Genomic DNA, 115,343 nt, shown 5'->3' on the forward strand with positions numbered 1-115,343 from the left:
GGCGACCAGCTGCGCCATGCGCCGGTCACCCTTGAGCTTGGCCGCATACGGATCGTCGGCGACGTCGGTGGTGAATCCTGGTATCAGATCGGCGATGGTGCGGCTGACCACGCCGGTTTCGCCCAGGGAGGGGAGCACCTGGTCGATATAGTGCAGGAACGTGGAGCTGGGGCCGACGACCAGCACGCCGGAACGTTCCAGCATGCGACGGTGCGTGTAGAGCAGATAGGCGGCGCGATGCAGCGCCACCGCGGTTTTGCCGGTGCCGGGGCCGCCCTGCACGACCACCGCATGGCCCATATCGGAGCGGATGATGCGGTCCTGCTCGGCCTGGATGGTGGCCACGATGTCGGTCATTTTGCCGGTGCGGCGCGAGCTGAGCGACGCCAGCAGCGCGCCTTCGCCGGTGAGCGTGCCGGCGGACGAGGCCTTGCCCACCTGGTCGGAATGCACGTCGAGCACCTCGTCCTCGATGCCGACGACCTCACGGAAACTCAGGGTGATATGACGGCGCATCACGATGTCGCCATGATTGGACGGAGTCGCCTCATAGAAAGGTCTGGCGGCTTCGGCGCGCCAGTCGGTGAGGATCGGCTCGTGGGATGCGCTGGACAGGCCGACGCGTCCGATATAGCGGCGCGTGCCCTGCTCGTCGTCAAGGCGGCCGAACACCAAACGATCCTCGACGGCGCGCAGCTGGGTGAGGCGGTCCTCGTACATCGTGGCGAAGGAATCGCGCTCGGTGCGCTGGGTGGGGGAGCCATGCGATCCCGCGGCCCTTACGGCGTCGAGTCGGGATCTCGTCTGCGCGCGCAACGCGTCCAATCGGCCGTACGCGCGGTCGACGGCCTGCTGTTCCTCATGCAGCTGGGAGGAGTAAGTCGACATGGTCGTCCGTTTCTCATGATGACAACTTCGGGCAATCAAATGTAGCGCGTGCCCTATACGAGTCGGTCGCCTCCGCATCGGAGCGCGATGGTTCGCAAGCCATGTTCGATGGGCATGAGGTTTTCGGTGGGTATAAGGATTTTGGCGGCTGGGGGAGCGTCGCCGGCACGGGCGCGATCGGAGATGTGGGGATTCGCGACCCGGATTCTCTGAGGCGATAGGCGTGCCCCATAGTGGCGCGAGCGGCTTAATTCGGGTGTTTTCGAGGAAAAGCTCTATGCCGAGCGCGTCGTTCGGCGCGCTTGATATGGGGGTAATGCTCCTAAAAGATGCAAAGATTTGTGTTTTGGTGGTGAGAAATGGGGAGTGGTGGGGTAAAGTGGTGAACCAGTTGTGGCCGAAGTGTACCCGAATGCGCCTGTGGAAGGAGGTGGAGCCATGGTTGATGAGCAGTCGACGACCATGCAGGACTCCGCCGCACCCTCGGCGGGCGTGGCCGCTTTGCTGGAGGGGCTCCCTCCGCTGCTGCTGGGCACCTACACGCCCAAAATCGACGCCAAAGGACGCATGGCGCTGCCTGCGAAGTTCCGCTCTCAATTGGGTCAGGGACTGGTGATGGCGCGTGGCCAGGAGCGATGCGTGTGTCTGCTGCCCTTCGACGAGTTCCGCCGCATCGCCGGGCAGATCCAGCGCACCTCCGTGGGCAACAAGGCCGCCCGCGAATACCTGCGTGTGTTCCTCTCCGGCGCCGTGGACCAGCAGCCCGACAAGCAGGGTCGCGTGCTGGTGCCGCAGATGCTGCGCGACTATGCGGATCTGGGCAGCGATGTGGTGGTGATCGGCGTGGGAACGCGCGCCGAATTGTGGAATAAGGACGCTTGGGAGCGGTATCTGGCCGAGAAGGAAGAGGGCTACGCCGATATCGCCGACGATGTGCTGCCGGAGGTGGAATTCTGATGACCGACCTGACCTCCATCCATCAGCCCGTGCTGCTCGAGGATTGCGTGAACCTGATGGCACCCGCCTTGAACCATGCGGGCGCCATCGCGGTGGACTGCACGCTGGGCTTGGCAGGCCATTCCACGGCCTTTCTCAAAGCCGCCCCTAACGCGCGGCTGATCGGCATCGACCGTGACGCCGAGGCGTTGGCGATGGCCACCGAGCGTATGCGACGCGAGGGCCTGTCCGACCGTTTCACTCCCGTGCACGCAGCCTTCGACGAGTTGGACGCCGTGCTGGAGGAGCGCGGCATCGACGAGGTGGACGCCGTGTTCATGGATTTAGGACTGTCCAGCCTGCAGATCGACGAGGCCGACCGAGGTTTCTCCTATTCGCATGACGCGCCGCTGGATATGCGTATGGATGTGAGCCAGGAGCTCACCGCCGCGATCATCCTCGCCACCTACGACGCGCGCCAGCTGACACGTATCTTCAAGGAATACGGTGAGGAGCGCTTCGCCCGTCAGATCGCCGCGCAGATCGTCGCGCGCCGTGACAGGGATCCGTTCGTCTCCACCGCGCAGCTCAACCGGCTGGTCGATGAAGTCGTTCCGCAGGCGCACCGTCCGGCGGGCAATCCCGCCAAGCGCGTGTTCCAGGCGTTGCGCATCGAAGTCAACGGCGAGCTGGACAAGCTGTCCTCGACCCTGCCGCAGGCCGCGAACCGTCTGGCGGTGGGAGGCCGCCTGGTGGTGGAGTCCTACCACTCGCTTGAGGACAAAACCGTGAAGTCGTTCATGGCGCAGGGCCTGCGTATCGACGCGCCCGTCGATATGCCGGTGGTGCCGCCCGACGCGCAGCCGTTCTTCGCGGACCTGACCCGAGGAGCCGTTAAGGCGGACGCCGAAGAAATCGCATCCAATCCGCGTGCCTCGTCGGTGCGGCTGCGCGCCGTGGAGCTGACGCGGCGAATTCCCGATCGCTGGCGGCGTCGTTTCGCCGAAGGCCCGCGACCCGACCATGCGACGAACCGACGTCGATCCAGAAGGGGCTGAATCATGTCGATGCCATCACCACGCAGCGTGCGTTCCCATGCCTCATCCGCGGCCAGCCGCCCCGCGGCCAAGCCGCGTGCCTCGCGCCCCGAACTGCGCGTCATCACCGGCCAGCGCGTGCAATCGGTCCATGCGGGCGATGCGATCGCCCGTGTGGTCGAATGGACGCGCACCCGCAGCGCGCCGCTGCTGCACGTCGCCATCGCGGTGACCTTTCTGCTGTGCACGCTGGTCGGCTCGTTGATGCTGCGCACGCAGATGGTCGAGAACTCGTTCGCGGCCTCCGAAATCGAACAGCACATCAGCCAACTCACCCAAGACGTCGAAGACGATCAGGCCAAGCTCGACCAGTTGGTGGCGTCCCTGCCGAGCAAAGCCGAAGAGATGGGCATGGTGCCGCAGTCGGGCTCCATCTCCATCGACCTCAACGGATACCAGTCAAGTGAAAGCGAAAGCGCAGCCCAATGATCTCACGCATCCTCAATTTCGCCCGGGCGAAGAATTTCGCGTTTCGCTGCATCGCCATCGGTGTGGTTTTGGCGCTGGTCGCGGCCGTCTGCCTGGCGCAGCTGGCGGCGACCCAGCTGATCAACGGGCAGCAGACCGCGTTGGCCGCCACCCAAAGCCGCACGCTTTCCGTGCCGTTGAGCGCCAAACGAGGCCGCGTGCTCGACGCCAACGGCACCGTGCTGGCGCAAAGCGTGGACCGCTACACCATCGTGGCCAATCCCGAAGCCGCGCAGGATTTCGTTCCGATCACCTGCACCGGTGAGAACGACGACGAATGCCATGAGATCGACGGCGAACCCGTGGGCGTGAAAGGCGCCGCCGCCGTGGCGCGTCTGCTCGCCTCCGTGTTGGATATGAACGCCATGGAGCTGGGCGCCTCCCTAAGCATCGACGGACAATACGTGGTGCTCAAGAAGGACGTGACCCCACAGGTCAAGCGTTCCATCGAGAACCTCCACCTCGGCGGCATCGTCTGGGGGGAGCTGAGCGACGAACGCGTCTACGCCGACGACAACCTCTACGGCGCGCTGCTGGGCGGCGTCGACGCCGAGGGTGTGGGCGTGTCCGGCATCGAGCTGATGGAGAACGAGCTGCTCACCGGCACCGACGGCAAGAAGGTGTACCAGCAGGGCAACGGCGGCGAGGAAATCCCCGGTACGGTGACCGAATCGACCGAGGCTGTGGACGGCAGCGACGTGACGCTCACCATCGACAGCGACGTGCAGTGGTACGTCAAGAAGGTGCTGCGCGAGGCGCAGAAGAAGTACGGTTCCGAATGGGGCATCGCCGTGGTGCAGCGCGTCAGCGACGGCCAGATCGTGGCGCTGGCCGACAGCGACGAGATATCCGCCGGTTCCGACGAAGCCAGAATGGGCACGTCGCGCGCCGTGAGCGAGGTGTTCGAACCGGGCTCCATCGGCAAGGTGATCTCGCTGGCTGGCTATCTGCAGACCGGACAGCACAAGATCAGCGACCAATTCGAAGTGCCGGACAACTACACCTTGGACGGGCAGACCTACAAGGATTCCTTCACCCACGGCACCGAGCACTGGACGCTGGCGGGCATTCTCGAACAGTCGTCGAATGTGGGCATGATCCTCGCCGCCGAGAACTACACGGACGAGCAGCGCTACGAGTATCTGACCAAATTCGGCATCGGGCAGGACAGCGGCCTGGGGCTGCCCGGAGAGTCCTCCGGCCTGTTGGCCTCGGCTTCCTCTTGGGACACTCGTACCCGCAACACCGTGCTGTTCGGCCAGGGCTACGCCACCAACATCCTGCAGCTGACCAACGCCATCGCGACCATCGCCAACAAGGGCGTCAAACTGCAGCAGTCCATCATCAAATCGACGACCGACGCCGACGGCAAAACCACCGAAACCAAGACCTCGGGCGCCACCCGTGTCGTCGACGAGCAGGTGGCCGCCGACGTGATGAACGCCATGGAATCCGTGGCCGAGCACTACAGCGCGTTCGTGAAGGTCGACGGCTACCGCATGGCCGCCAAAAGCGGCACCGCCGAGGTCGTGGGCAGCGACGGAAGGATCTCCAGCATCATCAGCGACTATTCGGTGATCATTCCCGCCGACAATCCGCAGTATGTGGTGACCGTCGTGCTGAAGGATCCGCAAGGCTCCTACGGCGGTCTGACGGCCGGCCCGGTCGCCGCCGATATTTGTGCGTTCCTTATGCAGAAATACGAGGTGCCGGTGTCCTCCGCCCGCAAGGATGCTATTCCAGTCAATTGGTGACATACCCCGAACGGAAAGGCGTTAATCGATGAGCGCAGTGAGCGAATCCGGCAGTCAACGCTTGACGTTGGGCGGTTTGGCGCAGCGGTACGGGCTGGATATGGAGCCCGAGTTCATCGCGAACGTGACGATCACCTCGATTGCCGACGATGTCGATTCACTTTCTCCGGGCGCGTTGTTCATCGCGCGGACCCCATCGGCCATCGCCGCATTGCCCCGTGCCGCCCAGGCCGGCGCCTACGCGGCGTTGCTGCCCCGTTCTGCCCGAGGTCGGGCGGAAGTCGAGGGCGGCGAGCTGCCTTTGCTGTTCGGTACATTGGACGAACGACGTTTGGGGGACCTCGCGTCGGCCATCGCGGGGAATCCGTCGAATTCGATGGCGGTGTTCGCCGTCGCCGGAGACGATCGGCATACCATCGCGGCGGATGTTGACGCGTTGTTCGATCTGCTGCATCTGCTGGGCAATCCTGTGGCCGTGATCAGCGCCGACGGGTCGCGTTCCATGGAACGTTCGCTTGAACTGTCATACCCGCTGGGCGTGCTTGATATGCAACGTGTGCTGTCGGTATGCGCCGAGGACGGCGTTGCCGCGGTGATCATCGCGCTTGATTCGCATACCGTCGCCGAATCGGGATTGGAATCGGTCACGATGGATGTGCTCGGCGTCGAACAGGCCTCCGGCCACATGTCCGTCGAAGGGTTGCGATCCCGGTACGGATTTGTCGTCGACGACGATATGCGGCTGACCACACCCACCTCGGAGGCCAGGCAGTTGTCTCTGGAGTCCGCCATGGCCGGCGGGCACGGTATCAGCGAGTCCCTGTCGTTGGCCATCGCCATGGTGCTGGCGGCCGGAGTGCGGCGCAACAACGTCAGAAGCGCCCTGAGGGTGTCCAGAGAATTGCGGTAAGGCTTGGATTCGCACGAATCAAGCCCAATATGAAGGAGAGACGACTATGGTGCCGATGAGCGTGGAAACGATCGCGCAGGCGGTGTCGGGACGACTGGTTCCGCCCGCGCGACAGGATGCGGGGTCGGCGCTTGGCGTCGCGGTGGTCAGTGACTCCCGCCAGGTCGGTGAGGGCTCGGTGTTCGTCGCGATCAAAGGCGAGCGGGTGGACGGGCATGATTTCGTGCCGTCGCTGGCCCAAGCCGGCGCGGTTGCGGCGATCGTCGACCATCCCGTCGACGGGGCCCAAATTGCGCAGATCGTCGTCGACGACACGGTCGCCGCGCTGGGGGAGCTCGCCGCGTACAACATCGCCCTGCGCAAGGCCATGGACGAGCCTTTCGACATCATCGGCCTGACCGGTTCGGTGGGTAAAACCACCACCAAGGACCTGCTGTCCTCGCTGTTGGGCCGTTTGGGCAACACCGTCGCGCCGGTCGGCTCTTTCAACAACGAGATCGGCCTGCCGTTGACGGCTCTGAAAGTCGATCGCGACACCCGCTTCTTCGTGGCGGAGATGGGGGCCAACCACCTCGGCGAAATCGCCAGCCTGACGCGCATCGCCCCGCCCGACATGGCCATCGTGCTCAAAGTAGGCGTCGCGCATCTGGGAGAATTCGGCTCGCGTGAGCATGTCGCGCAGGCGAAAAGCGAGATCGTGCGCGGCCTGGTGCCGGGAGGCATCGCCGTGCTCAACGCCGACGACGAGCATGCCGCCGCCATGGCGGATATCGCCGAAGGGCAGGTTCGCTGGTTCGGCATCGACCATATCGATGCGGAACACACGGTGAGCGCCGCCGATATCGTGATGGACGAACGCGACCGGGCCGGCTTCGTCATGCGCACCCCCCACGGCGAGACGCCGGTGCGTCTGGGCATCTCCGGTCGCCATAATGTGATGAACGCGCTGGCCGCGGCGAGCGTCGCCCTGCACTTCGGCATGAGTCCCGCCGACATCGCCGAAACATTGGGCGCGCAGCAGCGCATCAGCCCGCATCGCATGGCCGTCAGCCAAGTGACGCGCGGTGAGGCCGAGTTCACACTCATCGACGACTCCTTCAACGCCAATCCCGACTCGATGAAGGCCGGATTGGATGGTTTGGCCGCTTGGGGCGCGGGCAAGCGGATGTATCGCGTGGCCGTGCTCGGCGCCATGCTCGAGCTCGGCGGCGATGGAGCGGAACTGCACGCCCAGGTGGGTGCGTACGCCGCCTCGCTGGACGTGGACGCCATCGTCGCGGTCGGCGGATCGGGCGGCGAGAATCTCGACGCGCTGGCCGACGCGTTGGCCGAAGGGGCAAAAAAGGAATGCTCCGACGCGGGCAATGACAAGGTGTCGATAGACTTGGTTTCGGATATCGACCAGGCGGACCGGCTGGTGGCGGATATGGCCGCCTCGCATCCGGATATCGTCGTGCTGCTCAAGGGGTCGCACGCGTCGGGATTGAGCGCCCTCGCCGAGCGTTGGACCGCCGGGACGAACAACCGATAGAAGAGATGGAGATCCTCACGTGATTGCGCTGATCATTGGAATGCTGGTGTCGCTGGTCGTCACCATCGTCGGTACGCCGCTGCTGATTCGTCTGGTGAACCGCCTGCATTACGGCCAGTACATTCGCCAGGACGGACCGCAGTCCCATCAGGTCAAACGCGGCACGCCGACGCTTGGCGGCGTGGTCATCAACATCGCCATCGTCGCTGGCTGGGGCGCGTCGGCCCTGTACCGATGCCTGGCGCGCGGCGAGCAGCTGTCATGGTCCGCGGTGCTGGTGCTGTTCGCCATGCTGTCGATGGGCATGCTCGGATTCATCGACGATTTCGCCAAAGTGCGCAAGAAGCAGAACGAGGGCCTGTCTGTGGCGGGCAAATTCGCCGGCCAGTTCATCCTCGCCACCATCTACGCGGTGCTGGCGCTGATCGTGCCCACCAGATCCGGGTTCCCCAGCGCGCAGGCCGGCATGAGCTTCATCGAGCAGCCGTTCTTCAGCTTTGATTTCGCCGGTGAGCTGGTGGCCACCATCCTGTTCGTCATCTGGGTGAACTTCCTGATGACCGCATGGACGAACGCGGTGAACCTCACCGACGGCCTCGACGGCCTGGCCGCGGGCTCGTCGATGATCGCCTTCGCCGGATACGCGATCATCGCGTTCTGGGAAAGCTACCACTTGAAGGGCAGCGGGCACGAAGGCTACACTTACGCCGTCTCCGATCCGCTCGATCTGACCATCATCGCGGTATGCGCCGCCGTGGCCTGCTTCGGATTCCTGTGGTACAACTCCAACCCCGCGTCCATCTTCATGGGCGACACCGGCTCATTGGCTCTGGGCGGACTGTTCGCGGCGTTGTCCATCGCCACCCACACCGAGTTCCTTGCGGTGATTATGGGCGGACTGTACGTGATCGAGGCGATGAGCGACGTCATCCAAGTGGGCTACTTCAAGATGACGCATCGCCGCGTGTTCAAAATGGCGCCTGTGCACCATCATTTCGAACTCAAAGGATGGACCGAAACCAAGGTCGTGGTCCGTTTCTGGATGATTGAGCTGATGTTCGTGCTCGTCGGCGTGGTGATCTTCTACGGCGATTGGGTGGCCCGCTCCAATCTGCTCGTCTGACGCAAGAAAACACTCGACCACCTGAGAATGGCCCGCCGCGCGCGGAGCGAAGGAGAATCGTATGGAATTGGCGAATGCGACCGTGCTGATCGCAGGATTGGGTGTGTCGGGGCGCAATCTCGCCTCCGTGCTCGCCTCCCGCGCCGGCGGCGTCATCACCGTCGACGAGCGTCGCGAGGACGCCGATCTGCATTCCTTCGACGAGGTGGATTGGAACCGCATCGACATGGTGATGAGCTCGCCGGCGTTCAGCCCGAGCACCCCGTTCGTGCGTGAGGCCGAGAGGCGCGGCATCCCCGTCTACAGCGAGGTCGAATTCGCGTGGATGCTGCGCGCCGACAACGCGCGCACCGGCAAACCCGCCCCATGGGTCGGCATCACCGGCACCAACGGCAAAACCTCCACCACCGAGATGGTTTCGGCCATGCTGACCGCCTGTTCGCTGAACGCTCCCGTGGCGGGCAATATCGCGGCGAACGACATCTCTCGCACCCTCTCGCATGCGGCGCTCAACCCCGACAACGACGTGCTGTGCGTGGAACTCAGCTCCTTCCAGATGCATTTCACCGAAAGCGTCGCGTTGGAATGCGCGGCCATCACCAATATCGCCGACGACCATCTCGACTGGCACGGCGGGCGCGAACGGTACGCCGCCGACAAGGCCAAGGTGTTCCGGGGAGCGCGACGCGCCATCGTCTACAACGCGCAGGATCCGGTGGTGAGCGCGTTGGCCGCGCAGGCTCCCGTGGCCGAGGGATGCCGCAAAGTCGGCTTCACGCTGGACGCACCGCGCGAAGGGGAGCTGGGCGTGCGCGACGGCTGGATCGAGGACCGCAGCGGCCTGGTATCGGGCAATGGCGAGCCGGTGCGACTGTCCCCGGTGAGCCGATTCACCCATTTGCGCGAGCCGAACGGCACCGTCTACCCGCATCTGCTGGCGGACGCCTTGGCCGCGCTGGCGCTGGCATTGGGTTTGGGCGCTGACGCGGAACGCTGCCTGGAGGCGTTGGAATCCTTCTCTCCGGGCGGCCACCGCATCGCCACGGTCGCCACCGCGCATGTGGAAGGCGGCGATATTCGTTTCGTCGACGATTCCAAAGCCACCAACGCCCACGCGGCCAAGGCCTCGCTGTCGAGCTTCGCGGACAAATCGGTGGTGTGGATCGCCGGAGGTCTGGCCAAAGGCAGCCGGTTCGAGGAACTGGTGCGCGACCAGGCCCATACCATCAAAGCCGCGGTGATCATCGGCGTGGACCAGCAGGCGATGCTGGAGGCGTTCCGCACCCAAGCGCCGGACATCCCTCTGACGGTGATCGACCCGACCGACAACGACACGGTGATGGATCGCGCCGTCGAGGCTTGCGGAACGTATGCCCAAGCGGGCGATGTGGTGCTGATGGCACCGGCCTGCGCCTCCATGGACCAGTTCGTCTCCTACGCGGACCGTGGCGACCGCTTCGCCGAAGCGGCTCGGCGGTGGGTGCGGAACAATGGCGTCGAATAAACGATCGGCACCGCGTCGCGCGTCCAGCACCGCCACGCGGAACAACCCCTCGAAACGCGACGTCCCCATCAACGCGAACTACACGGGCTGGCGCAGCCTACTCAACCCGTTGTGGTGTTATAACGGATTCCGCGTCGCGGTGGTGGCGCTGACCTGCTTCGGCCTGATCATGGTGTTCTCCAGTTCGACGGTCACCTCGACCTCCGCCGGCGTCTCGCCGTTCTCCGAACTGCTCAGCCAGGGACTGTACTGCGCCATCGGCCTGCTGTTCGGCTTCGTGGTGATGATGGTGCCCGTGGGGATATGGCGGCGTTTCGGCGTGCTGGTGATGCTGCTGGCGCTGGTGTTGCAATCCCTCACCTTCACCCCGCTGGGAGTCGACGCCTATGGCAACGTCGGCTGGATCAGTTTGGGCCCGGTCAACATGCAGCCCGCCGAATTCATGAAATTCGCGATCTGCCTCTGGCTGCCCTCGGCGCTGCTGGCCTGCGGCAAACGATACGCGAAAGAGGGACTGAAAGCCTATGCGATGCCGCTGGCGCTGTACGGGGCGGGATTGATATTGGTTTTGGGCGGCAAGGACCTCGGCACCGCCATGATCATCGTGTTCATCGGTGTGACGGCGTTGCTGGTCTCCGGATTCCCCCTCAAATGGATGGCCATTTTCGCAGGACTGATGGCGGTGGTGGTGGCGGCGCTGGTGATCTCCAGCCCCAACCGCATGCGCCGCATCCTCGCGACGTACGGCGACTGCAGCGCCGCGGAAACGCAGACCGTCTGCTACCAGTCCATGCACGCGCGCTACGCCATCGCCTCCGGCGGACTGCTGGGCGTGGGCATCGGTAATTCGCGTGAGAAATGGAATTATCTGCCCGCCGCGCACAACGACTTCATCTTCGCCATCATCGGCGAGGAGACCGGCTTTGTGGGATGCGCCATCGTCATCCTCCTCTTCGTGATCCTCGGCTGGTGCATGATCTCGGTGGCGCTGCAGATCCGCAACCGCTACGTGTCGATCGTGCTCATGTGCGTGACCATGTGGCTGGTCGGCCAGGCCCTGGTGAACATCGGCGTGGTCGTCGGCGTGTTCCCCGTGCTGGGCGTGCCCATGCCGTTCATCTCCTCAGGCGGCTCGTCCATGGTGATGTGTTTGGGCGCGGCCGGCCTGGTATGCGGGCTGATGCGATCGCAGCCGCAGATCAAAAGCGCGTCCCAGCGCGCGTGAAGTTGCTTTGCGGATACCGCGTCGCTTCGCCACACCGACGCCGCGCTGAACTACACTCGATAACCATGACCCAAGCTCAACCCCATATCGTGCTCGCCGGCGGCGGTACAGCCGGACACGTCAACCCCTTGCTCGCCGTGGCCGACGCCATCCGCGAGATTCGCCCGGACGCCCAGGTGAGTGTGATCGGCACATCGGTCGGATTGGAACACGACCTCGTGCCGCAGGCCGGCTACGAACTGGACACCATCGCCAAGGTGCCGTTCCCCAGACGCCCCAATATGGCGGCGCTGCGATTCCCCGCGCAGTGGCGCAGGGAAAGCGCCAAGGTGCGTGCGATCCTCGAAAAGCGCGAGGCGCAGATCGTCGTCGGATTCGGCGGCTACGCCTCGGCGCCCGTCTACGCCGTGGCCCATCGCATGGGCATTCCGGTCGTCGTGCACGAACAGAACGCCCGCGCTGGAATGGCCAACAAGCTGGGCGCGCGCTGGGCCGATTTCATCGGCACCGTCTACGACGATACGGGTCTCAAGCCTCGTGGCAACGCGCGTATGGAACGCGTGGGGTTGCCCCTGCGCCCGGCCATTGCATCCCTTGCCGCGCGATTGGAAACCGATCCGTACGCGGCGCGCGTCTCTGCGGCCGAACGGTTGGGCGTGGATCCCGACCGTCCGTTGGTGTTGGTGACGGGCGGTTCGCTGGGCGCGGTCAGCCTGAACCGTTCCGTGGCGGCCTGCGCCGGCGACCTGCTGGAACACGCGCAGGTCATCCACCTGACGGGCCGCGGCAAAATCGACGAGGTGCGCGCTCTGGCCGAACGCTCCGCGGGGCGGGAATCGGTAGGCCAGCTGCTGCTCGACGACCTGACGGGGCAGCGTGCGGACGGCGCGGACTATCATGTGGCTGAATATCTGGAACGCATCGACCTGGCCTTCGCCTGCGCCGATCTGGTGATCTGCCGCTCCGGCGCGGGCTCGGTGTCGGAACTGGCCGCGTTGGGACTTCCCGCCGTGTACGTGCCGTTGCCGATCGGCAACGGCGAACAGCGGTTCAACGCCGAACCCGTCGTGAAGGCCGGTGGCGGACTGCTGGTGGCCGACCGCGACTTCACCGAGGAATGGGTGCGTGGCACCGTGCCCGGACTGCTCGCGCAACCCGAGCGTCTGCGGGAATTCGGACGCAAGGCGTGGGAGTACGGCATCCGCGACGCCGCCGACACCATGGCGCGGCGCGTGCTCGAACTCGTCGAATAAGCACCGCAGGCATTCCAAGGAAACGCCGCCCGGTTTGGGGGCGGCATCGGCCATAATGAACAAAGCCAGACCTCTGAAGGAGCCATTCGTGTCGCAGACGCAACCCATCATCCTCGACCCCACGCAAGCCGCGTTCACCGCCGACCAAGGCGTGTCCGACCTGGGGCGGACCCATTTCATCGGCATCGGCGGCGCGGGCATGAGCGTGCTCGCCGAAATGCTGCATGAGCAGGGCGTCTCGGTGTCCGGCTCCGACCGTGAGGCCAACGCCAAAACCGAACGTTTGGAGGCGTTGGGCATCACCGTGCATATCGGCCAGCGCGCCGAGAACGTCGAAGGGGCGAGCACGGTGGTGTATTCCAGCGCGATCAAACCCGACAATCCGGAGATCGTCGCCGCCTTCGCGGGCGGCGTGCGCGTGGTGCACCGCAGCGACATCCTCGCATTGCTGATGAACGGACGCAAGGCGGTGACCGTCGCCGGAGCGCACGGCAAAACCACCACCAGCTCGATGCTCGCCCACATCCTGCTGCACGCGGGCGTCGGCGCGTTGGCCGATCCCAGCTATGCGATCGGCGGATCCATCCAAAGCCCCGACGGGCGTTCGCTTGACGGCGGGCATGCGGGAGCTGGGGAGGCCTTGGTGGCGGAAGCCGACGAATCCGACGGCAGCTTCGCCAAATACCATCCCTATATCGCCGTCATCACCAACGCCGAACCGGACCATCTCGACCATTACGGCGACGCCGAACGCTATCACGCCGCCTTCGTGCACCATGCCTTGGCGGCGAAGGGGCATGTGGTGCTGTGCGCCGACGATGCGGACGCGCTGTCCCTGCTCGCCGACCTCGGCCCGCAGGCCGCCGCCCAGGCCGTGGTCTATGCGACCACCGACGCCGAGGAACTGCCCGACCTGCATGGCGCGCGCTATGTGGGCATCACGGCGGAGCGGGAGGATTCCGGCAGCGGCACGGAACGCTTCACCATAACCTTGCCGGCCGGCATGGCGGGGGAGAAGCCCGTCGAATTACCCGTGTCGTTGCGTGTGCCGGGCGTGCATAACGCGCGCAACGCCACCGCCGCCATCATCGCCGCGGTGCTGTTGGGTATGGAACCGCAGGCCGCGGCCGAAGCCGTGGGCTCGTTCCTCGGGGCCGCACGCCGCTTCCAGATTCGCGGCACCGTCAAGCAGGTCACAGTGGTTGACGATTACGCGCATCATCCCACCGAAATCGAGGCGCTGCTGGATGCCGCGCGCCGCCGTTACCCGGATTCCACGATCCGCGTGATCTTCCAGCCGCATCTGTTCTCCCGTACGAAGTTCTTCGCCGCGCAGTTCGCCGAGGCGTTGGCGAAGGCCGATGATGTGATTGTCGCCGGCGTGTTCCCCGCCCGCGAGCGGCAGGAGGATTTCCCCGACGTGGGCGCACGGACCATCGTCGACGCGGCCGCGGGACTCGCGCACGACCCTCAGGAGCATTGGATTCAAGCGGTTGAGGATATGCATACCGCGGCGACGATGATGGTGATGCGCGCCCATCACGGCGACGTGATCTTCACCGTGGGCGCCGGCGACATCACCGATATGGGACCGGTGCTGGTGCACGCGCTTGAGGCGCACCGCGAAAGCTGCGCGTGATGGCGGGCAGGAAAGTCAGCTCGGCGGATGCGAACGGGTCGGGGGCTTCCCTCGGCGACGCGCAATCCCCGGACGGTACGCAGCGGGACGCGCGGAACGAACGTGCGTCGCGACGTATGGTCGGATCCGCGGGTTCCGGCGGTTCTGGCGGTTCCAGAGGTTCCGATGTTTCCAGTGGGACGAGCGGAGCCGGTGTGACCGGAGGTCTTCGTCGGTCGCGTTCCACCCGATCCGGGGCCGATGGCAAGCGTTCGCGTGTCATCGGGAAGCGTGCCGCGTCTTCCCAAGCCCGCTCGGCCCGTTCGGCGTCATCCGAACCGAGACAGGCCGGCGCTGAAGGCGAGGAGAAACCCAATCGCAGCGCGTCGGGGGCGTTCGTCGATGCGCGCGCGCTGTCCAGCAAGGATTACGTCGCTTCGACGCTTGAGGAGAGCGCCGGGCCTCTTGGTGTGTCCTCGCGACCCAAGGTCGTGGATTTCGTTCAGCGATCCAAGGAGCGTCGAAAGGCCTCCCGCCGTGTGATCGTGCTGCGGGTGCTGATCGCGGTGGCGGTGGCGTGCGCGGTGGCCGGACTGACCTGGCTGCTGTTCTTCTCATCGATGCTGCAGTTGCGGACTTCCGATATCACGGTCGAAGGCGCCAACGAATGGGTCAGCGAATCCCAAGTGCTGGGCATCGCCAGCGAGCAGTCGGGCAAATCGCTGCTGCTGGTCTCCTCTAATGAGGTCATCTCCCAGATCAAGGAGATTCCCGGCGTCACATCCGCCACGGCGACGAAACGCTTCCCCCACGGGCTGCTCGTCGAAATCGAAGCGCAGAAACCCGCCGCCATGCTCAAATCGTCGGACGAGTCGATGACCGCGGTGGACAGCCAGGGGCGTGTGCTCAATTCGGTCGAAGGCGCGAACGTCGACGGCATTCCGGTGATCGAGGTCGAGGATGTGGAAAACAGCCTGAACACGCAGGCGATTAAAGAGGCGCTGAAGATTCTGGCTGCCCTGCCCGAATCGATGCGTCAGACGGTCACATCGGTGACCGCAGAAACCCGTGATTCCATCACCACGACGTTGAACAACGGCGAGCGGGTCATCGTATGGGGCGACTCCTCGGATCTCGAACTCAAAAAAGCGGTGGTCGACAAAATCATCAACGATCCCAACGTAATCGGTGACAAGCGGCAGGTCGATGTCTCCGCCCCCCTCAAGCCCATCATCAAATAACGGTTTCCTCGCCACTTGAGACGCCACTCAAGCACTGTCTCATATCGGGGTCGAACCGCGCCGGAACGGCCTGTGTCTGTCTGGCGGTGGAAGTGGGAATCATTGGTATTCCAACGAAAAACGCCACTGCCTTGCGGCAGTGGCGTTTGTGTGGTGGAGCTGCGGGGAATTGAACCCCGGTCCGATGACCGTACCCTCAGTCTTCTACGTGCGTAGTCTGCTGGCCGTGCGGCGGTTTTTCTGCCCCCGTCTATGTCGCAGACAACGGACGGCGGGCATATCTGCAGTAAAAGTCCTTCGATGGCCCTGAAGCTCAGCCATCAAAGCAAGTCTTCTCAACGACGCTCAGCTTCTCCCCGAAGACGAAGGAGAGTGAACGGAGCGGCTGCTCACTGGTTAATCCTGGCGCGAAGCTCAGGCAGCGAGAGCGAACTCAGTGCGGTTAGATTTAGCACTTATTCTTTTGCAGGGGACATCCACGAGCGGACCCTGCGTTCTCGGCACGCTTCCCTGCGACGAACAGGTCACCGTCGAAACCGATCAGCCCCAATCTTGAGTTATCAAGCTCCGGCGCGAATGGCCGGACATTTCAATATACACCGACGCGCCTGTTCTCCCAATCCGCGCGGGCGTGTTCCGCTCAAGGCATACAAAACGGAAGGCCGGTGCGAATCGCCTCACATTCGGCGATTCGCACCGGCCTCCGCCTGACGATGGACGGTCAGGGACCCGGCTTACGGCCCCGGCTTACTTGCCGATTTCGGCGAGGTAGTCGGGCATGGTGTCGGGATACTCCGGCCACGCGCCGGCCTGGGTGCACACGTAGGCGGCGGTGTTGACCGCGCGGCGGTGGGCTTCGGCGAGGGGCTCGCCCGCAAGGATGTGGGCGGTGAAGGTTCCGGAGAAGGAATCGCCGGCACCGACCGTGTCGGTGACCGTGACATGCGGGGTGTCCACGGTGGAGGACTCGCCCTTCTTGGACAGGATGGTGCTGTATGCGCTGCCCGCGGTCAGAATCACATAGTCGAGGTTGAACTCCTCGATGAACCAGCGGGCGGCGTCCTCGCCGGAGGTGCCGCGGATGTCGAACATATCGCGCAGCAGCAGCAGTTCCTCGTCGTTGATTTTGAGCACGGTGGCGGCGTTGAGCAGTTCCTCGATCAGCTCCTTGGAGTAGTGGTCGCCGCGCAGGTTGATGTCGAAGAACTTCATGGCGCCCGGCTTGGTGTGCTTGAGCAGCTCGGTGATGGTGTCATGCGATTCAGGGGAGCGCAGGGCCAGGGTGCCGAAGCACACGGCGTCGGCCTTGGACACCACGTCGATGAGCTCGCGGGTGTAGAGGATGTGGTCCCAAGCGACGCCCTTGACGATGGTGTATTCCGGAATGCCGTTCTTCAGCGACACCTCGACGGTGGAGGTCGGCCAGGCGTTGCGCTGGATGATGGTGTGGATGCCGGCCTTCTTGGCTTCCTCAAGCAGCTCGTCGCCGAGCTCATCCTCGCCGACCGCGCTGATGGAGTAGCCGTCCGCGCCGTTCTTCATGGCATGGTAGGCGAAGTTGACCGGGGCGCCGCCCGCGCGCTTGCCGGTGGGGAGCATGTCCCACAGGAGTTCGCCGAGGCTCAGAACGATGGGGGTGGACATGGTGTGTTCCTTTCTGTGGTGGGGAGGAGGTTTAGGTTGTGAGGTTGTTGTCGACAGGCGCCTTGGGTTAGGTGACGTCGAAGAACACCGAGGGGTGTTCCAAAAACTGGGTGATGGCCACCGCCGCGGCGCCCGCCACGGCGGCGTCGGTGGACAGTCCGGACAGGGTGATGGTGGTGGAGTCGTTGAGTTCGGAGATCACGCGCTCGTCCACCACGCGGCGCACCTCGTTCAGCAGCGGCGCGCCCGCTTCGGACACAATGTCGCCGAGGACGATATGGCTGGGATTGAAGGCGTTAAAGATGGTCACGCAGCCGTATCCGACGAAGCGTGCGACCTGCTTGAGCAGATGATTGGCCGCCTCGTCGCCTTCCTCGCACAGAGCGAACAGCGCGCGGCAAGCCTCGGCGTGCGACATGTTGGCCGAGCCGGGAACCAAGCCTGTCGCGGCGTTGATGAGCTCGTGGATGGCACCGGCGGAGCAGTAGCGTTCCAAGCAGCCGACGTTGCCGCAGTCGCAGGGCTTGCCGTTGACGTCGATGCTGATATGGCCGATCTCTGTGGCGGCACCGAGCGCGCCGTTGATGAGATGCCCGTTGTCGATCGCGCCAAGGCCGACGCCTTCGCCCACCAGATAGTAGGCGAGGTTGTCCGCGGTGATGTCGGGGTCGAAGAGGTATTCGGCGAGCGCTCCGGCGCGGGCGTCCTGCTCGAGGAACACAGGCACGCGGAAGGCGTCGGCGAATTCGCGCAGGAAGTTGACTTTGCGCCATTCCTGCATGGAGGAGACGACGGCGATGCGTCCGATGCCGCGCAGGTAGGGTCCGGGGACGGCCATGCCGACGGCCATGATGCGCTTGTCGCCGTCGAGCAGGTCGTTGACTTTGGCGTGGATGGTGGCGATGGTGTCCCAGACGGTGTCGTTGGAGACCGTGGGCAGGTTGTCGAGGGAAAGTCGGTTGCCGGCGAGGTCGAACACGCCGATCTGCACGAGGCTGCGCGCGAATTTGACGCCGATGACGCGGAAGTGCGCGGTGTCGAGTTTGAGTCCGATGGAGCGGCGGTTTTTGCTGCCTTCGATGTCGCCGGTCTCTTTGATCACGCCGGCTTCGATGAGGCGGGCGGTGATTTTGGTGATGGCCGCGGGGGTGAGTTCCAGCGCTTTGGCGATCTGCGCGCGGGAGCTGACGCCGTGGTGGTAGAGGTGTCGCAGGATGCGGGAGCGGTTGGATTCGGAGATGGATGCCTGTGAGGCCGTGGTGTTGGCTGGTATTGTGGCGTTCACCGTGAACCTCCTTTGCTCCATCGCGGGTGTGTTCGTATTGTCCGCTCGTCCTTGAATCCGAACTTGATTTGAATATTAACGCGGTTAATCAATAAACGCAATTAAGATTCAAAATCGGCGTGTCGCCAAGGATTTGCTGACTGGCTTCACAGACTGTTGACATGATTGTAGGCCACGGCTATGGCTTCCCCGCGCAGCACGATGTCGCCGTCGCACCGGCAGCGGCGAACGGTGGTGCGTCTGCGCCATGCGGCGTCGGTGGTGGCATCGAGGTGGAGTTGCAGGGAGTGCAGGAAGGTGTCGTTGACGATATCGGCCGGTCCGTAAACGCATACGTCGCTCATGTCGAGCATGCCGATGGGCATGGCCAAAGCCTGCCCGAGCAGCCGTGCTGCCTCGCCGATGATCGCGTCCGCCTCGGCGTCGTCCGCGTCTTGCATCCGTCGGCGGATATGGGGCGCGGCGATCAGCTGTTCCAGGCAGCCTTGTTTGCCGCATGGACAGGGCGGACCTTGCATGTCGACCGTAATGTGGCCGATCTCTCCAGCGGCTCGGCTCTCACCGGTCACAAGGGCGTCGTTGACGAGCAGGGCCGCGCCGACGCCGTGGTGCAGATGCACGAACATGAGATTGCCGCCGCCCTGGCCGAAGAAACGCTCCGTCATCAGGGCCGCGGTGGCGTCGTTGCTGACGGTGGTCGGCAGGGCGAAGCGCCGTTCGAGCGCGGAGGCGAGTTCGACGTCACGCCATCCCAGGCCGGCGGAGATGCGAACGGTGCCGTTCTCGTCGATGATGCCCGTCGCGGCCACGCCGATGCCGATGGCGTGGTCCGTTCTTTCCAGCAGCGTTTCGATGACTTTGGCGATGTCGTCGACGGTGGTGGCTCGTCCGTGGGGCACCGTGGCCTCGGCGTGGTCGATCGGGTGGCCGAGCAGATCGGTGATGGCGCCCCGGATGAGCTGGGTCTGGGCGAGGCTGATGCTGATGATGCGATGGCGGTCGGTGTTCACGCTGAGCATCGTGCCGCGTTTGCCTTTGCCGGTGGGTGGGCGACGGTCCGGCCCTGTCTCCCAGATCAGTCCCTCGTCAAGCATCGCATTGACCACGTCGGATGTCGCCACGCGGCTTAGTCCGGTGAGCCGCCCAAGCTGCGCCCGTGAATACTGTCGGTTGGGGAACAGCAGTGAGAAGATCAGCGCCCGGTTGCTCCGTCGCGCGTCGGCGGGGCTCGCTTTGGCGGGTTTGCCGAAGTCGTATCCGCTGGGCTCTATGGTGGGTCGCTGCATGGATTCGCCGCTTTCTCATCGTGTCGCGGCATCCTCGCCGCGCCCCGAACGCCGCCGCTGCGGCACCGGTGAGGTTCCCAGTCTACCGGCAAAACCTCCACGGCATACCGATGGCGGTGTGGTGAGTGGGATGTCGGCCCGGTTAGGATGGGGGTGACTTCGGCATGCGTTGGGCACGTCGGATGCGTGATGGTCGAGGAGAACGTGATGAATGGTTCGAGTGGGACGGCCGGTTTAGGCGAGGAGGCCAGGCCGGATAGGTCATGCGAAGCGGCCGAATCGGTCGGTTTGAACGAGACGGTCGGGGTGGTCGGGGTGGTCGGGGCGGACGCTCAGGGCGTCCCGTGCGTCGGCCACACCGCGCTGTTCCCTCTGGGCGGGCGCATGGTGGGAGAGGGGGAGTTCCTGTTCGCTGTGGAGTATGAGCGTTATGCGACGCAGGTGTATTTCCGTCGTCGCTATGACGCTGATTTGGGGCATGGGTTCTGGCGGGAGTCCTTCGAGGGGGAGTCCGTTACGGAGCATCTTGTTCGACGCGCCGTGGATCGGTTGCGCCGTCTGCATGCATTCTATGGGGTGGTCTGCGAGGCGGGATTGGTGGATGGGAGCGATTTCGAATCCCTTGAACGGCGCTGGAAGGAGCATAACGCAAGACTGGAACGCACGGTGCGGGAGGGGGCTCCGGTGTATGGATTGTCCCGGTATGATTTCGGCACCTATCTGACGCATGAGATGGCGGCCCTCGAAGAGCGGTACTGCTCCGATCCGTCATTGCCGGGCATGGGGGTCGAGGATGGCGAGGTCGAACGCTTCTTTCGGAACAATTCGTGGTCCATCGGCGGCCGTGAGGCGGAGTTCGTCGAGGTGCGCGCGCATGTCGTGGCGGAATTGAGAAAACAGAAATTTGTGAATATAGTTAACAATTATGCGGACGCCATCGTCGTCGAAGACGTCCCATGGCGCGCGCTGCAGGCGTTCGTCGAACAATCCGCCGCGTCTTCCATGAGGGAAGGGCGGTGCCAGTCAGCACAATAGGAGAGAGCATGCTCTATTACGTCTCGTCCGACGTCGCCCCCGATACGACCAACGATGGTCTGAGCGAAGACGCCCCGTTCGGCAGCCTCGAACGCATCGGCGAGATCGCACTTGGCCCCGGCGACCAAGTGTTGCTCAAGCGAGGATCCATATTCAACGACCAGGCGCTGCATATCAAAGAGGGCAGCGCCGGCAGCGCGGACGCTCCGATTCGCATCGCCGCCTACGGCGAAGGCGCCGACCCCGTCATCAACGCCAACGGACAGGGGCAATGGCTTCAGGACTACAACACCTGCGAGATCGGCGGGCATCGGTACCGCGCCGTCATCTCCACGGCGCTGCTGCTCAAAGACGTGCAATACGTCGAGGTCGAGGGCCTGGAGATCACCAACAGCCGCGAGTTGGGCAATCCCGACGGGCTGGCGTACAACGACCGCGACGCCATGAACCGCACCGGCGTGGCCGTGATCGCCGAAAACGAGGGGACGCTGCGGCATATCGTGCTCACCGGGCTGAACATCCACGACGTGACCGGCAACGTCTACGACAAGCATCTGGCCAACGGTGGCATCTACGCCATCGCGCACTATCCCAAGGATTCCTCGCGCAAGGAATCCTCCATCGCGCGCTTCGACGACATGCGCATCGTCGGCAACCGGCTCGACACCGTGGGCCGCTGGGGCATCGCCGTGGGCTACACCGCCTACCTCAACGAGCTGGACGCCGACGACTACGGCGACGGCACCATCGCCGACGAGGCGATCGCGCGGTACGGACACACCAACGTGCTTATCGAAAACAACTACGTCAAGGACGCCGGAGGCGACGCCATCACCGTGATGTACTGCGACCGCCCGCTGGTGCAGTACAACGTGGCCCAAGGGGCGGCCCGCCAGGTGAACGACACCGACTACTGCGCCACCGACTTCGGCAAAGTGGCCGCCGGGATCTGGCCGTGGCGCTGCAAGAACGCCCTGTTCCAGTACAACGAGGTGTTCCGCATGCGCAACGGCGCGCACGGCAACGACGACGGCCAGGCGTGGGACGCCGACTACGGCGACGGCACGCTGTACCAGTACAACTATTCGCACGGCAACACCGGCGGCACCGTGATGTTCTGCATGGGCAAATCCGTGAACAACACCTTCCGTTACAATATCGCGCAAGGCGACCTCAAGGGCGCCATCGACATCCCGGACAACCCCGACGCGCATGTCTATCAGAACACCTTCGTCATCCCCGAGGGCGGCACGATCATCCGCGACAACCACGTCGGCGGGCATGCCGTCGTGGAGAACAACATCTTCTACAACGCGCAAAGCGGCGCCGTTGAAGGCAATTGGACGCAGGGCGACTCCCCGGTGGTCTACTCCAACAACCTCTACTACCATTTCGCCGACATGCCGGACGATCCGGACGGCATCGCCGTGCCGCAGGGCGTGGCGGTGCTGCGCGATCCGGGCAGCGCGCCGACGGCACCCGACCCGAGCGGCGTGGTCCGTGAGCACGGCGATCCCGAATCCGTCACCGTGTTCGACGGCTACCGTCCGGTGGCGCAAGGTCCCGCCATGGGTGTGGCGAAGCGCATCGTCGACCGCAACGGCCTCGCGCAGGATAAGGATTTCCTCGGCAACGACGCGGCCGCGGGCAATGCCGTTGGCGCCATCGTCGTGCCATAGCGCCGCGGCGTCGCGTGGGCCATCGTGCGGTGGCGTCGTGCGCTGGCGTCGCATGGTGATGTGCGGTGGCGTGCGATGGTCCACGGTAGGCGTATACTCGAATACGACAAGGAAGTTAACAAAAAAAAGAGACCCTTGCCCTAGGTACCTCTTGAAAGGGTAGAACATGCCAGAAGTCATCATTGTCAAGAACGAAGCCGAAGCCGGCGAAATCTACGCCCGCGCGGTGGCCGACCTCATCAAATCCAAGCCCGACGCCGTGCTGGGCCTGGCTACCGGATCAAGCCCGCTGGCCGCCTATCAGGCACTGGCCAAAACGGTGAAGAACGAGAACATCGACATGAGCCGCGTGCGCGGCTTCGCGCTCGACGAATACATCGGCCTGCCGCTGAGCCACCCGGAGTCCTACCACAGCACCATCCACCGCACGGTGGTCGAGCCGCTGGGGATGAACCCCGAACTGGTGCATGTGCCGGGCGATGTGCTGGACGGCGCGCCGCTTGAGGACGGCGACAAGCTCGCCCACGCCGGTGCCGACTACGACGCGGCGATCGCGGCCGCCGGCGGCATCGACGTGCAGATCCTGGGCATCGGCACCGACGGCCATGTGGGCTTCAACGAGCCCGGCTCGTCGCTCGCCTCCGGCACGCGCATCAAGACGCTGGTCGAGCAGACCCGCGTCGACAACGCCCGCTTCTTCGATAACGACATCAACCAAGTGCCCACGCACTGCATCACCCAGGGCATCGGCACGATCATGCGCGCCCGCCATCTGGTGCTGCTCGCCTTCGGCGCGGGCAAGGCCGAAGCCATCGCGCAGACATGCGAGGGCGGCGTGAGCGCTTTCTGCCCGGCCTCCGCGCTGCAGATGCATCCGCATGCGACGATCATCGTGGACGAGGCCGCCGCCTCGAGCCTGCGCCACAAGGAGTACTACCAGTACGCCTACTCGCACAAGCCCGCCTGGCAGGGCATCTGATCCGCCCGACAGGGCGAGGAGAGCGAGGAACCATGGCTCAATCCCGAGAGAGCATCGTCTCCCGCGTCACCGACGCGCTCACCGGCGATCCGTCGCCGGTCGCGATCCGCGGCGCGCGCAAAATCGACGCGCGCGGCGAACGGTCGCATTGCTGGGTCGTGTCGAACGCCGACGGCGTCATCGAAGCCGTCGGCACCAATGACGAGGAATTCGAGTCGGCGTGCCGATCCGTCGGAATCGACCCGGGGGAGGGGAGTGCCGTCATCGACGCGGATGGCCGCCTGCTCACGCCCGGCTATGTGGACATCCACGCCCACGGTTCGTGGGAGCATAGCTTCGACGACGGTCCCGAAGGCATCGATATCGCCCGCGCCGGCCACGCCGTGCACGGCACCACACGTCAGGTGCTGTCGCTGATCACCAATCCGGTGGATGTGATCTGCGAGAACATCCGCAACGTGCGGGCCAAAATGGATGAACGTCCCGACATTCTGGGATGCCATCTCGAAGGTCCGTTTCTGGCGATGGCCCGCAAGGGCGCGCATGATCCGCAATGCCTGATCGACCCGGTGCCCGAAGTCGTCGACGAGATGCTTCAGGCCGCCGACGGCTGCATCCGCCAGATCACCATCGCGCCCGAATTGCCGCATGGACTCTCGGCGATCCGCCAGTTCGCCGCGGCCGGCACCGTGCCCGCGGTGGGTCATTGCGACGCCGACTATGCGATGGCCCGACGAGGCTTCGACGCCGGTGCCGGCATCATGACCCATATGTTCAACGCGATGAACGGCCTGCATCACCGCGAACCCGGCCCGATTCCTGCCGCCGTGGAGGATCCGCGCGTCACCGTGGAACTCATTAACGACGGCTTCCATGTGGACGATCCGATGGTGTCGCTGAGCTTCAGGTTCGCGCCCCACCGCACCGCGTTCGTCACCGATGCGATGGCCGCCACCGACTGCCCCGACGGGTCGTACAAGCTCGGCGCGCTGGACGTGAATGTGGTCGACGGGCACGCGCGTCTGGTCTCCAACGGCGCGATCGCCGGCTCCACGCTGCTGCTTGAAGTGGCGGTGCGGCGCGCGGTGAACGAGTTGGGCATCTCGCCGGTCGAGGCCGTCGAGGCCGCGACGCTCACCGGTGCCAAGGCCTTCGGCTATGACAAGCCGAATCCCGTCACCGGCGCGCCTCTGGGCCTGATCGCCCCCGGCTTCGCCGCCGACCTGCTGTTGACCGACCCGGACACCTGGACCGTCGAACAGGTCTGGTGCGCCGGTCGCAAGCTCAAATAGGCCGTGACGGACCTTTCGATCCAAAGACACGCCCCCTTTCGCGCATAAATGGCGCGGCAGGGGGCGTGTCGCGTTTGCGTTCTTTGCGGTGAGGGTCTAGTGTATCCATCAACAATGAAGTTTGTTGCCCTAGGTAAGTAAGGAAACTAAACTAAAATATTGGGGCGGAACCCATCCAATCCAAAACACCACTTGCTTGAGGCCTTGACGCATACGGTGCCCGCGAACGTCGCGAACACCTGACCAGTCGGCGTGGTTGCAGTGACGCGACACCGACACCAATCCTCACTGCAAGGCGGGAAGACGCCGCCGATACGAAACGGTCACAAGGAGAATGGACATGCAAAAGAAGCGTATCGTCGCCTCCACGGCGATGGCACTGGTCGCCGCGATGGCTCTGAGCGGATGCTCGATGGGCAGCCCCTCATCCGGCGGCTCCAACTCGTCGTCCGATGACGCGTCCGGCAAGACGATCACCGTCTGGGCCATGAAGGACGACTTCACCGACGAGACCCTCGACGCCATCAACAAGGCGTTCGAGGAGAAGACCGGCGCCAAGGCCAACGTCGAAATCCAGGAGTGGGACGGCATCACCACCAAGCTCACCACAGCGCTGTCCACCTCCACCCCGCCCGACATCGTCGATCTGGGCAACACGCAGGTGTCGGGCTTCGCCGACAGCGGCGCCCTGATGGACCTGACCGAGTACAAGGACGAGCTGAGCGAAGGCAACGAATGGGTCGGCGGCCTCGAAGAGCCCGCGACCATCGACGGCAAGCTGTACGCTGTGCCGGCGTTCGCCGCCGCCCGCGCCGTCGTCTACAACAAGACGATGTGGGCCGAGGCCGGCATCACCGAAGCGCCGACCACCTGGGACGAGTTCATCGCCGATCTGGACACGGTGGCCGCCGCCAACGCCGACAACCCCGACTTCATCCCGTTCTACCTGCCCGGCCAGAACTGGTACTCCGCCCTGCAGTTCATCTGGGACGCCGGCGGCGACGTGGCCTCCGACGAAGACGGCACCTGGAAGGGCACCGCATCCAGCGCCGAAGCCATCGAAGGCATGACCAACTGGAAGGACTTCCAGAACAAGTACTCCAGCGAGGCCTCCCGCACCGTCGACACGGCGAACCCGAACCAGAACCAGTTCCTCGCCGACGGCAACACCGCGGCCATCCTGGGCAACAGCAACGCGATCTCCGGCGTCAAGGAGCTCAACAGCGCCATGACCGACGACGATCTGGGCACCTTCGCCATGCCGGGCATGAGCGGCGAGAACCAGCCGTCCATGGTCGCTGGTTCCGACTGGGCCATCGCCGCCAAGAGCCAGAACCAGGACCTGGCCGTCGAATGGGTCAAGATCGCCGCCAGCGCCAAGATCCAGCAGGAGTGGATCTTCGCCCACGACGGCTGGATGCCGAACTCCGTGGAAGGCCTGGAGGAAGCCATGAACTCCAGCGACTTCCCCGAGGTGCAGCGTGGCTTCTTCGAGGCCGCCAAGAACTCGAAGGCCACCCCGGCCTCCCCGAACTGGGCCACCATCGAGGGCGACAAGTCCATCAACGAGTTCACCCAGTCCATCGCCACCGGCACCTCCGTCGAGGATGCCGCGAAGAGCTTCGACGAGCACCTGAACGAAGTGCTCGGCGAGTAGTCTCCACCGGCCTGAGGGAGCCGCGCCCACTGTTTTGTATGCATGCGCGGCTCCCGGCCTGTTCAACGCCATCCGTCACCAGGGATTTTGATATGACAAGCTCCACTCTGACACCGACCGCGCAGCACACCGGCAACGCTCCACGGCCAGCGCACACCACCTCCCGCACCCGCAAGACGATGAAATCGACGACCGGATTCACCGCGCTGCTGCTGACTCCCACCGGAATCATCCTCGCCGCGCTGGTCATCGTGCCGATCATCTTCCTGGTGTTCACCTCGTTCACCAACTTCAACCAACGTTCGCTGTTCACCGGCGAATTCGATTTCGTCGGCCTGTCGCAATACGCCTCCGCCCTGTCCGACGCGGCTTTCTGGCAGTCCCTGCTGCGCACCTTCCTGTTCACCGCCGCGCTGGTGGTCGGCAGCATGCTCATCGGCATGGCCGTCGCGCAGATGATGACCAAACTCGGCACGGTGATGCGCTATATCGTCACCTTCGCGCTGATCTTCGCATGGGCCATGCCGAACGTCGCCTCCTCCGTGGTGTGGAAGTGGCTGTTCCAGCCCGGATACGGCGTGATCAACTATCTGCTCACCAAACTGCGCATCTTCGGCGACGTGAGCAACCTCGCCTGGTCGAACAACACCACGCTGGCGTTCGTGTGCATCTGGCTGCTGGTGGTCTGGCAGGCCGTGCCGTACATCGCCATCACCCTGTACGCGGCGACCACGCAGATCGACCACTCCTGCATCGAAGCGGCGCAGCTCGACGGCGCTGGCCCCATCCGCACCTACTGGCAGGTCGTCGTGCCGCTGATCAAGCCCAGCATCATGGTGATCGCCATGCTGTCGGTGATCTGGGACTTCAACGTGTTCAACCAGATCTGGCTGGTCTCCCAAGGCGGACCCTCCGGCTCCACCTCCACCATCGGCGTGTTCACCTACAAGCAGGCGTTCGTCAACTTCGACATCGCGCAGGGCGCCGCGATTTCGGTGATCACCGTGCTCATCCTGCTCGCGCTCACCGGCGTGTACGTGCGCAATCTGCTCAAGACGGGGGAGGACCTGTGATGACGACCGCGACCAAACAAGCCGGCGCCCGCGCCGGAGCGAAGACGAACCGCAATCTCAACTGGCGCAGGATCGGCACCAACGTGCTGGCGATCGTATTCAGCGTCGTGTGGCTGTTCCCGGTCTACTGGATGACCATCACCGCCTTCAAGCCGCGCAGCGAGGTGATGACCACCCAACCGGTGTTCATCCCCACGCACTGGTCGTTGGAGAACTTCCAGACCGCGATGTTCCAGACCAACTTCTTCGTCAACCTGAAGAACTCGGTTATCGTCACCTTCGTGGCCATCGTCATCTCCGTGTTCTTCGCGTTCCTCGCCTGCGCCTCGCTGACCCTGTACCGCTTCCGCGGACGGCGCACGATCATGGTCATGATCCTGGCCATGCAGATGATTCCCGGCACCGCCATGCTGATCCCGCAGTTCATCGTGTTCAACCAGTTCGGACTGCTCAACAAATACATCGGCCTGATCCTGGCGTACATCGCCACCGTGCTGCCGTTCTCGATCTGGAATATGCGAGGCTTCTTCCTGTCGATTCCGAAGGACATCTTCGAATCGGCCCGCGTGGAAGGCGCCAGCGAATGGCAGATCCTGCGCCGCATCACCTTCCCGCTGGTGGCCCCCGGCGTGGTCTCGACCTCGGTGTTCGCGTTCATCACCGCATGGAACGACTACCTGATGGCCTACACCTTCATGAAGGACCAGACCAAGTACACGCTGCCGGTGTGGCTGTCCAGCTTCTCCACTCCCGCCGGAACCGATTTCGGCGGCCAGATGGCGGCGTCCGTGCTGTTCTCCCTGCCGGTTGTGGTGTTCTTCATGATCGTGCAGCGCAACATCGCCAAGGGCATCACCACCGGAGCGGTCAAATAGCGGGTGGCGCTCGCTTTGCGGCGCTACAGTGGGTATATGGCGCCACGGCGCCTGATCGCCCTAACAAGGAGGTTTGGACATGGGGCTCACCCGTCTATCCCATGCGCGTGACGACTATTCCGGCGCCGCGCCTTCGGATATCAGACAGCGCAACCGCACCGCGGTGCTGCGCGCCATCTACCCGAACGTATGGTGCTCACGGGCCGAGCTCTCCCGAATCACCGGCATGTCCAAAGTCTCAACATCCGACGTGGTGGCAGAACTGATCCATGACGGCCTCGTCACCGAAGGCGGGTACCAGAACTCCCCGAAGCCCGGCAAGCCCGCGCTGCTGGTCGGATTCAACGCGCAATCCATGAACGTGGTGTCGGTCGACATCTCGGAGGCCGACGGCATGCGGGGCATCGTCACGGATCTGGCTGGCAACATCCTCGAACGCGACCAGGAGGCCATCGTCGAGCATATGCCGCTGCGCACCACGCAGGTGGTGGAGTTCTGCGAGCGGCTGGTCGAGAGCGCCCACGCCCCGGTGCTTGGAGTGGCTGTCGCCACGCCGGGCACTGTGGACGAGCGCGAAGGCGTCGTGCTGGCCGCGCCCAACCTCGGATGGAGCGACGTGGAACTGGCGGCGATCCTGCGCGACAGGCTCGGCCTGGAGGCCACGGTGGCGAACGACGCCGACTGCGCGTTGTTCGCGGAGCGCTGCTTCGCCCAAGGCTCGGAGAACATGATGCTGGTGCAGGTGGCCAAAGGCCTCGGCGCCGCCCTGCTGATCGGCGGCAATGTGGTGCAGGGCGCGGACCACGCCGCCGGCGAGATCGGCCATGTCGTCGTCGATGACGACGGGCCGCAATGCGTCTGCGGCAAACGCGGATGCCTGGAGACCCTGGTCTCCACCCCGGTTTTGGAGCATCGCATAGCCCAGGATCCCGACCAGCGGGGCGACATTGTGGCCGACGCCGGTGCCATTCTGGGCCGCGCGCTGGCGATGCCCGTGGCGATGTCCAACATCAGCGAGGTGGTCGTCGCCGGCCCCGAGGATGTGGTGGACGACGAAATGGTGCGCGCGGCGCGGGACGTCATCAACGACATGGTCAGATCGCGGTTCATCACCGCCGTGAACGTGCGTCGGTCCCGACTCGGCGTCGACGCCGCGGCCCTCGGCGCGGTCGCCTTCGTGATGCGCGATCAGCTTCGTATTCTGTGACGGCCCGAACGCCGTCGATTCCACCTTCCGCGGAAAGGAACATTCATGCCCGCAACATCAGCGATGCCCGAACGAGGTCTGGCCTTGGTGCCGATGCCACGAGAAGTGGAGGATTCCGGCCGACGCTTCGTATTGCCGTATATGGGACGCATCGTGGAGACCGGCGAGGCGGGCCGACTCGACCCGTCGTGCGTGCTGGCCACACAACTGGCCGACGACATCGAGCGCGCCACCGGTCTGCGCTGGGATACGGCGAAAGGCGAGACCTGGGCGGGATTCATCCGGCTGAAGGTCGCCTCCGACCGCGATGCCGGTGACGCCGACGCGTCGACGATGGGCGAGCGCGCCTACCGGCTGGATATCGCCGACGACGGCATCACCGTCCTGGGCGGAGGTCTGCCCGGCCTACGTGACGGTGTGCAGACGCTGCGTCAGATCATCCGCCAATCCGCGCCTGCCTTGCCGCAGGTCCATATCGAAGACGAACCGGCCTTCGCGGTGCGCGGATACTATCTCGACGCCACACGCGGCAGAGTGCCCACACTCGACTGGCTCAAACAGTGGGCCGACCTGCTGTGCCTGGCCAAATACAACCAGCTGCAGCTCTACATCGAGCACAGCTTCACCTTCGACCATATGAGCGAGACCTGGCGCGGCGTCGGCCCGCTGACACCGGCGCAGATCATCGAATTCGACGGGTATTGCGCCGAGCGCGGCATCGAACTGGTACCCTCCGTCTCGACCTTCGGCCACCACTATATGGCGCTGCGCACGCGGGAACTGCGAGACTTGGGCGAATTCCCCGAACAGGCCGACCGCACGTACAGTTTCATCGAACGCATGGAACACCACACGCTCAACATCACCGACGAGCGCGCCTTCGACTTCTCCTGCTCGCTGGTGGATTCGTATTTGGAACTGTTCCGCTCGAAGAAGTTCAACATCTGCGCCGACGAGACCTTCGACCTCGGCAAGGGGCGGGGGCATGGGGAGGCCGAACGCCGCGGAGTGGCCGCGATGTACGCCGACTATGTGACCCGCCTGTGCCGCCATTTAAGCGAGCGGGGGCACGAGCCGCAGTTCTGGGGCGATATCGCCGTCGAAATGCCGCAGATCCTCGAATCATTGCCCAGCGACGTCACGCTGCTCAACTGGATCTACGAGCCCGAAGCCATCGACGAGAAAGTGCGTCTGGTCGCGCGATCCGGCGCGCGACAGATCGTCTGCCCGGCCGTGTGGGGGTGGAACTCGCTGCTGGCCCGCCCGCATGACGCATGGCGCAACATCTCCCGCATGGCCCGGTACGGCGCCCGCCATGGCGCCGAAGGCATGCTGGTCACTGACTGGGGCGACTTCGGGCACGTCAATGATCCGCGCATGTCGATTCCCTCCATGATGGTCGGCGCGCAATACGCGTGGGATCCCGAGGCGCTTGGCGACGCGGATGACCCCGAGGACGCCTCCCGTATGGAGGCCGAGCTCAACCGGCGGATCTCACTGGCGGTTTACGGCGACGCCGGCGGACGGCTGGTCGAAGCGTGGAGCGATGCCGCCCGGCAGGTCGCCTTCGGCTGGCATGATCTGGTCGGCATAGTGGAATTGGACGACGGCCGCGGCGGACTCAACGAGGATGTGCAGGCCGTTATGGCATCCCGATGCGAAGGCGACTGGCGCGAGTGCGTCGCCGCCGCATCCACGGTGCGTCAGGCGCGTGAAGCGTCGATGAGGGCGATGGGGGAGCGTCTCGACGCGGCCGCGACGATGAACGATGCGCTGATTGAGTGCCGCCGGACCATCGCCGAGGCGATCGCGGGAGCCAGCGGCGAGCGTGCCATGATGGCCCAGCCGTTGCTGCTCGCCTGCGAAGGCCAGCTGCTGCTCAACGACATCGGCGCGCATCTCGCGCACGTCTGGCGCGATGCCGACAGTGAGAGCGACGACGTGGAATCGGCCAAGCGCGGCCGTCTCCTCGCCGCACGCTGGGAGTCGTGGTTCGAGGTCTATTGCCGTATATGGCGGTCGATCAGCGAGGAGTCGGAGCTGCGCCGCATCGCGGATGTCGTGTGGCATACCGCCGACCTGCTGCGTGGCGCGTCCGTCACGGATTGACCTGGCGGCGAACGTCGTGGATTTCGCAGTTCAACGAAGGGTGTGCGAAAACTATGACGTTCGGGCAAATGAAAACGTCGTGCCTTTCGCACATGGTTCGTTAAAGTGCGAAAGGCACGACGTGTCGTTATAGGCACTGAGACGAACTCGGATGTCAGTGTCGCATGCCGCCGTACAGGAACAGTGCGTGGGCGTCGCCCTTGGCCTTGTTCTCGATGAACGTGCGGAACAGGGCCAAGCGTTCCACGGTGCTTTTCGCCAACGGTTCGGGCAGGTCATCCATGGCGAACCAGCCGACGTTCAGGCTCTCATCGTCGCCCACAAACGGTTCGGCGTTGCCTCCCGGCGCAACCTCGCATAGGAACGAATGGTCCATATACTGCGCGATGTCGCCGTTCGCATAGGTCATAGGATTCGGATCGGAGGTGACGGACACCAGATCGGTGACGACCGCGTCCACGCCCGTCTCCTCCTTGATTTCGCGCACCACCGTGTCGGCGGGCTGCTCGCCCGGCTCGTTGATGCCGTAGACCAAAGCCCATTCGCCGGTGTCGGCGCGACGGCCGAGCAGAATACGGCCCTGACCGTCGCGCACCAGACCGGTCACGCCCATCATCCACAAGAGATCATGACCGATCTTCTTACGCAAATCGAGTACGAATTGCGGCGTTGCCATAGTGGTCTCCTTGCCGATACTCCATTGTCGATGTCAAAACCGTCATTCTGAGCGGAACGCAGTGGAGTCGAAGAATCTCTCGATCTTCAGATGAGATCCTTCGACTCCTGCGCCGCCTCCGCTCAGGATGACGGGGGCTTGTTTGTCAGGGCGGTGGACGACGTCAGGCATTCGTGGCTTGGCTCCGCCTCCGCTCAGGATGACGTATCGATTAGGCCTTGGCGGCTTGATCGCGCATCCAGGCTTCGACTTCGTCGATCTCCTTCGGAATGCCGGCGGAAATCCATTCGGGGCCGTCGGCCGTCATCAGCACGTCGTCCTCGATGCGGATGCCGATGCCGCGGTATTCCGGTGGAATCAGCAGATCGTCCTCGCGGAAGTACAGGCCGGGCTCGATGGTGAAGATCATGCCTTCACGCAGCGGCGCGCCCTGATACGCCTCGAAGCGGGCCTGCGCGCAATCGTGCACGTCGAGACCGAGATGATGCGCCACGCCGCAGGCGAGCCAACGGCGGTGATGCTGGCCTTCGGGGGAGAGCGACTCCTCCACGCTCACCGGCAGCAGACCCCACTCATGCAGACGCTCCGCGATCACACGCATGCAGGCATGGTGGATGTCGGAATACGTGGCACCGATCTTGGCCGCCTCGAAACCGGCCTGCTGGGAGTCCAGCACCGCCTGATACAGCGTCTTCTGGAAGTCGGTGAACTTGCCGTTGGTGGGGAAGGTGCGGGTGATGTCGGCGGTGTACAGCGAATCGACCTCCACGCCGGCGTCCACAAGCAGCAGGTCGCCGTTCTTCACCACGCCGGTGTTGCGCATCCAGTGCAGGATCGGCGCATGCGGGCCGGAGGCGATGATCGAGTCGTAGCCCACGGCGTTGCCCAGCTCGCGGGAGACGGAATTGAACGCGCCCTCGAGCACGCGCTCGGAACGCGGCTGGTCGAGCGCGGCCGGCAGTGCGGTGAGCAGACGGTCGAAGCCCGCCTTGGTGGCGTCCACGGCCTTGCGCATCTCGACCACCTCATAGGCGTCCTTGGCCATGCGGGCCTCGGCGGCGAACTCGTGCAGCTTGTCGTCATCGGCCGTGTTCTGATCCGGATCGGCGAAACCATTGGCCTGGCGGATGCCTTCCACCATGGCGGTGATCTCCGGGTCCGTCTCGCGCACCACGCGCACGCGCACCGCGCCGGCCTCGGTGCCCACGTCCTTGCCCAAGGCATCGGCCAGTTGCGCGATGTCATGGGTTTCGATGCCCGTCATCGCGGCCATCTCCTTGACGCCGGCGCGCGGGCCAACCCAATACTCGCCGTAGTGGGCGTTGCGGAAGAAATCGGTGGTGCTGTTGTCGGCGCGCGGGGCGACGAACAATTCCGGCGTATGGGTCGCGCCGGCCTGCGCCTGAGGCGAGGCAGGATCGAGCGGATTGAGTACCAGCACCGCGCCGGCCTCATAGTCCACGCCGAGACCCGTGTAATAGGCGAAGGTGGTGTCGGGGCGGAACATGTAGTCGCAGTCGTTGCTGCGCACCTTCGGCTGGCCCGCGGGAATCACGATGCGCTCGCCGGGGAAGGCCTTGCCCAGCGCCTCAAGACGGGCGGGTGTGTACTGCGCGGCCTCAAGCGGCGCAATGTCGGGATCGCCGTCGGCCCAACCGGAACGCATGAACTCCTCGAACGCGGCCGACTGCGGGCGCAACGAACGGTTGTTCACACGATCGGAGACCTCCTGCTCGCTTTCGGCTGCGGCGGCCTGTTCCGCGGCCTCGTATTCCTTGTCTTTGTCGGTGATGACCTCACCCATGCTCAACACTCCTTTGCATGTTCGCTCGCGATATGAATACCGCACCCCATCGTAGTCCGAACCATGATAACGAGTTGGCACTTCGAGCGTCGAGTTGGCACCCGCGCCGCGACCTCTTCGTCGGCGATCCGCGGCATCCCGCCGATGCTCGAGCGAGGCTCCGGCACTCGGGTGCCAACTGGAGGCATGAAGTGCCAACTCGAGGTTGAAGGCAGTGACTGGGAGGTTGAAGGTAGTGACTAGAATGGGGGAAGTTTGCAAACTATGAGAGGAACCCATGTCATTCGAGCATCCGAACCGGAACAACGAGACCATCCGCGACGTCGAACTGGACATCATGAGCCGTCCGACGGAGCATAACACCACGAATCTCGACCTCGACCGCATGAGCCTGATCCTCGACATCATGGGCAACCCCCAGGAGTCGTTCCGCGTGATCCATGTGACCGGCACCAACGGCAAAGGCTCCACCGCCCGTATGTCCGAGGCGATCTGCCGCGCCTACGGCATGCGTACCGGTCTGTACACCTCGCCGCATCTGGAGAAGGTCAACGAGCGCATCGCCATCGACGGCCAGCAGCTCTCCGACGACGACTTCATCGACGTGTGGGATCAGACGAAGGACCTGGTGGCGCTGGTCGACGCCAAAATGGAGGAGCTGGGCAAGCCCCGCATGAGCTTCTTCGAGGTGCTCACCGCCATGGCCGTCTGGAAGTTCGCCGACGCGCCGGTGGATGTGGCCGTCGTCGAAGTCGGCATGGGCGGTCGTTGGGACGCCACCAACGTGCTCGACGCCGACGCGGCGATCATCGGACCGATCGATATGGACCATATGCAGTGGCTGGGCGGCAGCGTCGAACAGATCGCCGGCGAGAAGGTCGGCATCATCAAACCCGGCTGCACCGCCGTGATCGGGCCTCAGCCGCATGAGGACGCCGTGATGCCGATTATCGAGCAGGCCGCGCAGGCCAACCATGCCACGCTGGTGCGCGACGGCTACGAGATGGAGGTGGGCGAGCGTATGCCCGCGGTCGGCGGACAGGTCGCCACCCTGCGTACCCCGAACGGCACCTATGAGGGCGTGCCGATCGCCAAATTCGGCGAACATCAGGCGCATAACGCGCTGGCCGCCTTGGCTGCGGCCGAGGTTGTGATTCCGGTCGCCGGACCGTTGGACGGCGATGTGGTGGCCGAGGCGCTCAGCCAGGTCAAGGTGCCCGGACGCATCGAACAGATCCGCAATTCGCCGACGATCATTCTCGACGGCGGCCACAACGTGAACGCCGCCGAAGCCCTGCGCGAGGCGTTGGAGGAGAACTACGACTTCAAGCAGCTGGTCGGCGTGATCGCCATGATGCGAGACAAGCAGGTCGAGGAGTATCTCGGCGTGCTCGAACCGCTGCTGTCCGCCGTGGTGGTCACCGAGAACTCCTGGCGCGAACGCGTCATGCCCGCCGACGAGCTCGAACAGATCGCCGTGGAGGTGTTCGGCCGCGACCGCGTGTTCAAGCAGTACGAACTGCCCGACGCCATCCAAGAGGCGGTGAATATGGTCGACGCCGAAGACGAGGTGGGTGTGGGCTACGGCTATGGCGTGCTGATCTGCGGCAGCTTCGTCACCGCCGGCGACGCGCGCGCGATGCTTAAGGAACACGCCAGCCCGGTGATGAAGCAGGCGATGAGCATCCACCAGCCGGCCGTCGACCCCTATGACGAGAACGAGGAAACGGACGAATCCGACGACGATTGGGACGCGACTTCGGACTCCGACGCCGCCTAGAAACCGACGCAGAACTGACGCATATGTACCTTAAGGAACTCACCCTCCGCGGATTCAAATCCTTCGCATCGTCGACCACGTTGCGTTTCGAGCCCGGCATCACCGCCGTCGTGGGCCCCAACGGCTCCGGCAAATCGAATATCGTCGACGCGCTGACCTGGGTGATGGGCGAGCAGGGGGCGAAGAACCTTCGAGGCACCTCCATGGAGGACGTGATCTTCGCCGGCACTTCGTCCCGCCCGCCGCTGGGCCGCGCGCAGGTGAGCCTGACGATCGACAACTCCGACCACACGCTCGACATCGACTACACCGAAGTCACCATCTCGCGCACCATCTTCCGCAACGGCGGCTCGGAATACGCGATCAACGGCTCGCAATGCCGCTTGCTCGATATCCAAGAGCTGCTCAGCGACACCGGTTTGGGCCAGCAGATGCACGTGATCGTCGGACAGGGGCGTTTGGACGCTATCTTACGCGCCGACCCAAGCGGACACCGCGCGTTCATCGAAGAGGCCGCCGGCATCCTCAAGCATCGCAAACGCAAGGAACGCGCGCTGCGCAAACTGGCGAACACCGAAACCAATCTGTCCCGTCTGGACGATCTCTTGGGGGAGATCCACCGCCAGTTGGGTCCTTTGGGCAGGCAGGCGCGCATCTCCCGCCGGGCCGAATCGATTCAGGTGAGTCTGCGTGACGCGCAATCGCGTCTGTACGCCGAAGACGCGCAGCGCTCGCTGTTCCGACGCGAGTCGGTGCGCGGCGAACTGGCCGAAGTGCGCGGCAGTCTCGCCGAGGTGCAACGCGATTTGGCCGAGGTCAAGGTGCGTATCGAACAGGTGGAGGCACTCAGCTCGCAGTCCAATCCCGCCATCGACGAGGTGAACCGGCAATGGCGCGAACTCTCGCAGCTTGAGGAACGGTTCACCTCGCTATCCAGCGTGGCGCAGGAGCGTGTGCGTTCCCTGCAGGGGCAGATGGTGACCAATCTGGGGGAGGACCCCGAACTGCTGGAGCGGCGCGCCAAAGAGCTTGAGGAGCAGGCCACGGCGCATGCCGCCATGGTCGACGACGCGCGGCTCGCGTTGGACAAGGCCACCGAAGAGCGAGCCGACGGCGAGAAGAAACTCGCCTCCGTGCGGCAGACCTTGACCGAATTGCGTAAAACCGCGCAGGAACGCGACACCCAGATCGCACGTCTGCGCGAGATGATCGCCCGCGAGGAGTCGGCGGTGCAACTGGCGGAAACGCGTGCGAAGGATTTCTCCACGCAACGTGACTCCCTGAGTGCGCAGTGCGACGAGGCTGTGGTTCAGCGTCAGGCTTTGGAGCGTGAATCCGAGGAATCCGCGGATGATGACGGCAAGGCTTTGGACGAGGCGCGTGCTGTGCTCGCCCAGTGCCGCGAGGCTCTCAACGACTTGTTGGACCGCCAGCGTGACGTGAATGCCAAAGCGATTTCGGCGCAGGCCAAAGCCGACGCGTTGCAGGACACCTTGGAAAGCCGCAACGCTTCCGGCGCTTTGGAGAAGGACGAGCAGGTCGGTGCGTTGGGGCGTCTGACGGACGCCATCGTTGTGGCCGAAGGCTGGGAGGAGGCCATCGCCCATGCCTTGGACCAGTTCGCCAGCGCCATCATCGTGCCGGGGGAGGATCATATGCTGCACGCGCTGCGGCGCGCGCATGAGGACCGTCTCGGCAAGGCGGTGCTGCTGCATCCCTTCGATGATGCCGCCGCGGAAGGCGACGGCGAATCGAGCGCGTTGTGCGCGGCGCGATTGGTGTCCGAGAACACGCATGGGTTGGCCGGCGGAAAGAACACGGCCATTGTGGCCGCCGTGCGTCGACTGTTGGCGGATATCGCCGCGGTGGAGACGCTTGACGACGCCGTCACCGTGGTGCGCGACAGCGTGGCGAATGGTGGACCTTGGCGACAGGCGGTGACCAAGGACGGCGAATTGGTGAACGCCGTCGGCGCGATCGGCGGCTCGTCGCTGTCGCAAAGCGATCTGTCGTTGGCGGCTCGCCGCGACAAGGCGTTGCGTCAGGTCGAAGAGTTGACAAAGCAGGGCGAATCGCTCGCCGAAGAGGTGTCCGAAGCCACGGTCCGACGTGATGCGGCCGGCCGCGTGGTCGACGCGGAGACGGCCAAACGCACCGAAGCGCGGTTGAAGGCCGAGCAGGCCGCGAAGTCGTTGAAGGCCGCGGGCGACCGCGTGGCCACCTTCGAACGACAGATCACCGCATTGGACGCCAAAATCGCCGACAATACCGAAAGCCGCGAGGCGCATCAGCTCAAACTCGACGACTTGAACAGGGCGTTGCATGCGGCCCAAAACTCCGGCAGCGAGCATGCCGATTCCGACGAGCTGGCCCAACGCGAACAGCAGCTCGAATCGGCGTTGAACATGGCCCGCGAGCATGAGGTCGCCGCAAAAATCGCATGGACCGAAACCAGCCGGAAAGCCGAATCCTTGGCAAGGCAGGCGGGACTGTTGCGTGACAACGCCAAGGAGGCGGTCGAACGGCGGGCGCGCATCGAGGCGTTGAACGAACGTCGCGCGGCGCAGTCCGAACGCATGGCGACCATCGCCGACCAGGCCGCCGAGGCGGCGCGGCTGGTGTCCGGAGCCGTCGCCGGAGTCGTGGCCAGGCGTGAGGAATTGCAGGCGGCCGCCTCCAGCCATGACGAGGAGCTGAAGACGCTGCGTGCGCGGCGTAACGAGATCGAACCGAAGGTCACCGATCTGACCGGACGCGAGCATGTGCTCGACGTGAACCGCGAACGTCTGGCCGCCGAACACGGACAGCTCACTCAGAAGGTCTCCGACGAATTGGGTATGACCTTGGAGGAGCTGATCGCCGGATACGGCCCCGACCAGCCGGTGCCGGTATTGGACGACAACGGCAATCCCGTCCCGCTCGAAGAGGGGGATGATTGCCAGACTGTGCCCTACAATCGGGCGGAGCAGCAGAAGCGGCTTGAGAAGGCCAAGCGGGACTTGGCGGCGCTGGGCAAGATCAACCCCTTGGCCACGGAGGAATACGACGCGCTGCAGGAACGCAACAAGTATCTCAACGACCAACGCGCCGACGTGGCGAACAGCCGCGACGATCTGATGCGCCTGATTAAGGACCTCGACACCACCATGGTCGACGTGTTCGCCAGCGCCTTCGAAGACACGGCCAAAGCCTTCGAGCAGATGTTCTCCACGCTGTTCCCCGGCGGGCAGGGCAGACTGCGTTTGGAGAATCCCGACGACATGCTCACCACCGGCGTGCTGGTTGAGGCCAGTCCGGCGGGCAAGCGCGTCAAGCAGTTGAGCCTGCTGTCGGGCGGCGAACGTTCGTTGACCGCGCTGGCGCTGCTGTTCGCGATCTTCACCGCGCGTCCCAGCCCGTTCTACGTGATGGATGAGGTGGAGGCCGCGCTTGACGACGTGAACCTCACCCGACTGATCAACGCGTTCAACGAGTTGCGCGAGCATGCCCAGCTCATCATCATCACGCACCAGCAGCGCACGATGAGCATCGCCGACGCCCTGTACGGTGTGACCATGCGCGCCGACGGCGTCACCGCCGTGGTCAGCCAGAAACTCGAACGTGACGCGTGAGTGGTCATCTTGGGGTTGGAGATGCCTCGACTTCGCTCGGCATGACGAGGCGTGGGATGGAGATGCCTCGACTTCGCTCGGCATGACGAGATATGGGATGGGAGCGAAGTCGAAGAAACTGACTAACGCAGGCGACGGCGCAACGATTGCAGCAGGCGAAGCGCCGTGTAGAACAGGGATTTCACCGGCACGTCGCGGCCGGGCGCCACGGGGGTGATCTCCTCGGTGAACTTCGTTTTGAACTCGTTCAGGCCCTTGAGGGACGGGGCGAAATCCGAGCCGATGCCCATCAGATCGTATTCGGTGATGCCCTGCTCTCCCAGAACGCAGCATTCCGCGTACAGCAGACGGTCCGTCACATGCAGTCGCATCACTTCGGAGCGCATGCCTGCGTAATAGCGCACCGCATGGGTGCCATTGATGGTCACGATCGACCATGCGACCACGCGTCCGTCGATGCGGGCGGCGAACACACGGCAGTGCTCCGCGCCTAAAGCGGTGATCATGTCGGTGTAGTCGCTGATTGGCGCGGGGGTGAAGCCGTCGCGCTTTCCGGTTTCGACCATCACATCGTAGTATTCGGTGAAATCGGCCATCGCCTGTTGCGTCTCATCCGCGCAGACCGCGGGGCACTCGCGCAGCGCCTTGCGCACATCGCGACGTCCGCGGCGCTTCATCCGCGTGAGGATCGCGTCGTCGCCGCCCGTCACGTCGATCACCACGGTCTGGTCGTACGGCACGGTGGAGAGCACCGGGAACGTGCCCGCCTCATGCCACAGATCAAGCCGCAGGAACGCGATGTTCGTGCCGCGCTTGCGCGCTTCGGCCTTCAACGCGGCCACAACCTCGCGCTCTTCGGATTCGGTGGGCCGCTCCTGCCAGGTCGGGCCGTGCAGGGATCGCAGATAGTGGTATCCGTGGGTTTCGAAATCGATCAGGGAGAGGAATGCGATGGTGTCGCCGTCGCGCTTGACCAGATAGCAGCCCCACGGCGTGCGTCCGTTGATGCCGGCCTGATATGCGGCCCAGACGCCGGTCTGCTCGATGGGCAGCGTGACGCCCTGCTCACGCGCCTCCTGTTCCAGCCGAGCCGCGTCCACCTGTTCCAATGTGATCATGCTTGTTCTCCTTCGTATACCTTGCGTAGCTTGGCGCAATCCCGGCTCGACGGCCCGTTGCGGCGACCTCGTGGAATATCAGTGCTCAGCGAGACCGAACAGCCGTTGAACGATGCGGTCGTCACCCTCGAACGGCACATGCTTGTGGTGGTCCTTGATCCAGCGTTCGTCGCCTTTGCCGATGAGCAGCAGCACATTGAACCGGTCGGCGTGCGCGCGGGCGTCGTACACCGCGTTGGCGATGGCCGAGGGGCGGTCGTCGATCACCGTGGAACGCACCTCGGGGTTGGTCACATACCCCTTCATCTCCATGCAGATGTCGATGAACGGTTCGGTATCGGTGTCTTCCGCGGTGAACACGAAATTGCTGATGCGGTTCTGGGCGGCTTCGACGATCTCCTGACGGCGGTCGTAGGCTTTGTTGCCCGCTGAGCCCGTCACCAGCGTGATGCGCGGATCGAGATCGGCGAAGCGGTCCTCGACGAAGTCCAGCAGCGCCGTCACCGACGCGTAGTTGTGCGCGTAATCCACGATGGCCAACGTGTTCGACTGGGTGTCTTGGAATTGCTCCATACGCCCGGCGATGCGCACCGACTCCATGGCGTGCAGGGCTGCGGCATCGTCCGCCTTGACTCCCGCGGCGAGGGCGATCGCCACGGCGGCTGCCGCATTGCGGTAGTTGAAATCGCCGTCCAATGCCAGATGGTATTCACCCAGGTCCATGATGGTGCCGTCCGCATCGCGTGACGTCATATGGAAGGCGCTATGGGAGGCATCGGTTGGGGCTGCCGCGACCACGGCTTGATCGGAGCCGTCCGCGCTTCCCATGACGAATCGGCTGACGGGCACGCCGGCCGCGGCCGCGTCCTCAAGCACGATGCCGGCGTGGTCAATCTCCTCGCCCAACACCAGCGCGCGCGAGTTGGCGACGATCTGCCGCTTGCAATAGAAATAATCCTCGAATGTGGGGTGCTCGATCTCGCTGATATGGTCGGGGGAGAAGTTGAGGAACGCGCTGACATCGAACGTGAGTCCATAGACGCGGTCGACCTTGTACGCCTGCGAGGAGACCTCCATCACCAGATAGCGCATACCGTTGTCGACCGCCGTGCGCATCATGCGGAACGCGTCCATCGACTCGGGCGTAGTCAGATCGGATTCCTCATAGGTGTGTCCGTCCAAACAGTTGTCGACCGACGAGAACAAGGCGGCTTTGCCCTGCGAGGCGGCGTTCAGCACGGCTTGGGTGAAATACGTGGTGGTGGTTTTGCCTTTGGTGCCGGTGATGCCGACCACCGTCAGCTCGTCCTGCGGGCGGCCGTAGAACTCCGAGGAGAGCAGGCTCATGGCTTTGCGCACGTCGTTGACGATCAGTCCGGGAGCCGAGGTGACGGCGGAATAGTCCGTTTGCGCCACATAGGCGGCCATGCCCTTATCGTCGATATTCTCGAGATACTCGGCTTTGAACTGTCCTTTGCAGAACAACAGCGCGCCGGGCGCGGCCTGCCGGGTGTCGTAGGTGACGGAATCGAATCGCTCGTCGGCGGTCGATATCCGACGGGCATCCATCGTCCATATGTCGCCCTGAACGATTTCGCGGAGCAGATGGTGACGCTTGAGCAGATCGGCGGCCGTAGCCAGTGTCAAAGCCATGGTGTTCTTTTTTCTCCCTTAACGGTTATAACGAAGAGCCATTCTACCCGTTGGCATGTGCGTTTTTGGTGGTAGTAGGGATTCGGGAGGCGGCGAAGGGGCAAAAGCCGTGGGTCGACGGGTTAGAATGGTGCATCGTGACGGAAGAACAGACGGAGACCATGGCCGAACGCCGAGCGCGATTCGAGGAGCTTGCCATGCCCGCCGTCGACGTGCTCTACCGGCAGGCGATGCGGCTGACGAACAATCCCGAGGATGCGCAGGATCTGGTGCAAGACACCTTCGAACGCGGATTCAAAGCCTTCGATTCCTTCGAGCAGGGCACGAACTTCGAAGCGTGGATGACCACCATCGAACGCAACGCGTATTTCAACCAGTACGCCAAGGCGAAGCGCCGCCCCCAGCGGGCCAACGATTCCAGCGGCGAATACGATGACTGGGATATCTACGCCGCCTCCGAACATTCCTCCGAAGGAATGAAATCCGCCGAACAGGAGTATCTCGACGCCTTCGCGCCCGAGGAGATCATGGCCGCGCTCGCCAAACTCAGCCCGGAACGCCGCCAGGTGTTCATCGACGCGGCGATCGACGGCAAGTCCTACCAGCAGGTGGCCGACGAACAGGGCGTCAAAATCGGCACGGTGATGAGCCGTCTCAACCGCGCGCGCACGCAGCTCAAACGCGAACTCGCCGTCTACGCCAAAGAACGCGGATACGACACGCGAACCCCACGCGGTTCACTATCCGCGCAATCCCAGCAAAGCCGCGATAATGAAAGCAGCAACGTGGCCGTCGGTGGAAGGGAGCGAGCATGAACGATCCCATCGAACGTCATCGTCATATCTCCATCACCCATACGGATGCGGACGGCACGGTGACCCATACGGACGTGCGCATCACCGCCGTGACCACGGTGTGCGAAGATCAGACGGATGATGCCGCCCGTATGGAAGGTGAGGGCATCTCGTCGCGAACGGTGATCAAAGCCACCCGCGTGGATGGGGCGGAGGAGTGTTTCGACCCGTCCACATGCTGCGACGAGCGCGAACAGGCGCTGATCGCGATGCTGCGATCCTATCTGCGCCCCGAACAGGCGCCTGAGTGTCTGATGTCGCGTCTGCGTGACGCGCTCGACCATTGCTGCAAGGAATAGCCCGCGGAATACGAAAAACCCGCCCAGCTTTCGCTCGGGCGGGTTTCCACGTTTCTTGACGCGTGAGATCAGGCGTTTGGGCGCTTGCCGTGGTTGGCGGCCTTCTTACGACGATCCTTGCGCTTGCGTCCGCGCATGCCCATGATGGACTCCTTTACTTATGATGAATAAGCCTACGGGATTATCGCACACAGACGCGACTTCAGGCAAGCCGGCCGTCCGTTCGGCGGTTTGCCCGAAGCCGCGTCGGTGGCTTCGTCAGGCCTGCTGCGCGCTGAGGAACAGCGCGGTGGAGCTGGTCTCGCCCGGCTTGATGACGATCAGGTCGTTGCCGGTGTTGAAGGCGTTGGCGTAGGCGGTCTGCGGTTCGACCGCGGTGCCGGCCGGATGCTGGAAGGCGGGGAACTTAGTGCCGGTGCACACCTGGAACGAGGTGATGGTCTCGTCGCCGCCCACCTTGATGGTCAGGCCGTCGGGGCGCGTGAACGTGGCGGTCACAGTGCCGTCGGCGTCGTGATGCAGGCCGGTCCACGCATCATCGAACGGCTGCTCGGTGAGCAGGGTGGGCTGGCGCAGATCGTACTTGGTGCCGTCCACCGGCTCGGTGCCGGTCGGGATGAGGTTCTCGTCGACGGTGACATGCGTGTCGGCCGGCACGGTGAGGGAGCACTGGGCGTTATGCTCGTCGATTTCGTCGCCGTAGCCGTTGAAGCCGTTGTCGAGCCACGGGTGGATCGCCAGAGCCCACGGGGCGTTCGCGTCGCCGTGATTGGTGGCGGCGATCGTGATGGACAGGCCCTTGTCGCTCAGCTCATAGGTGGCGGTGACGACGATGTCGAAGGGGTAGCCGTTCATATGCGGAGAGCGCCACGACAGCGTGACCTTGGCCTCCTCAAGGCTCACCAGATTCCAATAGGAGCGGTAGCCGTAGCCGTGGATGGCGGTGTTGCGGTCGTGCTCGTCGATGGGCAGCGTGTAGGTCTTGCCTTCGAAGGTGTAGGTGCCGGCTTCGATGCGGTTGGGGAAGGGGATGAGGATCTGGCCGTGGCAGCAGGTCACGAGATCGTCGGCGCCGAGCGGCACGATCACGTTCTTGCCCTGATAGGTGAGCTTGCGCAGCGTGGCGCCGAGCTGGGTGACGACGGCCTGGTAGTCGCCGTAGGAAATCGCGTACTGCTGTCCGGTGCGCGGAGGCAGGTTCGTGCATGCCATATGATCACTCCCAAAAGTGCTGATGTCGTTGTCCGATAACGATTGTTATCGCTAACGCACTAGTTTAGTACCTGATGGGGTTCCGGCGCGCTGGGCTCCGGACGGGCCCATATCGGCCGGCTCCGCACGTAGGAGCTTGGGGGAGGTCGTCTCGGGCTTTCGGGCCGATACACGTGGGCCGATACACTGGAAAGTCGTAAAAGCAACAAGGAGGCGACCGCAAGATGGGCAAACGTATCGTATTGGCGGATCCGCGCGGATTCTGCGCCGGGGTGGACCGGGCGATCCTGACCGTGCGGACGATACTCAAAGCCGCCGGCGACGGCGCGTCCCCGCGTGCGGACGGTCTGCCCCCGGTATATGTGCGCCGGCAAATCGTGCACAACCGCCACGTGGTCGAGGATCTGGCCGCGCAGGGTGCGGTGTTCGTCGAGGAATTGGACGAGATTCCGGACGAGGCCGGCCCTGCGGGCATTCCGGTGGTGTTCTCCGCGCATGGCGTGTCGCCCGCGGTGAAAAGCGAAGCCAAGGAGCGGGGATTGCATGTCGTGGACGCGACCTGCCCGCTGGTGGGCAAGGTGCATCGCGAGGTGCTGCGTTTCGTGCGCGAAGGATACGAAATCGTCTACATCGGGCATAACGGCCACGATGAGGCGGTCGGCGTGGTGGGGGAGAGCCCCGAGCACGTGCATCTGATCGAACGCGCCGGCGACGTCGCGACCCTGCAATTCGAGCCGTCGACCAAGCTGGTGTTGCTCAGCCAGACCACGTTGAGCATCGACGAGACGGCCGAGACGATTGCCGCCCTGAAGGCCCGGTTCCCGTGGATCGAGGAGCCGCCGAGCTCCGACATCTGCTATGCGACCAGCAACCGTCAGGCCGCGGTGAAACTCGTGGCGGAGCAATCCGACGCCGTGGTGATCGTTGGCTCGGCGAATTCGTCGAATTCCGTGCGTCTGATGGAGGTCGCGCAGGAGGCGTTGGCCGGCCGCGGCGACGCGCACCGCGTCGACGACGCAGGCGAACTGGATCCGGCATGGTTCGAAGGCGTCGAAGCCATGGGCGTCTCTTCGGGTGCGTCGGTGCCCGAGGAATACGTCGAAGGCGTGGTTGCGGCCTTGCGGGATATGGGCTACGTCGACATCGCCTCCGTGGAGACCATCAAGGAAACCATGCATTTCGTGCTACCGGCGGAACTCCGCCGGTAGCCTTCGCAAGACTGCGTCTTGCTCACTTCACCTATGGGACACCCCACTGGGCTGTCCCATGACGGTTCAGCTGGCGGAACTCCGCCGGTAGCCTTCGCAAGACTGCGTCTTGCTCACTTCACCTATGGGACACCCCACTGGGCTGTCCCATGACGGTTCAGCTGGCGGAACTCCGCCGGTAGACGTAATAACGAGGAAGCCCTCGCCTTGGGGCGAGGGCTTCCTGATGAGTTCTTGGAGAACCGTTGCGGCCGTCAGACCGCGGTGGGTCACTCGGAGATCTCGGCGAAGTACAGCAGGGTGCGCACCATGTTGCAGGTGAAGCCGTACTCGTTGTCGTAGAAGGACACGGTGCGGGCCAGGGTCACGCCGTCAACGGTGTTGACGTCGGTCTGGGTCGGGTCGAACACGCCGCCGTGGGTGTCGCCGATGATGTCGCCGGAGACGATGCCCTCATCGTTGTAGCCGTAGTAATCCGTATCGGAGAACGCGGCCTTGAAGGCTTCGTTGATCTCGTCGGCGGTGGTCTCGACGTTCAGCACGGTGGTCAGCTCGGTGACGGATCCGTCCGGAACCTGCACGCGCTGGGCGTGGCCCTGCAGCTTGCCGTTGACTTCCGGAACGACCTTGCCGATGGCCTTGGCGGCACCGGTGGAGTGGGCGATGGTGTTCACCGCGGCGGCGCGCAGGTCGCGGCCGGACTTGGTGCCACGCGGGCCGTCCAGAATCATCTGGGTGCCGGTGTAGGCGTGGATGGTGGTCATGAAGCCGGCCTTGATGCCCCACTTGTCGTTGAGCAGCTTGACCATGGCGGCCATGGAGTTGGTGGTGCAGGAGCCGGCGGAGACGATCACGTCGTCGGCCTTGAGGATGTCGTGGTTCACACCGAACACGACGGTCGGGGTGTCGGCGTCCTTGGCCGGAGCAGAGATCAGAACCTTCTTGGCGCCAGCGTTGAGGTGGGCCTGGGACTTCTCGGCGGAGGTGTAGAAGCCGGTGCACTCGAGCACGAACTCGACGCCGTCGTTCTTGACCCACGGGATGTTGTTGGCGTCCTTCTCGGCGTAGACCTTGTATTCCTTGCCGTCGACGATGATGGAGTCCTCGGTGGCCTTCACGTCGACCAGAGTGCCGTCGTCGTGCTTGAAGGTGCCATGGGTGCTGTCGTACTTCAGCAGGTAGGCGAGGGCGGCCGGCGAGGTCAGATCGTTGATGGCGGCAACTTCGATGTCACCAGCCTGGCCACCGCGAGCCTGAAGCTCGAAGATGCGGCGGAAGGCGAGACGACCGATACGACCGAAGCCGTTGATACCAATCTTAACTGTCATGTATTTCTCCCTTGGGGATAGGCCTTGGCGCACGGTGGCGCGGCGGCCATTGTTTACCAACGTTCTTTACTCTAATGCGTTGCCTGTACTTACGCCAACGTTTTGGCGCGTGTTTTCAGCCGGATGGCGCAATTTTCCGTGAACGCTCACAATTTATAAGGACTCTCCGTCAGCCATGAAACAGCGGGGAGAGCAGTTCGGACTGATGGTCGTCGATCGCGCCGAAGGAGGCGGCTTGGCTCACGCCGCTCGACCATTCGGGCTGGGGCGCCTCCACGGGGTAGGTGACGACGATGGTGCCCTCGCGCACGCTGATGGAGGATTCCACGCCGGGCAGGAACTCGTTGCTGACGCCCAGCGCGTGGCTGTTGGTCCAATCCACGGATTGCGTCTCGTATTTCAGCCCCCGGATCGTCACGCCCAACGCCGTGTCGGAATGCGCGAACACGGAGACCATGCGCCGCGCGGCCACCTGGTTCGCGGGGAATCGAATCTCACCATCGGTGACGGCCGTGGCCACGCTGCCGTCGCCATGCAGAAAGCCGATGCCGCCATGCTGCGCGATGCCCGCCAGCAGCTGCAGATTCGCCAACGCATGGTCGAGACGGCCGCCGAGCCCGCCGAAGATATGGAACACGCGAATGCCTTGGTTCCATCCGACCTTCACCGCCTGCGGCATGTCGGTCTCATCCTTCTGCGCGGGCAGCGCGATGGTGCGCACGCCCTCGCCCGCGGCATCGCCATCCGACAGGGGATTCGGCGCGGCACTGATCGAATCGAAATCGCCGATCGCCACATCGGGCGTGACGCCCAACGAAAGCGCATGGTCGTAGCCGCCGTCCGCGGCCACGACCAGCGCGCCTTGGGGAATGACGGGAACCTCGTCGTAGTAGCTTCCCGCCCCGAACACCACGCATACCTTGCCCATATCGCTCATACCGGCCAGTGTACGCGCCCGATGCGGCTCGCGGGGCGGTCGTCATCCCTGTCGAACGCATCGTGTCCCGAGCCGGCTTTCGTCCCGAGACGGCTTGCGCCCAAGACATCGGGTTCGCTGTGCAAAAAACATCCACGCGCCGGCACATGGGGCTGGTAGTCTAAGCGCAGTTCAAATTCGCGCGCATACGAGAGGGAAGAATCAGCATGGCGGTGAAGACGCAGGACAGCGAACGGCCCATCCTCACATCGAAGATCTTCCTCTACATCACGGAGTTCTTCGCGGGCATGGCCGTCATGGCCGCCGAGCTGGGCGCCTCGCGACTGCTCGCACCCTACTTCTCCAGCTCGCAGATCGTATGGACCATCATCATCGGCACCATTATGATCGCGCTGGCGCTCGGCGCGGTATTCGGCGGCAAATGGGCCGACCGCGATCCGAACCCCGACAAGCTGTACTTCCGCATCATGATCGCGGCCGTATGGATCGCGCTGATCCCGCTGGTCGGCAAATACGTGATTCTGGCGATCTCCGGCCTGCTCATCGTGAGCGTGTCGACCAACTTCCTCATCGTCGCGGCCTTCGTCAGCTGCATGGTCATCTTCGTGCCGCCGCTGTTCCTGCTCGGCACCGTGACCGCCGGGCTGAACAAATTCGCCACCGACTCGCTCGACGACAACGCCTCCGTGGTCGGCCGGCTCTCCGCATGCAACACCATCGGCTCGATACTCGGCACCTTCCTGCCCACCTTCGTGACCATCCCCGCGGTGGGCACCTTCGTGACCTTCCTGATCTTCTCGGGCGTGCTGCTGCTGATCCCCTTGGTCTACTTCATCTCGATCAAAGCCCGCCGCATCGCCTGCGTCGTCTCAACGCTCATCTTCGTGGCCACCTCCTGCGTCTCGCCCCTAAGCGGCTTCGCGTTCTGGGAGACGAACCTCGCCTACGAAGGCGAATCGATCTACAACTATCTGCAGGTCAAAAACCTTTCCGACCGCACGATCCTCTCCACCAACGTGCTCTTCGGCGTGCAGTCCGTCACCATGAAGGACGAAGGCCTCACCGGCATGTACTACGACACGGCCCTGGCCGCCCCCGCGCTCGCCGACAACGCCGACTCCGCCCTGATCCTCGGCATGGGCACCGGCACCTACGCGCGCCAACTGAGGCAGTACTACCCGGATATGGAGATCACCGGCGTGGAGATCGACGAGAAGATCACCAAACTGGCGGGGGAGTATTTCGACGAGCCGGCCGACGTGCCCGTCTCCACCTACGACGGCCGCGCATGGCTCGCCGCCAGCGGCGACACCTACGACGTGATCATGGTCGACGCCTATCAGGACATCACCATACCGTTCCAGATGAGCTCGGTGGAGTTCTTCGAGATGGTCAAGGAGCATCTCAACCCCGGCGGCGTGATGGTGGTGAACATGAACATGATCTCCGACGGTGAAGGCTCGATCAACGAGGCGCTCACCGACACCATCGCCAGCGTCTTCGGCGAACGCAACATGCTCACCGCCGACGTGCCGAACACCACCAACCGCGAGCTGTTCGCCAAAACCATCGGCGAGGACAAATCCACCAAGGGCGCGAGCGACATCAAACGCGATGCCAAGGCGATCCCGCTGCGCTCCACCACCTACATGCGCACGCACAGCGACGAGCTCAAATGGGAGATGGACGAGGTGGCCGCGCGTTTCGAAGAGGTCGACGAGCCGGATGCGGACGCGACGATCCTCACCGACGACCAGGCGCCGGTCGAAGTGCTGGGCATGCGCGCCATCGACCAACTGATCGAACGGGAGGCGGAACCCTACCGCGAGATCCTGCGCGAAGAGGGGATCTCCGGCCTGCTCGACGCGCTGCGCTGACACGCGGCCGGCCCGCGTGTCGCGGTTGTCCGACCATATGGTAGTATCGACAAGGCTTGAGAAATCAAGAAAGCGGGAATTCCCCACCTGGAAGCCTTTCAGGGCTTCGGGTTCAAGGCAACAGCCTCACCGTTCCGGGCGCTCGACGCGCGGGTAGAGAACGGTTTGCGACACTTTAAGGTGTCCATATGCGATTGCGCGCGATATAGGGCGCAGGTTGTGGCTTGCCATGAACACGAAGCTTGAAGACATCCAGTCCGGAACACCGCTGAAGGAACATGAGGATTGGAGTCATCATCAGCGACGAACCACGCATTAACGACGAGATTCGCGTCCCGCAGGTGCGCCTGATCGGCCCGAAGGGCGAGCAGGTGGGAGTCATCGCGACCGCGGTCGCCCTCAACCTGGCGAAGGAAGCGAACCTCGATCTCGTCGAGGTGGCGCCCAACGCGAAGCCTCCGGTTGCGAAGCTCATCGATTACGGCAAGTTCAAGTACAACGAGAAGATCAAGGCTCGTGAGGCTCGCCGGAACCAGAGCACGGCGGAGATCAAGGAGATCCGTTTCCGCCTGAAGATTGACGACCACGATTTCGAGGTGAAGAAGGGCCATGTGACCCGCTTCCTCAACGGCGGCGACAAGGTCAAGGTCACGATTATGCTGCGAGGCCGCGAACAGTCCCGCCCGATCGGTGGCGTGGAGCTGCTGCAGCGTCTGGCCGCCGACGTCGAGGAATTCGGCACGGTGGAGTCCCAGCCGAAGCAGGAGGGCCGCAACATCATCATGACGTTGGCACCCAAGGGCAAGAAGGTGCATACCCAGTCCGAGCAGCGTCGTCGCGGCGACCAGTCCCGCGCCGAACGTCAGGCTCGACAGGCTGCGCGCCTTGCCGCCAAGCAGGAGGCCCAAGCCCAGGCCGTGGCCGAGGCGAACGCCAAGATCGCACCCCAGACTTCCGAACAGAAGAACAACACCAAGGAGGGCAGCAATGCCGAAGATGAAAAGTAATTCCGCCGCTTCCAAGCGCGTCCGTGTCACCGGCAAGGGCAAGCTGATGCAGGTCGGCAGCGCCATGCGCCACAACCTTGAGCACAAGTCGTCCCGCAAGCGTCGCGCGCTGTCCAATGACGCCGTAATCGCCGCTCCGCAGGCCAAGAAGCTCAAGCGCATGCTCAACAAGTGAGCCCCACCGGAATTTACGACCTTTAAGAAAGCTGAGGAATAGAATATGGCACGTGTCAAGCGCGCAGTGAACGCCCACAAGAAGCGTCGCGTCGTTCTCGAGAGGGCTTCCGGCTACCGCGGCCAGCGCTCCCGTCTGTACCGCAAGGCCAAGGAGCAGCTGCTCCACTCCTTTAACTACAACTTCCGCGACCGCAAGGCTCGCAAGGGCGACTTCCGCAAGCTGTGGATCCAGCGCATCAACGCCGCGGTCCGCGCTGAGGGCATCACCTACAACCGCTTCATCCAGGGCCTGAAGCTGGCCGGCATCGAGCTGGACCGCCGCGCTCTCGCCGAGCTGGCCGTGTCCGATCCCGAGACCTTCAAGGCCATCGTGGACGCCGCCAAGGCCGCCCTGCCCGAGGACGTCAACGCCCCGGTCGAGGCCTGATCGATTCTTCTGACACGATGCCCCGCTCGCCACAGGTGAGCGGGGCATCGTCGTATCTGATGGCATCGCGCGGCGAACCCGCCGTAATACACTGGAGCCTATGACTTATGGATTCGCGCCGCTGCTTGAGCAGTTCCTCGCCCATATCGATGTGGAACGCGGATTGGCTCCGTCCACGGTGAAGGCCTACGAATCCGATCTCGGCAAATACTTCGACTGGCTGGACGCGCAAAGCATCGACGACCTCTCCCACATCACCCGCCATGACGTGGAAGGGTATGTCGCCTCGCTCGACGACGCCGGCGAAAGCGCGCGCAGCAAGGCGCGCCGCCTCGCCAGCGTGCATGAATTCCATAAATTCGCCCTGACCCAGCACGTCGTGGCCGATGATGTGTCGGCCGCGGTGAAGGCCCCCAAAGGCGCGTCCACGCTGCCGGACGTGCTCACGGTGGACGAGGTTGCGCAACTGCTCGACACGGTCGCTCCGACTGCTCCGAACAGTCCGCATACTCTGAACGCCCCGAACAGTTCGACTGCTCCGAACTCTCCGAACGCCGAAGACGCCTGTTTCGACGCGGTGACGCTGCGCGACAAGGCGTTGCTCGAATTCATGTACGCCACCGGATGCCGCGTCTCCGAGGCCACCGGCGCGAATCTCGAAGACATCAACCTCGACGAACAGGTCGCCAGACTCATGGGCAAAGGCTCCAAACAACGTCTGGTGCCGGTCGGAGGCTACGCCTGCGTGGCATTGCGGCGCTATCTCGAACGCTCGCGCCCCGAACTCGAACGGCGCGCGAAACCCACGAACGTGGAGAGGCGCGCGTTGTTCCTCAACAAGCGGGGGCGGCGTCTCTCCCGCCAATCGGTGTGGGAGATCGTGCGGGGCGCGGGGGAGCGCGCGCATATCGACAAACCGCTGCATCCGCACACCCTACGGCATTCCTTCGCCACGCATCTGATCCAGGGAGGCGCGGACGTGCGCACCGTGCAGGAGCTGCTGGGACACGCCAGCGTCACCACCACGCAGATCTACACGCATGTCGCGCCGGAGAACCTTATTGAAGCGTATCTGACCGCGCATCCTCGCGCGAGGTGACTCCGACAATAGGAGATGCCTCGACTGTGCTCGGCATGACGATCCCGCGGTGAAGCGGGCGGACGCGGTCGGTGCGCGGATTTGGCATCAATCGACTCCGCTCGGCATGACGATCCCGTGGCGATGCGGGGTGGAACGCAGACGGTGCGCGGATTTGGCATCAAACGACTTCGTCCGGCATGACGATTCCGTGGTGATACCGGGCGAAGTCGGGTTTTTCGGCGTGGCAGTCTGCCTCCGGACCGGATGACACGATAGGCTGATGGGGTGGAAGACGAAACGTTTGCGCAAGGCTCGCTCGATTTGGGCGATATGGCGGCGAGGGATATTGCTAAGGTGAACACTATGCCTACGGATTTGCTTGGACGCGTCTACGAAACCTTCCCCGCTCCCGAACCGCTGCGCCAGCACGGTCCGGCGCGGGTCATCGCCATGTGCAACCAGAAGGGTGGCGTGGGCAAAACCACCAGCTCCATCAATATCGCTGGCGCGCTCAGCCAGTACGGCCGCCGTGCGCTGATCGTCGACTTCGATCCGCAGGGCGCGGCCACAGTGGGCTTGGGCATCAACGCGAACACGGTGGAGAACACCATCTACACGGCGTTATTCAACCCCTCCATGGATCCGCATGAGGTGGTGCATCACACCGCCTTCGAGAACATCGACATCATCCCCGCGAATATCGACCTGTCCGCGGCCGAGGTGCAGCTGGTCACCGAGGTGGGGCGCGAACAGGTGCTGGCCGGCGTGCTGCGCAGGCTCAAGCCCGAATACGATGTGATCATCATCGACTGCCAGCCCTCGCTCGGCCTGCTCACCGTCAACGCGCTCACCGCGGCGGATGGCGTGATCATCCCCGTGGCGGCCGAGTTCTTCGCCCTGCGCGGCGTGGCCTTGCTCATGCAGTCCATCGAGAAGGTGCAGAGCCGCATCAATCCCGACCTGCAGGTGTACGGCGTGCTGGTGACGATGTTCACCAAAACGCTGCATTGTGAGGAAGTGCTGCAGCGCATCTACGAGGCGTTCAACGACAAGGTGTTCCACACGGTGATCTCACGTTCCATCAAACTGCCGGATTCCACTGTGGCTGCCGCTCCGATTACCATCTTCGCCCCCGGGCACAAAACCAGCAAGGAATACCGCGAGGTGGCGCGCGAGCTGGTGGCGCGGAGCATCATCGCCTGATGCGTCGTCTGGCATGCACGGCGTCCCGGCGGACCTGCCGTGCCGCGTTCGGCCGGCCCGCGCAGTCGCGTATGACGTATGGAATCGTGGTGAGCCATGGATGAGATGGACCAGCTGATCGCCGACCATGCGGGTGACTCGACCGAGGCGGAGTCCGCTTCCGGATTCCACGTCGATCTGGAGGTGTATTCCGGCCCCTTCGATGCGCTGCTCGGCATGATCGCCAACAATCGCCTGGAGCTCACCGAGGTGTCGTTGTCCACCATCACCGAGGAGTTCCTTGCCTACGCGCGCACATTGGATTTCGCGCGCAATATGGATGAGGCCAGCGCTTTCCTCGACGTCGCTTCGATTCTGGTGGAGGCGAAAAGCGTCGCCCTGCTGCCGGGCGGCGAGGACGAGCGGCGCGACGAGCAGAGTCTTGAGGCCTTGCGCGAACGCGACCTGCTGTTCGCGAGACTTCTGCAATACCGCGCGTTCAAACAGGCGTCCAATGATTTCCGCGCGCGTTTCGCCGCGAACTCCGGACGTTTCCCGCATCCGGGCGTGATGGACGATACCGTGGCGGCTATGCTGCCCGAACTCGCCTGGACCTTGGGCGCGGAGGATCTGGCCAGGTTGGCGGCCCAAGTGTTCGCCAACGCGCCCGTCTCGCAGGTCAGCGTGCACCAGCTGCATGTGCCGCTGGTCGACCTGCGCGCGCAATCCGCCTTGGTGCGCGACCGGCTGCGCGCGTTGCCTGCGGGGGAGTCGATCACCTTCGCCCAGCTCACCGAGGACGTGGAGCATCGCATTGGAATCGTGGCCCGGTTCCTGGCCGTGCTCGCCTTCTTCAAACAAGGTGCCGTCCAGTTCAAACAGGACGGACCGTATGCGCCGCTGCACCTGAGATGGGTGTCCGGCGTGGACGACGAGATGTCCGACGTGAATATCAGCGAAAGGGATTTTGCGTAAAGATGAACAGCGTGAATGCCGCTTCCAGCCGCCCCGAATACGTGGATTTCACCGTGGAGGATTTCCCCGGAGGCCTGAACGCCTGCGTGGAGGCGATTCTGATGGTCGCCGACCAGCCGCAGCAGGCCGAGGATCTCGCGCGCGTGCTCGCAGTGGGCGAGGATGTGGTCGAACAGGCGTTGGCAACGTTGTGCGAATCCTATGAGGCCGAACGGCGCGGATTCGAACTGCGGCATACCGCGCGCGGATGGCAGTTCGCCAACCGTTTGGAATTCGAACCGGTGGTGTCCGCCTTCGTGACCGACGGGCAGACCGCCCGACTCAGCCAGGCCGCGTTGGAGGCGCTGGCCATTGTGGCCTACAAGCAGCCGGTGACCCGCGCGCAGATCGCCGCCATCCGCGGCGTGAACTCCGACGGTGTAATCCGCTCGCTCACCGTGCGTGGACTGGTGCGCGAGGAGGGCACGGATCCCGACTCCCGTGCGGCGCTGCTGGTCACCTCGGGTCTGTTTTTGGAGAAGATGGGATTGGAATCCCTAGACCAGCTGCCGTCGTTGGCGCCGTTCATGCCGAGTCCGGAATCCGCGTTACGTGAGGCGCAATCCGAGGAATAGCGCCGATTTCCGGCAAATGCACGCAACACGCCCGACTACTTATGGTCATTGTGACTATAAGTGATATGCTCATGCGCGACCACATAGGAAGGCGCGCGCATGGGCATCGGCAATGTTTCGGAGAGACGGCTGCAATCGCCGCACGTCGGTGTCTCCGTCGTCATTCTGGCGTTGGGCCCCGGTTCCACCGCCACTCCGCCCGCGCCCGCCGGTAACGACGGCACCGCCTCGCATCATCGCCTCTGGCTGCCTTTGGTGCGCCGCACCCGCCAGCCGTACCGCGGCATGTGGGCGCTGCCCGGCGAAGGCGTCCGCTCCGACGAAACCCTGGAACACGCCGCCTGCGAGGCGTTGGAATCCACCACCGCGCTGGCCGCGCGCTATCTCGAGCAATTGCACACCTTCGGCGGGCCAGTCCGTTCACAAGGCGGCCTGCCCATGGTCTCCGTCGCCTATTGGGCGATGGTGGGGCAGTTGGAGGCTCCCGTGGCCGATTCCTCCGACAATGTGCGGTGGTTCCCCGAAGACGAGCTTCCCGAACTGGCGTTCGACCATCGGCAGATCATCGACTACGCGCTGCGACGCCTGCGCACGACCATCGAATACCCCGACGTCGTCGCACGTCTCGTCGGTCCCACCTTCACCTTGCGGCAGCTGCACGGCGTGGTCGAGGCCATCGCCGGACAGTCGGTCGATCTGGCCAACTTCCGTCGCAGAATCCTCGCCTCGGGCGAATTGGAGGATACGGGGGAGAAGATGCGCGAAGGCCGCCAGCGTCCCGCCGCCGTCTACCGCTACACACCACGCGCCGAACGCGACGCCGCCGCCTGGACGCGCGGACTGTTCGGCGACGAACTCCATCGTCTCAACCAAGAGCTGCGGCTGAAGCGCGAGACGGACGAGCGCGCCTTCGACGATCCGCTTTCGGCGTTGGTTCCGCACCGCGGATAGAGACGCCCCCACATTCGTGGCATGCCGTCGGCACGCCGCCCAACAATAACCACCACCATTATGAGAGAAGGAATGATGAGCGCAGCACAGGCATCATCATCGCAATCCACGGCCGCGCGAGAAGGGGGCATGCCGACCCGCAACGAGCGTCTCGACCGACTGCCGTTCAACAAGGCGCATCGCAAACTTCTGGTCGCCTCCGGCATCGGCTGGGCCTTCGACGCCATGGACGTCGGCCTCGTGTCGTTCGTCGTGGCCGCCATCGCCGCCGACCCGCATTTCAACCTCAGCGCCACGGAGAAATCGTGGGTGCTGTCCATCGGATTCGTCGGCATGGCCATCGGCGCCGCCCTGGGTGGATATGTGGCCGACCGAGTGGGGCGCAAAACCGTGTTCGCCGCCACCCTGGTGATCTTCGGACTGGCCAACGCGGGCATGGCGTTCAGCTGGACGCTGGCCGCGCTGCTGATCGCCCGCTTCGTCATCGGTTTGGGATTGGGCGCCGAACTGCCGGTGGCCTCCACGCTGGTCTCCGAATTCTCGCCGACCGCGCAGCGCGGACGTATGACCGTGCTGTTGGAATCCTTCTGGGCCGTCGGATGGATCGTCGCCGCGATGATCGGCTATTTCGTGATTCCGAACACCGGCGACTGGGGATGGCGTTGGGCGCTACTCATCGGCGCGCTGCCGTTGCTGTACGCCATCGTCACCCGCGCGCATATTCCCGAATCCGTGCGCTTCCTCGAAGCCCAAGGGCGCGAGGACGAGGCCGAGAAGGCCGTGCGATACTTCGAAAAGGCCTCGGGAATCAGCCCCGTCGCCTCTCCCAAGGGGCATCCGCTGCCGAAGATCAAGACACGCGAACTTTTCGGTTCCAAATACATCGCCCGCACCGCGGCCATCTGGGCCACCTGGTTCTTCGTGAACTTCTCCTATTACGGCGCGTTCACCTGGATGCCGAGCCTGCTGGCCGACCAGTTCGGCTCATTGACCAAATCCTTCGGTTACACCCTGGCGATCTCCATCGCCCAGCTTCCCGGCTACTTCCTCGCCGCATGGCTGGTGGAGGTCTGGGGTCGGCGCAAAACCCTGAGCGTGTTCCTCGCCGTCTCCGCCGTGGCCGCATTCCTGTTCTCCCAAGCTGGTTCCGTGGCGCTGGTGCTGGTGTTCGGCATGCTGCTGTCCGCCTCGAACCTCGGCGCGTGGGGCGTGCTCTACGCCGTGACTCCGGAGATCTATCCGACCCGTCTGCGCGGTGCCGCGGCCGGAGCGGCCGCCGCCTGCGGTCGTGTGGCAGCCATCATCGCGCCGCTGCTGGTGCCGTGGTTCCTGACCATGTCGGGCGGCGACAAGACGGTCGCCTTCATCATCTTCGCCGCCGCGTTCGTTCTGGCCTGCGCCGCAGCCCTGTGCCTGCCCGAGCGTAAGGGCCTTGATCTGGAGGATTAAGCCCGGTTTTCGACTCCGCGCGCGCATTCCGCAGGAACCGTTCGTTAGGGCGGCCTCTTCTGCGGCATGCGCGCGGTTTTCGTATGCGTCGGGGCTGTCGGGCAATGCGCGTAACATTGCGTCGGTTTGTGTGTAAGGGGCCGGCGATTCGCCGGCAGTCAATCAAGAACCCAGAAATCAACAGGAATTAAGAGAGGTATTTCATGGCGGTTCGCGGTGATATCCGTAATGTGGCGATTGTGGCTCACGTCGACCACGGTAAGACCACGCTGGTCAATGCCATGCTCCAGCAGTCCCACGTCTTCAACGAGCGTGAGGAAGTCCCCGACCGCGTGATGGACTCCAACGATCTGGAACGCGAGAAGGGCATCACCATTCTCGCCAAGAACACGGCCGTGCAGTACACCGGCCCGCTGGCCGAGAAGTACGGCCACCCCGAGGGCATCACCCTCAACATCATCGACACCCCCGGCCACGCCGATTTCGGCGGCGAGGTGGAACGCGGCATCTCCATGGTCGACGGCGTGGTGCTGCTCGTCGACGCCTCCGAAGGCCCGCTGCCGCAGACCCGCTTCGTGCTGCGCAAGGCCCTCGAGGCCAAGCTGCCGGTGATCCTGTGCGTCAACAAGGTGGACCGCCCCGACGCCCGCATCGAAGAGGTGGTGGGCGAGGCCTCCGACCTGCTGCTCGGCCTGGCCGACGATGTGCAGCACGAAGGCGTCGACCTCGACCTCGACGCACTGCTCGAACTGCCGGTGATCTACTGCGCCGCCAAGGCCGGCTACGCCTCCAACAACCAGCCCGCCGACGGCGGACTGCCCGACAATGAGGATCTCGAGCCGCTGTTCGAGGCGATCATCTCCAACATCCCCGCCCCCGAATACGAGGAGGGCGAGCCGCTGCAGGCCCACGTCGCCAACATCGACTCCTCCGACTTCCTCGGCCGACTCGGCCTCGTGCGCATCTACAACGGCACGCTGGAGAAGGGTAAGACCTACGGCCTGAGCCGCGTGGACGGCTCCATCGCGAACTTCCGCGTCTCCGAGCTGCTGCGCACGCAGGGCCTGGAGCGCATCCCCGTCACCTCCGCGGGCCCCGGCGACATCGTCGCCGTCGCCGGCGTGAACGACATCATGATCGGCGAAACCATCGTCGACCCCGCCGACCCGAAGCCGCTGCCGCTCATCCACGTGGACGATCCGGCCATCTCCATGACCTTCGGCATCAACGACTCCCCGCTGGCCGGCACCGAAGGCAAGGACCACAAGCTCACCGCCCGCATGATCAAGGATCGCCTCGACCGCGAGCTCATCGGCAACGTGTCCATCAAGGTGCTGCCCACCGACCGCCCCGACGCGTGGGAGGTGCAGGGCCGCGGCGAACTCGCGTTGGCCGTGCTCGCCGAGCAGATGCGCCGCGAAGGCTACGAGCTGACCGTCGGCCGCCCGCAGGTGGTCACCAAGACCATCGACGGCGTGATCAACGAGCCGATGGAGAACACCACCATCGACGTGCCCGAGGAATACATGGGCACCGTCACCCAGCTTATGGCCGACCGCAAGGGGCGTATGGACTCCATGACCAACCACGGCTCCGGCTGGGTGCGTCTGCAGTTCACCGTGCCGAGCCGTGGCCTGATCGGCTTCCGCACAGCGCTGCTCTCGTCCACCCGCGGCACCGGCATCGCCTCGTCGATCTCCGCTGGATACGCGCCGTGGGCCGGCAAGATCACCATCCGCCAGAACGGCTCCATGGTGTGCGACCGCAAGGGCATCGCCACCCCGTACGCCATGCAGCGTCTGCAGGCACGCGGCAACTTCTTCGTCGATCCGCAGTCCCCGGTGTATGAGGGCCAGGTCGTGGGCGTGAACAACAAGCCCGACGAGCTCGACGTGAACATCACGCTGGCCAAGCATATGACCAACATGCGTTCCTCCACCGCCGACGTGCTCGAAACCCTCACCCCGCCGATTCGCATGAGCCTCGAGGAGTCGCTGGACTTCGCCAACGAGGACGAATGCGTCGAGGTGACCCCCGAGTCGATCCGCGTGCGCAAGATCATCCTCGGCCGCGAAGAATGGTACAAGTGGCGCGCCAAGCAGCGTCGCCAGAATGCTCAGCAAAGCTGAGCATTCTACTGAACCGTCGTTCTTTTCGTCATCCTGAGCGGAGCGCGTAGCGCGGAGTCGAAGGATCTCCTGACCGTCGGTTGCGTGGTGCTGAGATTCTTCGACTCCTCTCCGCTTCGCTCAGAATGACGGGGGCATATTGCGCTTCGCTCGGGATGACGGGTCTGTGGCCCGGAACGTCATGGTTTTCAGCATCCTCTCTTGGAAAAGGGAGGATGCTTTTGTTTTGGCGGCGCTACACTGGCAGATATGAATCGACCTGAATCCGCCTATGAGAACGCTTTGCTACCGTGGAGCCACCGCCAGAACGCCGCGGTGCGCATCGCCCTCACTCTGCTTGCGGGTGCGGGCGCGGCCCTGATCGGCACTCTGGCACATCGCATGGGCGCAGCCTACAACATTCCCTACGGTCTTGCGCTGGCCTTCGCGATCATAGGACTATCCGCGTGGAGCGCGCGGGCCAGACTCGGCGTCAGCGGGCTGGCACTGCATCTGATCGCTTCGTCGGCCGTCGCGTGGGGTGTGGCGATGAGCGCCACCAGCTCCAACGTGCTGATTGTGGCCGGATTCAGCTCCGAGGTGCCGTTCTTCAGCGAGCACGCGGGATACATCTGGCTGTACGGCCTGATCGTCCTGCAGGTGACGATGGTGGCCATGCCTAGCCGCTGGTTCACGGTTCCTCCCAGAACCGTTCTCACCCAAGAGTCAGAAAACCATGACGATGCCGAGCCGGACACCGACGAGCAATAATTCGGCCCGCATGTTTCGACGGTGATATTCGCGGATACGGATGTTCGGGTAGGCAAACCGCAGCTGGAAACCCAGTCGAAGTGATGTCCGCGGATGCGGGTGTCCAGATGCACGGCGCGCCCGCGAACAGGTACAGTGAAGCCTATGACTGGAATAACGCTGACCTATCTGGGGCCGGAGGGCACGTTCACGCATCAGGCGGCCATGACCGCGGCCGACATGCTCGCGCCTCTGTTCGAGGGGGAACGCCCCGAACTCATCGCCGCGCCCGACGTGCCGTCGATTATGCGGGCCGTGGAGGCGGGGGAATCCTGGGGCGTGATCGCGTGGGAAAACAATGTTGAAGGCTATGTGGTGCCGAATCTCGACGCGCTGATCGACGCACGAGACATCGCCGGTTTCGCCCGCGTCGGAATCGACATTACCTTCGACGCCTTCGTACGCGACGACCCCGCCAGCCCCTCCGACACGCCTCCCTCTCGTCATTCCGACGCGCCTTCTTCTCCCCCCGACGCGTCTTCTTCTCGTCATTCCGAGCGCAGTCGAGGAATCCCACCCGCCGAGCCAGCCGACGCCGCCGCCCTCCGCGCCCTGCGCGGCGCGACCGTCAGCGCCCATTCGCACGGCCTCGCCCAATGCAAACGATTCATCGCCGAATACGGTCTGGTTCCCGAGGCGGCCAGTTCCAACGCCGCCGCCTGCCGTGACCTCAAACCCGGACAGGTGGCGTTCGGACCGTCCATCTGCGGCCCGCTGTACGGTTTGCACACCGTCGCCAAGGGCGTGCAGGACTACCAAGGCGCCCACACCGAGTTTCTGGTGCTCGCTCCGCGCGCGACGGTGATGGATTTGCTAGCCCAGGCGCGCGAAGACGAGGTGGCCGAATACGAGACCATCATCACCTTCATCCCCTTAAGCACCGGCCCGGGCGTGCTGGCCGACCTGCTCGACGTGCTGCGCGACGCGGGCTTGAACATGACAAGCTTCATCTCCCGCCCGATCAAAGGCCACGACGGCACCTACAGCTTCATCGTCACCATCGACGCCGCGCCATGGCAGAAACGCTTCCAAAACGTGCTTACCGAAGTGGCCGAGCATGGCGACTGGGTGAAAACCCTCGCCGTGTATCCGCGTCGGGAGCGGCCGAACCCGCCTGTCGACGATTGGATGCTGCCCCAAGGCGGCGTGCATCTCGATGAGGCGCGTCTGCCCGAGGGATTCGACCATGACGACGCGGTGAGAAGGGAACTGCTGTGGTAGAGACGAACGTCATCGAAAATCAGACGCCATCCGGCGGCGATCCGTCCGTCATCGGCGTGGTCGGACTCGGTTTGATCGGCGGATCGCTCGCCCGCAGACTGGTCGCCCGCGGTCGCACGGTGGTGGCGTGGAACCATCGCCCGCATCCGTACGAGCAGGCGCGGCGCGACGGCATCGTCTGCAAGGATTCGCTCGCCGAACTCGTAGCCGCGAAGCCCGATGTGGTGGTGCTGTGCAATCCGCTGAAGGCCATGCCCACCATCCTCGCCGAACTCAAGCCGCTGCTGGACGCATGCCCGAACGCCACGCTCACCGATGTGGGCAGCGTCAAAGGTATGGTGCGCGAACAGGTCGAAGCCGCCGGTCTGGGGCATCGGTATGTGGGCGCGCATCCGATGGCCGGCAACGAGCGTTCCGGTTGGAGCGCGGCCGACCCGCATCTCTACGATGACGCCCTCTGGGCGGTCACCGTTGACGGGCACACGGCGTACGAACGTTTCCTCACCGTGATCCGCTTCGTTATCGACGCGGTGGGCAACCGGGCGATCGTCCTCGACGACGACACCCACGACCGCGCCGCCGCACTGATCTCCCACATGCCGCATGCGGTCGCCACCGCGCTGATCAACGAACTGGTGGATGACCCCATCCGCAATATCGCCGCCGCGCTGGCCGCCGGCTCATGGCGCGACATGACTCGTGTGGCGCTGACCGATCCCGAACGCACGCGCGCGATGATCGAAGAGGACGCGGCCAACGTCGAAATCCTGCTACGCCATATGGCTTCCCGGCTCAACGCCGTGGCCGACCGGCTGCACGATTCCGACGCGTCCGCGTTGACGGAGTTCTTCGCCGCAGGCCAGCCGTTCAGGGACTACAAGGCGGCAACGAACGCGCAAGCGACGACAGGCGAGGCGCATGCCACGAATCATGCGAACGCCGCCGCGGCGCAACCGTTGACGGTTCCCCAAGACGGATGGCAGCGGACGCTGCTGGAATCGGCGTTGCGCGGCGAGCATATCGTCGCCGTCACCGGCGACCGTGAGATGCGTGTGGCCGTACGCTCGCGCGTGTGAGCGTACGGCCACACGCCGGACCGCCCGCCTTACGATTACGGACGGAAGTTCGGACGTTCGGGAACGGGTTTGATGGTGGCGATGGTGTCGGCTTCGATGGACACGCGCTGGGCCGGGCGTGAGCCGTTGGCCGCTGCGTCGCGCATCAGCTCGAGCGTGCGGCCGTCCCAGGCACGCACATGGCCTACGAAATCACGGAATTTGGTGCGATGGTCGGTCGGGTCGACTCCGTCGATTACCCGAACCACGATGCGCGATCCCGCCGGTATCTCCTGTGGCAGCGCCATGATAAGCCCCTTTCGTGAAACGACGATGTCCGACTATTCATCAGAATACTCGGGTAAGCTGGCGGATACCGTGAACATCAGGGGAGGGGAGCCAATGCCATGCGTTTCGACGAGCAGCTGCACGAGTATCTCTCCTATCTCAAAGCGAACCGGGGCTTAAGCGAGAACACGCGCAAAGCGTACGGCTCCGATGTGGGGGAGTGCCTGCAATTGCTGGAATCGCGGGGTATCGAAAACCTATGCGAAATCACTTTGGAGGATCTGCGCGGCTGGATGGCCCATGAGTCGCGTTCGCACGCGCGCAGCAGCATGGCACGCAAAACAGTGGCGGTCCGCGGATTCTTCGCATGGGCGCACGACCATGGCGTCACCACCTCCGATCCGGCGGCCACGCTGATGACGCCGAAAATCCCCGACACGCTGCCCACGGTGCTCACCGAATCGCAGGCCGAACAGTTGTTGAACGCCCCCGCGGCGAATCCCGAACATTCCACCGCCTCCATACGACGCAAACCAAGCGGGTCCGCTCCGGTCGCCCTGCGCGACGCGGCGATTCTCGAACTGCTGTACGCCACCGGCATCCGCGTGGCCGAATTGGTGGGATTGAACGTCGCCGACGTGGACTTCGCCAACCACACGCTGAAAGTGACGGGCAAAGGCAACAAACAGCGGGTGGTGCCCTTCGGCACACCCGCCTCACAAGCTCTGGAGGATTGGGTGGAGCGCGGACGGCACGCCATGGTTCAGGCGGCGCGCGCGTCCTCGCATAGCGCGCATGGGGGGCGAGACGCCGGCGAGGCGCTGTTTGTCGGCCAACGCGGCGGCCGTCTCGACCAGCGCGTCGCACGCGAGGTAGTGCATCGGGCCGCGCGTGAGGCCGGCGTGCCCGACATCAGCCCGCACGCCCTGCGGCACAGCGCCGCCACCCATCTGCTGGACGGCGGGGCCGATCTGCGCGAGGTGCAGGAGATGCTCGGCCACTCCTCGCTACGCACCACCCAGCGCTACACGCATGTGTCCATCGAACAGCTCAAAGCCCGCTACGGACAGGCGTTCCCCCGCGCGTAGGATGCGGGCGATTCGGGACCGAACCTAATCTCACGTGCACTCGCGCCATGTGTCGCAAGGCGTGCCTATCGCGCGGCCATGCGAATGGCGAGTTCCACGGATCCCACACTGTATCCGCTGCACGCGTAGGTGGCGATAGTTTTCGTGCCCTCGCCATGCGCCACAACCAGCAACGGCAGTTTCTCCGGATCGACGAAGGTGATGCGCGCCAGCCGTTCGGCGCTCGCCGCCTCGCAACCGTAGCGCGCGGGCGGCATGGGGAGTCGTTCCATCTGGTCGACGATCGCCTTCGCCGGCGGCATATCGCCTGGGCAGGTCGCGACGATCAACTGGGGTCCTTCCGCCTCGCCCGCCACCCCGACACGATCCTGATACGCGCGCAATTCGTCGAGCACATGGATGCTGGGTTCGGAGCCATGTGCGTCGAGCACGCACAGTACCGCCGAAGCGCCGGGGTTCCCATGCCTATCCATCAGGGCGCGCAGGGTGTGTGTCGTGCCGTCGTCGGCGGTGAGCGGAACCTCCTCCAGTTCGATGCGGTTCGCCAGCTCGTCCTCGCTCGGCTCGCGCCACATCAGTTCGATATCCGTCCCGTCGTCTTCGGAGAGGTCGAACACGCGTTCGGCGGCCAGTTGGTTGCCGTTGGGCAGACGGGTGGTGGTGATGAGGCGATACCGTCCGGCCTCCAACGTCACCGTCATACGCCCGTCCTGCCATGGATGGTCGGTGAGGTCCAGCGACGTGTAGTCCATGCCGTGGTCGGTTTGGGAGAGCCGGCCCAGGCTCCAATCCGTGGGATAGCGGGGCGAAGAGCGTTCGCCGGCGCGCAACAGCAGTCTTGTAGGGCGACGGTCAGTCGAGGATTGCGGTGTCCGCGATGCATCGTCGGGTTCGCGCTCGAGTTGGCTGTGCGCGACGGTGTGGAAAGTCTCGCCGTCGAACCATTGCGGCAGACGGTTTTGGGGATCGAGCCGGGCGGGCACGCCCAGCGCACGGCATGCGCGCACGAAGGCGATGTCGCGACGCGAAGACTCGTCGCGGATGTCCAGCGGCAGCACGGATGCCAGCGCCGTCTGTGATGATGATGCGGATGCGTTCGGTTCGGACGGCGACGTGCTTGAATCTGCCGTCGACTTGTCCGGTTCGGCCATCGACTTGTCCAGCTCGGATATCGCCCGGTACAACGCCTGCGGGTCGGTCCGGAACCGTTCCTGTTCTGCGGCCGTGAGCCGGCGTCGGAACGCAAGCCGGTGTTCGGTCAGCTCCTCGATATCCACACGGGCGTTGAGCACGGTCTCGCGCCAAAGTTTCCGCGCCCGGTCTTCATCCACATCGGCCAGCCAACGCGAGAACGTGTCGCGTTTCACGGCTTTGGCGCCTTCGAAGGCGTCGCGCAGCTGGCTGTCGGTCACATCGGCCAGATCCTTGCCGCGCAGGGCTCGTACCAGTTCGAGACGGTCGACGTCATCGTCGGCGAGCAGGAACGCGCTGACGGTCGGCCAATTGCCGCCCGCCTCGGCTAGCAACCCGTCCATGCGGGCGTCGCCGGTGCGCGAAAGCCGTGCGAATTCCTCCAACCGGGCCACACGCATGGCCTCCGCCCGCGCGGCACGCGCCACACCGCGGGCGCGTTCGTCGGCGGTCAACCGTTGGGCCCTTGAAGCGTTCGACGGTGGTGCCGTCAAATCGGTCAGCCGCCATTCGTCCGGAGCGGGATTCTCATGTTCCAGCGTGAGCGAAACCGATGAGACCTGGGCCGTGTCCACCGTCGTTTCAGCGAAGCGACCGCCATATGCGGCGTGCACGCGCACGGAGCCCTTGCCCAAGGTCAGCGTCGCCACTCCCGCGGCATCCGTGTCGATGGCGGCGATCGTCGAATATTCGGCCATGTTGAGCAGTTGGAACGACACCGTCGCTCCACACGCCGGCGTCACGCCGTCCGTATCCGTCACACGCACCGCAAGCCGTGTGATGGGCGCGTAATGGTCGGTCACATTCTCCAACAGTTCGAGCTCGTCGCCGCCGGCCGAACGTGAGACGTTCACATTGCCGCACGAATAGTCGCTGAACACGCGCGCATGCACCAGCATCGCACGGGTCGCCGCACGGTCGAACCAGCCGCGGTCGAGCCGTTCTTCCGGCTCGCACGCGCCCATGAACCGCCATACTCCGTCGATGCGTGCCTCGACCCAAGCGTGGTTGTCGTCGCAATGCGCCCAGCGCGGCGTGTAGATCTGCCGGGCGGGGATGCCGATCGAACGCAACGCGGTGACCAGCAGCGTCGACTCCTCGCCGCAGCGGCCGATGCCGCGGTTCAGCGCGCCGGCCGGCGAGATGGTCCGTCCGTCGGTGGGCGCGTAGGTCACATGTTCGGCGCACCAATAGTTCGTTTCGATGGCGGCGCGCTCCATATCCAAGCCACGCACGCGCCCGCGTAGCTCATTCCAGATCCGCTCGCGGCAGGGGAGAAGCCGCTCGTTGTTGACGCGCGGCCACGCCACGTAATGTATGAACACGTCATCGGGCAAGGCACGGGTCCATTCCATTTCCCGGTGCAGCATCGCCGCATGGCGCGCGCATTCCTCCAACGCCGCGCGGCCCTCGCGCAGGTCGAAAGTTCCGAGCGCGTCGGCGAACATGCGCATCAGTGTGTCCGCATCGCGTGTGTTGGTAAAGGGGCTGTTCGAGGCGTTGACGTTCACCGGAGGCACCTTTCGTGAGCGATTGGCCTACGCGGAGCGCGAAAGGCGGCGTTCTATGGAAGGAGAATTAACATAACAGTAACATTGATGGCGGCTTGCCTTGGCGGCGGCGCCGAATATCCCCGCTAACGGTGTCATACCAACCTGTGGGATTCGTGGGTTTTCCGCGTGAATTCGTTATGAGTCTTGCGTAAAGAAGCGAAACGGTGCAATGCGACAGGCATATTTCGAGACTGAGATTGTGCCTGTCGCGTTTGTGGGGCACAATTGACAATCAATCAAGCAAAGGGGTGGGGCTGGCAGAACCAGCGGAACCCCATTTTTGCGTGAAGCGGGGTGCGAGTCCCCGCAATCCAATGAATAGGAGAAACCATATGAAGAAGAAAGCTCTCGCTTTCGCCGCCGCGGTCTGCGCCACCGGCCTGCTGCTGAGCGGCTGCGGTGCCAGCAACTCCGGCGACGCCGCCTCCAACGACGGCATCATCACCGCCTACGGCTGCGAGCCGCAGAACCCGCTGATCCCGGGCAACACCAACGAGACCTGTGGCGGCAACCCGATCGATATGCTGTTCGCCAAGCTCGTTGCCTTCGACGCCGATGGCAACGCCGAGAACGAGGTCGCCGAGTCCATCGAGCCGAACGAGGACAACACCGAGTACACCGTCACCCTTAAGGACGGCTGGACCTTCACCGACGGCACCCCCGTCACCTCCGAATCCTTCACCAAGGCCTGGAGCTATGTGGCCAACGCCGCCAACGGCCTGGTCAACTCCGGCTTCTTCAACATCATCGAAGGCTATGAGGCCCTGCAGGACACCAGCCTGACCGGTGACGAGCAGCTTTCCGGCCTGACCGTGGTGGACGACACCACCTTCACCGTCAAGCTCGTTGAGCCGAGCTCCGCCTTCCCGATCCAGGTGGGCTACACCGCCTTCGCCCCGCTGCCCGAGTCCTTCTACGACGATCCGGAAGCCTTCGGCGAGAACCCGGTGGGCAACGGCCAGTACAAGCTGGACCACTGGACGCACGATTCCGAGATCGCCCTTGTCAAGAACGACGACTACAAGGGTGTGCAGCCCGCCCAGAACAACGGCGTGACCTTCAAGGTCTACACCGATGTCGAGGCCGGCTACGCCGACGTTCAGGCCGGCAACCTCGACGTGATGGAGACCGTGCCGTCCTCCGCCACCGCCACCTTCGAAACCGACACGACCGTCCAGGCCTACAACGAGGCCGGCTCTGTGATCCAGACCTTCACCTTCCCGTCCGATTTGGAGCACTTCGCCGATGACGAGGAGGGCCACCTGCGTCGTCAGGCCATCTCCCGCGCCATCGACCGCCAGAACATCGTCGACAAGGTGCTCAACGGCGTCGGCACCGCCGCCACCGACTTCACCGCTCCGGCGATGCCGGGCTACTCCGACTCCCTCGAAGGCAGCGAGGTGCTCACCTACGACGCCGACGCCGCCAAGGAGCTGTGGGAGCAGGCCAACGCCATCAACGCGTGGGACAACGACACCGACAAGCTCACCATCGCCTACAACGCCGATGGTGGCGCCAAGCCGATCTACGACGCGATCGTGAACTCCATCACCAACGCTCTGGGCATCACCTGCGAGACCAACCCGATCGCGACCTTCTCCGAATTCCGTGAGTCCATCTCCAACCGCACCATGGAATCCGCCTTCCGCACCGGTTGGCAGCCCGACTACCCGTCCGCCGAGAACTACCTCAAGCCGCTGTACTCGTCCTCCGCAGCCGATGGCAATGGCTCGAACGACGGCGACTACAAGAACCCCGAGTTCGACGCGCTGATCTCGCAGGCCGCCTCCGCTGCCGACACCGAGTCCGCCAACGCCCTGTACCAGCAGGCCGAACAGATCCTCTTCGAGGACATGCCCGCCGTCCCGCTGTACTACAGCAACGCCAACGGTGTCGCCGCCCTCGGCGTGAACGGTCTGGACTTCAACTGGAAGAACCTGCCGGTCTACTACCAGCTCACCAAGTGAGCCAAACCGCCGTCTAAGCCCTGATTTCAGGGCCTGACGACAACCGTAAAGAATCCAAAACGGGGAGATGAGGATTGTCCTTGTTTCCCCGTTTTGGATTTTCACCATTTCATACGTCCTATGAACTGGTACACTTTCATGCAGTCAATGGCTGGCCGCCGTCATGCGGGTCACGCGTTCCATGGAGGAACGCGCGGCATGCATGGGACGGCCATCCGATCCACTTACGACACAATGTGAAAAGGAGAGGGCCCATGGGCAGATACCTCCTGCGGCGCATTCTGCAGATGATTCCGGTGGTGCTGGGCACCACGCTGCTGATCTACGCGCTGGTCTTCGCGCTTCCCGGTGATCCGGTGGCCGCGATGTTCGGCAACAAGCCGGTGAACGAAGCCGTCGCCGCGCAGATTCGAGCCGAATATAATCTCGACAAGCCGTTCATCATCCAATACCTGCTGTTCCTCAAGAACGCGCTGACGCTCGACTTCGGTAAGACGTTCTCCGGACAGCCGGTGATCAGCGAGATCGCGCGCGCGTTCCCCGTCACCATCAAGCTGGCGCTTATGGCCTTCGTCTTCGAGGCGATTTTCGGCGTGGTCTTCGGCATCATCTCCGGCCTGAAGAAGGGCAAGTGGTATGACACCGTCATCCTCGTCGTCTCCCTGCTGCTCATCTCCGTGCCGACCTTCGTCACCGGCTTCGTGCTGCAGTACTTCGTCGGCGTCAAGTGGGGCCTGCTGCCCGTGACCGCCGGCAGCGACCCGGGCTTCATCGACCTGCTCATGCCGGCCATGGTGCTTGGCTCCGTGTCGATGGCCTACATCATCCGACTGACCCGCACCGAGGTCTCCTCCAACATCGCCGAGGACTACGTGCGCACGGCCCGCGCCAAGGGCATGGGCAACGGCAGCGTGATCGCCCGCCATATCCTGCGCAACTCGCTGATCCCCGTCGTCACCTACTTGGGCGCCGATCTCGGCGCGCTGATGGGCGGCGCGATGATCTCGGAGACCATCTTCAACATCCACGGCGTCGGCTATCTGCTCTACCAGAGCATCCTCAAGGGCGAAAGCAACATCGTGGTCTCCACGGTGACCCTGCTGGTGCTCATCTTCGTGGTGTGCAACCTCATCGTCGATATGCTCTACGCGGTGCTCGACCCGCGCATCCGGTACGCGTGACAAGGGGAGGAACAATGACAGACGGAACCATGAACAATTCGACTTTCCCCCCCGCAAGCAAGACGTTGCCCGGACAGGAGCGCTATGTGGCGCCCATCGAGGAGACCCCGCTACAGCAGGTCGACTCCGTGGACGAGTCCGCGCCGGCCACCAGCATGTGGGCCGACGCGTGGCGCACGCTGCGTAAGAACCCCCTGTTCATCATCTCGGGCGTCCTGATCATCTTCATCCTCATCGTGGCGCTGTTCCCGCAGCTGTTCACCAAGCAGAACCCGACCTACTGCGATCTGAACTTCTCGCAGGCGCCCGCCTCTGCCGGACATCCCTTCGGCTACGACCTGCAGGGGTGCGACGTGTACTCCCGCGTGATCTACGGCGCGCGTACCTCGGTGAGCGTCGGCATTCTGACCACGATCATCGTGGCCATCGTCGGCGGCGTCATCGGCGCGGTGGCCGGCTTCTTCGGCGGCTGGATCGACGCGCTGCTCAGCCGCGTCACCGACATCTTCTACGCGATCCCGTTCCTGCTGGGCGCCATCGTCGTGCTGCAGATGTTCCGCACCTCCTCCTCGATCTGGAAGGTTGTGCTCGTGCTGGCGCTCTTCGGCTGGGTGTCGTTCGCCCGCATCGCCCGCGGCTCCGTGATGGAGGCGAAGAACCTCGAGTTCAACACTGCCTCCACGGCGCTCGGTTCCACGCCGCTGCGCAACCTCGCGCGCCACGTGGTGCCCAATTCGCTGGCGCCGGTCATCGTGATCGCCACCACCTCGCTCGGCTCCTACATCGTCTCCGAAGCCACGCTGAGCTTCCTCGGTCTGGGTCTGCCCACCACCGTGGTCAGCTGGGGCGCCGACATCTCCAGCGCCCGCAGCCTGCTGCGCACCAACCCCGCCGTGCTGTTCTATCCGTCCGCCGCGCTGGCCATCACCGTGCTCGCCTTCATCATGATGGGCGACGCCGTCAAGGACGCGCTGGATCCCAAGAGCCGTACGGCCTGATCGGAGGAAACGATGAGCGAAACAACAAGCAACACCAATAACGCCATCACCATCGAGGAGCTGCAGCGCCAGCAGGGTCCCCTGCTGGAGGTCAAGGACCTTCAGGTCGACTTCACCACCGACGACAAGCGCTCCGTGCACGCCGTGCGCAACGCCTCCTTCAGCGTCTACCCCGGCCAGTGGGTGGCCATCGTGGGCGAATCCGGCTCCGGCAAGTCCACTTCGGCCATGGCCGTGCTGGGCCTGCTGCCCGGCACCGGCAAGGTGGTCGGCGGTTCCATCAAGCTCGACGGCCAGGAGATCTCCGGCTACAAGCAGAAGGAATTCGACAAGCTGCGCGGCTCCAAGATGGGCCTGGTGCCCCAGGATCCGATGAGCAACCTCAACCCGGTGTGGCGCATCGGCACCCAGGTCAAGGAGGCCCTCACGGCCAACGGCATGGACGTGGCCCACGAGAAGCGCGCCGCCCTGGCCCAGGCTCTGGCCGGCGACGAGGTCGAGATCCAAGGCAACGACGACGAGACCTTCATCGGCTCCAAGGAGCTGCCCGCGCTGATGGATGCCGCCAAGGCCGCCATCGCAGAAGCAGGACTGACCGGCGAACGCGCCGAGAACTCGATGAAGTACTTCGCCGAGGAATGGGTGCCCGGTTCCGAAACCCGCTGGCGTGTGGCCGACGACCTCATCAAGGCCGGCGTGGCCGATGAGAAGGCCTGGGCCATCGCCAAGCAGTACGTGACCGGCTCCACCATGGACGACCGCATCGCCGGTCTGCTCTCCGAGGCCGGCCTGCCCGACGCCGCCACCCGCGCGCGCCAGTTCCCGCACGAGTTCTCCGGCGGCATGCGCCAGCGCGCGCTGATCGCCATCGGCCTGGCCTGCCGCCCCGATCTGCTGATCGCCGACGAGCCGACCTCCGCGCTCGACGTGACCGTGCAGAAGCGCATCCTCGACCACCTGCACGATCTGACCGACTCGCTCGGCACCGCCGTGCTGTTCATCACCCACGATTTGGGACTCGCGGCCGAACGCGCGCAGCATATCGTCGTGATGTACAAGGGCCAGGTCGTCGAATCCGGCCCCTCGCTCGAGGTGCTGCAGCATCCGCAGCATCCCTACACCAAGCGTCTGGTCGCGGCCGCCCCCTCGCTCGCCTCGCAACGCATCATCTCCGCCAAGGAGCGCGGCGAGGACGCGTCGAAGCTGATGGAGCACCACGTCACCGATGAGGCCAAGCTCGAGAAGAGCGAGAACATCATCGTCGTGGACCATCTGACCAAGGAGTTCAAGCTTCCGCGTAAGAAGGAGCTGTTCAAGGCGGTGGACGACGTGTCGTTCTCCGTCAAGCGCGGCACCACCATGGCCATCGTGGGCGAGTCCGGCTCGGGCAAGTCCACCGTGGCGAACATGGTGCTGAAGCTCCTTGAGCCCACGGCCGGCACCGTGACCTATGAGGGCCGCGACATCGCCGGATTCAAGGGCAAGGAGCTGCTGGATTTCCGCCGCCACGTGCAGCCGGTGTTCCAGAACCCCTACGGTTCGCTCGATCCGATGTATTCGATCTACCGTTCCATTGAGGAGCCGCTGCGCATCCACGGCATCGGCGACAAGAAGAGCCGTCGCGACCGCGTGCGCGAGCTGCTCGACATGGTCGAGATGCCCGAGTCCGTGATGGGACGTTACCCGAACGAGCTCTCCGGCGGCCAGCGCCAGCGCATCGCCATCGCGCGCGCTATGGCGCTCGACCCGGATGTGATCGTGTGCGACGAGGCCGTCTCCGCCCTCGACGTGCTCGTGCAGGACCAGGTGCTGCGCCTGCTCAACGACCTGCAGGCCGAAAAGGGCCTGAGCTACCTGTTCATCACCCACGATCTGGCCGTGGTGCGCCAGATCGCCGACGAGGTCGTGGTGATGCAGCACGGCAGGCTTGTCGAGCACGCCACCACCGACGAGGTCTTCGAGCATCCGAAGATGCAGTACACGCGCGATCTGCTCGACGCCATCCCCGGCGGCAAGCTCCAGCTCGGTCTGGACTGAGCCGCCCGGCCCGTCGGGCTGTGAACGTCGGGCCATGAGCACACAGCGCAACAGCGCCTCACGAACCCCGGTCGTGTCCATTGGACAGGACCGGGGTTCTTACGTATCCGCGCCGGTATCGCGTCTCGCTGCTAAGGTCGGAATCCATGATCACCATCACCACTTCGAATGTGAACGGCATCCGCGCGGCCCGGCGCAAAGGCATCGAGGAATGGGCGGAACGCAACACGCCCGACGTGTGGTGCATGCAGGAGGTGCGCGCGCCGCAGGAGGAGATCGACCCGATCTACGATGCCTTCGCCTTCGGATACATGACCGCCGGGCGCATAGCCGAACCCGGCGAGCTCTCCCGCGTCAACGAGGTGTGCCGCGTGAAGGGGCGCGCCGGAGTCGGCCTGTTGAGCGCGTTGCCCGTCACCGACACCCGATACGGACTCGCCGGACTGAACGAGGATGTGGACTCCGGGCGTTGGATCGAGACGGACGTGACCACGCCGCAGGGCTACGGCATCACCGTCGCATGCGTGTACGTGCATGCCGGCAATACGGACGATCCGGTCAAAATGGAACAGAAATACCGCTTCCTCGACGCGATGCTCACGCGACTGGGCGAATTGCGCGACGAGGCGGCCCGCGGCGGCAAGCAGGCCGTGCTGTGCGGCGACTTCAACATCGCCCACACGCCGCTCGACATCAAAAACGCGAAAGCCAACGAGAAGCACGCCGGATTCCTGCCCGAGGAACGCGCCTATGTGGACCGCTGGCTGGGGGAGTACGAGTTCGTGGATGTGATGCGCGACCTCGCCGGCGAGATCCAAGGCCCGTACACATGGTGGAGCCAACGTGGACGCGCCTTCGACAACAACGTGGGCTGGCGTCTCGACTACCAGTTCGCCACGCCGGAGCTCGCGCAGACCGCGCGCGGTTTCGTGATCGACAAAGCGCCCACCTACGAGCTGCGGTGGTCCGACCATGCGCCGTTGAGCGTCACCTACGACGTGTGAGAGCCGCTCTCGACAACGCTTTGACCACATGGGCTCCCAAAACGTTGAAATTCCGTCGGAGCTCATGCCGAAACGGTTAAAGCGTTGTAACCATAGAGAATATTCAGGTGTTTCCAAGCGTAAGTGCTAGGCTTGTCACGGTTGCACCACACCGCCCGACTGAAACGAGGATAACCAATGGGACTGTTTGGATTCGGCAAGAAGAAGGCCAAGGATGACGCGGTCGTCGACGATGAAGTGAAGGCCGACGCCGAACTGGCCGAGAACACCGAACCCGACGAGGGTGAATCGGTCGACGGCATCGTCGTGCTGCCCGAGCCCTCCGCATCCTACGAAGGCCGCGGCGAAACCCAGGGCCCGTGGGATGTGAACGACGAGGACGTGCCCGACTACGACGACTACCTCGACCTGGGTGCCTACTATCTGCCGTTCCTCAAAGGCATCGAACTGCGCATCAAAGCCAACCGCGCCTCGAAGCAGATTCTCGGCGCCACCATCACCTACGGCTCCTCCAGCCTGGAGATCGAAGCCTTCGCGGCACCCAAGAGCATGGGATTGTGGGACGAAGTGCGCGCCGACCTGCTGGAGGCCAACTCCACCGCCAGCGAGGCGGAGGGCGTGTTCGGCACCGAACTGAAGCTTCCCGTCCATGTCAAGGGCGGACGCACCGTCACCACCCGCATCGTCGGTGTAGACGGACCGCGTTGGATGCTGCGCGGCATCTTCTCCGGCAAGGCCGCCGTCGACGCTAACGCCGACGAGACCGAGGCCCTCAACCGTTTCTTCGCGGACATCGTGGTGGAGCGCGGCGAGGAACCGCTCGCCCCGCGCGACCTCATCCCCATGCATCCGCCCGTTTCTCCGGCCGAACGCAAGGCCGCCAAAGCCAAGGCGGAAGGCGAGACGAGCGAGAACGCGGATGACAATCATCTCAAGAACATTCCCGACCAGCCCAAAGGCCCGTTCGACCAGGACCAGCAGACCGAAGTGAAAACCACCCTGTCCCGCGGTCCGATGTTCTCCGAAATTCGCTAGGCGACATGGCTGAAACAAAACGCACCGGTCTGGGCGCGTTGGCGAGCGCCGACACTGATGACGATTTCTCCGTCATCGACGCGATCGGCGGTCCCCGCGGCGTCGTGGAATCGATGTTGCCGGGATTCGTGTTCGTTGTGCTGTTTGTCGTGACCTCCGACCTGAACCTCACCATCGGCGTCTCCGCGGCCCTGGCCGTGGTGCAGGTGATCATCCGCCTGGCGCAGCGCCAATCCGTGATGGGCGCGGTCAGCGGCATGATCGCGGTGGGCATCTGCCTGATCTGGGCGTGGCGCACGCATGAGGCGCGCGACTACTACATGTTCGGCTTCATCACCAACGCGGTGTACGCCGTGCTGTTGGGCGCGTCGCTGATCGCGCGCGTGCCGGGACTCGGCCTGATAGTCGAATTCATCCGCCAGCTGCCCACCGAGCATTTCCGCGCATGGTTCCGCGGCTGGATGGACGACGCCGCGCTCAAGCGCGCGTATATGATCGTCACCGCCCTGTGGATGGGATTGTTCACCGTGCGACTGGTGGTGCAGGTGCCGTTGTATCTGACGAACCATGTGGCGCTGCTGGGCACCGCCCGACTGGTGATGGGTATTCCCTTCTGGGCGTTGGCCATCTGGGTGTCCTATCTCATCATCGCCACGCCCATGCATCGGCATAACGCCCTTGCTACGACCGCCGAATCCGAACCCGACAGTGCTGAATCCACCGCTGACAACACCGACTGACCACACCGACAAGCCGCTTCCGGTGCGCCGTATGCGCCGGAACTGAGAGAGGACCGTATGGAAGCCGAAATCCGAATCGAACGATACGCCGACCAGGGCCGTTGCGTGGGCCATATCGACGGCCGTGTGGTGTTCGTGCGCTTCGCCCTGCCCGGCGAACTGGTGCGCGTGAAGCTCGACGAGCCCTGCGACCGCGACGAGCGCTTCTGGACCGGCGAGGTCGTCGAAGTGATCGAAGCCAGCAAGGACCGCGTCGAGCCCGTCTGGACCCTGGCCGGGCCGTTGGCGATGGGCGGCGGCTGCGGCGGCGCCGATCTGGTGCATGTGAGTCTGGAAGGGCAGCTCACGTGGAAGGCCGTCACCGTGTCCGAGCAGATGAGCCGTCTGGGACACGTGGAGGTGGCTGTGCCCATCGAACGCGCGGACGGCGACGAGGAGCTGGGCGGACTGCACTGGCGCACCCGCATCGAAATGATCGCCGACGAGAACGGCATGCCCTCGATGCGCCGGCGCGGCACGCATGTGCGTGTGCCGTTGAACACCATGCCGCTGGCCACCAAAACGCTGCTTGACGTGGCCGAATCGGAGCATGTGTGGAACGGCGGCTACGAGCCGGGCGCGCAGATCCGCCTGTCCGTGCCCGAGCCGCGTATGGAGAACGCCATGGTCGGTTCGAACTATGCCGTGCTCGTCGATGGCGAGCTCGCCGCCGGATCGCGCACGCTCACCGAAATCGCCCGCATCGACGGGCATGGCTTCGCCTACGAGGTCGACGCCAACGGTTTCTGGCAGGTGCATCGCCAAGCACCGGTGGCGCTCGCCAACCATGTGATCGACCTGGTCAAGCAGGAGATGGATGGCGCGACCGCCGCCTGCCTGTGGGATCTGTACTCCGGCTCCGGCCTGTTCACCCTGCCGCTGGCCACGCGCATCGCCGAACGCACGCGCGTGCTTAGCGTCGAAGGCGCGAAAACCGCGGTGAAGCACGCCCAGCGCAATCTGCGGCGTATGAATCTTTCCGATGTGGACGCCCGCTGCGGTGATGTGATGGCCACCCTGAACAAGGTTCCCGCGCATCTGTCCTGCCCGGACGTGGTGGTGCTCGATCCGCCGCGCGCCGGCGCACGGGCCAAAGTCTGCCGTCAGATCGCCGCGGCCAACCCGCGGTCCATCATCTACGTGGCCTGCGATCCGACCAGTCTCGCCCGCGATACCGCGACCTTGACCGAACAGGGCTACCGTCTGGCGGATATCCGCGCCTACGACATCTATCCGATGACGCACCACGTCGAAACCGTCGCCCTGTTCCGCAGGTGAGCATGCGTGCCACAGTAGCGATCACACGAAGCCTTGCGGCGGCGGCATGCGCGGCCGCCGTGCTGTCGTCGGCCGCCTGCGTGCCGCCGGATGCCGCGGTGGGCGATGCCAAGGAGACTGAGCCGCGGGTGGAGCATGACGCGAACCGTCGGGCCGACACCAAGGCCGCGCTGGTCGGCAGCGGTGACATCGCCACGGACCGGCTGGTGCTGGATGCCTTGGACACGGGCGGCATCGCCACCGTGTACGCCTCCGTGGAGGGGATGAACGACACCGTCCAGACGGCGCAGGACGCCGTGCTCGATATGGTCGCCCGCGCGGTTGACGTGGTGGTGGTCAGCGGCATGGCCGTCACCGACGAAACGGCGCAATCATGGGATGAGGTGCTGGGCGAGGCGCGTCAGGCCGGCATCCCCGTGGCTCTGCTCAACCCCCAACAGCCGCCCGACGACGACACCCTATACGCGGTCGCTTGGAAGATCAACGACCGCGCCACGGACGCCACGCCCATCGATGAGGCGCTGATGGACGTCGTGCGCGACGATCCGCACGAACGCGAGATCATGGTCACCACCAATATCACGCAGTAACGCCCGCAGTGGTGCCCCATTATGCGACATCCGACTATAGGCTGATGGCTGAGACGGGCGGCACACGCTAGGCTGGAGCACATGAGCGCAAGTCTTTCCATGCCCCAGACGGACCAGAACGGCCTGAGCGCGGCCGAAGTCGCCTCCCGCGTCGAATCCGGGCAGGTGAACAAGGTGAAGACCTCCACCTCCCGATCCGTGGCCGACATCGTGCGGGCCAACGTGTTCACGCTGTTCAATGGCATCATCCTCACCGCGATGGTGCTGGTGCTGATCACCGGATCGTGGAGGGATGCGGTGTTCGGCTTCGTCATCATCGTCAACACGGGCATCGGCATCGTCACCGAATTCAAAGCCAAACGCACCCTCGACAAGCTGTCGATTCTCGTGGCCTCCGATTTTCTGGTCCGTCGCGACGGGCGGGACGTCGAAGTACCGCACGATGAGATCGTGCTCGACGACCTCATGTGGATCCGATCGGGCGAACAGGTGCCGGCCGACGCCGAAATCCTGCGGACCTGGGGGCTTGAACTCGACGAATCGATGCTCACCGGCGAATCGCGCACCGTACGCAAATCGGAAGGCGACCAAGCCTACTCCGGTTCCACCGCGGTCTCCGGACTGGCGCTCGCGCGCGTGAACGCGGTCGGCGAACACTCCTATGCGGCCACGCTCACCGCGCAGGCGAAGGTCTACAAGAAAACCGTCTCCGACCTCAACAAGGGCATCAACACCATTCTTAAATTCATGACCTTCCTGGTGGTGCCGCTGTGCGTGCTGCTGGTCTGGTCGCAGATCGGTACCGTGGGCGGATGGCAGGCCGCGCTCGCCACCGGAGAATGGCGGCAGGCCGTCGTCTCCGCGGTGGCCGGCGTGGTCGGCATGATCCCCGAGGGACTGGTGCTGCTCACCTCGCTGAACTTCGCGGTGGCCGCCATGCGTCTGGCCTACAAGAACACGCTGGTGCAGGAGCTGGAATCGGTGGAGACGCTCGCGCGCGTCGACTGTCTGAACCTCGACAAAACCGGCACCATCACCGACGGCGGCATCGCCTTCTCCGAACTTGTCATGCTGCAGGGAGCGGGTTCCGATGCGTCTGTCATCCGCGGTACCGGAGCCGCTGCCGATAATGCTGACGCTGCCGGCGTTACTGACGTTGCCGGCGTTGCTGACGGCGTGGATGAGTCCGTCGTGCTGCAGGCGCTGTACGACTTGGCCAACGAGGAAAGCCCCAACGGCACCGGCCAGGCCGTGCTGGCGGGACTGGGGGAGCGGGGATATTCGGCCGGCGAGGTCGCCGAGCGCATACCGTTCTCATCGGAACGCAAATGGAGCGCCATCGTCAGATCCCTCGATCTCGTATGGACCATGGGCGCGCCCGAGGTGATCCTCTCCGCGCTGGACGGCGATCACACGGCCATCCTCGCCCGAGTCAACGAGTATGCCGACGACGGCAACCGCGTGCTGCTTATCGTGCGCTCCGATTCGGCCGTTCCCGCCGACTTCGCGGAGAATCCGCGGCTCGACCCCGCCAGCGTGCCCGTCGCGCTGGTGCTGTGCTCCGAACGCATCCGATCCGACGCCGAAGAGACGCTCGCATGGTTCCGTGAGCAGGGCGTGCGCTGCCGCGTGATCTCCGGCGACAATCCGGTTACGGTCGGCGCGATCGCCCGCAAGGTCCGGCTCACGGGGAGCCGCGAACCCGTGTTCATGGACGCGCGTGACCTGCCCAGCGACACCGCCGAACTCGCCCGCGTGCTCGAGAACGTCGACGTGCTCGGCCGCGTGCTGCCCGACCAGAAGAAGGCCATCGTCGAGGCGCTGCATCTGCAGCATCACGTCGTGGCGATGACCGGCGACGGCGTCAACGATTCGTTGGCGCTCAAAGAGGCCGATCTCGGCATCGCCATGGGCAACGCCGCCCCCGCCACCAAAGCCGTGGCCCAAGTGGTGCTCGTCGACTCCAAATTCTCCCATCTGCCCGATGTGGTGGCGCGCGGCCGCCAGGTCATGGCCAATATGGAGCGCGTCGCCGGGCTCTTCCTCGTCAAAACCGTATACTCCGCGCTGATCTCCCTCGGCGTGGTGCTCACGGCGATTCCCTACCCCTATCTGCCCCGCCACATCACCTATGTGGGGGCGCTGACCATCGGCGTGCCCGCGTTCATCCTCGCGCTCGCGCCGAACACGCGCCGCTACATCCCTGGCTTCCTCAAACGTGTCGTGCGCTTCGCCCTGCCGGGCGGCATCGCCACCGGCCTGTCGGTGCTGTGCGCGGCATGGTTCCTCCCGCCCATCATGGGATGGGATATCGTCAACTCCGACGCCGACCTTGCGGCCTTGCGATCCACCAGCGCGATCATCCTGTTCCTGATGGGCGTGTTCGTACTCGCACGGGTGGCGCAGCCGCTTAACAGCTGGCGCGGGGGACTGGTCGCGTTCTTCGCCGCGGCCGGCGTGATCGGTATGTTCATACCTTTCGTGGCGAGCTTCTTCGCCCTGCATCTGCCCACCGGCAGCACGCTGGTCGCCACGCTGCTCGCCTTGGTGGGATCGGCCATCATCTTCTTCGTCTGCCTGTGGGTCGCTCCTCACGTGGCCAAATTTGTGTCGGGGCATAATCTCACATAACAAGCCGACACGCCAGAGGGCCGGTAACGTTCTTGTACCATCCGAAGCGGATAATCAACAGCATCACAGCCGTTATTTCAAGCTCGGAGGAAGCATGTCCGTTCGCGACGACCAGCTGTCGACTTTGAAGGTCGCAGGCAAGGATTTCGACTACTACCGCATCGACGACCTTCCCGGCGTCGACCACCTGCCCTACTCGTTGAAGGTGCTCGTCGAGAACCTCGTGCGCAACATCGACGGGGCCAACATCACCGACGAGCATGTCAAGGCGCTGCTCGACTGGGATCCGGACGCCGAGCCGAGCCACGAGATCCAGTTCACGCCCTCGCGCGTGGTGATGCAGGACTTCACCGGCGTGCCCTGCGTCGTGGATCTGGCCACCATGCGTGACGCCGTGTCCGCCCTCGGCGGCGACCCGGACGTCATCAACCCGCAGGTGCAGGCCGACATGGTCATCGACCACTCCGTGCAGATCGACAAGTACGGCGTGGCCGACGCGCTCGAACAGAACATGGACATCGAATACCAGCGCAACGGCGAACGCTACCAGTTCCTGCGCTGGGGCCAGCAGGCGTTCAAGAACTTCCGCGTCGTGCCGCCGGGAACCGGCATCATCCACCAGGTCAACATCGAATATCTGTCCTCCGTGGTCATGTCCAAGGAATCCGGCCTGAACGACGGACGCAAGCTCGCCTACCTCGACTCCTGCGTGGGCACCGACTCGCACACCACCACCGTCAACGGCCTGGGCGTGCTCGGCTGGGGCGTGGGCGGCATCGAAGCCGAGGCCGCCATGCTCGGACAGCCGATCTCCATGCTCGTGCCGCGCGTCGTGGGCTTCAAACTCACCGGTTCCATCCCCGAGGGCGTCACCGCCACCGACGTGGTGCTCACCATCACCGACATGCTGCGCCAGCACGGCGTGGTCGGCAAGTTCGTGGAGTTCTACGGCGAAGGCATCGCCTCCGTGCCGCTGGCCAACCGCGCCACCATCGGCAACATGGGCCCCGAATTCGGCTCCACCTGCGGCATCTTCCCGATCGACGACGTCACGCTCGACTATCTGCGCCTGACCGGCCGCTCCGAGGAGCAGGTCGCGCTCGTCGAGGCCTACGCCAAGGCCAACAAGCTGTGGGGCGACACCACGGCCGAAGGCTATGTGGAACCGCGCTACTCCGAGTATCTGGAGCTCGATCTGGGCACCGTGGTGCCGTCCATCGCCGGACCCAAGCGCCCGCAGGACCGCATCGTGCTCGCCGAATCCAAAGCCAAGTTCGAGCAGACGCTGCCCGCCTACACCACCGATCGCACCGCAAGCGAGCCGATCGCCGTCTCCACCGACTTCCGCGGCGACTTCGACGTGAAGAACGGCGATGTGGCCATCGCCTCCATCACCTCCTGCACCAACACCTCCAACCCCTCCGTGATGATCGCCGCGGGTCTGATCGCCCGCAACGCGGTCGCCAAGGGCCTGGCCCCCAAGCCGTGGGTCAAAACCTCGCTGGCGCCCGGCTCCCCGGTCGTGGCCGACTATCTGAAGCAGGCCGGCCTGCAGGACGACCTCGACACGCTCGGCTACCAGCTCGTCGGCTTCGGATGCGCCACCTGCATCGGCAACTCCGGCCCGCTGCTGCCCGAAATCTCCAAGGCCATCAACGAGAACGACCTGACCGTCACCGCCGTGCTCTCCGGCAACCGCAACTTCGAAGGCCGTATCAGCCCGGACGTCAAGATGAACTATCTGGCCTCCCCGCCGTTGGTCATCGCCTACGCGCTCGCCGGCACGATGGACTTCGATTTCGAAACTCAGCCGCTGGGGCAGGATCCGGACGGCAACGACGTGTTCCTCAAGGACATCTGGCCCTCCAACGCCGAGGTCGAGCAGGTCGTGGCCGATACCGTCAGCCGTGAGATGTTCGTCACGGACTACGCCTCCGTGTTCGATGGCGACGAGCGCTGGCGCGGCCTCGACGTGCCCGAAGGCGACCTCTTCGCATGGGACGACGCCTCCACCTACGTGCGCAAGCAGACCTTCTTCGACGGCATGAGCGCCCAGCCCGAACCTGTGGCCGACATCCACGGCGCGCGCGTGCTCGCCCTGCTCGGCGACTCCGTCACCACCGACCACATCTCCCCGGCCGGCGCGTTCAAGGCGGAAAGCCCCGCCGGACGCTACCTGACCGAGCGTGGCGTGGAGCAGAAGAACTTCAACTCCTACGGTTCGCGCCGCGGCAACCATGAGATTATGGTGCGCGGAACCTTCGGCAACATCCGCCTGAGGAACCAGCTGCTCGCCTCGGTGGGCGAGGAGATCACGCCCGGCGGATTCACCTACGACTTCCTCGACGGCAAGCCGACCACGATTTTCGAGGCCGCGCAGCACTACATCGCCAACGAGGTTCCGCTGGTCGTGCTCGCCGGCAAGGAGTACGGCACCGGCTCCTCGCGCGACTGGGCCGCCAAGGGCACGGTGATGCTCGGCGTCAAGGCCGTGATCACCGAAAGCTTCGAACGCATCCACCGCTCCAACCTGATCGGTATGGGCGTGCTGCCGCTGCAGTTCCCCGCCGGGGAGAGCTACGCCTCCCTCGGTCTCGACGGCACGGAAGTCTACGACATCGCCGGCGTGGAGGAACTCAACAGCGGTGTGACCCCGAAGACGGTTCATGTCACCGCCACACGCACGGACGGCTCCGTGGTCGAATTCGACGCCGTGGTGCGCATCGACACGCCCGGCGAGGCCGACTACTACCGCAACGGCGGCATCCTGCAGTACGTGCTACGCAACCTCATGCGCCAGTAACCGGCACGCGGGCATACAGCGATAGACGTGGGCCGTGGCTCTTCAAGGGCCACGGCCCACGTCCATGTCATCAAGTTGGCCGTCAAAGCCGCCTTGCGCGAAACCGGTGTTGATCGAAAATAATGCGGAAGGCGTTGTGCCTCCGCGCTCATTGATAACGAGTGCAGTATGCGGTAGATAATGCAAGTAATGAGGAGGATAGTGCAATCGATAACTGTCGCGGCGGGGGATTGTACTAGGTAAAGTTGATGCGTCGACAAACGTAAAACGATTGACATACGAACGACGAAGGAGCGTACAACCAGTCATGACCACGCAATCGACCCCCGAATTCGCCAGCCAGTACGACCGCATGGTCGCCGGCGAACTGTATGTCGCCGAAGATCCGCAGCTGCAGGAGCTGAACATGCGCAAGCGCCGCCTCGTGCACGCCATCAACAACTCCGCCTACGACGCCTTCGACGAGTGCAAGTCTCTGTTCTCGGAACTGTTCGGCTCATACGGCGAAGGCTCGTTCATCGAGCCGCCGTTCAACTGTGATTATGGGGCCAATATCTCCATCGGCAAGAACTTCTACGCCAATATGGATTGCATCTTCCTCGACGTGGCGCCGATCACCATCGGCGACCGCGTGTTCTTCGGCCCGCGCGTCAACCTGCTCACCCCGTACCATCCGATCGACGCCGCCGTGCGCGCATCCGGCCCCGAAGGCGCGCTGCCCATCACCATCGGCGACGACGTGTGGTTCGGCGGCAACGTGACCGTCTGCCCGGGCGTCACCATCGGCAGCGATGTGGTGATTGGCGCGGGCTCGGTGGTCGTCAAAGACATCCCCTCGCACAGCGTGGCCGTGGGCAACCCCTGCCGTGTCGTGCGCGAGATCGGCGACGCGGACCGTGAGTATTGGGAGCGCAAGGCCGCCGAATACCACGCATGGAAGGATTCCATCACGCGCCGCGACGAATCGAAGGGCTAATCCGCGAGGGCGCGCCGACGGTATTGCGACGGTGTGGTGCCCATGACAGTGCGGAACGTGCGTGTGAAGAAACTGGCGGAGGCGAATCCCGTCCGCGCGGCGATGGCGTTCACCGGCAGCGCGGTGGCCGTCAGCAGCCGTGCGGCGGCCCGAACCCGCACGTCGGTGACGAATTCGATCGGCGTCAGATCAAGATACCGGCGAAACGTCGTCGTGCAGGCGGTGCGGCCAAGTGATCCCGCTTCGGCGATCTGGGCCAGGGTGATGGGTTGGTCGAAGTGGCCATGCACGAACTCGACCATGGCGCTGAGCGCGGCCAGATGCGGATGCGCGCCATCCGTCGGCCGTGCCGTTTCAGATAGGGCCAACACATCCCTGACCAATGCGTAGAAGCCGCTGGCCACGGTCAGCGGCGACAGATCGTCGGCGTACACGCGGCTTTTCAGCAGCTGGTCCAGCGTCTCCAGGATGCGTCGCCCCTCCTCTCGTCCACCATCGATCACCAGATACGGCAGTCGTTTGTTTTCCATCAACGGCGCGACGTAACGCTGCGTGAGCTGCGGCAGAACACCGAACCGCAGGGGATTGAGCAGCGTGCAGGCGAACTCGCAGTCTCGGCCGTCCAAGTCGAATCCATAATGCAATTGGCGCGAATTGACGAAGATGCCCTGCCCTTCGTCAAGACGCACGACGTCGCCGTTGACGAAGAACCGCATGCTTCCCCGAATCACATGCAGAAACTCAAAATCGACATGCCAATGGCATTCGGCGCGCATATGCGGATACTGGCTGAGCAGCGAATGCTCGGTGAACGAAAAGAACATCGGACCGTCGTACCGCACCACCTCGGCGCCGCTGGGCAGCCGGTCGTTGGGCGTGACCGGAATCAACGGCAAATCGGAGGTGGGAACGCCGCTTCCGTCGGTTTTGGCCGTGGATTCCTTGTATTGCGGCGAATTATCGGTCGGATGGTTCATCATGGCCGCCTTCCGGTAGATACTACAATTCTTCATCAATATTTCCTATCGTATCCGAAATACTGCGTATGTTTCTTCTATCGAGAAAGGTCTATGCGATGCCCGATCCGCAATCCACCGCCGATGCCGCAGAGACGATGCCACGGCGGGAGTTTCTCTCCCATGTGTTCACGCTGGCGCTGCCCATCGCATTCCAGCAGTTCATGCTGGCGCTGTCGTCATGCGCGGACGGACTCATGCTCGGCGGCGTCGGACAGAACGAACTATCCGCCGTCTCGCTCGCCACGCAATTCCAATTCATCTTCAATCTCATCCTCGCCGCGTTGATTCTCGGCATGAGCATGCTTGTGGCGCAGTATTGGGGCGCGCGGGACAGGGGAGCGGTGGAGCGCGTGTTCGGCTTCGTGGTGCGGTATGCGGGATTGGTGGCCACGCTGTTCGCCGTGGCGACGCTGCTCGTGCCCGAATTCCTGATGTCGCTGATGACCAACGACGCCACCCTGGTCGCTCTCGGAGCGCGGTACCTGCGCGTCTCCTCGGTCTCCTATCTGTTCATCGGAATATCGCAGATGGCCATCTGTCTGCTGAAGAACATCGGCGCGGCCACGGCCAGCATGATGATCAGCACCGTGGGCGTCATCATCCATGTGACGCTCAACCTGCCGCTGATCTATGGCGTGGGTGGTCTCCCCGCGTTGGGTGTCGAAGGTGCCGCGATCTCCACGATTGTCTCCCGCGGCATCGAACTGGCATGGTCGCTGCTGCTTATCAGGCGAATCGGCGTGGTTCGATTGCGTTGGCGTCATATCACGCATCCGGATGCCGCGTTGCGCAAGGATTTTTGGCGATACACCATCGTGCTTCTGGGCAATGAGCTCGTATGGGGATGCGGCTTCACCATGTACACCGTGATCATGGGGCATCTGGGCGCCGACGCCGTGGCCGCGAACGCGGTCGCCAACATCGTCAAGGATCTGCTGGTGTGCATGTGCAGCGGCATGGGCAACGCCGGCAGCATCATGGTCGGCAACATGCTTGGGCGCAACGATTTCGCCGGGGCGAAACTCGCCGGCCGACGCTTCTGCCTGCTGTCCGCGATCGTCGGCGTGCTGACGGGACTGGTGATTCTCGCCATCCGACCGCTGGTGCTGGAACTGGCTTCGCTGACTCCGCAGGCCCACGACTACCTGTCGGTTATGCTGCTGGTGTGCGCGTACTATGCGGCCTGCAAATCAATGACGGGACTGACCATCGGCGGCATTTTCCCGGCCGGAGGCGACGTGCGCTTCGGCCTGGCCTGCGACTCCATCGTGATGTGGGTGATCGTCGTGCCCATCGGCTTGTTGGCGGCGTTCGTCTGGCATCTGCCGGTGCTATGGGTGTATGTGCTGCTCAACACCGACGAATGCATCAAGATGATCCCCGCCTTGCTGCACTACCGTCGCCACCGATGGCTGCGCAACGTCACACGCTCATGACGTTGCTTGCAATGGGGCACGGGAATGACCGGCGGGTTATTCGTCGCCTCGGACGTTGCTGTGCAATAAGGCGCTGGCTGCAATGTGGGCTGCGGCAGAGATGCGCTATTTAGCGCCACAGGAACCCGAGGATGTACGCCAAGGCCGCCAGCGCCAGCGCGATGGATTTGACGATTTCCCGCCATCGGAACGGTTCCTCGAAAGTCTGCGCCTGAGGGCGAGGGGAGAGCTCATGCTCCGGCGCGTGCTTCGCCAATCGTTGGATCTGCTGCTCGCGCGCCTTGTTCGCCCGATGCACGCCGCGTAAGTCGGCGAGCTCCTTGTCTTTCATCGCCTGATGCGTGGTGGGAATCGCGTTGTTCAGGAATCCGAGGAACGGCGCGAGAATCAGTCCGAACTGGCCGACCATCGCCAGCCCGTGCACGCCCAGTTGCACCAGCATCAGGGTCGCGCCGACGCATCCAAGCGTGAATTCGATGCTGGGCAGAATAAGCATCGCCAGCACGGTCCAAAAGCCGCGCATCAGCTCCGTCCAGAGAATCACAATGGAAATCAGGGTGATGATCACCGTCGAGGAGAAGGTGCAGAAGTTCAGCACCAATGTGTGGTCGCCGTCCTCGCTGAATCCCTCAATCGCCACGAATGCGATGACGGCCACGGTGGCGATGATCTGCAATGCCACCAGCCACCGGCATACCGTATCGCCCAAGTTGCGCTTCTTGCGCGTATGATCCGCATGCTGTTCCATGCGGTTCATCATAGCCGTCAAGATGACGATGGCCGGTGGCGTGGATGATTGGATAGAAGGTGCCCATCCGCCCACGCTGACAGGATCCTCGGCGTGGACGGATGGGCGGTAACTGACGAATCGTCCACGTTGACGGTCGCCAGCGTGGATGGATTGTTGGTTTATGTCGGAATGTCCACGCTGGCAGGGTTCTCAGTGTGGATGAATGGGCGGTTGCTGACGGATTATCCACGTTGACGGCCGCCAGTGTGGATGGATTGTTGGTTTATGTCGAATCGTCCACGCTGACGGGGTGCTCAGTGTGGGTGAATGGGTGGTTGCTGACGAATCGTCCACACTGACAGGGCCCTCAGCGTGGATGAATAAACAGTAAGTGTCGAATCGTCCACGTTAGCGGAATATCCTATGCCAGCCAAATATGTAGATTTGCCCACCCGCACTGTTGGAATAGGCGGCTGTGATACCCGCTCATCTGTCTGAGCCGCCTAGCGAGATGCCGGAAGCGCTTCAAAAAAAACGATATAACGTGACGCATATGGATACGAAGAAAAACGGACTATGGGAAAACGCGGCGTATCGGCTGTGGTTTGTGTCCGATACATCCGACGTGTGCGCGGTTAGTTTGAGGTCTTTCGTTGTTCCGCTACTGGCGCTGCAGCTGTCTGGTTCCCAGTTCGTGGCAGGCATGATCGTTGCGATTGAATCAACGATTGCTCTGGTTCTCCTCCCGTTCGGAGGCACTCTGGCCGACCGTTGGAATCGGCGACATATGATGATCGCATTGGGAGTGCTGGGCGCGGGCCTGTCCATCGCGGCAACGGCGTGCCTTTTGGCTGAACGGCTAAGCACATGGTCGTTCGCTTTGATCATCGCGTTGTTCGCCGTGGTCAATGGATTGCTGGGGTCATCGAATGATGCGATTCTGAAATCCATCGTCCCTATGGAGAGATTCGCCAAGGCTCAGGCCATTCGTGAAGGTCGTGAGGCGTGCGTGGAGCTTTCCGGCGGAGCTGTTGCGGGATTCCTCTATAAAGTGACGCAATGGTGCCCTTTTCTGGTCTCGGCGGTGCTGTATCTGGCCAGTGCCGTCACTGCGCTGGGGCTTCCGAAGCATACGGGAACGCAGCATAGGCATGATGACGCCGCGACGGACGGGGACTCTTTTCTGAAACAGTTCTTCGACGGCTGGGTATGGGCCATGTCTCAACGTGTGTTCTTGGCCGCTATGGTCATGGGGGCGGCGGTCAATGTCGCCTGCGTCGGTGCCGTTGTGGGCTTGCAGATCACGCTTGCGGATCAAGGCGTCGATCCCGTGCTTATCGGAGTGGTGAGCACGGTGAGCGGCATGGGCGCGTTGATTGGCTCCTCGCTGTCGGGACGTCTGGTGGATGGTGTGCCGACTGGAAAACTGATTATCGGCGCATTGTCGATTTTCGTGGTGAGCCTCATCTTATTGCTGGTATCGACGGCCTATCCTGTGGTGCTCGTCAGCCAAGGGTTGGCCGGACTTGCGTTCCCTGCGTTGAATGCCGCCCTGTTGGGATTCATCTACGGGAAGACGCCGGAGGATTTTCAAGGCCGCGCCTCGGCGGTGTTCGAGACCACGGTCGGCCTGTTGGGCGCGTTGACCCCGGCCCTGATCGGCTATCTGCTGCAGACGAGGGGCGGTTTTTTCTCGGTGGCGGCGCTCGCGTTGGCTTGCGCGATCGTCGGGCTTGCGATTGCGGTGTGTTCTCCGATTCGCAGCATTCCCAAACCGGAGTATTGGAATCGCGTGACGTTGTGACTTGCCATATGCGACCCCTAAGACTGCTATACTTGTATAGCAGTTGGGAGGTGTGTGATGGCGACGACGCAGATGAATGTGCGGTTGGAAACGGATCTGAAGCAGAGCGGCGACAAAGTGCTGTCCGACAGAGGCATCAGCCCAAGCGCTGCGGTGCGTTCGCTCTGGGAATACCTGGATCGCAACCGTGACCTTCCCGAGTTTATGACTCAGGCGGAATCGGACCGTGCGGAGCGCAAACGGGCGATCGCTTGTGCGGCAGGCCGTGCGACTCGTGAACTGCTTGACGCGAACATCATCGAGGATGCTTCGTTCGGAGAGGATTATCTTTCCAATGAGGCGCTTCGCGAGTTGATGTATGGCGAGAAGGCGGGCGATCATATCCGCCGTTGGAATACAGCGGGGTGATTCGTCATGTCTGATCTGCCTCGCCGCCACCGTCGAACTCGTGTCATGGTGGACACCAATGTGGCGCTGAACTACGCCTTGGGCAATGAAATAACCGTTGACGAGATTCGACGTTTCTTGGATACATGTGTGGACAAGGACGTCGATGTGTTGCTGGCGGCCACGTCGTTGAAAGACATGTTCTATATCATGCCGCGCGTGTACCGGCGCCAATTGTCGCGCAATAATGCCGGTTTGTCTCAACGTGAGTTGGATTCGCGGATCCGTGACGCCTCTTGGCAGGCCGTTCGTGATGCGATGATGCTGTACGGAATCGTGAGCGTCGACCAAGATGTATGCGAGGACGCTATGGAATTACGCAGGCATCATCCCGATTTCGAGGACAATCTGGTGATGGCCGCGGCGGATACGGTATTGGCCAAATACGTCGTCACCTACGATGAACAGCTCATCGATCATTTTCCCGGAATGTGCATGACCCCCAAGCAAGTCCTCGCATGGCTATGATGGTTGTGGGCAAGAAGGAGGCCGATATGGTACGCAAGGCATTGATTGTGGTGGACGTGCAGCCGACCTTTTGCGAGGGCGGCGAGCTTGGCGTGGAAGGCGGCAACGCGGTGGCTGAGCGCATCGCCGAGTATGTGACGGCGCACGGCGACGAATACGCGTACATCGCCACCACGCAGGACTGGCACATCGAGCCGGGGGAGCATTGGTCCGAGCAGCCGGACTTCGTGGACACCTGGCCGGTCCACGGCAAAGCGGGAACGCCGACCGCCGACCTGCATCCGGCCATCCAAGCGCTGAACATCGCGCATCACTTCAAAAAGGGCCAATACTCGGCCGCCTACTCGGGCTTCGAGGGCATCGAAGACAACACCGACCGCATCCAAACCCGCGACGAGGTCGCCGCCGAAGCCGAGGCGGGCAGGACGCTCGCCACCGCGCTCGCCGACGCCGACGTGACCCAAGTGGACGTGGTCGGCATCGCCGAATCGCATTGCGTCAAGGAAACCGCGCTCGACGCGCAACGGCTCGGCTACGATGTGCGTGTGTTCACCGACCTCACCGTGCCGGTCAGCGCCGAACTCGGACAGGCCGCCCGCGAAGAGATGTCCGACAATGACATCGAACTCGTACACTCATAGGCGGGCGGGGATGTCGGCGCGTTCCACCAGACGGGCCATTTGCACGCGGCCCATGCTCAGCTTGTCGGAGGCCGACGAGAGGTGGGCTTTGGCGGTGCGCTCGGAAATGAACATGCGGGCGGCGATTTCGGCGTTGGTGTAACCCTCCGCGGCGAGCACCACCGCCTCGCGCTCGCGTTCGGGCAGCGCGTCCAACAGGGCGCGGGCCTCATCGCGACGCGACTGCGGCCGCTGCGCCGTCAGATCGCCGATCAGTTGCCGTTGGCTGGCGATGTTGAATTGGGGTGTTCCCTCGCACACGCCCAGCACGCGTCGGATGATCTCCTCCGGCGCGTCGGTTTTCGACACGAAGCCCTCCGCGCCCGCCTCGATCGCCCGTTCGACCGTGTTGGACGGGCTGAGCGACGTCAGAATCAGCACATGGGGCGCGGGGGAGAGGGCGCGCAGCATACGGGTCGCCTCGATGCCGTCCATGCCGGGCATGGCGATGTCCATCAGCACCACGTCGGGATGCTCGCTTCCCGCCCGTTCCACCGCGGTCGCCCCGTCGGTGGATGTGGACACCACATGGATGCGCCCCGAGGAATAATCGGTAAGAATCAGGCTCATCGCCTGACAGATCATCGGATCGTCGTCGATGACGCTGACGCGTATGGAATCACCCTGCTGCACTTCGCTCACGAGCATCCAGTCTAGCGGCGCGCCGACGCAATCCACGGCAGGCGCACGTCGAGATGGAACACGAGGCGGTCGTCGACCCCATATCGGCATGCGCCATGCGCGGAGGCGACGCGGGCCGTCAGTCCGGCGAGTCCGTTATGCGAACGCGGCTCGGCATGCGGGATGCCGGCAGGAACCGTCTGGGTGGAGGTGTGGATGACGGGCGTTTGGTTGGATGTTGTCAGCGATGCCGCAGGCGAGTCCGCCCGCGTGGGAAAGCCCGCGCCGTCGACCGTCGCGGCGGTTGCCTGCGGTACTGGATTGCTGACATGCACATGCACGCCGTGCGAGGGATTCGCGGTCACCTCCAATGAGACCGGAGCGTCCGGCGCATGACGGCGCGCGTTGGTCAACCCCTCCTGGATGGCGCGATAGGCGATTTTGCCGATGCCCTCATCCAATCCGCTGAGCTGTTGGATGTCGATCCAAGTGTTGAGCCGCGTGCCGGCGTTGCGGGCGTCGCCGACCAGCGCGTCCAGGGAATCGCGCGTCAGCGCCGTCTCGTCGGAAGGGATCAGCTGCTCCCAAGCCTGCTGCGGATGCCTGAGCATATCGATGATCGCATGCGCCTCATCCAACGCGCCGGCGGCCTGCCTGCGGATGTCCTCACACTGACGCACCAGCGCCTGCGCCTGCGCGGACGACTCCAACTTGCCGGCCTCCGCCTGCAGCGCGCTCGCGTTCAGCGCCAACAACGACAGCGAATGGGCCAGCGTGTCGTGCGCCTCCGCCGCGATGGCATCGGCCAACTGCTGGTTGTTCAGGTCGCTTTGCAGCGTGGCCGCATGGCTTGTGGCCGCATCGGCGCGCGCTTTGACGGTTTGCAGATTGGCTCTCGAGCGGATATGCAGGCCGATCAGTGTGGCGATCACCACCGCGATCAGCGCCACACTCACCGCGGTGACGATCACCGGGGTCTCTCCGGTGAGCATCTCCAATGGCACGCCGTTGCGACCAGTGTTCGGTTTGGCGAAGATCATGTGCCAGAGCGAGGACTCCGGCGTGTTGAGGGCGTCGCGCAGATGCGCCCAAACGACGATGACGGTCGCCGCGCCAACCGCCCGTACCGTGCGTTTGGCGGCGCTGCGGCGGGCGAGCAGCGCGGTCAACGCCATCAACAGCAGCATCGGATCATAGGGGAATATCAGCACGACGGCGCAGCACAGCCAAAACACCAGCTCCGGATAGCGCGATCGGGCGAGCAGCAGAAAGGGAAACACGAACGCCAACATCGTGCTGACGATCATCCACACGTACATACCGTTTTGGGGTTCGTCCATGTATTGCTGGGCGGCGAACGCGCATTGCATCAGGCAGCAGAACGCGGCGACGGGAATCATCACGATGGTGCACCACAGTCGCGTACGCACCGGCACCTCGTCGTCCGCGTCTTGAAACATGCCGAGCGTCCACGGCGAGGAACGCCGGAAACGGCGGTTCGGCGGAGTCGGGGTCGGCGCCGGCCTGGACGGCGGGCTGGGGATCGGGGCTGATGCGGTCATGAGGTCCACTGTATTGCCAAGCGCCCCCGCAGTGCCATTGGACATGCGGTCATAATCGACGGGGCGTGGTTGCCCGAACAGGCAATCGCAAATGGCCGTTCGTACACTGACGCGCACGTGCGCGGGCCGATAGCGTCGGTATCGTACGAGATTCGCCTCGTTCGACACGAGAAAGAAGGATACAATGACCTCTCCCACCGCACCCGTCCCGCCCGCCTCGGGCATGCCCAACGCTCCCGCCCCGGCTCAGACTCCCGCGCCCGCCCAACCCCGCCGCACCACCGTGGCCGGCATCGTCGCACTGGTGTTGGGCGTCATCGCGCTGATCCTGAGCTTCATCCCCATCATCAACAATCTGGCCGCCATCCTGGGCGTGATCGGCGCGGTGTTCGCCATCGTGGCCCTGGTGGGCACCTTCCGCGGCAAGAAGCACGGCAAGGGGCTGGCCATCGCCGGCGCGGTGGTGTGCGTGCTGTCCGTGGTGATGACGCTGGCCATCCAATCAGCGACCGTCAAGGCCATGGACGACGCCGCCAAAGAGGCCAAAGGCATCGACACCTCGCAGAACGCGGAAGCCGACGCCGATGGCGATGCCGACGCATCCTCCGGCGACGATGCCGACGATTCCGCGGCCTCCGGCGGAGAGCAGGAAGGGGAGGGCGATATCGAAGGCGCCCATGTGAGCATCGTCTCCGCCACGCGCAGCGGCAACGACTACGAGGGCAACGCCACCGTGCTGGTCACCTACGAGTGGACCAACGCCACCGAGAAGAACAACTCCTTCGCGGCGCTGGCCAATCCGCAGGTGTTCCAGAACGGCACCGAACTGAGCACCGCCATTTACATGGACAATCCGGAAGGCTACGATTCCGGCTCCTATCTGGCCGAAGCGCAGCCGAGCGCCACCGCGAGGGTCACGCTCGGATACGTGTTGCAGGACGATTCGCCGATCACCGTCGACGTCACCGCGCTTTTCTCCATCACCGACGACTCCAAGGTGACCCGCACCTTCACCTTAAGCTAGGCGATGACCCGACCATCGAAGGCGCGCTCCCGGCATCGAGCCAATTGAGCCGGGGCGCGCCTTATGCGACAAAAGAGGGTCGGATGCGTAATGAAAACAAGCCGAGCGCGTGATGAAACCGTGCGTGTTCGCCCCGAGCCGAGCGTTCCCATGGAATTGTAAGGGAATGTCCACTACGATGGGGGCAAGTCGACAAAAGGAGCGATTATGACATTCGGTCAGCAGCCCCAGCGCAACGGCACTCAGCCGCAGCAGTTCAACGGCCAGCAGTATGGCCAGCCCCAATACGGGCAGCAGTATTACCAGCAGGCGCCGCAATACGCGCAGAACCAGGGCCAGTACGCCTACGCCGCGAACGGCATGGGCGGCACCGCCACCATGGACGCGCAGATGGCCTACTCCTATGAGGAGGCCCGTCGCGTCTCCGTCACCAGGGCGTACGGTGAGATGACCATTGGTCTGATCGTCACCGCCGTGGTCGCGGTGCTCGGCCAGATGACCGGCGCGTACTACTCCTTCATCATGGCCACCGGTCTGGTCGGCATCATCGGCCTGTGCGTCGCGCAGATCGCCCTTGCGGTGATTCTCGGCGCGCGCATCATGAAGATGAAGGCCGGCACCGCCCGCGTCATGTTCTACGTGTATGCCGCCCTGATGGGCTTCACCCTGACCTCCATCTTCATGGTGTACGACCTTGGTTCGATCGGCATCGCCCTCGGCATCACCGCCGCGTTCTTCTTCGCGCTGACGATGTTCGGCATGACCACCAAGTTCAACATGCTTAAGGCGGGCCCGATTCTGTTGGTCGGCCTGATCGTGCTCATCATCTCGCAGGTGGTGCTCATGTTCCTGCAGGTCGACGGCATGACCCAGATCGTGTGCGCGATCGGCCTGGTGCTGTTCGCCGGCATGACCATCTACGACGCGCAGAAGACGCGCGCGCTGTTCGCCGCCTACGAGACCCAGGGCCCGGAGATGATCAAGAAGATCTCGGTCATCTGCGCGCTGAACCTCTATCTCGACTTCGTGAACATGTTCCTCTACATTCTGCAGTTGCTGGGCAACCGCGACTAGTATGCAGCCGATGCCGGCACGACGCCGGCGCGACAGCGGCCCGACGGTTTCCGTCGGGCCGCTGTCGTATGTGAAACGATGGGAGGGATTCTAGAGGGACTCGCGTTCGACCAGCCGCATATGCTCGACGACGGTGGATGGCTCCTCGCCGTCGATCATGCGCATCGCTAGATCGGCGGCGATCTGGCCTTCCTCGTACAGCGGCTGATGGATGGTGGTGAGCGGCGGCGTGGTCTCCTTCGACAGCGGGTGGTCGTCGAATCCGATCACCGACACCTGTTCGGGCACGTCGATGCCGCTTTGCCGCAGCGCCTCCAACACGCCGACGGCGATGCGGTCCGACCCCGCCAGCACCGCGTCGAAGTCGTCGCACACTTCCAGCATCTCCATCATCGAAGCGAATCCGGCGGAGGAATCCCACTGCGTGAAGCGCACGCGCTCGTCGCCCAATGCGTCGCCGAACACCTGGCGGTACCCTGCGAGACGGTCGGTGGAGGCGGGATTGTCCGAGGGGCCGAGAATCGCGACCGGCCGCGTTCGCCCCTTGTCCACGACCGCTCTGGCGGCCAGCTGTGCTCCCTCGTAATCGTCGGAGAACACGGTGGAGAAGACGCCCTCGTAGGGGTGGTCGTCCAACTGGCCGACGATCACTCCGGGGATGTTGAGGTCGCGCATGGAATCCAGAACCTCGCTGCCCTTATAGGGCGAGATGTCGATGACCGCGTCGAAGGCCCGGCGTTCGAGATGGTGGCGGAAACGCTCGCGCTCCGACGGGCGTGAGGCCTGCAGCAGCACCGGCAGATAGGCCGATTCGGTGAGCCGTTCGGTGATGCCGCCGAGGAACGCGCTGTAGGTGGGGTCGGCGAACAGTTCGTCGATCGGTTCGGTGGCGATCACTGCGATCGTCTCGGTGCGGCCGACCGCCAACGCCCGCCCTTGCGCGTTGGGGACGAATCCGATGCGTTGGGCCGCCTCGCGCACGAGCCGCTTGGTCTCGTCGCTGATGCGGGGCGAATCGTTGAGCGCGCGGGACGCCGTGGACCGCGAGACCCCCGCCTCCTCGGCGACGTCCGCGAGCGTGACCGACCTACGTTTGGCGATGCTCATAATCGCTCCCTTCGTGACGGTGTTCCCGTCAAGCATAGTCGTGTTCGGGCTTTTTCCCGCATCTCTCGGGTCTATTCATACCTCGACACGCCCATGTTGTACAACCGGTTGCACTAATGGTGAGACGGGTGCTATCGTAAAGGACAACCGGTTGCACAGCAATGGTGCTCGCCAACTGTAACGCTGGTGAATGCGGTCCGGTCATGGCGCATCGACCCGCACAACACTGACCACCAACTGCGATCAACGTTCGATCGCGAAGGAGAGACGTTCATGGAAACCACCCACGATTGGGAGAACCCCTCCCTGACAGGAAGAAACAGGCTGGCGCCTCACGCCTATTTCTTCGGCTACGAGACGCGTGATCTCGCAGCGACCCACAGCCGCGAGCTGTCACGCGGCTACCGCGAGCTCTCCGGCCCGTGGTCGTTCCGTCTGTTCGACGCTCCGCAGGCCGTCCCCGAAGACGCTCTGCTCCAAGCCGACCCCTCCTGGGATGTCGTCGAAGTGCCCCACCTGTGGCAGGTGGACGGCTACGGCCATCTGCAGTACACCGATGAGGGATTCCCCTTCCCGGTGGAGCAGCCGTTCGTGCCGGGCGACGATCCGACCGGCGTCTACCAGCGCGTCGTCGACCTCGCCGCGCCCACCGACGGCGCGAGGCTCATCCTGCGGTTCGACGGCATCGAAAGCTACGGTGAGATCTACGTCAACGGCCGATACGTCGGCATGACGAAGGGCTCGCGTCTGAGCGCGGAATTCGACATCACCGACTTCGTCCACGACGGCGCAAACCTCATCGCCGTCAAAGTGCTGCAATACTGCGACGGCACCTACATCGAGGACCAGGACATGTGGTGGGCGTCGGGAATCTTCCGCGACGTGTACCTGATGGAACGCCCCGCCGCGCGCCTGACCGACTTCACCGTGCGCACCCACGTCACCGGCGGATCGCACGCGCAGGTGAGCCTGGACGTCGAAACGCACGACGCCACCCGTCTGGTGTGGCGTCTCGCCCAAGCCGACGGCACCGTCGTGGCCGAAACGTCGTTCGCGCCGGGCCAGACCGCCGTCATCGAACTTGACGACGCGTGCCTGTGGAATCCGGAGGATCCCTACCTCTACGAGATGACCATCGAGGTCGAGGGCGAGCACGGCATGAGCGAAATCGTGCCCCACCGTCTGGGCTTGGCCGAGGTGACCATCGAAAACGGCCGCATGCTGCTCAACGGCACCTACTTCAAAATGCACGGCGTCAACCGCCACGACCACGACGACCGCAAGGGCCGCGCCGTGGGCGTCGAACGCATGCGCCGCGACCTCGAACTGATGAAGCGCCACAACATCAACGCGGTGCGCACCTCGCATTACGCGAACGATCCGCGCTTCTACGAGCTGTGCGACGAATACGGCATCATGCTGGTCGCCGAAACCGATATGGAAAGCCACGGCTTCGAAAACATCGGCAACATCGCGATGGTCACCGACGATCCCGCCTGGCGGACCGCCTATGTGGACCGCATCGAACGCCTCATCATGCAGGAGCGCAACCACGCGTGCATCATCATGTGGTCGCTCGGCAACGAGTCCGGATACGGCTGCAACATCGAGTCGATGTACGCCAAGGCCAAGGAGCTCGACCCCCGCCCCGTGCACTACGAGGAGGACCGCAACGCCGACACCGTCGACGTGATCTCCACGATGTACTCGCGCGTCTCGCAGATGAACGACTTCGGCGAGCATCCCGGCCCCAAGCCCCGCATCAACTGCGAATACGGACACTCCATGGGCAACGGCCCCGGAGGTTTGAGCGAATACCAGAAGGTGTTCGAGCGCTGGGACAACATCCAAGGCCACTTCATCTGGGAATGGTGCGACCACGGTCTGGCCGCCCACACCGAGGACGGCCGTCGCTACGACATGTACGGCGGCGACAACGGCGACTATCCGAACAACGGCAACTTCTGCATCGACGGCATGGTGTTCCCCTGGCAGGAGCCCAGCCCCGGCCTGACCGAATACATGCAGGTCATCTGCCCGGTCGGCGTCGACTACGACGCGGCGCGTGGGGAGCTGACCGTGCGCAACAAGCGCTGGTTCACCACGCTTGAGGACATCCGCATCATCGCGACGACGATGGTCGACGGCGAGGCGGTCTCCAGCGTGAGCGTCGAGCCCGGCGCGCTCGAGCCCGGCCAGAGCGCGGTTCTCCCGCTCGCCATCGCCCCCGCGGCGGTGGGGGAGACGCTGCTCACGGCGGCCGTCCACTCCACCAAGGCCACGGCATGGGGAGAGGCGATGCGACGCATCGGCATCATGCAGTTCCCCGTGGCCAGCATCGCCCGCCCCGCCCTCGCCGCGCCGCGCCGCCCCCGCGTGACGGCGAACGAGGACGGCCGCACGCTGGTCGTGGCCACGCAAGGCGGCGAGATCCGATTCGATCTGGTCAACGGCGACATCACCGGTTGGCGTTCGGTCGGGCGCGACGTGCTCGCAGCACCGGTTCGCGTGGGATTCTGGCGTCCGCTGATCGACAACTACCAGCAGGAATACGACTCGCTGTGGCATCCGCGCAACATCCAGGTCATGCAGACCTCCACGCGTTCGGTCGACTGGCGTCAGGACGGCGACTCCATCGTGGTGGAAGTCCGCCAGCGGGTCGCCCCGCCCGTGCAGGACTTCGGCATGCACACGCGCATGACCTACACCGTGCTGCCCTCCGGTCGCGTCGACCTCGCCGTCGACGGCGAACCATACGGATCGTACGACGACATCATCCCCCGCATCGGCGTGAGCTTCGAAGTGCCCGGCGCCAACCGCGGCGTCGAATGGTACGGACGCGGTCCGGGCGAGAACTATCCGGACTCGAAGAGCGCGAATGTGGTCGGACGCTACCGCACGACCGTCGACGACATGTTCACCCCCTATGTGGTCCCGCAGGACTGCGCCAACCGTGAGGACGTGCGCTGGGTCGCGCTGCGCTCGCCGCACGGCGACGGCCTGCTTGTCACCCGGCCGGACGGCGCGGACGCGAAGCCCTTCTCGTTCTCCGCATGGCCCTACACCTGCCAGGACATCGACGATGCGCGGCATGTGACCGATCTGGTCAAGCGCGACACCGTCACCGTCAACATCAACGACCGCGTCCTCGGACTGGGATCCAACTCCTGGGGCTCCGAAGTGCTGGACTCCTACCGCGTGCGCTTCGAACGTTTCAGCTTCGCGCTGTCGCTGCGTCCGCTCGACTCGGCCGACCTCACCCAAGCCATCACCGCCATGAAGGAGGCGTGACATGCATCTCTACGACACACGGCATGATTTCGATGCCCAACTCTCAACGGTCAAGAAATGGATGCGCACCGGCCAGGCGCTCGACCTGGCGCCGTCGTTGCCGCGCGATGTGGCGCACTCCATCGGAGACTCGCTCACTTACTGGTGGAACGACGCGGACAAGATGGGCGACGAATCGCTCGTCGGGCATCGCCGTTACCTGACGGTGCTCTCGCCCTTCCGCGGAGAGCTCACCGTCATGGTCGCGAACAAGCAGATGCTGCACACCATCGAACGCTACAGCGATCTGACCGACCGCGAGCGTTTCGACGGGCCTGCGTCCATCGTCACTGTGCCTGAGGGCGGCGTTCTGGTGGTCGACATCGACGAGGCCGTCAAGATCATGCCCGCCCCGGACGTCCAGGCGACGCAGGTGCAGGTCACCGTCGAGGGATACAGCTTCCCGAACAAGTAACGAGCAATTCAACAACCATCCACGAATCACAACCATCAACGTAAAGGAGTCTTCCCATGAGTTCCGAAAAACGAGCGTCGATCGGCCAGGTCGCGCTGCTGGGTATGACGGTGTCGGCCGTGTTCGGCATCAAGAACGTCATCAACAACAACGTCGCGATCGGACTGTCCGCCGCGCCGGCCTTCTTCATCGCAACCATCCTGTACTTCGTGCCGTTCACGCTGGTCGTGGCCGAGTTCGTGGCGCTGAACAAGGATTCGGAATCCGGCGTCTACCAGTGGGTGAAAACCTCGATGGGCGGCCGCTGGGCGTTCCTGACGGCCTTCTGCTACTGGTTCGTCAACCTGTTCTTCTTCGCCTCGATCCTGCCCAATGTGATCATCTACGCGAACTACCTGTTCTTCGGTGAGAACAAGGAGATCTCGCAGCTGTGGATCACCGTGTGCGAGATCATCATCTTCGCAATCGCCACCTGGGTGTCCACCAAGGGCGCCAAGTGGATCGGCTCGATCTCGTCCTTCGGCGCGATGGCGGCGCTCGGTCTGACCGCCGTGTTCATCGTGCTGTCGGTGGCCGCGCTGTGCGGCGGCGTGACCCCGGCGACCCCCGTGACCGTCGAAACCCTCTCGCCTGACTTCAGCTCCTTCGCCACCACATGGGCGTTCCTCGGCACGCTCGCCTGGATCATCCAAGGCGTGGGCGGCGCCGAATCGGTCGGCGTGTTCCTCAACGATCTCAAGGGCGGCGTCAAGGCGTTCGTGCGCGTCATCGTCGTCTCCGGTCTGGTCATCGGCCTGCTCTACGCGGCCGCCTCCCTGGTGATGAACGTGTTCGTTCCGGCCGGAAGCCTCGACCTGTCCACCGGCATCTTCGTGGTCATGGGCAAGGTCGGTGAGTGGATCGGCATTCCGATGGCGATCTCCACCCGCATCGTCGGCCTGATCCTGCTGGCCGCCACGCTGGGCTCGCTGATGATGTGGACCTCCGCCCCGGTCAAGGTGTTCTTCTCCGAGATCCCCAAGGGCGTGTTCGGCGGCAAGATCGTCGAGCTCAACGAGCAGGGCATCCCGTGGCGCGCCGCCTGGCTGCAGTTCGCCATCGTCGTGCCGATCCTCATCATCCCGGCCATCGGCTCCGGCAACGTCAACGACCTGCTGCAGATCGTGATCAACATGACCGCCGCCACCGCGCTGCTGCCGCCGCTGCTGATCCTGCTGGCCTACTTCGTGCTGCGCCGCAAGTTCGACGCCGTGGAACGCACCTTCCGCATGGGCGGACGCGGCTTCGGCTTGGCGATCGCCACCTTCCTGCTGATCGTGTTCGCCTTCGTGTTCATCGCCGGCACGATTCCGCTGGACCAGCCGCTGTGGCTCACCCTGGTCTACAACGTGGGCGGCGTCGTGGTGTTCATCGGTCTGGCGATGCTCTGGTACGAGCGCTACATCCGCCGTCTCAAGGTCACCGACCCCGAAACCGCCGAGGCCGAGCTGCGCCCCAGCGCGCTCGACATGATGGCCACCAAGCAGTGATTTAAAGCACGCATCGGAGTCTCACGGCACATCGCCGGAAGATGAGCAAGGACCCTGCCGGGGATCCCGTGTCCCGAACCTCAAGTTCGGACGGGATTCCGGCAGGGTCCTTCGCTATGCCGTGTATCTTCTTAGCTGCGTATCTCCCTATGCCGTTCGCTTCTCTATGCCGTGTATCGTCAGCGCATGGTGCGCGTGTCCGGGCGGCGCAGCATATCCGGCACCTTGGCCGGCATCTGGGCGAGCAGCGTGCCGAGGAAGATCAGCGCGCAGCCGGCGTATCCACGCGCGGTCATCGTCTCCCCGAGCAGCAACGCGCCTCCCACCGCGGAGAACAGCGATTCGAGCGAGAGGATCACCGCGGAACGGGTGGGAGGCACCTGACGCTGGCCGACGGTCTGCAAGGTGTACGCCACCCCCACGGAGGCGATGCCGGCGTACAGAATCGCCACCCACGACGTGGCGGCACCCGACCAATCGATGGAACCCTCAAGCGCGGCGCCCGCCCAGCTCAGCGCCGCGGTGGTGACGAACTGCACGAAGGACAGGCGGATCGGCTCGACCTTCGCGCCCAACGTATCGATCACGAGAATATGGGCGGCGAACATCACCGAGCCGAGGAAAACGGTCAGATCGCCCTTGTTGATGGTGTCGAAACCGTCGGCGACGCACAGCAGATAGAAGCCGATCAGCGCGATGATGACGCTGACGCCGGTCAGCGCGGTCACCCGGCGGTGCAGGAACAGGCCGAACAGCGGCACCAGCACGATGTACAGGGCGGTGATGAATCCCGCGCGTCCGGCGGAACGGCCCCACAGAATGCCATACTGCTGCAAGGTTCCGGCGGCGAACAGCAGCGTTCCGCACAGCATGCCCGTGATCACCGTGCGCTTGCGGCGGGAGCGGCGTTCGCCGGGGGAGCCCGCGGAATGAGCGGAATTAGAGACATCGGCGGAATCCTTGCCGCCTCGGCGCATCAACAGAATCACCGGAACCAACGAGCATGCGCCCAACGTGAATCTGGCCGCGTTGAAGAACAGCGGCGAGACCGCCTCCATGCTGGAGACCTGCGATACGAACGCGAAACCCCAGATGACCGCCGTCAGCAGCAGGCACAGCATGCCCGTGAATTCCTGTCTTCTCATGAGCCGACATGCTAGACGGCCCATGAGACCGCGCCTCACTCGGTGGTTTTCGGGGTCTCCTCGACCTGCGGGGCACCGTTGATGTCGCGGTGGATGTTCTGCATCTGCACCTCGATGTTCTGCAGGGAGCGGGCGCAGTCGAGCAGCGTCTGCGAATGCTCGTTGAGCTTGCCGTCCGGCAAGTCGGTCTTATAGCGCAGCGCGTGCTCCAGACTCGCCCAATAATCCATGGCGATGGTGCGGAACTGCACCTCGACCGGCGTGTAGTGCGCGCCGGACGAGAGGAACACCGGCACCGCGTAGATCACATGCAGCGAACGGTAGCCGTTCTGCTTGGGGTTCTTGATGTAGTCCTTGACGCGCAGCACCTGGATGTCCGACTGCGAGGAGAGGTAGTTCGAGACGGAATACACGTCGTCGCAGTAGTTGCAGATCACGCGGATGCCGGCCACGTCGAACAGGTTGTCGCGGATGGAGTTCACACTCACCGGCAGCCCCTTGCGCTCCAGCTTGCCGATGATGGAGTTGATGGACTTGAGCCGGCGCTCCATATGATGGATCGGATCATGGCTGAACCGCACCTGGAACTCGCCGTCGAGAATCTCCAGTTTGGTGCTGATTTCGTACATCGCGCCCTCATAGACCTGCATCTGGTCGATGAAGGTGGTGATGTCTTCATGGGTGAACTGGGATCCGCTCAAATCCACGGCTTTGAGACGGGTCTGCAGTTCGGATGAGCTCAAGCGGCTGTGGCGGTCAAGTATCACGATCATCTCCGATTGTCGTCCGAGTGAATACGCTCATTCCAATATACCCGCCTTCCTGTGAGTGTTCCGTGCGGTCGCTGATCGGCCGCGCTGACAAGCCCCGCCGATAGGATGGTGTGTCATGAACGAAGACATGATGACCGAAACCGAACGCAACGCCACCGCACAGGATGCGACGACCGCGAACATGGGGGAGCGGGGCAAGGGTGTGTTCCAGATCCACACGCTCGGATGCCAGATGAACGTGCACGACTCCGAACGCATCGCCGGCGTGCTCGCGGAAAGCGGCTACGTGCAGGCCACCGAGGAGCAGATCGACGGACACGACGTGGACCTGATCGTGCTCAACACCTGCGCGGTGCGCGAGAACGCCGCCGAACGCATGTACGGCACGGTGGGCCTGTGGGCAGAGATGAAACGCCAGCGGCCCAACCTGCAGATCGCGGTGGGCGGCTGCATGGCCCAGCTCGACCGCCAGCGCATCGCCGACAAAGCGCCGTGGATCGCGGCCGTGTTCGGCACGAAGAACATCGGCTCGCTGCCGCGTCTGCTCGAACAGAACCGCGTGACCGACCTGCCGCAGGTCGAGGTGGTCGACCAGCTCGAATACTTCCCCAGCGATCTGCCCACGGCCCGCGCCTCGAAGGTCAGCTCGTGGGTGTCGATCTCCGTGGGATGCAACAACACCTGCACCTTCTGCATCGTGCCCACCACGCGCGGCAAGGAGAAGGACCGCCGCCCCGGCGACATCCTCGCCGAGGTGCGCGACTGCGTGGAATCGGGAGCCAAAGAGGTCACGCTGCTGGGTCAGAACGTGAACTCCTTCGGCTACGGCATCGGCGACCGTTACGCCTTCTCCAAACTGCTGCGCGCCTGCGGCGACATCGAAGGCCTGGAGCGCGTGCGGTTCACCTCGCCGCATCCGGCCGCCTTCACCGACGATGTGATCGCCGCCATGGCCGAGACCCCGAACGTGATGCACCAGCTGCACATGCCCCTGCAGTCGGGTTCCGACAAGATCCTGCGCGCCATGCGCCGCTCCTACCGTACGGCCAAGTTCATGGACATCCTGCGCAAGGTGCGCGAGGCGATGCCGGACGCGCAGATCTCCACCGACATCATCGTCGGCTTCCCCGGCGAGACGGAGGAGGACTTCCAAGACACGTTGCGCATCGTCGAAGAGGCGCGATTCTCGTCCGCGTTCACCTTCATCTACTCGCCGCGCCCCGGCACGCCGGCCGCCGAGATGGAGCAGGTGCCGCATGATGTGGTACAGGAGCGCTTCGAGCGCCTGGTGGCTCTGCAGGAGCGCATCACCGAGGAGGAGCTTAAGAAGTTCGAGGGCCGTGACGTCGAGGTGATGATCACCGGCACGCAGGGCAAGAAGGACGCCGCCACGCACCGCGTGACCGGCCGTGAGCGCACCGGCACGCTGGTGCATATCGGCGTGCCCGAAGGCGAGCCGATGCCCGGAATCGGCGATTTCGTCACCGCCACCGTCACCCACGCCGGCCGCCACAACCTCATCGCCGACCCCGATACGCAGGCCGGGCAGACCTACCATGTGCGCCACTAACGCCCCCGTCGTTCCCGATGACGATTCTCCCGTCATCCCGAGTGGAGGAGCCGCCTCTTCTTCCGTCATCCTGAGCGGAGGCGCCTCTCCCTCTTCCGTCATCCTGAGCGAAGGCGAAGCCGCAGTCGAAGGATCCCCCCGCGTCGTCTCCATCGTCGGTCCCACCGCCTCGGGCAAGACGGGGTTGGGCATCGCCATCGCGCGCCGGCTCGCCGAGCGGGGGGAGCGGGCCGAAATCGTGAACGCGGACGCCTACCAGATGTACCGCGGCATGGATATCGGCACCGCCAAGCCCAGCGCCGAGGAACAGGCCGCGGTGCCGCACCACCTCATCGACGTCATCGACCCCGACGACACGATGACCGTGGCCCGTTTCCAGACGCTCGCGCGCGCCGCCATCGCCGACCTCACCTCGCGCGGCATCCGGCCGATCCTCGTGGGAGGATCCGGCCTGTACGCGCGCGCCGCCATCGACGACATCTCCTTTCCCGGCACGGATCCCGAAATTCGAGCGAGACTTGAGGAACGCGAACGCAACGAAGGCGCGGGCGCGCTGTTCGCCGAGCTGCAGCGCAAGGATCCAGTCGCCGCGGCGAATATGGACGCCCGCAACGCGCGTCGCACCATCCGCGCGCTGGAGGTCATCGAACTGACGGGCCGCCCGTTCTCGGCCACACTGCCGCGCTACCGGTACGTGATTCCCAGCGTGCAGATCGGGCTGGATCTGGACCGCGGGGAACTCGACCGCCGCATCGACATACGCACCAGGAAGATGCTGGATGGGGGATTCGTCGACGAGGTGCGACGGCTGCGTCCGCGTCTGGGCGTCACCGCAAGCCGCGCGCTCGGCTACCAGCAGGTCATCGACTTCGAGGACGGGCTGATCGACGAGCATGATCTTTTCGCCGACATCGCGCAGAAAACCAAGCGGCTCGCCCGCAAACAGATGGGATGGTTCGGCCGCGACCCCAGAATCCACTGGCTTGAGGCGTTGAACCCGCGTTTGGTGGACAATGCGATGGCGATCATCGCGCACGCCGACGCCGGCGACTACGATCCCATCGACGCGCGTGCCGACGAATACGTCCAACACCATCTGGGGGACATCGGCTAACGTCGCGCGCCGCCAAAAGCGTTGTCGGTGCGTTGTCGGTGCGTTGTCGGTGCGTTGTCGGCGCGTCGACAGTGTGTCGTCAGCGTGTCGACAACGCGGTCAATGTTTCCGTCAGCGCGCGGTCAGTGCGCCGGCCCCTGGTCCCATCCCGCGATCAGGAACACGCGGGTCGGATTCGCCGGACGCACGATGCCTGCGAACATGCGCTCCAACGCGTCGGTGTCCCCACGATAGGCCGCGTGCTTGGCGGACTTGTACCCGTCCCGGGTCACCGAACCCCAGTCGAGATCCCATCCGGCGTCATGCGCCAGCCGCGAGGCGAACATACGCAGTACCATCGCGTTGCCGCCCTTGAACGGGTGCAGATACCCCAACTCGTCGTAGATCCGCGTGAACTCACGCACGAATACGTCGCGGTCCAACACCTGCAGATTGCGTTTGTCCGCCAGTTCGGTGGCGATGTTCAACGCGCCCGTCTCGATCAGCGCGGCGGGGAAGAACGCCTCGGGATTCTTGGCCCGCGCCTTGTCGTCCGTCGCCTCGCGCGTCGTGTCGCTGGTGCGCAGCGCGCCCGCGTCCGCGAACACGCCTTCGAACAAGCCCGTATGGATGGCGACCAATTCGGCCAGATCCCCTGATGCGGGCCAACGGCGTTCGGCGAGCAGCACCGTGCGCGCGAACACGCTATCCGCATGGTCCGTGGCATGGTCGTCCAGACTGCCGTCGGCCAGGCGGCCGTTGCTTTGGATCTTACGGGCGGTGGATTCGTCGGCGATTTCGATCAGCCGGGCGACGTCGATATCGCCCCGCTCATAGTCGGCCGCGGCACGCATCGTCGCGTCGCCCGGCGTCATCGCTTCCAACGCGCAGTTCTTCAATGCAAATGCGACTGCGCTCGCACGCTCTGCTGGAGTCATAACACGATGATAGCCGCATCCGGCCGTCTCGGGCGCATCCGCCGCGATAATCCCCGCCGGTGTCGCTGCCGTCCGTGTGCCGGGCGTGGCGTAGAATCAGGACCGTTATGGCACGATCATCATCCTCGAAGAGTTCAGCGAAGTCCCGTAAAAACACCGCCGGGTCAGGCGCGCGCGACGGCAAAACCGCGATCCAACCCGAATTCGGGGATGTCGCGGAGCCGATGTGGAAGAAAATCCTGCTCGCGATTCCGCGGGCTCTCGGCACCGCGGTGCGTTCGATCACCGGCGTGGGGGAGTACGATCCCGCCTACCGCCGCGACGGCCTATGCTTCCTGCTGATGGTGCTGGCGGTGCTGTTCTGCGCCTCCGAATGGGTGCGCGTGGACGGCCCCTTCGGGCAATTCCTGCACGCCGTCGCCTCGGGCGTGTTGGGCGTGATGAGCGTGGTGCTGCCGGTACTGCTGTTCTATGTGGCCGTGCGTCTGATGCGCAACTCCGGACGCGAATCGAACAATCCGCGCGTGGTGACCGGCTGGGTGCTGCTGCTGTGGTCCATCTGCTCGGTGATCGACGTGGCGCTCGCCGCCGAATCCACGCAATTCGACATCGCCGTGCTGCAGAAGGCCGGCGGTTTGTTCGGCTTCTTCCTCGGCTCCCCGCTGGCGTGGGGCCTGTCCAACGCGTTCGCGATCGCCGTTTTCGTCGTGGTGGGATTGTTCTCCCTGCTGATGATCACCGGCACGCATGTGACCGACCTGCCCGAAGTGCTGATGCGAGCGTGGGCCAAGCTACGCAACAAGCCCTACCGTCCGGCGGGCGAGGATGACGAGGCGGCCGACCAGTTCCCCAATGAGGTGCGTGTCGGCGACGGCACGCTCGCCTTCGCCGACGGCGTTCCCGCGCACGACGGCGACGACCTGCCCGACGAGCCCGAGGCGCGCAAGCCCGGCCTGTTCGCACGCCTGTTCCAACGGCGCAGGAACGCGGAGGACCGGACACTGGAACGCTACGAGGCCGACGATCCCTTCGCCACGGCGGCATCCCGGCATGGTGATGCAGCGGAGACCTCGCTGATCGAAACGGCCGCACCGACGGACTCCACGGCGTGGGGCGGCGGTATGGAGCCGGCCGCAACCACCGTCGATACCATGGCGATGCCGGGAACGGATGGCGACGCGGCTGGCGGCACCGTCGTGATGCCGGCGCTCGCCGATCCCGAACACGACCCGTGGGCGCCCATCGCCACTGGCACCATCCCGGCCGTCACCGCAGGCGGCGACGGCGCCACCGTGGCCCTCGGCGCGTCCGGCTCCGCCTCCGTGGGTGAGTTTGGCGAGTCCGGCATGGACGGTATGGATGTCGCGGACGGCGAAGATGACGCCGACGACGCGCTCAAGCCCTACCAGCTGCCCAATCTCAACATTCTGTCCAAAGGGCAGCCGCACGCGATGCGCACCCCCGCCAACGACAAGGTGATCGCCGCGCTGACCTCCACCTTCCAGCAGTTCAATGTGGACGCGAAGGTGATCGGCTTCCTGCGCGGCCCCTCCGTCACCCAATACGAGGTGGAGCTCGGCTCGGGCGTCAAAGTCGAAAAGGTCACCAACCTCCAGCGCAACATCGCCTACGCGGTGGCCAGCTCCGACGTGCGCATCCTCTCGCCGATCCCCGGAAAATCCGCCATCGGCATCGAAATCCCCAACGTCGACCGCGAAATCGTGCATCTGGGCGACGTATTGCGCTCCGACAAGGCCATGAACGACCCCAATCCGATGGTCAGCGGCGTGGGCAAGGACGTGGAGGGCCACTTCGTGACCGCCGACCTCGCCAAAATGCCGCATCTGCTGGTGGCCGGCGCCACCGGATCGGGTAAGTCGAGCTTCATCAACTCCATGCTCACCTCGATCATCATGCGCGCCACCCCCGAACAGGTGCGTTTGATCATGGTGGATCCCAAGCGTGTGGAACTCTCCGCCTACGCGGGCATCCCACATCTGCTCACGCCGATCATCACCGACCCCAAAAAGGCCGCGCAGGCCTTGGAATGGGTGGTCAAGGAGATGGACGCGCGCTACTCCGACCTGGAATTCTTCGGATTCCGCCACATCAAGGATTTCAACGAGGCCGTGCGCGCCGGCAAGGTGCACGCGCCGCTCGGCTCCCAGCGCAAGGTTGCCCCGTACCCGTACATCCTTGTGGTCGTCGACGAGATGGCCGACCTCATGATGGTCGCGAAAAACGATGTGGAAAGCTCCATCCAGCGCATCACCCAGCTGGCGCGCGCCGCCGGCGTGCATCTCGTGCTCGCCACCCAGCGCCCGTCCGTCGACGTGGTCACCGGTCTGATCAAAGCGAACATCCCCTCGCGCCTGGCCTTCGCCACATCCTCGGCCACCGACTCGCGAGTCATCCTCGACACGGTCGGCGCAGAGGCGCTGATCGGACAGGGCGACGCGCTGTTCCTGCCGATGGGCTCTGCCAAACCGATCCGCGTGCAGGGCTCGTGGGTGTCGGAATCGGAGATCCGCAAGGCCGTGGAATTCGTGCGCACCCAACGCAAGCCGCGCTACCGCGACGACATCGAACAGATGGCGCAGGAGGCCGAGAAGAAGGCCATCGAACCCGACGAGGAGATCGGCGACGATATGGACCTGCTGCTGCAGGCGGCCGAACTGGTCGTCACCACGCAGTTCGGCTCCACATCGATGCTGCAGCGCAAGCTGCGCGTCGGATTCGCCAAGGCCGGACGTCTGATGGATCTGCTGGAATCGCGCGGCGTGGTCGGCCCCTCCGAGGGGTCCAAGGCCCGCCAGGTGCTGGTCCAGCCCCCCGACCTGCCTGCGGTGCTCGCCTTCATCCGCGGCGAAACCGACTCTCTGCAGTCGTCCGCGGCCCAGCAGGGCACGCTTGAATCGTAGAATCGTCAGCTGCCCTTCAGCTGGCGTCCATGGCTTCGGTAGAGCATGTGCGGTAACGTATCCGGTATGACTGAGAGCCAAACATCCAAGAAATCGTCGCTGCTGGACGGATGGAACGCCCCTCCGAATCTGGTCACCTACTCGCGCATCGTGCTGGTGGTGGTGTTCCTCGTGCTGGCCGCGCTCGCAGGTCCGTGGGGCGCGGACAACCTGACGATGCGTTGGGTCGCCGCCGTGCTGTTCATCATCGCCGCCTCAACCGATAAGATCGACGGCTGGATGGCCCGCAAGTACCATATGGTCACCGAGCTGGGCAAGCTGATGGACCCGATCGCCGACAAGCTGCTCACCTGCGGCGCGCTGATTCTCGCCTCCATCTTCGGCGAACTCGGCTGGTGGGTGACCATCCTGTTCCTCGTGCGTGAAATCGGCATCACCGTGATGCGCTTCTTCGTGATCGACACCGGCGGTAAGGTGATCGCCGCCGCATGGCCGGGCAAGCTGAAAACCGTGTTCCAGTGCGTCGGCCTGTCGATGCTGCTGCTGCCGATGTGGTCTCTGGATACCGCGCAGACGACCCCGACGTGGATGGTCGTCTACTACTTCCTCACCTACGCGATGATCTACGTGGCGCTGGTGCTGTGCCTGTACTCGGGCGCCATCTACCTGTACAACACCTTCGCCGGCGGCAAGAAGAAGGCCTCCGACGGCGGAAACGAAGCCTGAGCGCGTGGGGACGGAGAATTCGTTGCAGGAACGCTGCGACGGGCTTGCGGCCCGCATACTGGCGTATTGCGAGGAGCATGGACTGAAGATCGCCTGTGCGGAGTCGCTTACCGGGGGTCTGCTCGCCGACGCCTTCGTGCGTATTCCCGGCGCGTCGAACGTGTTGCTGGGCTCGGCGGTCACCTACGACATCAACGCCAAAGCCTCCGTGCTCGGCGTGGACCGCGCGTTGCTCGAACGCGAGGGCGCGGTCCATCCCGATGTGGCCAAGCAGATGGCCGAGGGCACGGCGAGACTGTACGCGCAGCCGCAATACGGCGAGCGGGTGATCGGACTGGCCACCACCGGTGTCGCGGGGCCCGGTCCGGACGGCGACAAGCCGGCGGGATTGGTGTATGTCGGCGTTTCGCTGCCATCATGCGGCGGGTTGGGGGCTTCCGATGGTCCCACGGCGCGCCGGACCGAGGCGGTCGAACTGCGGCTGCAGGGCACCCGCGAGGAGGTCCGTCGCCTTACCGTCGCGCACGTTTTGGAAAACTTGAGTCAACTCCTAGCAATTTTTCAGGAATAAAATCCCGGTGATGTCGTGTTGACAAGAGTAGATGTTCCGATACACGACGCAAGGGATGGAATTATGGAGACGCTGACCCGCAACGAACAGCAAGTGGAGATTCGCGCCGCGGCGCCGACTATGGTGCGCCCGGGCACCGCGCGCATGCGCGAGCTGACCCCGGCCCAGCGCCGCGCGGTGATGTTCGCGCAGCAGCAGGTGATCAAGGCGCGTGCCGCCAAGAAGGCCAAGGACGAGCGTCAGGCGGCGCTCACCAGAATGTGGCAGGAGGAGGACGCCGACACGAGGCCGCGTTCCTCGACGCGTATGCGTGAGGAATCCAAAACGAATGAACGGCTGTCGCTGCGTGAGGCCATCGGCCAGGTGCTGCGCGACCTGCGCACGCGCGACCATAAAACCCTGCGCGAGGTCAGCGAGAAAGCCGGCGTGTCGCTGGGATACCTCTCCGAGGTGGAGCGCGGGCAGAAGGAGGCCAGCTCCGAGCTGCTCACCTCCATCTCCGAAGCGTTGGGCGTGAGCACCGCGCAGATGCTGCGCATGGTCGCCGACCATCTCGACGAGGTCGGCGCGTAAGACAATTGACCTACTGGCCTATTGGCCTATTGGGTGACGCCCCGGTCGTGAATCCACATTGTTGGATCGCGACCGGGGCGTTGTCATGTTTGGGGCGTGGCGGTAGATTGGTCTGTTATGCGAGAACGGGAATTCTGGGAGCTGCTCGAAGAGGTGTTCGGGCGTGTCTACGGCCGCAGTCTGGCGCGCGACCAGCGGCTGGATCGGCTGGACGGCATGACCGTGGTCGAAGCGTTGGAGGCTGGTGAGGAGCCGCGCACAGTATGGAACGTCCTGTGCGATCAGATGGGTGTTTCGGACCGCGAACGGTGGGGCAAGGATCATAACGCTCCGCCGATGCCCTATAGCGCTGTGCGGTAGTTGGGGTGCCGCGTCGGCGTGTCCTTTCAGAAAATCGAACAAATGTTCGTATGTGAGGGTATAGTTGTCCGCAGTGACGACGGCAGACTCGGCGAGTGGGTTTGCGCCGGCTGACGCGAAAACCTTGCAATAGCAAGGAAAATCGTCGGTCGGAGTCGTGCAGGGCGAAGGCTCGAACCACATAGGTCGATTCCGCTTGCCCTGCGCGGCACGAAGCCCATACGGTGGAATGACATATTCGCCGCACGACGACAAGGAGAGATCATGGCACAGCAGACGAAGCCCACCGTGCAGGAGGCAGAAGGCGGCAACGCCGCCAAGCACGAACTCGACCCCTTGCGCAAAGCCGCGCTTGACACCGCGCTGGCGCAGGTGGAGAAGAACTTCGGCAAGGGATCGGCCATGCGTTTGGGCGACCGCGTCGAACAGGACGTCGAGGTCATCCCCACCGGCTCTCTGGCCCTCGACATGGCCCTCGGCATTGGCGGCCTGCCCCGCGGCCGTATCGTGGAGATCTACGGACCGGAATCCTCGGGCAAAACCACGCTGGCGCTCCATGCGGTCGCCAACGCGCAGCGCAACGGGGGAGTCGCGGCCTTCATCGACGCCGAACACGCCCTCGACCCGGTGTACGCCCGCAAGCTCGGCGTCGACACCGATTCGCTGATCGTCTCCCAGCCCGACAACGGCGAGCAGGCGTTGGAGATCTCCGACATGCTGATCCGTTCCGGCGCGCTCGACATCATCGTCATCGATTCCGTGGCCGCTCTGGTGCCCAAAGCGGAAATCGAAGGTGAGATGGGCGACAGCCATGTCGGTCTGCAGGCCCGCCTGATGAGCCAGGCGCTGCGCAAGATGACCGGCGCGCTCGCGCAGGCCGGCACCACCGCCATCTTCATCAACCAGCTGCGTGAGAAGATCGGCGTGTTCTTCGGCAATCCCGAAACCACCACCGGCGGCAAGGCGCTGAAGTTCTACTCATCCGTGCGTCTCGACATCCGACGCGTGCAGACCTTGAAGAACGGCGAGGAGGCCGTGGGCAACCGCACGCGCGTCAAGGTCGTCAAGAACAAGATGGCACCGCCCTTCAAATCCGCTGAATTCGATGTGCTGTACGGCGAAGGCATCTCCCGTGAGGGATCCGCGCTGGATATGGCCATCCAGGTGGGCGTGGTCAAGAAGTCCGGCTCCTGGTTCACCTACGACGGCGACCAGCTGGGGCAGGGACGCGAGAATGTGCGCAAGTTCCTTAAGGACAACCCTGCCGTCACCGAGGAGATCGAGAACAAGGTCAAGGTGGAGTTCGGCCTGATCGAACCGACCGACCAGTTCGCCGAAGACGAGGCCACCAAGGCCGCCGCCGAAGCCGCCAAGGGCGGCGAATCACCTGCGGCGAGCGAGTCGAACACGACCAGCGCGAAATCGACGAAGTCCGCGAAGTAGCGCGTGTTTCGTTGATGGTTCGCGCTCTTCACAGAGGTGAGTTCGCATGATCGGAGCGGAAGCGTTCCTGGCTGAACATGGCGTGGCGATCCCGGCATCCGAACCGGACATCGCCCGCCATGCCCAGCCCGCCCGTCGCACCGACGGTCGTGTCATGAATGACGGCCGTGTTTTGGCCGGCAATCGTGTTGTGGTTGATGACGGCCATGTCGTGCCTGACGGCTGTGTCGTGGGCGACGATTGCGTCATGGATGACAGTCATGTCATGGCTGATGGTTCCGCTTTAGTCGAGCGTCATATTTCGACCGAGCATCATGCTTCGACCGAACGTCCTGCCTTGGCTGGGTGTCGTGCTTTGGTCAATCTCCGTGCGTTGGCTGGGCGTCGTACCGACGCCGATTCGGGTATGCGGGGATATGAGGCTCGCCCGTTCTCCGCGTCCGTCGAAGACGGGTCGGATGATATGGATCTCGATGCCTGCCGTGAGGCGGCGTTGCGTCTGCTCGACGCGGCACCCCGTGCGTCGGGTGCGTTGCGTACCCGTCTGCTCGACAAGGGATATGCGGAGGAGATCGTCGACGAGGTTATCGAACGGCTTACCCGCGTGCAGCTGCTCGATGACGAAGCTTACGCCCAGTCGGCGGTCCGCTATTGCGCGGGCCGTATGATGGGCCGGCGTGGCGCTTCGATGGAGCTGGTCCGCAAAGGCGTGAGTCGTTCCTTGGCCGAGCGTGTCTGCGCTGAAGCCGAATCCAACGGCGTGTTCGAGGAATCGGCATGGGAATTGGGCCGTTCAGTCGCGCGCAAAACCCGCGGCCTTGAACCCCAAACGCGCAAACGCCGCTTCTGGAGCGCAGGTGGCCGTAAAGGCCACAATCCCGAAACCCTACGCACCGTCGCCGCCGAACTCTTCAGCTGAACCGCACCCAAGGTGCCCTTCGTCGCCATTGCCTGGCGGTCCGGTTCGACGGCATGGAGGGCGGCGTTAGGTCACAAGTCACCCTTCGCGCCATTATCCGACGGAGTCGGTTCGGCATCGCGGAGGAAGCACCGGGGTTCCTGAGACACCCCTCGTAACCATTTCGGAGTCGGTTCGGCGTCGCGGAAGGCGGCACCGAGGTCTCCGATTATCCGGCGGCTAAGGGGCCGATTCTACGGCGAAGAGGCTGGCCCACACGGGGCCGCCGAATATCCGGTGGCGTAGGGGGCGATACGTATGACGGGTAGATCGACTTACGTGTGTCTGGACGCGGGAGGTTAGTGAGGATGGAACGTCGTGGATTTCGCAGTTCAACGGACCATGTGCGAAATCGACGACGTTTGGTCTCCTTCAAACGTCGTGGATTTCGCACACCCTTCGTTGAACTGCGAAATCTACGATGTCGGATATAGGGATGGTGGTGGCTCGCCATCGTCAATCGGGGCGAAGGCGGCTGTGTCTCTACAGAGCGGACGAGTACGACTCCATCGGTTTGGAGAAGTTCGTCGCTGAGCGGGAAGGT

The 115,343-nt window shown here is 64.0% G+C and carries 94 protein-coding genes, 1 other RNA gene and 1 pseudogene (1 of these 96 cut by a window edge); 72 read left to right on the top strand and 24 right to left on the bottom strand.

The features are described from left to right. Positions 1-888 carry the start of a HelD family protein gene (locus AC1AV0_RS07815; protein WP_476572770.1) on the bottom strand. The gene continues 1,392 nt to the left of window position 1, outside the view, so the window shows 888 of its 2,280 coding nt (coding positions 1-888); it begins with the start codon at positions 886-888; its stop codon lies off the left edge, out of view. Positions 889-1,326: 438 nt separating this feature from the next. Here AC1AV0_RS07815 and mraZ point away from each other — a divergent pair, with 438 nt between their 5' ends. The 12 genes from mraZ (at position 1,327) to AC1AV0_RS07875 (ending at position 15,548) form a co-directional block, all read left to right on the top strand. Continuing rightward, on the top strand, positions 1,327-1,845 hold the full coding sequence (gene mraZ, locus AC1AV0_RS07820) for a division/cell wall cluster transcriptional repressor MraZ (protein WP_476572771.1): 519 nt from the start codon (positions 1,327-1,329) through the stop codon (positions 1,843-1,845). Beyond that, positions 1,845-2,882, top strand: coding sequence for a 16S rRNA (cytosine(1402)-N(4))-methyltransferase RsmH (gene rsmH, locus AC1AV0_RS07825; RefSeq protein ID WP_476572773.1), 1,038 nt, complete (start codon positions 1,845-1,847; stop codon positions 2,880-2,882). The genes mraZ and rsmH overlap by 1 nt, the downstream gene beginning before the upstream one ends. A 9-nt stretch (positions 2,883-2,891) precedes the next feature. Beyond that, a complete protein-coding gene (gene ftsL / locus AC1AV0_RS07830; RefSeq protein WP_476572982.1) occupies positions 2,892-3,350 on the top strand; it encodes a cell division protein FtsL in 459 nt (152 codons plus the stop codon). Next, the gene (locus AC1AV0_RS07835; protein WP_476572774.1) at positions 3,347-5,143 is read left to right on the top strand and encodes a peptidoglycan D,D-transpeptidase FtsI family protein; all 1,797 of its coding nucleotides are present in this window, start codon (positions 3,347-3,349) and stop codon (positions 5,141-5,143) included. Before ftsL ends, AC1AV0_RS07835 begins: the two co-directional genes overlap by 4 nt. A gap of 28 nt (positions 5,144-5,171) precedes the next feature. Next, positions 5,172-6,053, top strand: a complete 882-nt coding sequence (locus AC1AV0_RS07840) for a hypothetical protein (RefSeq protein WP_476572775.1) — start codon at positions 5,172-5,174, stop codon at positions 6,051-6,053. A 46-nt stretch (positions 6,054-6,099) separates the two neighbouring features. After that, positions 6,100-7,584, top strand: coding sequence for a UDP-N-acetylmuramoyl-tripeptide--D-alanyl-D-alanine ligase (locus tag AC1AV0_RS07845; RefSeq protein ID WP_476572777.1), 1,485 nt, complete (start codon positions 6,100-6,102; stop codon positions 7,582-7,584). Between the two features lie 19 nt (positions 7,585-7,603). Next, positions 7,604-8,707: a phospho-N-acetylmuramoyl-pentapeptide-transferase gene (gene mraY, locus AC1AV0_RS07850; RefSeq protein ID WP_476572779.1), complete on the top strand. Its 1,104-nt coding sequence runs from the start codon at positions 7,604-7,606 to the stop codon at positions 8,705-8,707. A 61-nt stretch (positions 8,708-8,768) separates the two neighbouring features. Next, entirely contained in the window at positions 8,769-10,211 is a 1,443-nt protein-coding gene (gene murD, locus AC1AV0_RS07855; protein ID WP_476572781.1) for a UDP-N-acetylmuramoyl-L-alanine--D-glutamate ligase, read from the top strand. Beyond that, complete coding sequence (gene ftsW / locus AC1AV0_RS07860; protein WP_476572783.1) at positions 10,198-11,436, top strand: putative lipid II flippase FtsW; 1,239 nt, start codon at positions 10,198-10,200, stop codon at positions 11,434-11,436. Before murD ends, ftsW begins: the two co-directional genes overlap by 14 nt. A gap of 65 nt (positions 11,437-11,501) precedes the next feature. After that, the gene (locus AC1AV0_RS07865) at positions 11,502-12,689 is read left to right on the top strand and encodes a UDP-N-acetylglucosamine--N-acetylmuramyl-(pentapeptide) pyrophosphoryl-undecaprenol N-acetylglucosamine transferase (RefSeq protein ID WP_476572785.1); all 1,188 of its coding nucleotides are present in this window, start codon (positions 11,502-11,504) and stop codon (positions 12,687-12,689) included. Between the two features lie 88 nt (positions 12,690-12,777). Then, positions 12,778-14,328: a UDP-N-acetylmuramate--L-alanine ligase gene (gene murC / locus AC1AV0_RS07870; protein WP_476572787.1), complete on the top strand. Its 1,551-nt coding sequence runs from the start codon at positions 12,778-12,780 to the stop codon at positions 14,326-14,328. A 194-nt stretch (positions 14,329-14,522) separates the two neighbouring features. Further along, positions 14,523-15,548 carry a cell division protein FtsQ/DivIB gene (locus AC1AV0_RS07875; RefSeq protein WP_476572789.1) on the top strand — a complete coding sequence of 342 codons (1,026 nt, stop codon included), beginning with the start codon at positions 14,523-14,525 and terminating at the stop codon, positions 15,546-15,548. Positions 15,549-15,699: 151 nt separating this feature from the next. Here the strand turns inward: AC1AV0_RS07875 and ssrA are convergent. The 4 genes from ssrA to AC1AV0_RS07895 form a co-directional block, all read right to left on the bottom strand. Beyond that, positions 15,700-16,096, bottom strand: a transfer-messenger RNA (tmRNA) gene (ssrA, locus tag AC1AV0_RS07880). A 199-nt stretch (positions 16,097-16,295) separates the two neighbouring features. Continuing rightward, positions 16,296-17,192, bottom strand: coding sequence for a carbohydrate kinase family protein (locus AC1AV0_RS07885; RefSeq protein ID WP_476572791.1), 897 nt, complete (start codon positions 17,190-17,192; stop codon positions 16,296-16,298). Between the two features lie 67 nt (positions 17,193-17,259). Next, positions 17,260-18,465 (bottom strand): ROK family transcriptional regulator, encoded by a 1,206-nt coding sequence (locus AC1AV0_RS07890; RefSeq protein WP_476572984.1) that lies wholly within the window; start codon positions 18,463-18,465, stop codon positions 17,260-17,262. A gap of 158 nt (positions 18,466-18,623) precedes the next feature. Next, positions 18,624-19,763, bottom strand: a complete 1,140-nt coding sequence (locus tag AC1AV0_RS07895; RefSeq protein WP_476572793.1) for an ROK family protein — start codon at positions 19,761-19,763, stop codon at positions 18,624-18,626. Positions 19,764-19,970: 207 nt separating this feature from the next. Between AC1AV0_RS07895 and AC1AV0_RS07900 the strand changes: the two genes are divergently transcribed. The 9 genes from AC1AV0_RS07900 to AC1AV0_RS07940 all read left to right on the top strand — a co-directional run bounded on the left by AC1AV0_RS07900 (position 19,971) and on the right by AC1AV0_RS07940 (position 31,669). After that, positions 19,971-20,798, top strand: a complete 828-nt coding sequence (locus tag AC1AV0_RS07900; protein WP_476572795.1) for a hypothetical protein — start codon at positions 19,971-19,973, stop codon at positions 20,796-20,798. An 8-nt stretch (positions 20,799-20,806) separates the two neighbouring features. After that, a complete protein-coding gene (locus tag AC1AV0_RS07905; protein ID WP_476572797.1) occupies positions 20,807-22,477 on the top strand; it encodes a right-handed parallel beta-helix repeat-containing protein in 1,671 nt (556 codons plus the stop codon). Between the two features lie 166 nt (positions 22,478-22,643). Continuing rightward, the gene (gene nagB, locus AC1AV0_RS07910; protein WP_476572799.1) at positions 22,644-23,456 is read left to right on the top strand and encodes a glucosamine-6-phosphate deaminase; all 813 of its coding nucleotides are present in this window, start codon (positions 22,644-22,646) and stop codon (positions 23,454-23,456) included. A 32-nt stretch (positions 23,457-23,488) separates the two neighbouring features. Beyond that, a complete protein-coding gene (gene nagA / locus AC1AV0_RS07915; RefSeq protein ID WP_476572801.1) occupies positions 23,489-24,748 on the top strand; it encodes an N-acetylglucosamine-6-phosphate deacetylase in 1,260 nt (419 codons plus the stop codon). A gap of 340 nt (positions 24,749-25,088) precedes the next feature. Further along, positions 25,089-26,405 (top strand): extracellular solute-binding protein, encoded by a 1,317-nt coding sequence (locus tag AC1AV0_RS07920; RefSeq protein ID WP_476572803.1) that lies wholly within the window; start codon positions 25,089-25,091, stop codon positions 26,403-26,405. Positions 26,406-26,497: 92 nt separating this feature from the next. Further along, entirely contained in the window at positions 26,498-27,478 is a 981-nt protein-coding gene (locus AC1AV0_RS07925) for a carbohydrate ABC transporter permease (protein WP_476572805.1), read from the top strand. Then, a complete protein-coding gene (locus AC1AV0_RS07930; RefSeq protein ID WP_476572807.1) occupies positions 27,478-28,353 on the top strand; it encodes a carbohydrate ABC transporter permease in 876 nt (291 codons plus the stop codon). Before AC1AV0_RS07925 ends, AC1AV0_RS07930 begins: the two co-directional genes overlap by 1 nt. A 79-nt stretch (positions 28,354-28,432) precedes the next feature. Further along, on the top strand, positions 28,433-29,560 hold the full coding sequence (locus AC1AV0_RS07935) for an ROK family transcriptional regulator (protein ID WP_476572809.1): 1,128 nt from the start codon (positions 28,433-28,435) through the stop codon (positions 29,558-29,560). A 45-nt stretch (positions 29,561-29,605) separates the two neighbouring features. Continuing rightward, positions 29,606-31,669 (top strand): glycoside hydrolase family 20 zincin-like fold domain-containing protein, encoded by a 2,064-nt coding sequence (locus tag AC1AV0_RS07940; protein WP_476572811.1) that lies wholly within the window; start codon positions 29,606-29,608, stop codon positions 31,667-31,669. A gap of 154 nt (positions 31,670-31,823) precedes the next feature. On the opposite strand, the gene AC1AV0_RS07945 is transcribed toward AC1AV0_RS07940, so the two are convergent. Next, positions 31,824-32,345: an NUDIX hydrolase gene (locus AC1AV0_RS07945; protein WP_476572813.1), complete on the bottom strand. Its 522-nt coding sequence runs from the start codon at positions 32,343-32,345 to the stop codon at positions 31,824-31,826. Positions 32,346-32,556: 211 nt separating this feature from the next. Beyond that, positions 32,557-34,149, bottom strand: a complete 1,593-nt coding sequence (locus tag AC1AV0_RS07950) for an aminopeptidase P family protein (RefSeq protein ID WP_476572815.1) — start codon at positions 34,147-34,149, stop codon at positions 32,557-32,559. Between the two features lie 277 nt (positions 34,150-34,426). Between AC1AV0_RS07950 and AC1AV0_RS07955 the strand changes: the two are divergent. Together AC1AV0_RS07955 and smc are read left to right on the top strand one after the other, a co-directional pair. Next, a pseudogene (locus tag AC1AV0_RS07955) lies at positions 34,427-35,896 on the top strand (bifunctional folylpolyglutamate synthase/dihydrofolate synthase); the annotation flags it as partial. A 56-nt stretch (positions 35,897-35,952) separates the two neighbouring features. After that, a complete protein-coding gene (gene smc / locus AC1AV0_RS07960) occupies positions 35,953-39,540 on the top strand; it encodes a chromosome segregation protein SMC (protein ID WP_476572817.1) in 3,588 nt (1,195 codons plus the stop codon). A 122-nt stretch (positions 39,541-39,662) separates the two neighbouring features. Here smc and AC1AV0_RS07965 read toward each other — a convergent pair whose 3' ends face one another. Further along, positions 39,663-40,658: a lipid II:glycine glycyltransferase FemX gene (locus AC1AV0_RS07965; RefSeq protein ID WP_476572819.1), complete on the bottom strand. Its 996-nt coding sequence runs from the start codon at positions 40,656-40,658 to the stop codon at positions 39,663-39,665. Between the two features lie 78 nt (positions 40,659-40,736). Next, a complete protein-coding gene (locus tag AC1AV0_RS07970) occupies positions 40,737-42,311 on the bottom strand; it encodes a UDP-N-acetylmuramoyl-L-alanyl-D-glutamate--2,6-diaminopimelate ligase (protein ID WP_476572821.1) in 1,575 nt (524 codons plus the stop codon). A 161-nt stretch (positions 42,312-42,472) separates the two neighbouring features. Here AC1AV0_RS07970 and AC1AV0_RS07975 point away from each other — a divergent pair, with 161 nt between their 5' ends. Both AC1AV0_RS07975 and AC1AV0_RS07980 read left to right on the top strand, forming a co-directional pair. Then, a complete protein-coding gene (locus tag AC1AV0_RS07975) occupies positions 42,473-43,126 on the top strand; it encodes a sigma-70 family RNA polymerase sigma factor (RefSeq protein WP_476572986.1) in 654 nt (217 codons plus the stop codon). Further along, positions 43,123-43,464, top strand: coding sequence for a hypothetical protein (locus tag AC1AV0_RS07980; RefSeq protein ID WP_476572823.1), 342 nt, complete (start codon positions 43,123-43,125; stop codon positions 43,462-43,464). Before AC1AV0_RS07975 ends, AC1AV0_RS07980 begins: the two co-directional genes overlap by 4 nt. A gap of 68 nt (positions 43,465-43,532) precedes the next feature. Here AC1AV0_RS07980 and AC1AV0_RS07985 read toward each other — a convergent pair whose 3' ends face one another. Together AC1AV0_RS07985 and AC1AV0_RS07990 are read right to left on the bottom strand one after the other, a co-directional pair. Continuing rightward, a complete protein-coding gene (locus AC1AV0_RS07985; protein ID WP_003817083.1) occupies positions 43,533-43,607 on the bottom strand; it encodes a 50S ribosomal protein bL37 in 75 nt (24 codons plus the stop codon). Between the two features lie 115 nt (positions 43,608-43,722). Next, entirely contained in the window at positions 43,723-44,676 is a 954-nt protein-coding gene (locus tag AC1AV0_RS07990; protein ID WP_476572825.1) for an aldose 1-epimerase family protein, read from the bottom strand. Positions 44,677-44,900: 224 nt separating this feature from the next. On the opposite strand from AC1AV0_RS07990, the gene AC1AV0_RS07995 reads away from it, so the two are divergent. Then, positions 44,901-45,884: a 4-hydroxy-3-methylbut-2-enyl diphosphate reductase gene (locus AC1AV0_RS07995; protein WP_476572827.1), complete on the top strand. Its 984-nt coding sequence runs from the start codon at positions 44,901-44,903 to the stop codon at positions 45,882-45,884. A gap of 269 nt (positions 45,885-46,153) precedes the next feature. On the opposite strand, the gene gap is transcribed toward AC1AV0_RS07995, so the two are convergent. Together gap and AC1AV0_RS08005 are read right to left on the bottom strand one after the other, a co-directional pair. Continuing rightward, positions 46,154-47,212, bottom strand: a complete 1,059-nt coding sequence (gap, locus tag AC1AV0_RS08000; protein ID WP_072725214.1) for a type I glyceraldehyde-3-phosphate dehydrogenase — start codon at positions 47,210-47,212, stop codon at positions 46,154-46,156. A gap of 169 nt (positions 47,213-47,381) precedes the next feature. After that, complete coding sequence (locus AC1AV0_RS08005; RefSeq protein WP_476572830.1) at positions 47,382-48,140, bottom strand: thiamine diphosphokinase; 759 nt, start codon at positions 48,138-48,140, stop codon at positions 47,382-47,384. A 215-nt stretch (positions 48,141-48,355) separates the two neighbouring features. Between AC1AV0_RS08005 and AC1AV0_RS08010 the strand changes: the two genes are divergently transcribed. The 14 genes from AC1AV0_RS08010 to AC1AV0_RS08075 all read left to right on the top strand — a co-directional run bounded on the left by AC1AV0_RS08010 (position 48,356) and on the right by AC1AV0_RS08075 (position 63,104). After that, the gene (locus AC1AV0_RS08010) at positions 48,356-50,026 is read left to right on the top strand and encodes a spermidine synthase (protein ID WP_476572832.1); all 1,671 of its coding nucleotides are present in this window, start codon (positions 48,356-48,358) and stop codon (positions 50,024-50,026) included. A gap of 278 nt (positions 50,027-50,304) precedes the next feature. Beyond that, positions 50,305-51,033: a translation initiation factor IF-3 gene (gene infC, locus AC1AV0_RS08015; RefSeq protein ID WP_094637070.1), complete on the top strand. Its 729-nt coding sequence runs from the start codon at positions 50,305-50,307 to the stop codon at positions 51,031-51,033. After that, the gene (gene rpmI / locus AC1AV0_RS08020; protein WP_476572834.1) at positions 51,014-51,208 is read left to right on the top strand and encodes a 50S ribosomal protein L35; all 195 of its coding nucleotides are present in this window, start codon (positions 51,014-51,016) and stop codon (positions 51,206-51,208) included. Before infC ends, rpmI begins: the two co-directional genes overlap by 20 nt. Positions 51,209-51,253: 45 nt before the next feature. Further along, entirely contained in the window at positions 51,254-51,637 is a 384-nt protein-coding gene (rplT, locus tag AC1AV0_RS08025) for a 50S ribosomal protein L20 (protein ID WP_094637071.1), read from the top strand. A gap of 100 nt (positions 51,638-51,737) precedes the next feature. After that, the gene (xerD, locus tag AC1AV0_RS08030) at positions 51,738-52,736 is read left to right on the top strand and encodes a site-specific tyrosine recombinase XerD (protein ID WP_476572837.1); all 999 of its coding nucleotides are present in this window, start codon (positions 51,738-51,740) and stop codon (positions 52,734-52,736) included. Positions 52,737-53,081: 345 nt separating this feature from the next. Continuing rightward, on the top strand, positions 53,082-53,921 hold the full coding sequence (locus AC1AV0_RS08035) for a ParA family protein (RefSeq protein WP_476572839.1): 840 nt from the start codon (positions 53,082-53,084) through the stop codon (positions 53,919-53,921). A 105-nt stretch (positions 53,922-54,026) separates the two neighbouring features. Then, positions 54,027-54,875 (top strand): segregation and condensation protein A, encoded by an 849-nt coding sequence (locus AC1AV0_RS08040; RefSeq protein ID WP_476572988.1) that lies wholly within the window; start codon positions 54,027-54,029, stop codon positions 54,873-54,875. A gap of 2 nt (positions 54,876-54,877) precedes the next feature. Further along, positions 54,878-55,489 (top strand): SMC-Scp complex subunit ScpB, encoded by a 612-nt coding sequence (scpB, locus tag AC1AV0_RS08045; protein WP_476572841.1) that lies wholly within the window; start codon positions 54,878-54,880, stop codon positions 55,487-55,489. 99 nt (positions 55,490-55,588) lie between these two features. After that, positions 55,589-56,440 carry an NUDIX hydrolase gene (locus AC1AV0_RS08050; protein WP_476572844.1) on the top strand — a complete coding sequence of 284 codons (852 nt, stop codon included), beginning with the start codon at positions 55,589-55,591 and terminating at the stop codon, positions 56,438-56,440. A gap of 75 nt (positions 56,441-56,515) precedes the next feature. Then, positions 56,516-57,889 carry an MFS transporter gene (locus AC1AV0_RS08055; protein ID WP_476572846.1) on the top strand — a complete coding sequence of 458 codons (1,374 nt, stop codon included), beginning with the start codon at positions 56,516-56,518 and terminating at the stop codon, positions 57,887-57,889. Between the two features lie 203 nt (positions 57,890-58,092). Next, entirely contained in the window at positions 58,093-60,018 is a 1,926-nt protein-coding gene (gene typA / locus AC1AV0_RS08060; protein ID WP_476572848.1) for a translational GTPase TypA, read from the top strand. Between the two features lie 249 nt (positions 60,019-60,267). Continuing rightward, on the top strand, positions 60,268-60,768 hold the full coding sequence (locus tag AC1AV0_RS08065) for an alcohol dehydrogenase (protein WP_476572850.1): 501 nt from the start codon (positions 60,268-60,270) through the stop codon (positions 60,766-60,768). A gap of 144 nt (positions 60,769-60,912) precedes the next feature. Next, a complete protein-coding gene (locus AC1AV0_RS08070; protein ID WP_476572852.1) occupies positions 60,913-62,028 on the top strand; it encodes a prephenate dehydratase in 1,116 nt (371 codons plus the stop codon). Next, positions 62,022-63,104 carry a prephenate dehydrogenase gene (locus AC1AV0_RS08075; protein WP_476572854.1) on the top strand — a complete coding sequence of 361 codons (1,083 nt, stop codon included), beginning with the start codon at positions 62,022-62,024 and terminating at the stop codon, positions 63,102-63,104. Before AC1AV0_RS08070 ends, AC1AV0_RS08075 begins: the two co-directional genes overlap by 7 nt. Positions 63,105-63,139: 35 nt before the next feature. Here the strand turns inward: AC1AV0_RS08075 and AC1AV0_RS08080 are convergent, their stop codons facing one another. Then, a complete protein-coding gene (locus AC1AV0_RS08080) occupies positions 63,140-63,391 on the bottom strand; it encodes a DUF6725 family protein (protein ID WP_476572856.1) in 252 nt (83 codons plus the stop codon). Positions 63,392-63,490: 99 nt separating this feature from the next. Between AC1AV0_RS08080 and AC1AV0_RS08085 the strand changes: the two genes are divergently transcribed. Further along, positions 63,491-64,459 carry a tyrosine recombinase XerC gene (locus AC1AV0_RS08085; RefSeq protein WP_476572858.1) on the top strand — a complete coding sequence of 323 codons (969 nt, stop codon included), beginning with the start codon at positions 63,491-63,493 and terminating at the stop codon, positions 64,457-64,459. 65 nt (positions 64,460-64,524) lie between these two features. Here AC1AV0_RS08085 and AC1AV0_RS08090 read toward each other — a convergent pair whose 3' ends face one another. Beyond that, on the bottom strand, positions 64,525-67,161 hold the full coding sequence (locus AC1AV0_RS08090; RefSeq protein WP_476572860.1) for a transglutaminase-like domain-containing protein: 2,637 nt from the start codon (positions 67,159-67,161) through the stop codon (positions 64,525-64,527). Positions 67,162-67,535: 374 nt separating this feature from the next. Between AC1AV0_RS08090 and AC1AV0_RS08095 the strand changes: the two genes are divergently transcribed. The 12 genes from AC1AV0_RS08095 (at position 67,536) to AC1AV0_RS08150 (ending at position 84,482) form a co-directional block, all read left to right on the top strand. After that, the gene (locus AC1AV0_RS08095) at positions 67,536-69,170 is read left to right on the top strand and encodes a peptide ABC transporter substrate-binding protein (RefSeq protein ID WP_476572862.1); all 1,635 of its coding nucleotides are present in this window, start codon (positions 67,536-67,538) and stop codon (positions 69,168-69,170) included. Positions 69,171-69,424: 254 nt separating this feature from the next. After that, on the top strand, positions 69,425-70,351 hold the full coding sequence (locus AC1AV0_RS08100) for an ABC transporter permease (RefSeq protein WP_476572864.1): 927 nt from the start codon (positions 69,425-69,427) through the stop codon (positions 70,349-70,351). Between the two features lie 14 nt (positions 70,352-70,365). Next, entirely contained in the window at positions 70,366-71,349 is a 984-nt protein-coding gene (locus AC1AV0_RS08105) for an ABC transporter permease (protein ID WP_476572866.1), read from the top strand. A gap of 12 nt (positions 71,350-71,361) precedes the next feature. After that, positions 71,362-73,386 carry a dipeptide ABC transporter ATP-binding protein gene (locus tag AC1AV0_RS08110; RefSeq protein WP_476572868.1) on the top strand — a complete coding sequence of 675 codons (2,025 nt, stop codon included), beginning with the start codon at positions 71,362-71,364 and terminating at the stop codon, positions 73,384-73,386. A gap of 146 nt (positions 73,387-73,532) precedes the next feature. Then, positions 73,533-74,390 carry an exodeoxyribonuclease III gene (locus AC1AV0_RS08115; RefSeq protein ID WP_476572870.1) on the top strand — a complete coding sequence of 286 codons (858 nt, stop codon included), beginning with the start codon at positions 73,533-73,535 and terminating at the stop codon, positions 74,388-74,390. A gap of 177 nt (positions 74,391-74,567) precedes the next feature. After that, complete coding sequence (locus AC1AV0_RS08120) at positions 74,568-75,425, top strand: DUF3710 domain-containing protein (RefSeq protein ID WP_476572872.1); 858 nt, start codon at positions 74,568-74,570, stop codon at positions 75,423-75,425. 5 nt (positions 75,426-75,430) lie between these two features. Beyond that, the gene (locus AC1AV0_RS08125) at positions 75,431-76,165 is read left to right on the top strand and encodes a DUF3159 domain-containing protein (protein ID WP_476572874.1); all 735 of its coding nucleotides are present in this window, start codon (positions 75,431-75,433) and stop codon (positions 76,163-76,165) included. Positions 76,166-76,222: 57 nt separating this feature from the next. Then, complete coding sequence (locus tag AC1AV0_RS08130; RefSeq protein ID WP_476572876.1) at positions 76,223-77,482, top strand: class I SAM-dependent RNA methyltransferase; 1,260 nt, start codon at positions 76,223-76,225, stop codon at positions 77,480-77,482. Positions 77,483-77,484: 2 nt separating this feature from the next. Next, complete coding sequence (locus AC1AV0_RS08135; RefSeq protein ID WP_476572878.1) at positions 77,485-78,072, top strand: sugar ABC transporter substrate-binding protein; 588 nt, start codon at positions 77,485-77,487, stop codon at positions 78,070-78,072. Between the two features lie 81 nt (positions 78,073-78,153). Further along, positions 78,154-80,703, top strand: a complete 2,550-nt coding sequence (locus AC1AV0_RS08140; protein WP_476572879.1) for an HAD-IC family P-type ATPase — start codon at positions 78,154-78,156, stop codon at positions 80,701-80,703. Between the two features lie 94 nt (positions 80,704-80,797). Next, positions 80,798-83,506: an aconitate hydratase AcnA gene (gene acnA / locus AC1AV0_RS08145; RefSeq protein WP_476572880.1), complete on the top strand. Its 2,709-nt coding sequence runs from the start codon at positions 80,798-80,800 to the stop codon at positions 83,504-83,506. Positions 83,507-83,813: 307 nt separating this feature from the next. After that, entirely contained in the window at positions 83,814-84,482 is a 669-nt protein-coding gene (locus AC1AV0_RS08150; RefSeq protein WP_476572882.1) for a sugar O-acetyltransferase, read from the top strand. Here AC1AV0_RS08150 and AC1AV0_RS08155 read toward each other — a convergent pair. Next, positions 84,479-85,495 carry an AraC family transcriptional regulator gene (locus tag AC1AV0_RS08155; protein ID WP_476572884.1) on the bottom strand — a complete coding sequence of 339 codons (1,017 nt, stop codon included), beginning with the start codon at positions 85,493-85,495 and terminating at the stop codon, positions 84,479-84,481. The genes AC1AV0_RS08150 and AC1AV0_RS08155 overlap by 4 nt on opposite strands. Before the next feature lie 101 nt (positions 85,496-85,596). Between AC1AV0_RS08155 and AC1AV0_RS08160 the strand changes: the two genes are divergently transcribed. Next, a complete protein-coding gene (locus AC1AV0_RS08160; protein WP_476572990.1) occupies positions 85,597-86,937 on the top strand; it encodes an MATE family efflux transporter in 1,341 nt (446 codons plus the stop codon). A gap of 109 nt (positions 86,938-87,046) precedes the next feature. Here AC1AV0_RS08160 and AC1AV0_RS08165 read toward each other — a convergent pair whose 3' ends face one another. Then, complete coding sequence (locus AC1AV0_RS08165) at positions 87,047-87,685, bottom strand: hypothetical protein (RefSeq protein WP_476572886.1); 639 nt, start codon at positions 87,683-87,685, stop codon at positions 87,047-87,049. Between the two features lie 535 nt (positions 87,686-88,220). Between AC1AV0_RS08165 and AC1AV0_RS08170 the strand changes: the two genes are divergently transcribed. Genes AC1AV0_RS08170 through AC1AV0_RS08185 form a run of 4 tightly spaced genes read left to right on the top strand, consistent with a single transcriptional unit; the run spans position 88,221 to position 91,027 of the window. Beyond that, on the top strand, positions 88,221-89,471 hold the full coding sequence (locus AC1AV0_RS08170; protein ID WP_476572888.1) for an MFS transporter: 1,251 nt from the start codon (positions 88,221-88,223) through the stop codon (positions 89,469-89,471). Positions 89,472-89,528: 57 nt separating this feature from the next. Then, complete coding sequence (locus AC1AV0_RS08175) at positions 89,529-89,879, top strand: type II toxin-antitoxin system RelB/DinJ family antitoxin (protein WP_476572890.1); 351 nt, start codon at positions 89,529-89,531, stop codon at positions 89,877-89,879. Between the two features lie 6 nt (positions 89,880-89,885). Continuing rightward, the gene (locus AC1AV0_RS08180) at positions 89,886-90,386 is read left to right on the top strand and encodes a type II toxin-antitoxin system VapC family toxin (protein WP_476572891.1); all 501 of its coding nucleotides are present in this window, start codon (positions 89,886-89,888) and stop codon (positions 90,384-90,386) included. Continuing rightward, the gene (locus tag AC1AV0_RS08185) at positions 90,386-91,027 is read left to right on the top strand and encodes an isochorismatase family protein (protein WP_476572992.1); all 642 of its coding nucleotides are present in this window, start codon (positions 90,386-90,388) and stop codon (positions 91,025-91,027) included. The genes AC1AV0_RS08180 and AC1AV0_RS08185 overlap by 1 nt, the downstream gene beginning before the upstream one ends. Here AC1AV0_RS08185 and AC1AV0_RS08190 read toward each other — a convergent pair. Both AC1AV0_RS08190 and AC1AV0_RS08195 read right to left on the bottom strand, forming a co-directional pair. Then, positions 91,022-91,708, bottom strand: coding sequence for a response regulator transcription factor (locus AC1AV0_RS08190; RefSeq protein ID WP_476572893.1), 687 nt, complete (start codon positions 91,706-91,708; stop codon positions 91,022-91,024). The two genes, AC1AV0_RS08185 and AC1AV0_RS08190, sit on opposite strands and share 6 nt — an antisense overlap. An 11-nt stretch (positions 91,709-91,719) precedes the next feature. Then, a complete protein-coding gene (locus AC1AV0_RS08195; protein ID WP_476572994.1) occupies positions 91,720-93,087 on the bottom strand; it encodes a sensor histidine kinase in 1,368 nt (455 codons plus the stop codon). A gap of 346 nt (positions 93,088-93,433) precedes the next feature. On the opposite strand from AC1AV0_RS08195, the gene AC1AV0_RS08200 reads away from it, so the two are divergent. Together AC1AV0_RS08200 and AC1AV0_RS08205 are read left to right on the top strand one after the other, a co-directional pair. Next, positions 93,434-94,273, top strand: a complete 840-nt coding sequence (locus AC1AV0_RS08200) for a DUF5067 domain-containing protein (protein ID WP_476572895.1) — start codon at positions 93,434-93,436, stop codon at positions 94,271-94,273. Positions 94,274-94,480: 207 nt separating this feature from the next. After that, entirely contained in the window at positions 94,481-95,347 is an 867-nt protein-coding gene (locus AC1AV0_RS08205; protein ID WP_476572896.1) for a Bax inhibitor-1/YccA family protein, read from the top strand. 90 nt (positions 95,348-95,437) lie between these two features. Here AC1AV0_RS08205 and AC1AV0_RS08210 read toward each other — a convergent pair whose 3' ends face one another. Continuing rightward, on the bottom strand, positions 95,438-96,454 hold the full coding sequence (locus tag AC1AV0_RS08210; protein ID WP_476572898.1) for a LacI family DNA-binding transcriptional regulator: 1,017 nt from the start codon (positions 96,452-96,454) through the stop codon (positions 95,438-95,440). 273 nt (positions 96,455-96,727) lie between these two features. Between AC1AV0_RS08210 and AC1AV0_RS08215 the strand changes: the two genes are divergently transcribed. The 3 genes from AC1AV0_RS08215 to AC1AV0_RS08225 are packed head-to-tail and all read left to right on the top strand — an operon-like array spanning position 96,728 to position 101,728. After that, on the top strand, positions 96,728-99,745 hold the full coding sequence (locus tag AC1AV0_RS08215) for a glycoside hydrolase family 2 TIM barrel-domain containing protein (protein ID WP_476572902.1): 3,018 nt from the start codon (positions 96,728-96,730) through the stop codon (positions 99,743-99,745). A 1-nt stretch (position 99,746) separates the two neighbouring features. Next, positions 99,747-100,199 (top strand): NanQ anomerase/TabA/YiaL family protein, encoded by a 453-nt coding sequence (locus AC1AV0_RS08220; RefSeq protein WP_476572905.1) that lies wholly within the window; start codon positions 99,747-99,749, stop codon positions 100,197-100,199. A gap of 56 nt (positions 100,200-100,255) precedes the next feature. Beyond that, positions 100,256-101,728, top strand: a complete 1,473-nt coding sequence (locus tag AC1AV0_RS08225; protein WP_476572907.1) for an amino acid permease — start codon at positions 100,256-100,258, stop codon at positions 101,726-101,728. 179 nt (positions 101,729-101,907) lie between these two features. Here AC1AV0_RS08225 and AC1AV0_RS08230 read toward each other — a convergent pair whose 3' ends face one another. Beyond that, positions 101,908-102,849, bottom strand: coding sequence for a DMT family transporter (locus AC1AV0_RS08230; RefSeq protein ID WP_476572996.1), 942 nt, complete (start codon positions 102,847-102,849; stop codon positions 101,908-101,910). Positions 102,850-102,908: 59 nt separating this feature from the next. Continuing rightward, entirely contained in the window at positions 102,909-103,646 is a 738-nt protein-coding gene (locus AC1AV0_RS08235) for a GTP pyrophosphokinase (protein ID WP_476572909.1), read from the bottom strand. Between the two features lie 115 nt (positions 103,647-103,761). On the opposite strand from AC1AV0_RS08235, the gene miaB reads away from it, so the two are divergent. Beyond that, positions 103,762-105,216: a tRNA (N6-isopentenyl adenosine(37)-C2)-methylthiotransferase MiaB gene (gene miaB, locus AC1AV0_RS08240; protein WP_476572911.1), complete on the top strand. Its 1,455-nt coding sequence runs from the start codon at positions 103,762-103,764 to the stop codon at positions 105,214-105,216. Continuing rightward, on the top strand, positions 105,203-106,330 hold the full coding sequence (gene miaA, locus AC1AV0_RS08245) for a tRNA (adenosine(37)-N6)-dimethylallyltransferase MiaA (protein ID WP_476572913.1): 1,128 nt from the start codon (positions 105,203-105,205) through the stop codon (positions 106,328-106,330). The genes miaB and miaA overlap by 14 nt, the downstream gene beginning before the upstream one ends. 122 nt (positions 106,331-106,452) lie before the next feature. Here miaA and AC1AV0_RS08250 read toward each other — a convergent pair whose 3' ends face one another. Then, positions 106,453-107,247: a Fic family protein gene (locus AC1AV0_RS08250; protein ID WP_476572915.1), complete on the bottom strand. Its 795-nt coding sequence runs from the start codon at positions 107,245-107,247 to the stop codon at positions 106,453-106,455. Between the two features lie 107 nt (positions 107,248-107,354). Between AC1AV0_RS08250 and AC1AV0_RS08255 the strand changes: the two genes are divergently transcribed. From AC1AV0_RS08255 to recA, 6 genes are all read left to right on the top strand, one after another. After that, entirely contained in the window at positions 107,355-110,168 is a 2,814-nt protein-coding gene (locus tag AC1AV0_RS08255; protein WP_476572917.1) for an FtsK/SpoIIIE family DNA translocase, read from the top strand. Positions 110,169-110,234: 66 nt separating this feature from the next. Continuing rightward, positions 110,235-110,894: a CDP-diacylglycerol--glycerol-3-phosphate 3-phosphatidyltransferase gene (pgsA, locus tag AC1AV0_RS08260; protein ID WP_476572919.1), complete on the top strand. Its 660-nt coding sequence runs from the start codon at positions 110,235-110,237 to the stop codon at positions 110,892-110,894. A gap of 22 nt (positions 110,895-110,916) precedes the next feature. Then, on the top strand, positions 110,917-111,465 hold the full coding sequence (locus tag AC1AV0_RS08265; protein ID WP_476572998.1) for a CinA family protein: 549 nt from the start codon (positions 110,917-110,919) through the stop codon (positions 111,463-111,465). A 63-nt stretch (positions 111,466-111,528) separates the two neighbouring features. After that, on the top strand, positions 111,529-112,038 hold the full coding sequence (locus AC1AV0_RS08270) for a helix-turn-helix domain-containing protein (RefSeq protein ID WP_476572921.1): 510 nt from the start codon (positions 111,529-111,531) through the stop codon (positions 112,036-112,038). 117 nt (positions 112,039-112,155) lie between these two features. After that, on the top strand, positions 112,156-112,398 hold the full coding sequence (locus AC1AV0_RS08275; protein WP_476572923.1) for a DUF3046 domain-containing protein: 243 nt from the start codon (positions 112,156-112,158) through the stop codon (positions 112,396-112,398). Positions 112,399-112,662: 264 nt separating this feature from the next. Next, on the top strand, positions 112,663-113,841 hold the full coding sequence (gene recA / locus AC1AV0_RS08280) for a recombinase RecA (RefSeq protein WP_476572925.1): 1,179 nt from the start codon (positions 112,663-112,665) through the stop codon (positions 113,839-113,841). Between the two features lie 28 nt (positions 113,842-113,869). Here the strand turns inward: recA and AC1AV0_RS08285 are convergent, their stop codons facing one another. After that, entirely contained in the window at positions 113,870-114,049 is a 180-nt protein-coding gene (locus tag AC1AV0_RS08285) for a hypothetical protein (RefSeq protein ID WP_476572927.1), read from the bottom strand. Between the two features lie 198 nt (positions 114,050-114,247). On the opposite strand from AC1AV0_RS08285, the gene AC1AV0_RS08290 reads away from it, so the two are divergent. Beyond that, positions 114,248-114,760 carry a regulatory protein RecX gene (locus tag AC1AV0_RS08290; RefSeq protein WP_476573000.1) on the top strand — a complete coding sequence of 171 codons (513 nt, stop codon included), beginning with the start codon at positions 114,248-114,250 and terminating at the stop codon, positions 114,758-114,760. The last annotated feature ends 583 nt before the right edge of the window (positions 114,761-115,343 follow it).

This window comes from Bifidobacterium sp. LH_558 (assembly GCF_056356295.1).

What these genes read in the sequence shown, in the direction of transcription:
- mraZ (WP_476572771.1), top strand. Translation starts at nt 1,327, where the DNA reads ATGGTTGATGAGCAGTCGACGACCATGCAGGACTCCGCCGCACCCTCG.
- rsmH (WP_476572773.1), top strand. Translation starts at nt 1,845, where the DNA reads ATGACCGACCTGACCTCCATCCATCAGCCCGTGCTGCTCGAGGATTGC.
- ftsL (WP_476572982.1), top strand. Translation starts at nt 2,892, where the DNA reads ATGCCATCACCACGCAGCGTGCGTTCCCATGCCTCATCCGCGGCCAGC.
- AC1AV0_RS07835 (WP_476572774.1), top strand. Translation starts at nt 3,347, where the DNA reads ATGATCTCACGCATCCTCAATTTCGCCCGGGCGAAGAATTTCGCGTTT.
- AC1AV0_RS07840 (WP_476572775.1), top strand. Translation starts at nt 5,172, where the DNA reads ATGAGCGCAGTGAGCGAATCCGGCAGTCAACGCTTGACGTTGGGCGGT.
- AC1AV0_RS07845 (WP_476572777.1), top strand. Translation starts at nt 6,100, where the DNA reads ATGGTGCCGATGAGCGTGGAAACGATCGCGCAGGCGGTGTCGGGACGA.
- murD (WP_476572781.1), top strand. Translation starts at nt 8,769, where the DNA reads ATGGAATTGGCGAATGCGACCGTGCTGATCGCAGGATTGGGTGTGTCG.
- ftsW (WP_476572783.1), top strand. Translation starts at nt 10,198, where the DNA reads ATGGCGTCGAATAAACGATCGGCACCGCGTCGCGCGTCCAGCACCGCC.
- AC1AV0_RS07865 (WP_476572785.1), top strand. Translation starts at nt 11,502, where the DNA reads ATGACCCAAGCTCAACCCCATATCGTGCTCGCCGGCGGCGGTACAGCC.
- AC1AV0_RS07885 (WP_476572791.1), bottom strand. Translation starts at nt 17,192, where the DNA reads ATGTCCACCCCCATCGTTCTGAGCCTCGGCGAACTCCTGTGGGACATG.
- AC1AV0_RS07895 (WP_476572793.1), bottom strand. Translation starts at nt 19,763, where the DNA reads ATGCAGCGACCCACCATAGAGCCCAGCGGATACGACTTCGGCAAACCC.
- AC1AV0_RS07900 (WP_476572795.1), top strand. Translation starts at nt 19,971, where the DNA reads ATGAATGGTTCGAGTGGGACGGCCGGTTTAGGCGAGGAGGCCAGGCCG.
- AC1AV0_RS07905 (WP_476572797.1), top strand. Translation starts at nt 20,807, where the DNA reads ATGCTCTATTACGTCTCGTCCGACGTCGCCCCCGATACGACCAACGAT.
- nagB (WP_476572799.1), top strand. Translation starts at nt 22,644, where the DNA reads ATGCCAGAAGTCATCATTGTCAAGAACGAAGCCGAAGCCGGCGAAATC.
- nagA (WP_476572801.1), top strand. Translation starts at nt 23,489, where the DNA reads ATGGCTCAATCCCGAGAGAGCATCGTCTCCCGCGTCACCGACGCGCTC.
- AC1AV0_RS07920 (WP_476572803.1), top strand. Translation starts at nt 25,089, where the DNA reads ATGCAAAAGAAGCGTATCGTCGCCTCCACGGCGATGGCACTGGTCGCC.
- AC1AV0_RS07925 (WP_476572805.1), top strand. Translation starts at nt 26,498, where the DNA reads ATGACAAGCTCCACTCTGACACCGACCGCGCAGCACACCGGCAACGCT.
- AC1AV0_RS07930 (WP_476572807.1), top strand. Translation starts at nt 27,478, where the DNA reads ATGACGACCGCGACCAAACAAGCCGGCGCCCGCGCCGGAGCGAAGACG.
- AC1AV0_RS07935 (WP_476572809.1), top strand. Translation starts at nt 28,433, where the DNA reads ATGGGGCTCACCCGTCTATCCCATGCGCGTGACGACTATTCCGGCGCC.
- AC1AV0_RS07940 (WP_476572811.1), top strand. Translation starts at nt 29,606, where the DNA reads ATGCCCGCAACATCAGCGATGCCCGAACGAGGTCTGGCCTTGGTGCCG.
- AC1AV0_RS07945 (WP_476572813.1), bottom strand. Translation starts at nt 32,345, where the DNA reads ATGGCAACGCCGCAATTCGTACTCGATTTGCGTAAGAAGATCGGTCAT.
- AC1AV0_RS07950 (WP_476572815.1), bottom strand. Translation starts at nt 34,149, where the DNA reads ATGGGTGAGGTCATCACCGACAAAGACAAGGAATACGAGGCCGCGGAA.
- smc (WP_476572817.1), top strand. Translation starts at nt 35,953, where the DNA reads ATGTACCTTAAGGAACTCACCCTCCGCGGATTCAAATCCTTCGCATCG.
- AC1AV0_RS07965 (WP_476572819.1), bottom strand. Translation starts at nt 40,658, where the DNA reads ATGATCACATTGGAACAGGTGGACGCGGCTCGGCTGGAACAGGAGGCG.
- AC1AV0_RS07970 (WP_476572821.1), bottom strand. Translation starts at nt 42,311, where the DNA reads ATGGCTTTGACACTGGCTACGGCCGCCGATCTGCTCAAGCGTCACCAT.
- AC1AV0_RS07975 (WP_476572986.1), top strand. Translation starts at nt 42,473, where the DNA reads ATGGCCGAACGCCGAGCGCGATTCGAGGAGCTTGCCATGCCCGCCGTC.
- AC1AV0_RS07980 (WP_476572823.1), top strand. Translation starts at nt 43,123, where the DNA reads ATGAACGATCCCATCGAACGTCATCGTCATATCTCCATCACCCATACG.
- AC1AV0_RS07990 (WP_476572825.1), bottom strand. Translation starts at nt 44,676, where the DNA reads ATGGCATGCACGAACCTGCCTCCGCGCACCGGACAGCAGTACGCGATT.
- AC1AV0_RS07995 (WP_476572827.1), top strand. Translation starts at nt 44,901, where the DNA reads ATGGGCAAACGTATCGTATTGGCGGATCCGCGCGGATTCTGCGCCGGG.
- gap (WP_072725214.1), bottom strand. Translation starts at nt 47,212, where the DNA reads ATGACAGTTAAGATTGGTATCAACGGCTTCGGTCGTATCGGTCGTCTC.
- AC1AV0_RS08005 (WP_476572830.1), bottom strand. Translation starts at nt 48,140, where the DNA reads ATGGGCAAGGTATGCGTGGTGTTCGGGGCGGGAAGCTACTACGACGAG.
- AC1AV0_RS08010 (WP_476572832.1), top strand. Translation starts at nt 48,356, where the DNA reads ATGGCGGTGAAGACGCAGGACAGCGAACGGCCCATCCTCACATCGAAG.
- infC (WP_094637070.1), top strand. Translation starts at nt 50,305, where the DNA reads ATGAGGATTGGAGTCATCATCAGCGACGAACCACGCATTAACGACGAG.
- rpmI (WP_476572834.1), top strand. Translation starts at nt 51,014, where the DNA reads ATGCCGAAGATGAAAAGTAATTCCGCCGCTTCCAAGCGCGTCCGTGTC.
- rplT (WP_094637071.1), top strand. Translation starts at nt 51,254, where the DNA reads ATGGCACGTGTCAAGCGCGCAGTGAACGCCCACAAGAAGCGTCGCGTC.
- xerD (WP_476572837.1), top strand. Translation starts at nt 51,738, where the DNA reads ATGACTTATGGATTCGCGCCGCTGCTTGAGCAGTTCCTCGCCCATATC.
- AC1AV0_RS08035 (WP_476572839.1), top strand. Translation starts at nt 53,082, where the DNA reads ATGCCTACGGATTTGCTTGGACGCGTCTACGAAACCTTCCCCGCTCCC.
- AC1AV0_RS08040 (WP_476572988.1), top strand. Translation starts at nt 54,027, where the DNA reads ATGGACCAGCTGATCGCCGACCATGCGGGTGACTCGACCGAGGCGGAG.
- scpB (WP_476572841.1), top strand. Translation starts at nt 54,878, where the DNA reads ATGAACAGCGTGAATGCCGCTTCCAGCCGCCCCGAATACGTGGATTTC.
- AC1AV0_RS08050 (WP_476572844.1), top strand. Translation starts at nt 55,589, where the DNA reads ATGGGCATCGGCAATGTTTCGGAGAGACGGCTGCAATCGCCGCACGTC.
- AC1AV0_RS08055 (WP_476572846.1), top strand. Translation starts at nt 56,516, where the DNA reads ATGAGCGCAGCACAGGCATCATCATCGCAATCCACGGCCGCGCGAGAA.
- typA (WP_476572848.1), top strand. Translation starts at nt 58,093, where the DNA reads ATGGCGGTTCGCGGTGATATCCGTAATGTGGCGATTGTGGCTCACGTC.
- AC1AV0_RS08065 (WP_476572850.1), top strand. Translation starts at nt 60,268, where the DNA reads ATGAATCGACCTGAATCCGCCTATGAGAACGCTTTGCTACCGTGGAGC.
- AC1AV0_RS08070 (WP_476572852.1), top strand. Translation starts at nt 60,913, where the DNA reads ATGACTGGAATAACGCTGACCTATCTGGGGCCGGAGGGCACGTTCACG.
- AC1AV0_RS08080 (WP_476572856.1), bottom strand. Translation starts at nt 63,391, where the DNA reads ATGGCGCTGCCACAGGAGATACCGGCGGGATCGCGCATCGTGGTTCGG.
- AC1AV0_RS08085 (WP_476572858.1), top strand. Translation starts at nt 63,491, where the DNA reads ATGCGTTTCGACGAGCAGCTGCACGAGTATCTCTCCTATCTCAAAGCG.
- AC1AV0_RS08095 (WP_476572862.1), top strand. Translation starts at nt 67,536, where the DNA reads ATGAAGAAGAAAGCTCTCGCTTTCGCCGCCGCGGTCTGCGCCACCGGC.
- AC1AV0_RS08100 (WP_476572864.1), top strand. Translation starts at nt 69,425, where the DNA reads ATGGGCAGATACCTCCTGCGGCGCATTCTGCAGATGATTCCGGTGGTG.
- AC1AV0_RS08105 (WP_476572866.1), top strand. Translation starts at nt 70,366, where the DNA reads ATGACAGACGGAACCATGAACAATTCGACTTTCCCCCCCGCAAGCAAG.
- AC1AV0_RS08110 (WP_476572868.1), top strand. Translation starts at nt 71,362, where the DNA reads ATGAGCGAAACAACAAGCAACACCAATAACGCCATCACCATCGAGGAG.
- AC1AV0_RS08115 (WP_476572870.1), top strand. Translation starts at nt 73,533, where the DNA reads ATGATCACCATCACCACTTCGAATGTGAACGGCATCCGCGCGGCCCGG.
- AC1AV0_RS08120 (WP_476572872.1), top strand. Translation starts at nt 74,568, where the DNA reads ATGGGACTGTTTGGATTCGGCAAGAAGAAGGCCAAGGATGACGCGGTC.
- AC1AV0_RS08125 (WP_476572874.1), top strand. Translation starts at nt 75,431, where the DNA reads ATGGCTGAAACAAAACGCACCGGTCTGGGCGCGTTGGCGAGCGCCGAC.
- AC1AV0_RS08130 (WP_476572876.1), top strand. Translation starts at nt 76,223, where the DNA reads ATGGAAGCCGAAATCCGAATCGAACGATACGCCGACCAGGGCCGTTGC.
- AC1AV0_RS08135 (WP_476572878.1), top strand. Translation starts at nt 77,485, where the DNA reads ATGCGTGCCACAGTAGCGATCACACGAAGCCTTGCGGCGGCGGCATGC.
- AC1AV0_RS08140 (WP_476572879.1), top strand. Translation starts at nt 78,154, where the DNA reads ATGAGCGCAAGTCTTTCCATGCCCCAGACGGACCAGAACGGCCTGAGC.
- acnA (WP_476572880.1), top strand. Translation starts at nt 80,798, where the DNA reads ATGTCCGTTCGCGACGACCAGCTGTCGACTTTGAAGGTCGCAGGCAAG.
- AC1AV0_RS08150 (WP_476572882.1), top strand. Translation starts at nt 83,814, where the DNA reads ATGACCACGCAATCGACCCCCGAATTCGCCAGCCAGTACGACCGCATG.
- AC1AV0_RS08155 (WP_476572884.1), bottom strand. Translation starts at nt 85,495, where the DNA reads ATGAAGAATTGTAGTATCTACCGGAAGGCGGCCATGATGAACCATCCG.
- AC1AV0_RS08160 (WP_476572990.1), top strand. Translation starts at nt 85,597, where the DNA reads ATGCCACGGCGGGAGTTTCTCTCCCATGTGTTCACGCTGGCGCTGCCC.
- AC1AV0_RS08165 (WP_476572886.1), bottom strand. Translation starts at nt 87,685, where the DNA reads ATGGAACAGCATGCGGATCATACGCGCAAGAAGCGCAACTTGGGCGAT.
- AC1AV0_RS08170 (WP_476572888.1), top strand. Translation starts at nt 88,221, where the DNA reads ATGGATACGAAGAAAAACGGACTATGGGAAAACGCGGCGTATCGGCTG.
- AC1AV0_RS08175 (WP_476572890.1), top strand. Translation starts at nt 89,529, where the DNA reads ATGGCGACGACGCAGATGAATGTGCGGTTGGAAACGGATCTGAAGCAG.
- AC1AV0_RS08180 (WP_476572891.1), top strand. Translation starts at nt 89,886, where the DNA reads ATGTCTGATCTGCCTCGCCGCCACCGTCGAACTCGTGTCATGGTGGAC.
- AC1AV0_RS08185 (WP_476572992.1), top strand. Translation starts at nt 90,386, where the DNA reads ATGGTTGTGGGCAAGAAGGAGGCCGATATGGTACGCAAGGCATTGATT.
- AC1AV0_RS08195 (WP_476572994.1), bottom strand. Translation starts at nt 93,087, where the DNA reads ATGATTCCCGTCGCCGCGTTCTGCTGCCTGATGCAATGCGCGTTCGCC.
- AC1AV0_RS08200 (WP_476572895.1), top strand. Translation starts at nt 93,434, where the DNA reads ATGACCTCTCCCACCGCACCCGTCCCGCCCGCCTCGGGCATGCCCAAC.
- AC1AV0_RS08205 (WP_476572896.1), top strand. Translation starts at nt 94,481, where the DNA reads ATGACATTCGGTCAGCAGCCCCAGCGCAACGGCACTCAGCCGCAGCAG.
- AC1AV0_RS08210 (WP_476572898.1), bottom strand. Translation starts at nt 96,454, where the DNA reads ATGAGCATCGCCAAACGTAGGTCGGTCACGCTCGCGGACGTCGCCGAG.
- AC1AV0_RS08215 (WP_476572902.1), top strand. Translation starts at nt 96,728, where the DNA reads ATGGAAACCACCCACGATTGGGAGAACCCCTCCCTGACAGGAAGAAAC.
- AC1AV0_RS08220 (WP_476572905.1), top strand. Translation starts at nt 99,747, where the DNA reads ATGCATCTCTACGACACACGGCATGATTTCGATGCCCAACTCTCAACG.
- AC1AV0_RS08225 (WP_476572907.1), top strand. Translation starts at nt 100,256, where the DNA reads ATGAGTTCCGAAAAACGAGCGTCGATCGGCCAGGTCGCGCTGCTGGGT.
- AC1AV0_RS08230 (WP_476572996.1), bottom strand. Translation starts at nt 102,849, where the DNA reads ATGCTGTGCCTGCTGCTGACGGCGGTCATCTGGGGTTTCGCGTTCGTA.
- AC1AV0_RS08235 (WP_476572909.1), bottom strand. Translation starts at nt 103,646, where the DNA reads ATGATCGTGATACTTGACCGCCACAGCCGCTTGAGCTCATCCGAACTG.
- miaB (WP_476572911.1), top strand. Translation starts at nt 103,762, where the DNA reads ATGAACGAAGACATGATGACCGAAACCGAACGCAACGCCACCGCACAG.
- miaA (WP_476572913.1), top strand. Translation starts at nt 105,203, where the DNA reads ATGTGCGCCACTAACGCCCCCGTCGTTCCCGATGACGATTCTCCCGTC.
- AC1AV0_RS08250 (WP_476572915.1), bottom strand. Translation starts at nt 107,247, where the DNA reads ATGACTCCAGCAGAGCGTGCGAGCGCAGTCGCATTTGCATTGAAGAAC.
- AC1AV0_RS08255 (WP_476572917.1), top strand. Translation starts at nt 107,355, where the DNA reads ATGGCACGATCATCATCCTCGAAGAGTTCAGCGAAGTCCCGTAAAAAC.
- pgsA (WP_476572919.1), top strand. Translation starts at nt 110,235, where the DNA reads ATGACTGAGAGCCAAACATCCAAGAAATCGTCGCTGCTGGACGGATGG.
- AC1AV0_RS08270 (WP_476572921.1), top strand. Translation starts at nt 111,529, where the DNA reads ATGGAGACGCTGACCCGCAACGAACAGCAAGTGGAGATTCGCGCCGCG.
- AC1AV0_RS08275 (WP_476572923.1), top strand. Translation starts at nt 112,156, where the DNA reads ATGCGAGAACGGGAATTCTGGGAGCTGCTCGAAGAGGTGTTCGGGCGT.
- recA (WP_476572925.1), top strand. Translation starts at nt 112,663, where the DNA reads ATGGCACAGCAGACGAAGCCCACCGTGCAGGAGGCAGAAGGCGGCAAC.
- AC1AV0_RS08285 (WP_476572927.1), bottom strand. Translation starts at nt 114,049, where the DNA reads ATGGCCGTCATCAACCACAACACGATTGCCGGCCAAAACACGGCCGTC.
- AC1AV0_RS08290 (WP_476573000.1), top strand. Translation starts at nt 114,248, where the DNA reads ATGCGGGGATATGAGGCTCGCCCGTTCTCCGCGTCCGTCGAAGACGGG.